This window comes from Pseudomonas sp. MF5691 (genome assembly GCF_016405645.1).
In the GTDB taxonomy this organism is placed as follows: Bacteria; Pseudomonadota; Gammaproteobacteria; order Pseudomonadales; family Pseudomonadaceae; genus Aquipseudomonas; species Aquipseudomonas shahriarae.
The window spans coordinates 227,741-312,238 of record NZ_JAEKDC010000006.1; the positions used below are offsets into that span (position 1 = coordinate 227,741).

Consider the following 84,498-nt stretch of genomic DNA (forward strand, 5'->3'; position numbering starts at 1 on the left):
CCGCAGCAGCGTTTGCGCGAGGTGCGCCCGCAGGAGTCGGCCGAGGCCTTGCAGCGCCTGGGCTGGCATCAGCAACGCCTGACCTGGCTGCGCGGCGGTTTTAGCGACAGTCAGGTGCAGGCCCGGGAATCGGCGCTGACTGAATTTATCCAGCGGCACCTGCAACCGGACGATGTGGTGTTCACCACCTGGCGCGAAGACGGGCATTGCGACCACGAAGCGGTAGGCCGCGCCAGTGCCCAGGCGGCCTTGGCGGTCGGTGCGCGCTTGATTGAACTGCCGGTGTGGACGTGGCATTGGGCAACCCCCGAAGACCCACGGGTGCCGTGGCAGCGCGCACGCAAGATTGCCCTGGCGCCCGCCGTCGTCGCGCGCAAGCGTCATGCCCTGCACGCCTTCACCAGCCAGCTGGAAGGCGACCCCCAGATCGACTTGCCGCCCGTCTTGCCGCCCCACGTGCTGGAGCGGCTGTTACAACCTTTTGAAGTGGTGTTTGTATGAGTGTGGCCACGGCTTACTTCGACCAATTGTTTGTGGATAATGACGATCCCTGGGCCTTCCGCCAGCGCTGGTACGAGCAGCGCAAGCGCGCCTTGACCCTGGGACTGCTGACCAAGCCCCGCTATGCCTCGATTTTCGAACCCGGCTGCGCCAATGGCGAGTTGAGCGCCGAACTGGCGCCACGTTGCGCGCGTCTGCTGTGCTGCGACACCGCCGCTGCCGCAGTGAGCCTGGCGCAAGCGCGCCTGCAAGGGTTCGCCCATGCCCAGGTCGAGCAACGTCGCTTGCCTGCCCAATGGCCGGGCGGCAGGTTCGAACTGATCGTGCTGAGCGAGTGGTGCTATTACCTCGACCATGACGACCTGTGCCTGCTCGTCGAGCAGATCCTGGCCGCGCTGACCGACGATGGCCAGGTCCTGGCCTGTCACTGGCGCCCGGCTATCGACGGTTGCCCGCAAACTGCGGAACAGGTCCACCAGGTGTTGCACCAACGCCTGGGTATGTCCCGCCTGGCGCAGGTGGCTGACAGTGATTTCCTACTCGACCTGTGGTCTCGCGAAAGCGCCTCGGTCGCCCATCTCGAGGGCTTGCGATGATCGGCATTCTGATCCCGGTGCATAACGAAGAGGCGCTGCTGCCTGAATGTCTGAAGGCCGCGTTGATCGCCGCCAGCCATCCCGGGTTGCTCGGTGAAGAAGTGCAGATACTGGTGGTGCTCGACAGTTGTACCGACCGCAGTGCGGCCATTGCCGAGACGTTCGGCGTACACAGCCTGAGCGTCGAGGCGCGCAATGTCGGCCAGGTGCGGGGCATGGGCGCTCGGCACCTGCTTAACAATGGCGCCCGCTGGATCTCCTGTACCGATGCCGACAGTCGTGTTGCCACCGATTGGCTGGTGGCGCAACTGGCGCTGGGCGTGGATGCGGTGTGCGGCACCGTCACGGTGGACGCCTGGAGCGATGGTTTCGACCAGGCGGCGCAGATCCGCTATCACCAGTCCTACCAGGCCTGTGACGGGCATCGGCACATCCATGGGGCCAATCTGGGGGTCAGCGCTGGCGCCTATGTGCGGGCTGGCGGGTTCGAGCCCCTGCCCTGTCATGAAGATGTGCAACTGGTACGCCAGTTGGAGCGTTGCGGCGCAACCATTGCCTGGAGCCACGCGCCCCAGGTCATTACCAGTGCGCGCCTGGAGTGCCGTGCGCAAGGCGGATTTGGCGACTATTTGAAGGGGCTGATGCAGCCTTCCTGAAATAAATACGATTTTACCCGGCCGGAGCGCGACGAATCCCCGCCAATGAACAATACTCAGGTATGGCAATCCAGGATTCGGAACGCCAGCGTGCCGTACGGGCCTGGCGCCTGCGCGACAAAAAGGAGAGTCGACCCGTCAACGGGATACGACCTGCATCAAACGGACAAGGACGTGACATTGATCAAACCCGCCCCCCTGCACGACGGGCGCCGCGTGCCGGCGCAAATCTGGAACAGTGCGCCTCAGCTGGCGCAAATCCCGACCATCAGCCCTTCTCTGCTGGTGCCCCCAGGCTCACGCGTGGTGGTAGTTGCTCCGCATCCTGGGGACGAAGTGCTGGCCTGCGGCGGTTTGCTGCAGCTGTTCAGTGCCCTGGACTACCCTCTGAAGTTGATCTCGATCACCGACGGCAGTGCCAGCCATCCGGGCTCCAACCAATGGTCGGCGCAACGCCTGAGCGTGTTCCGGCCCCAGGAAAGTGTCGAGGCCCTGCGCCGCCTGGGCTTGCCCTTGCACAGCCTGAAATGGATCCGTGGTGGCTTTTGCGACAACGCCCTGGCCGCCCACGAACAGCCCTTGAGCCAGTTTATTGCGCGTTACCTGCAACCCGGCGATGTGGTGTTTACCACTTGGCGCAATGATGGCAATGACGACCACGATGCGGTTGGTCGTGCCACCGCCATCGCCTGTGCGCTGACGGGCGCGCGCCTGCTGGAGTTGCCGATCTGGGCCTGGCACTGGCCCGCCCGCGAAGCCGGGCGCATGCCCTGGCAGTGCGCGCGCAAGGTGCGCCTCGACACCTGGAGCGTGGCGCGCAAACGCCATGCCGCCCACGCCTACGCCAGTCAGTTGCTCGGCGACCCGCTGATCGGCCTGGCGCCCATGCTGCCACCGGTGTTGCTGGAGCGTATGCGTGAGCCCTATGAGATCGTGTTCCTGTGACACAGGTCTATACCTGTTAATTCTGACAGTGGCGGCCCTTCCCGGCGGTTGCTAACGTGGAACCAGCACTGCACAGGTTCAGGTGCAGTCGAGATAGCCATGCCAACCCCTTGCATTGGCGATGTTTTACGAAACAGGAAACCGGTTGTCCCTTATCGTTATCGTGCTTTTTTGCGTTGTCATGGTCCGGACCGTGCCTGCCCTTGGGGGCGGCGGGACGTCATCTTCCATCGAGCGAGGATAGATCATGAGCACACGGCGATATGTGCGGCGGTACCTGGGCGCCTGGCTAACCAGCGCGGCCCTGATGGGGACCTTCCCGCCAGCTACCTATGCGGCCTGTACCCCGGTGATCACTGCGGGTGACGACACCACCCTCTGCGACAGTGGCACAGCACCCGGTTTTACCGACCTCAATGGCAATAACACCCTCAGTCTTCCCAGCGGTGGTAATGGCGCGATCACCGGCACTGTCACGTTTGGCGACGGCCATGATCAGGTGGAAACCCAGTCAGGCAGCATGGGCGCCTTGAACATGGGCAATGGCGCGAATATTTTCCGCGCGGACCTCAATGCGGTGGTGGGTGCAGTGACCCAGGGCGATGGTGCCGACACGGTGCAGATCAGCGGCGGCACCGTGGGCGCGATCAATCAGGGCAACGGCATCGACAACTATGCGCAAAGCGGCGGGCGCGTGGCCAGCGTGGCCCAGGGCGATGGCCGCGATACGTTCTATATGAGCGGTGGCGAGATCGTCGGGGCATTCGAGGATGGCGACGTGGCCACCCAATCCGCCGGCACCATCGGCCGGGTGGATATGAAGCTCGACAACAACTTCTACACCCTGCTCGGCGGGCGGATCAACGGCAACCTGGTGACTGGCTTTGGCTTGGACACCATCGCTGTTTCCGGGGGGTATATCGGCGGCAACGTCAGTGTCAGCGGTGGCGACGACCTGTTCACCCTGACCGGCGGCGTGGTCAATGGGCAGGTGCTGATGAGCTTCGGCAACGATCAGTTCAACTGGATCGGGGCAGGCACGATCAATTCAGCGGTCAATATGGGCGCGGATAACGACAGGGCATTGCTGCAAAACCTGACACAGGCCCTGCTCTCTTCCACGCCCCTGGTCGATGGCGGCGTGGGCACCGACACCCTGGTCTTCGATAACACCCAGGCAGCCACCGCAGAACGCTACGTCAACTGGGAAACGGTCAACCTGGACAACGGCTCGCGCTTTACCTTGGCGCAGGATTTCAAACTGGGGGATAGCGGCAGCGGTACCGGCAGCTTGAATATCGACGGCAGCAGTGTGCTGCTGGTCAGCCAGGGGGCCATCAGCCCATTCACGGCCGGCCAGTTGGCAAGCCTCAACAACAGCGGCCTGATCGACATGACAACCGGCAGTACCGGCGCCACCGACAGCCTGACGGTAAATGGCACCTACACCGGCAACAACGGGCAGATGGCGCTGCAAAGTGTGTTGGCCGGCGATGGTGCCGCCAGTGACAAACTGGTGGTGAACCAGGGCTCTCTACTGGGCACCACGACCCTCAACGTCAGCAATCTGGGCGGGGCCGGCGCCGAGACCTTGAGCAACGGCATCCAGGTGGTCGAAGCGCGCAACGGTGCGACGGGCAGCGACCGGGCCTTCAGCCTGGCAGGCGGTTCGGTGTCCGCCGGGGCCTTTGAGTACTTCCTGTTCAAGGGCGGTGTCAGTGCCGGTTCCGAACAACAGTGGTACCTGCGCTCAGCCATTGTCGCGCCTCCCCTGCCCGAGCCGGAGCAGCCCCCGGTGCCGTTGCCGGTGCCTGGCGAAGGCACGCCGGTTGACTTGCCAACGCCGGTGCCCGGTGAACCGCCGATCCCGATCTACCGCCCCGAGGTACCGGTGTATTCGACGCTGTTTCCGGCGGCGCAGCAGACCGTCCGGGCCATGCTCGGGACCTACCACGAACGCATGGGCGATCAGAGTCGCCAGACCGCCACCGGCTCATTCCCGGCAGGCTGGGGCCGGGTTTACGGCAGCAGTAGCCGCCAGACCTACGCCGGCACGGTCAACCCACGGTTGGACGGTTCGGTCAGCGGCTTCCAGGTGGGCAGCGATGTCCATGCCTGGACCACTGGCAATGGCCAGACCCAGCGGCTGGGCTTCTTCGTCGGGCATAGCCGCCTGAGGGGTAATGTCGATGGGTTCAACCGCGGATGGCAGCACCTGGATGCTGGCAACACCACATTACGCGGCGACAGCCTGGGCCTGTATTGGACGTTGCTCGACCCGTATGGCTGGTACGTCGATGTGGTGCTGATGGGCACCCGCCTCAATGGCAGCAGCGAATCCGATCGGGGGCTCAAGCTCAAGACCAAAGGTCACGATGTGCTGGGCTCGGTAGAAGCCGGCATACCGCTGCAGGTCGGGCAACACTGGGTGTTGGAGCCGCAGGTGCAACTGATCGCCAATAAAACCAGGCTCGATAGCCAGAATGATGGGGTGTCCAAGGTCGGGTTTTCCGCGGACACCGCCATCACCACCCGGCTCGGGGCCCGATTGCGCGGCAGCTATACCCTGGCCGCGATGCCAGTCCAGCCCTATATCCGCACCAACCTCTGGCACGGTGCATCCGGGACCCATCGTGTGCGATTCAATGACGCCACGGACATTGATACCGAGCAGAAATCCACCACCCTGGACCTGAGTGCCGGCGCCACGCTGCAGGTTTCCAGCAGTGTCAGCGTGTATGGCGAGGTGGGTTATGCGCGCAACCTCGACAGCAATGCACTGGATGGGCGCAAGGGCACCCTGGGCCTCAGGATGGAGTTTTAGCGCAACGGATTATTGGAACACCTGGGCTTCACCATCGACGGTGGCGCTTATCCAGCGTGGGTCCATGGGGTCGCTCCACACCGAGCGCGGCGGCGTTCCTCCATCGCTGATCAGGATGCGTCTGCCAGACTGGCTCCACTCCTGCATCCGCGCCTTGAACTGGGCCGGGTAGTCTGCCGCCCGGCAGGTGATACCGGCCCAGGGGTCGACGACCCATGCCTGATCCCACTCCGGCCCCACAAACCCTTTACTGCGGGGCTGGCCCGGGGGCCCGCCGACGACCGCGAAGGTATGTCCTTTGACTTGCGCGATACGGGCATTGCCGCCACTGGCATTGATCGTATCAACGGCGACCTTGGCCATCTGGTCACAATTGCCGGCGCCGGTCTTCAGGACCATTTCGGAATAATTGGGCGCCCCCGTGCGGGTGTACAGCCAACCCACCACTTCTGTGGCCGTGGCGTTGCGCGTGGCCTCACCGGCAAGCCCGGGCACCTGTTGATTGGCTGAGCGAATGCCCGTGGCCTGAAACTGCTCGTCTACCGCTTTTCTCGCACCTTCTGCATACACGCGGTTCTGTTGTTCAGCCGGCAACTGGGCGAAGTCAGCAGGCTTGTTGATCGGCGCCAGGCGGATCGGTTTGGCCGCCACTACCACATGTCCGGGGTTGTTTCCCGATGCGTACACCGCCATCAGGACTTCGCGTTGTTTCTCGGGGGACAGACCCTGCAGTACGCTGGCAAGGTGGTTGATTTCGGCAGGTGACATAGGCTCGTCGGCGACGATTTTCTTGATCAGCGTCTCCAGGCTGGGCAGTACCACCAACTGATTGTCCGGGAGCCCCTGCGCCGCGAAACCGTAGATATCCTTGTATTGGTCGTAGAACTTGATGAATTCGACATCCAGCGCATCACTGCGGGTCATCCGGTGAAAATCCAGTTGCCCGTTGCCTGTCAGCTCAGCGTAATAGTGCACGCCAGTATCAGCCTCGACCACCACGTACTGGTGGCCATTATGGTTGACCTTGACCCCCCTGATGACACGCTGGTCATTACTCAGGTCGCTGATCGCATCCATCTTGACCACCACCGTTTCCTGGTTGATCGCCCGGGGCACACCAAAATCGTCATAGCCAAAATCCGCTTCGTTGACCACGCTGCCGGTCGTGCGAGGTTTGTAGGTCACAGGTCCTACACTCGCCATCGGTAGCAGCTCCTGGTTGCCCGCCTCATTGACGCGGTAACGACGGTGCTCATGGATGACCGTGCGCGGCCCTTTTCCTGGGCCGGCCCGCGGGATCAGTCGGCGATGCTCGAGTGCTTGTGCGTCCTGAAAGACCGGCGTGCCTCCTGGCTCGATCTGTTTGGTGTAGCACAGGTCATTCAGGTCCCGCTTGGATCGCCGGCCCCCGCCGCCACAGCTCATCACCAAACCTTCAAGCGGCTCGGTATCCTCCGGGCCGCCCAGTTTGATCAGGCTGTCGGGCTTTTTCGGGTTATAGCGATAGACATCATCACCGATAACCAGGTCGCTGTACGTGTGCCGATGCAGGACTCGGACCTGGTCACTGGAGAGGCCTTCGGGGACCCGCAAGGTCAGGCCCTGCGCGACGGGCCTGGGGGTCAGGGGGATCTTCGGGGTAATGTCGTAGCGGCCTCTGCCGGGCAGTTTAAGGAAGCCGGATTGCTTGACCTTGGCAATACCGGCCTGAAGATTGCTCAGGCCCGCGCGCCCAGACTTCATGAGCCTGCCCCCCAAGCCATTGATCGCGGGCATCACCGGGTCAAGCGGGTTGAGATTGTGCGCCACGGAAACCGCGAACTTCTTCACCAGGGGCAGAAATTTTGGCAGCAGTGCCCTTACGCCAATCTTGCCGGCCGTGGACAGGAGGCGCACCGAGCCCGCGGCAAACTTGCCCGCCGGCCCGGCGAAGGTCAGCAGGCCGTCGACCACCAGATCCTTGATGCCCTCCTTGGTATTGCCTTTGACCAGGTTTTCGATGCCACTCCAGAACGGAACAACCATCTGACCGACGCCTTTGACCCGATCCCAAAAGGCGTCGTCGTTTTTATGGGCCGCGCTTTCCCGGGCCGGGTCCGACTCCGCCCACTGCTTGAGCGTGGTTTCATCGACATAAAACAGATCCGTGGTAATGGCCTTGGCGATCTCCACTGAGCGTTCGGACGCCAGGGTGTGCGGCACCGCACCTGTCGATGGATTGCTCGCCGCTGAAAAGTGCGCGAGCTGTTGCGGTACCACGATGGAAAAGCTCTTGGGTTTGGGGCCTTTGCCGGCCTTGTAATCCGTCCACTGTTGCTTGAACTCGGCCCTGCTGTCGGGGCGGGTGTGGCGGACTACCAGCTCTTCAGAAGGCTCACCCTCAGCGGAATGGTCAATTGAAATGAAATCCTTGCCATAGCGTTTATCGGTGGGGTTGTAGGACTCCAGGATCGGCTTCAAGTCGTCGCGCCGCCGGGCGATACCCTTGACCGGATTCACTTCGTAGTAGCTTGTCTCGCCCTTGTATTTGGCTTTGAGAATAAACGCCGGGCGTGTGACAGCGGCCTTTTTCTCCTCGGCGGTTTCATTGGGGCTGCCGGGTTTTGTCCGCAGGGCATACAGCGTTACGTCACCCCGTTCAATCGCCTCGCGGTCCTTTAGCGGCAACTGGGTCAACTGGCTGCGGACAAGCGTTCCGTAGGCGACCTTGGTATCGGCCAGGTATTTGTCAAACGCCCCCTGGAACTGGCCTTCATCATAAACAGGGTATTGATAGTTGACGTCCGAGGGGGTGATTTTCTCACCACTCATGTGCCTGTACAGAGCAAAAACAGGACTGATCAGGCTCAGCACCTCGGTCCGGGAAGTGCCCTTCTGCATCCGTTCGAAATAGTCTTTGCGCATCGGCACATCGGCCGCCATCTGTTGGGTTGCCGCGACCACGCTATCGATATGGGCGTCCAGTGCAGTGGCTGCCTTATTTATATCTTCCTGCGAATAGCTTTCCTTCTGTGGGAGCACCCCTTGCGTCACCGCCCACGCCAGAACCGCCGGGGTACGGGTCGAGGTTATGAGCGCCCACTCACCGTCCGTTGTAGCTTGCTCGCTGAGCTTGCCAGGCAGATCGACCAGTTGTTGAAAGCCCATGCGCCGCGACGAGCCCGGCGCGATCGTTTCAGCCAGACTGACGCCTTGCTGGAAGTTCACCCACACCGCCGACCCTCGGTAAGGTAGATCCGCTGGCGTATCACGCACGGCAAAGTCGGGCGGGAACAGGGGTTGCAGAATATAGGCCGCCAGATGGGCCTGATCCCCGGAAAGCTGCCTTGAATCGACCAGGTGGTTCCTGAACGCGGACTTTATCGACGGGTAGCTTTGGCCCCACTGGTCACTCGAGGCCAGATTAAAGCCGGCAACCTGCCCGGGTTTGCGCGTCTGCAGCGGGTCCAGGCTCAAGGCAAGGGACTTGAGCAACAGCTTGACCTTGACTTCGGGCGTTATGACGCCATCGAGGGGGAACTCGGCCCCGCCCAGGGTTTTTAACAACTGCTGAACCCGTTCATTGGCCTTGGGCGATTTGAGTATCAGCTCCAGCACGGCGGCCGGCGTGCCCTGGGCTTTTTTCAGGGCCTGGGGCGGGAGGTCTTCGGTCAGCTGGCTGAGCAACGGTTTTTTGTACTTGGCCTCTTGCTCGGCAACCCAGGTCTGGATAGCGGGCTCATTGCGCTTGTCCAGCAAGCCATCCATGTCACTGGACGGATCACCCAGGCCCAGGCTGATTTCGCTACGCGCATCTTGCGCAGCGTCAATCGCCGCTTGCACCTGCTCCGGTGTCTTGGGGTTGGAGGGCACTATCCCGTAAAACGCGAGCATGTTATCCAGCCGATTGGTCCCCGGTTGGGTCGAGCCATTGGCGGGTATCAGCGGCGAGTCTTTGTTGAGAAACAAGCTTTTATTGACGACGGCATTCGGGGTTTGCAGCGCGTGCAGCACCCGCAGTATTTCGTCCAGATCACCGAGCTTTCCCCGCACGTGCACCTGGTGTGAGGGAGTCGCTAGCGCAGGCGGTTGCACCAGCGTCAGGCCGGCACTGCCTTCGCTGGGTGGTGGCGTGTCGGAGCGTGACAAGGTGGGAGCAGCAGGCGCAAATCGTGTGTTGAGGTGGACAGGCGTCATGATGGTTCGTCTCTGGCAGTGATACACAGGCACAGCGACGAAACGAAGGGGGACTGGGAAACTGCGCCTGATCGCTGACATCCTTGTGTGGCGCACACGTAAGAAAATGTTCCAGACGGTTTGGTAACAGCGTTGGTCAGGCCATCGTGGTCAAGCCACGATGGCCATGCGGCGCGCCTTTACTCCCGGCGCAGAATCAGTACCCCCAGTGGCGGCAGATTCAACGCCAGCGACACCGGCTGCCCATGGTGCGGCTCGGCGAGGGTGAACACTTCACCGCCGTTGCCGTAGTTGGAACCGGAATAGGTGTCGGCATCGCTATTGATCACCTCCTTCCAACTGCCGGCAAACGGTACCCCCACCTTGTACGCCTCGCGGGGCACAGGGGTGAAGTTGGCCACCACCAGCACCGGCTTGCCGTCCTTGCTCCAGCGCAGCCAGGCATAGACGCTGTTGATTGCATCGTCGCCAATCAACCACTGGAAGCCTTGCGGTGCGTCGTCTTGCTCGTGCAGGGCCGGCTCTTCGCGGTACAGGCGATTGAGGTCGCCCACCAGTTTCTGCACACCCCGGTGTTCCGGGTACTGCAGCAGGTACCAATCCAGTTGCTGGTCGTGGTTCCACTCACGCCATTGACCAAACTCGCAGCCCATAAACAGCAGCTTCTTGCCCGGATGCATCCACATAAAGCTCAGGTAGGCCCGCAGGTTGGCGAATTTTTGCCACCTGTCGCCGGGCATTTTGTCGATCAGCGAGTGTTTGCCATGCACCACCTCATCATGGGAGATCGGCAGCACAAAACGCTCGGACCAGGCATACACCAGGCCGAAACTCAGCTCATTGTGATGATGGGCGCGGTACACCGGGTCCTGCTGGATGTAATGCAGCGAATCGTGCATCCAGCCCATGTTCCACTTGTAGTTGAACCCCAGGCCGCCCTGCTGGGTCGGCTGGCTGACGCCAGGCCAGGCGGTGGATTCCTCGGCGATTACCAGGGCGCCGGGAGCTTCCAGGGCCACTACATCGTTGAGGTGGCGCAGGAACTCAATGGCTTCGAGGTTCTCGCGCCCTCCGTGGCGGTTAGGCACCCACTCCCCGGCCTTGCGTGAGTAGTCGCGATACAGCATCGACGCCACCGCATCCACCCGCAGGCCATCAATATGGAAGTGCTTGAGCCAGTGCAATGCCGACGCCAGCATAAAACCATGGACCTCGGTACGCCCCAGGTTGTAGATCAGCGTGTCCCAGTCCTGATGAAAGCCTTCCAGCGGGTTGCCGTATTCGTACAGCGCGGTGCCGTCGAACTGGGCCAGGCCATGGGTATCGGTAGGAAAATGCGCCGGCACCCAGTCGAGAATGATGCCGATATCCGCCTGATGGCAGGCGTTGACGAACGCGCCAAACTCGTCGGGCGAACCAAAGCGTGCGCTGGGTGCAAATTGCGACAACGGCTGGTAACCCCAGGAACCACCGAACGGATGCTCCATGATCGGCATCAGTTCGATATGGGTGAAACCCAGTTGCTGCACATAGGGAATCAGCCGCTCCCCCAACTCGCGCCAGCCGTATTGGCGCGACACTTCGCCCAACTCGTCCAGCTCGCATTGCCAGGAACCGACGTGCAGTTCGTAGATTGACAGGGGCGCACTCGGCGCCTGGCGTTCGCCCCGGGTCTGCATCCAGGCTTCGTCCGACCACGCCACTTGCAATGGCGCGGCGACCTTCGACGCCGTGTCGGGCGGTAACTGGGTGGCCAGGGCCATGGGATCGGCCTTGAGCGGCAGGATCCCGGTGGCGCCGAGAATTTCGTATTTGTAGGCCGCGCCCGGTTGCAGGCGCGGGATAAAGATTTCCCAGACCCCGGCGGGATGCCGCAGACGCATCGGGTGGCGGCGCCCGTCCCAGATATTGAAGTCGCCCACCACCGAGACCCGCCGGGCATTCGGCGCCCACACGGCAAAGCGCACGCCCTGGATACCATCGACGCTCGTCACTTGGGCGCCCAGGCAATTGCTCAACTCGCGGTGATTGCCTTCGGCAAACAGGTACAGGTCCATTTCCCCGAGCAACTGGCCGAAGCTGTAGGGGTCTTCGGTGATTTGCTCGCCGCCGGCCCACTGGATCTTCAGCAGGTAGCTTTGGCGTGTAGAGAAATGCCCGATAAACAAGCCGGGAACCGGGGTGGCATCCAGGCTGCCAAGCCCGTCGCCGCTGTCACGGGCCAGCACCTCGACACTCAAGGCCTCAGGCAGGAATGCGCGGATAACCTGGCCGCCCTGCTCATCGTCGTGGGGGCCGAGGAGCGCAAACGGATCCGGATGTTCGGCGCGCACCAGGGCTTCAATATCCTTGGGTGCCGGCATGACCGCGAATTTCGATTGCAGCGGTTCTTTATGTGTAAAGCTCATGATTTCTCCCACCGCTTGTGACACTAAGGATCAAATGTGGGAGCTGGCTTGCCAGCGCTGGCGCAGTGTCAGCTAACGCCGCCATCGTAGCCTGGCGACAGCTCGACAACTCCTACATTCGATCTGCTTTGTTTTGACGTACGCCTTTAACGCCCGTCCAGCAACCCGTGCAATCCGCGCAATGGCACTGCCAGCCAGGTCGGGCGGTTCTCTGCCTCGTAGGCCACTTCATACGCCGCCTTCTCCAGGCTGAACAATGCGAGAGCCGCTTCTGCTCCTTTGGCATCCTGCCAGTCATGCGCCAGTGTAGACGTAGCCTGTTGATACGCCTGGATAAATGCCTGGCGCGCTTCAGTCAGGTAGCGATCTACCACGCGTTGGCGCGAGGCATCGGTATCGGCCGAGTGATCCAGCCCTTGCCCTTGCACATTCAGGGCCATGGCGGCGGCGTAGTCGAACGAACGCAGTACGCCGCTGACGTCCTTGTACGGGCTGTGCTTGCCTCGGCGCTCGTGCAACGGCCGCGCGGGCTCGCCCTCGAAGTCGATCAGATAGGCATCGCCCTTGACCACCAGGACCTGGCCCAGGTGCAAATCCCCATGGACCCGGATGCGCAAGCCGCCCATCGTGGCTTTTGCCAAGGCCTGCACATGGCTGGCAATCGCCTTTTTCTGTGCCAGCAGTTGAGTGACCAACCCCTGGTCGGCGGGGTTCAATTGGTTTTGATGCTGTTTGAGCAGTTGCAATGCACGCTCGATCTGCGCGCCCACCTGCTTGGCCCAGCCCTGGCTGTCCTTGACGGTAGTGACTTCGGGCTGGAAGTCCGGGTTGGTGGTTGGCGCGGCCAGCACGTTGTGCATTTCCCCCAGCCGTTGCCCGAGCAGCCCGGCGAAATCCGCCAGTTCGCCGAGGGCGTTGTAGTGTTGTTCCTGTTCGGAAATCGCTTCGGCCAATTCATCGCGAATCGCCCGTTCCAGGTTGTTCTGGGTCCAGCCCCAGGCATCGCCCTGGTTGCTGAGATAGCCCTGGGCAATCATCAGCAGGTTGTCCTGGCCTTCGGCATCGCGGCGGATCACCGAACCCAGCAACGGCGAGATATGCGCGTAGCCGGCGGCGGTCAGGTAGGCGCCCATTTCCAGTTCCGGATGAATCCCGGTGCTGACCTTGCGGATCAACTTCAGCACCAGGCTTTCGCCGACCACCACCGAACTGTTGGACTGCTCGGCCGCCAGGTAGCGCACTTGCAACTGGTCGCCCAGGGGCAAGTCGGGCAATTGTGGGGTCGGCTCGAAACGGATCTCCCCATCGCTGCTGGTAAGCACGGTCTCGGCGCGCAGGCCCTCGATCACCGCGCGGATGAAGCTGTCGAGGCTGAACGCATCGGTGATCAGGCCCACCTGGCGCACCCGGCGTACCCGTGCCAGGGCCAGTTGCTGCGGCAAGGCGCTGCTGAACTGATCTTCGCCCAGCAGGCCGAAGGGCAACTGATAACGGCTGGTCTGCCCGCCGCTGGTCACTTCAATCTCACTGAGCAGCACCGGATGCTGGGCATCGCCAAAGCGCACGCCATAGGCGATATGCACGCGGTCGATGGTTGAGTCCTTATTGGCGAACCAACGCCGATTGGCCAGCCAGCTGGGCAGTGAAGTCTGCTCCAGAGTGGTGCGGCACGGCGCTTCGAGCAATTCTTCGAGGCGTTTTTTCAAGACCAGGGTGGTGAAGTCCGGCAGACTCTGGGCCGGCTCCACATGCCAGCTGGGCATCTGGTTTTCCGCGGCCAACACAAACCAATAGAAGCCGTAGGGTGCCAGTGTCAGCAGGAAATTCAGCTGACCGATGGGCGGGAAGGCATTGCCGCCGAGCATTTCCACCGGAACCATGCCGGCAAAGGCCGACAGGTCCAACTCCGCCGCCTGGGCGGTACGCGACACGTTGGCCACACACAGGATGATTTCCTGTTTGCCGTCGACGCCGGTGTACTCGCGGGTGTAAGCGAGGATCCGGCGGTTGCTCGGCGAGAGCATTTTCAGGGTGCCGCGCCCGAACGCCTTGGACTGCTTGCGGATCGCCAGCATGCGCCGCGTCCAGTTCAGGAGGGAATGGGGGTCCTGGGCCTGGGTTTCGACGTTGACCGACTGGTAGCCGTAGAGCGGGTCCATGATCGGCGGCAGTACCAGGCTGGCCGGGTCGGCGCGGGAAAAACCACCGTTACGGTCGATGGACCATTGCATCGGCGTGCGTACGCCGTCGCGGTCGCCCAGGTAGATATTGTCGCCCATGCCAATTTCATCACCGTAATACAGGGTCGGTGTGCCAGGCATGGACAGCAACAGGCTGTTGAGCAGCTCGATGCGGCGGCGGTCGCGCTCCATCAAGGGCGCCAGGCGTCGGCGAATCCCCAGGTTGATGCGCGCGCGGCGATCGGCGGCGTAGTAGTTCCACAGGTAATCGCGCTCCTTGTCGGTGACCATTTCCAGGGTCAGCTCATCATGGTTGCGCAGGAAAATCGCCCATTGGCAGTTCGCGGGAATTTCCGGGGTCTGGCGCAGAATATCGGTGATCGGGAAGCGATCTTCCTGGGCCAGGGCCATGTACATACGCGGCATCAGCGGGAAATGGAAGGCCATATGGCATTCGTCGCCGTCGTCGCCCTTCTGGTCGCCAAAGTACAGCTGGGTATCTTCCGGCCATTGGTTGGCTTCGGCCAGCAGCATGCGGTCGGGGTAGTTGGCGTCGATTTCGGCACGGATCTGCTTGAGCACATCGTGGGTTTCGGGAAGGTTTTCGTTGTTGGTGCCGTCGCGCTCGATCAGGTAAGGAATCGCGTCCAGGCGAAGGCCGTCGATGCCCATGTCCAGCCAGTAGCGCATCACCGACAGCACGGCCTTCATGACTTGCGGGTTGTCGAAGTTGAGGTCCGGCTGGTGGGAATAGAAGCGGTGCCAGAAGTACTGGCCGGCGACCGGGTCCCAGGTCCAGTTGGACTTTTCGGTGTCGAGGAAAATGATGCGGGTGCCGTCGTATTTCTGGTCGTCATCGGACCACACGTAGAAGTCCCGGGCACTGGAGCCAGGCTTGGCCTTGCGCGCGCGCTGGAACCACGGATGCTGGTCCGAGGTGTGGTTGATCACCAGCTCCGTAATCACCCGCAGCCCGCGCTTGTGCGCCTCGGCGATAAAACGCTTGGCGTCGGCCATGGTCCCGTAGTCGCTGTGCACACCACGGTATTCGGCAATGTCATAGCCGTCGTCACGGCGTGGCGAAGGGTAGAACGGCAGCAGCCAGATGGTGTTCACGCCCAGGTCGGCGATGTAGTCGAGTTTGGCGATCAGCCCGGGGAAATCCCCGATGCCGTCGTTATTGGAGTCGAAATAGGATTTGACGTGAACCTGGTAAATCACCGCGTCCTTGTACCAGAGCGGGTCTTTGATAAAGGTGGCAGCCTTGGGTTTCTTCGCCATTGGAAACTCCTGGAAAATTCAAGAAAACTTACAGACTGGACTGGATCAATGTGTGCGGGCTTGCCCGCTCCCACAGTTGATCTGCATCCGACTCAAGACTGGGTTACGCGCCAGATGCCAAATGGCATATGGGGCTCGATGCGCATCCATTGGATCTTGCCGTACCAGGTCCAGCGATGGCCGTTCATCAGGTCTTCGCCCTGCACCTGGGCGTCGTCCGGCAGGCCCATCTCCCACAACGGCAGCTCGAAATGCGCCTCCTGGGCGTTGAACGGGTCGAGGTTGACGGCGACCAGGATGAAGTTGCTGCCATCCTCGCTGCGCTTGCCGAAGTACAGGATGTGGTCGTTGAACGCGTTGTAGAGCGTCAGGCCCAAGTGTGTCTGCAGTGCCGGGTTTTGCCGGCGGATGCGGTTGAGTTGGGCAATCTCGGCAATGATGTTGCCGGGGGCACTGAAGTCCCGGGGGCGGATCTCGTACTTTTCCGAGTCCAGGTACTCTTCCTTGCCCGGCACCGGCGCGCTTTCACACAGCTCAAAACCCGAGTACATGCCCCATAGGCCCGAGCCCATGGTGGCCAGCGCGGCACGGATCAAAAAGCCGGGGCGCCCGGACTCATGCAGAAAGCCCGGGTTGATGTCCGGGGTGTTGACGAAAAAGTTCGGCCGGTAGCATTCACGCCAGGGCGACTGGTTCAACTGGGTGAAGTACTCACTCAATTCGGCCTTGGTGTTGCGCCAGGTGAAATAGGTGTAGCTCTGGGAATAACCGACCTTGCCCAGCCGCGCCATCATCGCCGGGGTGGTGAAGGCCTCGGCGAGGAAGATCACTTCGGGGTGCTGGGCCCGTACATCGCTGATCAACCATTGCCAGAACGGCAGCGGCTTGGTGTGAGGGTTGTCGACGCGGAAGGTCTTGACCCCCTCCTCGACCCAGCCCAGCACGACATCGCGCAACTCCAGCCACAGGCTGGGGATCGCATCGGTGGCATAGAAGTCGACGTTGACGATGTCCTGGTATTTCTTCGGCGGGTTTTCCGCATATTTGATCGTGCCGTCCGGGCGCCAGTTGAACCAGCCGGGATGCTGCTTGAGCCAGGGGTGGTCCTGGGAACATTGGATGGCAAAGTCCAGGGCGATCTCCAGGCCGTGCTCGGCGGCGGCGGCTACCAGGCGGCGGAAATCCTCGCGGGTGCCCAGCTGCGAATGGATGGCGTCATGGCCGCCCTCCTCGCTGCCGATGGCATACGGGCTGCCGGGATCCTCGGGGCCGGCGGTCAGTGAGTTGTTCTTGCCCTTGCGGTGACTACGGCCGATGGGGTGGATCGGCGGGAAGTACAGCACGTCAAAGCCCATGTCATGGATCATCGCCAGGCGCCCATGCACGTCATTGAAGGTGCCGTGGCGCGCCGCATCGTCGGTGATCGAGCGCGGAAACAGCTCGTACCAACTGGCAAACAGCGCCTGTGGCCGTTCCACATCCAGTGGATACACCGGGCTGATACTCAGGTAGGGGCGCAAATCGGCCTCGGCCATCAGCTGTGCACTGTGTTCGTGCAGAAACAACGCGACCTGCTCGGTTTCCAGCAGCCCGGACAATTGTTGATGCAATTGCTGCAAGTGCTCCTGCAGCTCACCTTCACTGCGTTCAGCGGCTTGCAAGACCTGCTGGCGACCTTCCTGCAGCTCCAGGCTGACGGGAACCCCGGCGGTGTGTTTCTTGCCCAGTTCGTAGCAGAAACTGGCGAAATGGTCGATCCACGCCTCGATGCAATATTGGTGCGGGCCCTGCAGGGTGACGTCGAAAGTGCCTTCCCAGGTGTTGTTGCCCTTGTCTGCCATGACCTCGCGATGCCAGTTGTCTTCACTCAGCGACCGCCAGCGAATCAACACGGCCAACTGGTCATGGCCGTCGGCGAACACCTTGCTGGTAACGTGGATGGATTGCCCTTGCACGGCCTTGACCGCGAATGCGCCGGCATCAATCACCGGCATCGTGTCTTCAATGGCGATCCTGGGCAGCAACAGTGCCTGGGACAGTGGTAATCCGGGTATTTCAGCCGTCATCGAGCATCTCCCCTTACGCCCCATGGACGCTCTTGTGCTTGATTGTCAGTGCTGCAGGCGGGCTCTTCCTGAGCCGGCCACATAAGGTCCGAGCCCGGTGGCTCGCGGAAAGTTCAGATGGATGTGCCGCCCGCCGGGCGGGAATCAATCGGTCGTGCCGATTGTCCCCGATACAACAAAGCACAAAGGAGGCCATACCGATGAGTATCCCGATCCCGCACGAACCCCAGAGCCCAATATAGACAAGCCACCACTGCCGCCCACTGAGCCAGTGCCGATTCCCGAGCAGGAGCCACCTGAAAACCAGCCACCACCGATGGAAGACCCACCGCAAACCGCGCCACCGGTCGTCGCCTGAAAAGCGTCGCTGCTTGCCCGCGATCGGGCAAGCATTAGAGATACGTCCTACCAAGCAGCCCGAAAGCACTGAAGTCGATCGCCTTCGCCCGAAGATAGGCTGACTTGCGCATGCATCACGTCAAACCCATGCGAGGGCTCATCATGTCAATTCAACCCGCTAATCATCAGCCGTACCGACCTATCACGTCGCTTCCTGAAAAAGTGCCACTTAATCATTCTCAAGAGATTCTGCGCTTGCTCAAGGCCGGCCCAAGTGCCCCCTCACGAACAAAAACGCCTGACAGACCGCGTCAGCAGCCAACGCCTACCTCACAGTTCAAAACCACGCGCCAGCCTGACGCAAAGCCTGCCGAGCGTGGCTATCCCTCCCGGCAGTCCGAGGCCGCCACTGCACAGGCCAAGCCTCGCCCACAAACGCCTGACGCAGGCTCTGTAATAGCCGACAAAGTTGGCAAGTTATTGAACCGCGACAGTGTCATACAAATGTTGCGCGAGCCGTTTTCCATGGAGACCAGGAGCCGTCTCAGCGAACTGCGCACGTTGTTGAGCCCGGCCAATATCCGCACGATGCAGAATGGCCCCAATGCCGCCGGAACGATCAGGCAACTCAACGAATTCAAGACATTCTTGAGCCAAACAAACCTCGAGCATCTGCAAGATACTGCGGCAGCCGTGGAGGTCCCTGGGTTGAGTAAGAATGAAATCAGATCACGCATGAACACCGGCGACCCCGAGGCGGATTTCAGGGCCAGCCAGGAAGTCGAGCAAGAGTTGCGTCTGGAGGAAGTGAATATCAAGCAGCGCAAGCGCGATAGCGCAGGCACCGCCAAGGCCCTTTCCGGCCTCGGCCAATCATTGAACGCACTCCCCCAGGACACGCCAACGGATGAGACACCGTCCCAGGCAAAGCCAACACCGGAGAATAACCCGCCGATACAGACAACCCAGACACCCCAGCCCTGGGACAATCCACCTGCCCAAGGCAGCAGCCAAACCTTCACCTTCGGCAATATTGGCGAATCGATCCTGGCAGCGCCGAGCGAAGTCATGAACTTTGCCCACGGCCGTGACAAGCTCGATGTCTCGGGAGTTCGTGCCCAACTGGGTAATAAACCCCTTAACCTGGTAGAGAACTTCTCAGGCGCCAGCGGTGAAATGCAGATTCACTACCTCCCGGGTACCCACACAAGCGTGGTGATGATCGCAGGCGATCCCGGGAAGCCACCGTTCGTGGTCAAGGTGTTTGGTGAAGTGACCTACAGCGATCTGGTGACCTGAGCAGGCGGCGGTGATTAAAGGGCCGCACAGGTGATTCGGTGATTTGACTGACCTGGATCAGCACGCCCTGCGTGCTGTTGATCCAGGCACCGGCCCCACGGCTTGCGGGGGCTGATGAGCGAAAGACCATGAGCTAATCCGGGTAGGACGCTCTAGTGCTTGATTGTCAGTGCTGCAGGCGGGCTCTTCCTGAACCGGCCACATAAGGTCCGAGCCCGATGGCCGGCGGAACGTTCAGAGGGGTGTGCCGCCACCGGGCGGGAATCAATCGGCCGTGGCGGTTGTCCACCGATTGAGCAAAACACAAACGAGGCCACCGCGATGAACATCCCGATTCCTGCTGAAACACCCGACCCGAATATTGATACACCGACCTTGCCGCCGACCGAGCCTGCGCCGATTCCCGAACAGGAACCGCCGGAAAGCGTGCCACCGGCAAAGGAAGAACCGCCTACGACTATGCCGCCAGTTATCGTGTAGGAGCCCGAAGCTAAGGCTTGTCTAGTAGTTTCACAATCCTTGGCATCACGCTGAACACCAGTAGCGCCAGCACGGTGCTCAGTACCGCAGTGGACTCCTTGCCCAACCCCGCCGCCACCCCGATGGCGGCGGTCATCCACAGGCCGGCTGCGGTGGTCAAGCCCTTGACGTGCTGGCCAGTGTCCTCCTCCTTGCCCTTGAGAATCGTCCCCGCGCCGAGGAAACCGATACCGGCGATCACCCCCTGCACCACCCGGCTCATGGCGTCTGCCTGGGAGCCGGACATCTGTGGCACCAGCACAAACAAGGCTGCGCCCATCGCCACCAGCATATGGGTGCGCACACCGGCGGCCTTGCCTTTCTGTTCGCGCTCAAAGCCCAGGATGCCACCCAGAATCGCGGCGATCAGCAGGCGTAGGGTGATTTGCGTCAGTTGCCGCGCATCGCCGATATCGGCGAATTCGCTTTGCAGGGTTTGCCAGACTTCTTGCCACCAGGCGTCCATGGTCCTGTCCTTTTCATGGGAGATAGAAGATGGACAGCAACGACCGCCAGTCAGTTGCGCCGAACCATTGGCCGGTGAGCGTCACCTAATGAACAGCACCGAACAACCAGGAGAAGACCATGCCCGTACGTATCGAAAACCAGACCTGCTATTTCAAGACCGACGACAACGGTGAAGAACAACGCTGCAGCGTTTTGGAGGTGACGGTGATTACCGACAGCGACAAATCCATGTCGGCGGTCGAGATCGACGGCCAACGGATCTACATCACCGAAGCCGAGGCCGACGCCTTGACCGTCGCAGGTGCCATTGACGGGCGCAAGCACCTCAAGGCCAGCACCGGTGATTCGGTGATTTGATTGACCTGGATCAGCATGCCTTGCGTGCTGTTGATCCAGGCACCGGCCCCGCGGCTTGCGGGGTGCTGCACATTGTCGCAGCGGCGCGCTAAAAACTCATCTGATCCGCTTTTTATGGTTTTACCTGAGTCTGTTATGCAAACAGATCGCGGCCCATAGTTCATCCGCCTGATGGAGGCTGATGAGCGAAAGACCATGAGCGATAGAATCCCCGTCCGATTAGTAGAAAATTTCGAGCCTGCACATCCAAAGAAGATGAAGGCCAAATCCAGCGACAACCTGATTCACACCCGCAGTTTCACCGGCCTGTTCCGGACCTTGCGCATAAACGGTGCAGGCTTTCTGTTCCTGGCGTTTTTTGGCACCGTGTGGCTGAACTGGGACTCACGCCAGGCGGTGTTGTGGGACCTGGCTGAAAGCAAGTTCCATATTTTTGGCGCAACCTTCTGGCCCCAGGATTTCATCCTGTTGTCGGCGCTGTTGATCATCTGTGCCTTCGGGCTGTTTGCCATTACGGTATTTGCCGGCCGCGTCTGGTGTGGCTACACCTGCCCGCAAAGCTCGTTTACCTGGCTGTTCATGTGGTGCGAGAAAGTCACCGAAGGTGAGCGAAACCAGCGGATCAAGCTGCAGGCCGCGCCCTGGAGCGTGAATAAACTGGCGCGTCGCGCCGCCAAACACACCCTGTGGCTGGCAATCAGTGTGCTGACCGGCTTGACCTTTGTCGGCTATTTCACCCCGATCCGGCCCCTGGCCGAGGAGCTGCTGACCTGGCAGATGGGCGGTGTCAGCCTATTCTGGGTGCTGTTCTTTACCGGCGCCACCTACATCAACGCCGGCTGGCTGCGGGAAGCGGTGTGCATGCATATGTGCCCGTATGCACGGTTCCAGAGCGTGATGTTCGACAAGGACACCCTGACCATTTCCTACGACGCCGCCCGTGGCGAAAGCCGTGGCCCGCGCAAACGCGATGTGAACCCGGCCGATGTGGGCCTGGGCGACTGCATCGACTGCCACTTGTGCGTGCAGGTCTGCCCCACCGGCATCGACATCCGCGATGGCCTGCAGATGGAGTGCATCGGCTGCGCCGCCTGCATCGACGCCTGCGATTCGATCATGGATAAAATGGGTTATGCCCGGGGCTTGATCAGTTACACCTCCGAACATCAGTTGCAGGGTGGCAAGACCCACCTGCTGCGGCCACGCCTGATCGGCTACAGTGCCGTGCTGCTGGTGATGATCGCCGCCCTGGTGATGGCACTGGTGCAACGGCCCATGGTCTCGCTGGACGTCACCAAGGACCGTGGCATGTTCCGGGAGAACAGCCAGGGGTTGATCGAGAACATTTACAGTTTGAAGATCATCAACAAGACCCAGCAACGCCAGGATTACCGCGTGCAACTGGTGGATGGTGAAGGCTTCCAGCTACAGGGCAAGACCGAGATCAGCCTGGCGCCCGGAGAGATCACGGATGTGCCGGTGTCTGTGGCGCTGACCCGTGACAAGCCGACCAGCAGCTCGCAAACCATCCGTTTCAAGGTAACGGATATCGACGAGCCAAGTGTTTATAGTGTCGCCGACAGCCGTTTTGTCGCGCCGCTGAACCGCTGACCCACGCAATCCCCTGTGGGAGCAGGCTAGCCCTCTCCCACATTTTGACCGCTGTAGAACATTAGGATCACGATGAAACGCTACGAGAAATTTGCCGACGACATCGCTGAACTGATCCGCTCCGGCGTCCTCGGGCCGGGCCAGCGGGTGCCGTCGGTGCGCTATGCCAGCCAGACCTATGGCGTCAGCCCCTCCACGGTGTTCCAGGCCTATTACCTGCTGGAGCGCCGCGGCCTGATCCGGGCGCGGCCGCGCTCCGGGTATTTCGTCAACACCCACGCGCCCAGCCCGTTTTCGGAGCCGGCAGTCAGCGCCCATGTTCACGAATCCACCGAGGTGGACGTCAGTGAGCTGGTGTTCTCGGTACTGGATTCGATCAAGGATCCGCAGACCGTGCCCTTCGGCTCGGCCTTCCCCAGCCCGACGCTGTTCCCCCTGCAACGCCTGGCCCGCTCCATGGCCAGCGCCAGCCGCGAAATGGACCCGCGCATGGTGGTCACGGACATGTCGCCGGGCAACCCGCAACTGCGTCGGCAAATCGCCCTGCGCTACATGGTCGGTGGCTTGATGCTGCCCATGGAAGAGCTGCTGATCACCAACGGTGCCCTGGAAGCGCTGAACCTGTGCCTGCAAGCGGTGACTGAGCCTGGCGATCTGGTGGCCATCGAGGCCCCGGCGTTTTATGCCTGCCTGCAAGTGTTGGAGCGCTTGAAGCTCAAGGCCGTGGAGATTCCGGTGCATCCGCGTGATGGCATTGACCTGAAGGTGCTGGCCCAGACCCTGGAGCGCTACCCGATCAAGGCCTGCTGGTGTATGACCAGCTTCCAGAACCCCATGGGTGCGACCATGCCCGAGGCCAAGAAGCAGGAGCTGGTCGAGTTGTTGCGCGGGCACCAGGTGCCGCTGATTGAAGACGATGTGTACGCCGAACTGTACTACGGCCAACAGGCGCCCAAGCCGGCCAAGGCCTTCGACACTGAAGGCCTGGTGATGCACTGCGGCTCCTTCGCCAAGAGCCTGGCCCCGGGCTATCGCGTGGGCTGGGTTGCGGCAGGCCGCTACGCGCAAAAGATTGAACGTCTGAAGCTGATGACCTCGCTCTGCGCCTCGATGCCGGCCCAGGCGGCCATTGCCGATTACCTGCAACACGGCGGCTACGACCGCCACCTGCGCAAATTGCGTTATGCCCTGGAAGAACAGCAAAGTGCCATGCTCGCGGCCATCGCCCGTTACTTTCCGGCGCAAACCCGGGTCAGTCAGCCCGCCGGCGGGTATTTCCTGTGGCTGGAGCTGCCGGAGCAGACCGACTCGCTGAAACTGTTCCAGATGGCCCTGGCCCAGGGCATCAGCATTGCACCGGGGCCGATCTTTTCGCCGACCCAGCGTTTTCGTAACTGTATCCGTCTGAATTACGGCAGCCCCTGGGATGAAACAGCGGAAAAGGCCATGGAGACGCTGGGGCGGATTGTGCGTTCGTTTTGAAAAACGCCTTGAAATAGATCAGCTCAACGGTGCCGTTGGACCGCGTGATTGCGCGGTTTAACATTCGCCTCTTTTCACTCAAAAAAGAGAGGTGCCATGAACAATGTCCTACCACCATTTTTTCATTTTCCATTGCCCATCCCACCCAACTACATGCGGGTCGCAGAACAGCGCGAAGTCCGCCAACTGACTGACCCCATGGGGCGCCCTGCAGGGGATCACCGTTCGGCGGAAAGGATTATCGAACAGAGTGCAGTGTTGAAGGACTACGTCGACGGTAACGATCGCTGGCAGTTGGACCGGGATCTCAAGCGGCATCTGGGCGACTGGACACAAGCCAATCCAGACCCGGACGCTCGCGCCAACGCCGCCTACGATCTGGATAAGGTGTTGCGCTTCATTGATAACCTGGACGAGTGCAAGCTCGACGGTAGTGAGGAGCGCAACGGCAAGATAGACGGGTTTTCCGAAAGGGGTGTGGTCATCCTGCACAACTCCGAGGCTGACCGCCTGGACCAGTTCGCCCGCAAAGGCTACTCGGTGCTGCCTACCTTTTGACGCGTTACGGCAGGCCTGCTAGCGGCCGCCCCCCAGGTCAATAAACGTCCCGGTGGCGTAGGACGCCTTGTCCGACAACAGCCAGACAATCGCTTCCGCCACTTCATCCGGGCGCCCGCCGCGGGCCATGGGAATGCCAGACTCAAGCTTGCTGACCCGATCCGGGTCGCCGCTCAGGGCATGGAACTCGGTGTAGATGTAGCCGGGGCGCACGGCATTGACACGAATCCCCTCGCCCGCCACTTCCTTGGACAGGCCAACGGTGAAGCTGTCCAGCGCGCCCTTGGACGCCGCATAGTCCACATACTCACCGGGCGCGCCAATGCGCGAGGCCACCGACGAGACGTTGACGATGCTGCCACCCTGCCCGCCATGTTTGGGCGACATACGCAGCAGCGCATGCTTGGCACACAGGATCGGCCCCAGCACGTTGGTCTTGAGGACTTTCAGGATACGGAATTCGGACATCTCATCGACCCGTGATTTATGCCCGACGGTCCCGGCATTGTTGACCAGCGCGGTGACGCGCCCCAGTTCGGTGTCGACGCGGTTGAACAGGCTGATCACTTCGTCTTCGATGCTGACATCGGCGCGCACCGCAATGGCCTGGGCACCGAGTGCGCGCACTTGCTCCAGTACCCGCAGAGCGGCGGCTTCATCGGACTGGAAATTGATGCAGATGCGATAGCCCTGTCGGGCCGCCAGCAAGGCTGTGGCGGCGCCGATCCCACGACTGCCACCGGTGATGATGACGACTTTGTCCATGCGTAGTGACTCCCCATTCAACCTGAGCTGTTGGATCCAAGAATACCTGCGCCTGCCAGGTTTTGCATGGACCGGGGTCAATTGATCTCACGGTGGGGTCAAGCGCTCCCTGGCCACGATGGCGCTCATAAAGGTATCCGCCGGCAGTGGGTGGCCCAGCAGGTAGCCTTGCAGCGAGTTACAGCCCAGGCGCGTGAGGAAATCCTGCTGCATGTCGGTCTCGACCCCCTCGGCAACGATGCGCAGGCCCAGGGCCTGGCCCAGGGCGACAATTGCCGAGACGATGGCGGCATCGTCGCTGTCGTGCTCCAGGTCGCGCACAAAGCCACGGTCGATTTTCAGCTCATTGGCCGGCAGGCGCTTGAGGTACATCAGACTGGAGTAGCCGGTGCCAAAGTCGTCAATGGACAAATCCACGCCCATTTCCGAGAGTTCCTGCAACACCCGCATGCTCGCATCGGCATCGCTCATAGCCGTGGTTTCGGTGATTTCCAGGGTCAGGCTATTGGCCGGCAACTGGTGGCGCTGCAGGGCGTTGGCCACACTGGTGACCAGCCCGGCATGGCAGAACTGCAGGGCCGACAGGTTCACCGCAATACGCCAGTCCCGGTACCCCTGGGCAAACCACACCTGCATTTGCCGGCATGCTTCGTTGAGCACCCAATCGCCGATGGCGATGATCACCCCGGTTTTTTCCGCCAACTCGATAAACTTGTCCGGCAGCAACAGGCCGTGTTGTGGGTGCTCCCAGCGCAACAGGGCTTCGGCACCGATGGCGCGACCGCTGAGGGCGTCGAACTTGGGCTGGTAGTACAGGCGCAACTGCTGCTGTTCAACCGCCTTGCGCAAATCCTGCAACAGTTGCAGTTGCTTGCGCGCATTGGTGTTCATTGACACATCAAAAAAGCTGTAGCCGTTCTTGCCCATGCTCTTGGCGTGATACATCGCCGCATCGGCATTCATCAACAGTTCCTGGGGCGTTGCGCCGTTACCGGGGAACAGGGCAATGCCGACACTGGCAGAGATGCTCAAGTCATGCTCGGCTACGCGGAACGATTGGTTGATCAATCCCACCTGGCGTTCGGCCAGACGCAGCGCATCGTCGGGCTGGCTCAACTGCACCAGCAACACGAACTCATCGCCGCCGATCCGCGCCAGGGTGTCCTGACCGCGCAGGTCTTCGCGCAGGCGCAGGCCCACCTCGCGCAGCAATTGGTCACCCAGATGATGGCCGAAGGCGTCATTGACCGGTTTAAAACCGTCGAGGTCGATAAACATCAGGGCAAAACACCCACCTTGCTCCGCCACCAACTGGGTGGCCTGCTGAATGCGATCGGCCAGCAGCGTACGGTTTGGCAGGCCGGTCAGCGTGTCGTGCAGGGCCAGGTGGGTGAGTTCCTGGTTGGCCAGGCTCAAGGAATCGGCCAACACAGCGGTGCGTGCTTCCAGGCGCGCATCGAGCAAGGAGGTCAATAGCGCGAAGGCCAGGATTGCCAGGGTGGTCACCAACACTAGATTGTCCAGGCCGGTGCCGCTCAGGCCATCCACCGACGCCCCGCAAAAACTGCCATCGGCAAAACGCGCCGCCGCCATGCCGGTGTAATGCATGCCGACGATGGCCACGCCCATCACCACCGCCGCAGCGCTCCGTGCCAGGCGTACATAGGGGGTGTTGCGCCGCAGTTTGAAGGCAATCCATAACGCGGCGGCCGAGGCCCCCACGGCAATCAGCAATGAGGCGATGAACAAGGTGGGGTCGTAGTCGATGCCCGGCATCATGCGCATGGCGGCCATGCCGGTGTAGTGCATGGTGCTGATCCCCGCCCCCATGATCAAGGCGCCAAACCCCAGTTGCCAGGCCGGCAGACGCGGTTGGTTGACCAGCCACAGGGCGAAGCCACTGGACAGGACGGCGATCAACAGCGACAGCGCCGTTATGCCGATGTCGTAGCCCAGGGCAATCGGCAGGCGAAACGCCAACATCCCGATAAAGTGCATCGACCACACGCCAATCCCCATGGCCAGGGCGCCGCCGGCCATCCACAGGTACACAGCCCGGCCCTTGGCGGTGGCAATCCGACCGGTCAGGTCCAGAGCGGTATAGGACGCCAGGATGGCCACAAACAGGGAGATCAGGACCAACGCGGGGGAATAACTGCCGGTAAGCATGTGACGTCTCATGGATGACGATGCGAACGGCGTCCGTGCCGGGGGAAAGTCGGGGATTGTAGCGAGAATAATTCTCGTACAGGTGGAATATTGTCACAAGGCCATTACTGAAAATGTATGGCCTGGGGAGGGGCGAAACTACAGTCGGTGGAAGCGGGCTTGCCCGCGATGGCGTCAGCAATAACCCCTGAGGGTTTATCAGCTGTTCATCCGTTATCGTTGACGACCATCGCCGACAGGGTCAGGGTTTTTCGTTTGGCTCCAACTGGCCATCCCAACCACCACCCAGCGCTGCAATCAGTTGCACGCTGGCCACCAGCCGGGTTTGCAGCAAGGTCAGCACGGTACGTTCGTTGCTCAACGCCGTCGCCTGGACGTTGACCACATCCAGGTAGGCAATCAGGCCGGCCTTGTACTGGTTCTGGGTCAGGCGCAGAGATTCCCGCGCGGACTCCAGGGCCTCGTTGCTCACGCCCGCCTCGTCTTCCAGAACCTTGAGCTGGACCATGTAGTTTTCCACCTCGCGGAAACCGTCGAGTACGGTCTGGCGGTACTTGGCCACGGTTTCGTCGTAGGACGCTTCGGCGCGGTCAACTTCTGCCGAGCGCTGCCCGCCGTCGAACAGGGTCATCGCCAGTTTCGGCCCCACCGACCAGAAGCGGTTGGGCAGGCTGATCCAGTCGGCATAGGTGCTGCTGGAGTAACCACCGGCCAGACTCAGGGTCAGGTCGGGGTAGTAGGCGGTTTTCGCCACGCCGATATTGGCGTTGGCGGCAATCACTGCGCGCTCCGCCGAGGCAATATCCGGGCGGCGTTCCAGCAGTTGCGATGGCAGGTTTGCAGGAATCTGCGGCAGTGCCGGTATGTCCTTGCTCACCGCCAGGTTGAACATGGCGGGAGGTTCGCCGATCAATACCGCGATGGCGTTTTCCAGTTGCGCCCGTTGCCAGATCAGGTCGATCAGGCTGGCCTGGGTACTCTTGAGCTGGGTCTGGGCCTGGGCGACAGCGTCCTTGCCTGAGACGCCGGCGCGGTACTGGTTCTGGGTCATTTGTAGCGAGCGCTGATAGGTCTCGACGGTGGTTTGCAGCAAGCGCGTCTGTTCGTCCATGACCCGCAATTGCAGGTAGTTCTGCACCAGTTCCGACTGCTGGCTCAGGCGCATGGCCGCCAGGTCGGCGGCGCTGGCTTGGGCGCTGGCGTCGCTGGCTTCCAGGCCTCGGCGTAATTTGCCCCAGATATCGGCTTCCCAGCTCACCCCCAACTGGGTGTTGAGGGTGTCGCGGATACCACTGCTGGAGCTGCTCAAGCTCGCATTACTGCTACCCGTGCCCTGGCTGGCGCGGGTTTTCCCGGCGCTCAGGTCGACGGTCGGAAAGAACGCGCCACGGGAGCTGCGTGCCGTGGCCTGGGCCTGGCGGTAGCGGGCTTCGGCCTGGGCCACGGTCTGGTTGGCGTTGTTGAGCTTGTCCACCAGGCTGTTGAGTTGCTGGTCGCCATACAGCTCCCACCAGGCGCCACGGGCCAGGGCATCGCTGGGGGCGGCCTGGCGCCAGCCCTGGGCTTCTTTGTACTGCGTCGGCTCGGCAACTTGCGGGCGCTGGTAATCGGGGCCGATGGCGCAGGCGCTGAGGAACACGGCGCAAAACATCACCGTCAGTGCAGGGGCCCGGAAAACAATTGATTCGGTCATAGCGGAGTGTCCAGGGCAGCGTCGGTACGCACCCCGCGCCAGCCGTTGAAACGGTGGCGCAGGCGGTCGAGATAGAGGTAAACCACCGGGGTGGTGTAAAGGGTCAGGATCTGGCTGAAGACCAGCCCGCCGATAATGGTCAGGCCCAGGGGCTGGCGCATTTCCGCGCCTTCGGCGGTGCTCAGCAGCAACGGCAAGGCCCCGAGGATCGCCGCCAGGGTGGTCATCAGGATCGGCCGCAAGCGCAGCAAACAAGCACTGCGTATGGATTCCAGGGGCTGCATGCCTTCCTTGCGCTCCAGCTGCAGGGCCAGGTCGATCATCAGGATCGCGTTTTTCTTCACCACGCCAATCAGCAGGAACAGACCCAGTAGCGAGATCAGGCTGAACTCGCCGCCCAGCACGTAGATCGACAACAGCGCGCCGACCCCGGCCGAGGGCAGGGTCGAGAGGATGGTCAGCGGGTGAATGTAGCTTTCATAGAGAATCCCCAGCACCAGGTACACCGCGACCAATGCGCCGAGGATCATGAAGGGCTGGCTTTTCTGGGTGGCGGCGAAGGCATCGGCGGTGCCGGCCATCTTGGCGATCACGTCTTCCGGCAAGCCGACCTTGGCAATCGCCCGCTCGATGGCGGCCGTGCCCTGCTCCACCGTGACCCCGGGCGCCATGTCGAAGGCAATGTCTTCGGAGGCAAACTGCCCTTCGTGGCTGACGCGGTCGTCGGCCAGGCTGTTTTCGTAGTGGGCAATGGTCGACAGCGGAATTCGCGCGCCGTCAGCGGTAATCACCTGCACCTGATTGAGGGTGATCGGGTCCTGGGCGTATTTCGGATTGACCTCCATCACCACCCGGTACTGGTTGAGGCTGTCATAAATGGTGGAAATCTGCCGCTGGCTGTAGGCGTTGTTCAGCACCGAGGTAACCATGTTCATGTCCACGCCCAGGCGCTTGGCCTGATCGCGATCAACAATCAGCGTCACCTGTTGCGCACCCCGCCCTTCGCGGGCGTCGATGGCGGTTAGTTCCGGCAACTCGCGCAGCGCGGCGACCACTTTCGGGTACCACAGGCGCAAGGCCGCCAGGTCGCCACTTTGCAGGATGTAGGAATATTGCGAAGACGTCTGGTCGCGGCCACCACCAAATTGCAGGTCCTGGTCGGCCATCAGCATCAAGCGGCCACCGGGTACCAGGGGCACGTTCTTGCGCAAGCGCTCGATCACCGCCTGGGCCGACAGCTGGCGTTCCTTGATCGGCTTGAGGCGCACCAGCATCACCGCGTTGTTGGTGCCGTTGCTGCCACCGATAAAACCCGCCACGCTTTCCACTGCCGGGTCTTGCAACACGGCTTTGCGGAAGATCTCCATCTTCGGCTGCATGACGCTGAATGACAGGCCGTCATCGCCGCGCACAAAACCGATCAATTGCCCGGTGTCCTGTTGCGGCATAAAGGTTTTGGGCACCACCACATACAGCGCGATATTCACCCCGATGGTCACGAACAGGCTGAGCAGGGTCAGCCGCTTGTGCCGCAGCACCCAGTCCAGACTACGGGCGTAACCCGCGACCATATGGTCGTTGACCTTCTGGCTCCAGCGCTGCAAACCGGTCTCCTGCCCTTTGACATGGGGCTTGAGCCAGCGCGCGCAGAGCATCGGGGTCAGGGTCAGCGAAACCACCAGCGACACAATGATCGCCGCCGCCAGGGTGATGGAAAATTCACGGAACAGGCTGGTGACAATCCCGCCCATAAACAGGATCGACAGGAACACCGCCACCAGCGACACGTTCATCGACAGCAGGGTAAAACCGACCTCCTTGGCCCCCAGGTACGCTGCCTTCATTGGCGCGATACCGTTGTCGATATGCCGGGAAATGTTCTCCAGCACCACGATGGCATCGTCCACCACCAGGCCGGTGGCGAGGATCAGGGCCATCAGCGACAGGTTGTTCAGGGAAAATCCATAGAGGTACATGATCGCAAAAGTGCCCACCAGCGACACCGGCACCGCCAGGGTCGGGATCAGCGAGGCGCGGAAGTTGCCGAGGAACAGGTACACCACCAGGATCACCAGGGCCACGGCAATCAGCAGGGTCATTTCTGCCTCATGCAGGGTGGCGGTGATCACCGGCGAACGGTCCATGGCCAGGTTGAGCTTGACGCTGGACGGCAACACCGCCTGCAACGCCGGCAACTGGGCCTTGATCTGCTTGACGGTCTCGATGATGTTGGCGCCGGACTGGCGGTTGATCACCAGCAACACCGCTGCATCATTGTTGAAAAAACCGCTGTTGTAGCGGTCTTCGACGCCATCGCTGATCTTCGCCACATCGCTCAGGCGCAAGGCGGCACCGTCCTGGTAGCGGATCAGCAGCGGCTCATAATCCTTGGCCTTTTCCAGCTGGTCATTGGCCTGGATCTGCCAGTTGCGCTCGCCATCTTCCACCGAGCCCTTGGGCCGGCGCACGTTGGCATTGGCAATGGTGTCGCGCACCTCATCCAGGGACACGCCGTACTGGTCGAGGGCCTTGGGCTCCAGCTCGATGCGCACCGCCGGCAGGGAGCTGCCGCCGATCTGCACCTCGCCCACACCCGGTACCTGGGACAGGCTTTGCGAGAGGATGGTGGACGCCAGGTCGTAGAGCTGGCCCTTGGGCAACACGTCCGAGGTCAGCGACAGCACCATGATCGGCGCCTGGGACGGGTTGATCTTCCTGTAGGTGGGCATGCTGCGCATGCCGCTGGGCAACAGGTTGCGCGAGGCGTTGATTGCCGCCTGCACTTCCCGCGCCGCGCCGTTGATATCACGGTCGGAGTCAAACGCCAGAATCACCCGGGTCGAGCCCTGGCTGGACGAACTGCTGAGGGTGGTGACCCCGGCAATCGCGCCAAAGGACCGTTCCAGCGGCGTGGCCACGGTAGACGCCATCACTTCCGGGCTCGCGCCAGGCAGGCTGGCAGAGACCACAATCACCGGGAAGTCGATCTGCGGCAACGGCGACACTGGCAGCAGGCTGAAACTGACGCCACCCAGCAACATGATCGCCAGGCTCAGCAGCATGGTGGCTACCGGCCGGCGGATAAAAGGTCCGGACAGGTTCATGGCTCAACCGGCTCCAGCGCTTCGGACTTGCGCCAGCGACGGCCAAGGCGGTCGAAGTACAGATAGATCACCGGCGTGGTAAACAGCGTGAGGATCTGGCTCAACAGCAAGCCACCGACCATCACCAGGCCCAGGGGTTGGCGCAACTCTGCGCCGGAGCCGGTGGCCAGCATCAAGGGCACCGCACCGAACAGCGCCGCCAGGGTGGTCATCAGGATCGGCCTGAAACGCAACAACGCCGCCTGGTAGATTGCGGTCTGCGGGTCCAGGCCCTGGTTGCGTTCGGCGTCGAGGGCGAAGTCAATCATCATGATCGCGTTCTTCTTCACGATGCCGATCAGCAGGATGATGCCGATGATCGCGATCATCCCCAGGTCATTGCCCGTGAGCAGCAACGCCAGCAAGGCCCCCACCGCTGCCGATGGCAAGGTCGAGAGGATGGTGATCGGGTGGATATAGCTCTCGTACAGCACGCCCAGCACGATATACATGGTCACCACTGCCGCCAGGATCAGCAGCAACGTACTCGACAGCGAGGCTTCGAACGCCTGGGCGGCGCCCTGGAACTGGGTCTGCACGCCGACCGGCATGCCAATGTCCTTCTGCACCTGGTTGATCAGCTCCACACCCTTGCCCAGGGCCACGCCGGGGGCCAGGTTGAATGACATCATTACTGCGGGGAACTGGCCGATATGGGTAATCGCCAACTGCGCCTGGCGCTGCTCGATGCGGGCCAGGCTGGACAGGCGCACCTGGCCGCCATCGGTGGTTTTCACATGGATCTGGTTCAGCGCGTCCGGCCCCAGGCTTTCGCCGGACTGGGCCTGCAGCACCACGCGGTACTGGCTGGCCTGGGTGTAGATCGTGGAAATCTGCCGCTGGCCGAAGGCGTCGTACAGGGCGTCGGTGATATTGGCTACCGACACGCCCAGGCGCGAGGCCGCGTCGCGGTCGATCACCATGTACACCTGCAAGCCTTTGTCCTGCAGGTCGCTGGCCACATCGGTGAGTTCCGGGTACTGGCTCAGGGCCTGTACCAGCTTGCCGCTCCACAGGGCCAGCAGGTCGGCATCCGGGGAGGACATGCTGAATTGGTACTGGGTGCGGCTGACACGGTCTTCGATGGTCAGGTCCTGCACCGGCTGCATAAACAGACGGATCCCCACCAGTTTGTCCAGTGTCGGTTGCAGGCGTGCAATCACCTCGACGGCGCTCAAGTCCCGCTCTTTATGGGGCTTGAGGTTGATCAGCAGGCGGCCGCTATTGAGGGTGGCGTTATCGCCATCGACGCCAATGTAGGAAGAAAGACTTTCCACTGCGGGATCTTCGAGGATGATCTTCGCCAGCTCCTGCTGGCGCTGGCTCATGGCCGCAAAGGATATCGACTGGGGTGCCTCGGAAATGCCCTGGATCACCCCGGTGTCCTGCACCGGGAAGAAGCCCTTGGGCACCACCAGGTACAACACCACCGTCAGGCCCAGGGTGGCAATGGCCACCAACAGGGTCAGCGGCTGATGCTTGAGCACCCATTGCAGCTTGCGCCCGTAGGCGGCAACCAGCCAGTCGATCCACGCGCCACTGGCCTTGTAGAAACGCCCTTGTTCTGCTTCCTTGGGTTCGCGTTTGAGCAGGCGTGCGCACATCATCGGCGTCAGGGTCAGGGACACCACCAGGGAAATCAGGATCGCCACCGCCAGGGTGATGGCAAATTCGCGGAACAGCCGCCCGACCACATCGGCCATGAACAGCAGCGGGATCAAGACCGCGATCAGCGACAGGGTCAGGGAAACCAGGGTGAAGCCGATCTGCTTGGCGCCCTTGAGCGCGGCCGCCATCGGCGTCTCGCCTTCCTCGATATAGCGGGAAATGTTCTCCAGCATCACGATGGCATCGTCCACCACAAACCCAGTGGCGATGGTCAGGGCCATCAGCGTCAGGTTATTGATGGAGAAGCCAGCCAGGTACATCACGCCAAAGGTGCCGATCAGCGACAACGGCACGGCAATCGACGGGATGATGGTGGCGCTGAAACGGCGCAGGAACAGGAACGTCACCATTACCACCAACGCAATGGCGATCAGCAGTTCATGCTGCACATCGGTGACCGAGGCGCGGATGGTCTGGGTGCGGTCGGTGAGTACCGTCACGTCGAGACCGGCTGGCAGGTTGTCGGTGATGCTCGGCAGCAGCGCCTTGATCCGGTCCACCACCTCGATCACGTTGGCGCCCGGCTGGCGCTGGATATTGAGCAATACGGCCTGGTTTTCATTGGCCCAGGCGGCTAGGCGTTCGTTTTCTGCGCCATCGACGATTTGCGCGACGTCTTTGAGGCGCAGCGGTGCACCGTTGCTGTAGGCCAGGATCAGTTCGGCGTACTGCTCGGGCGATACCAACTGGTCGTTGGCATCGAGCATCGACACCCGTGTCGGGCCGTCGAAGTTGCCCTTGGGCTGGTTGACGTTGGAGGCGGCGATCAGGCTGCGTACGTCGGCCAGGTTCAAGCCATTGGCCGCCAGGGCCTCGGGGTTGACCTTGATCCGCACGGCCTGGCGCTGGCCGCCGGCGATGCTGACCATGCCCACGCCGCTGATCTGCGCGATCTTTTGCGCCATGCGCGTATCGACCAGGTCATTGAGCTTGGGCAACAGCATGGTCTTGGAGGTGACGGCCAGGGTCAGTACCGGGGTATCGGCCGGGTTGACCTTGTTGTACACCGGCGGCGCCGGCAGGTCCGAGGGCAACAGGTTGCTGGCCGCGTTGATCGCCGCCTGCACCTGTTGCTCGGCCACGTCCATATTGACGTCGAGGTTGAAGCGCAGGGTCAGGACCGAGGCCCCGCCGGAACTGGTGGAGGCCATCTGCGTCAGGCCCGGCATTTGCCCGAACTGGCGTTCCAGGGGCGCGGTGACCGCGCTGGTCATCACGTCCGGGCTGGCGCCGGGGTACAGGGTCATGACGCGGATGGTCGGGTAATCCACCTGGGGCAAGGCCGACACCGGCATCAAGCGATAGGCGATCAGGCCGGCCAGGACAATGGCCAGCATGCTCAGGGTGGTGGCGACGGGCCTGAGGATAAACAGCCGTGACAGGTTCATGCGCCGGCCTTTTGCGCCTTGCCGGCTTCAGCCGTCGGGCTGCCTTCGCCTTGTGCCGCGGGTTTGCCCTGCAAGTGTTCGGTCGGGCCGGTGGGCACCTGGTTGCTGTCGTTGACCACTTCCACATCGGTGCCATCTTTCAGGCGATCGGTGCCTTCCAGTACCACGCGGTCGCCGGCGGCCAGGCCTTCCTTGACCACGGTGTTCTGGCCATCGGTCTCACCAATCACCAGGGTGCGAATCTTGACCTTCTTGTCACCGTCCAGGGCGTAGACAAAGGTGCCATTGGTGCCGAACTGGATCGCGGCCGAAGGTACCAGCACCACGTTTTTCAGGGTGTCGGCCAGCAGCCGCACGTTGACGAACTGGTTGGGGAACAGCACCTGGTCGTGGTTATCGAAGCGCGCCTTGAATTTCAGGGTGCCGGTGGTGACGTCGATCTGGTTGTCCAGGCTTTGCAGCACACCGGTGGCTTGCAGTTGCAGGTCGCCACGGTCCCAGGCCTGCACCGGCAGCTTGTTGCCACCGCGATAGCGGGCCAGTACGGTTTGCAGGGTGTTTTCCGGCAAGGTGAACGCCACGCTGATTGGCTGGGTCTGGGTGATGATCGCCAGGGCGGTGGTGTCATTAGCCGCCACCAGGTTACCGACGTCCAACTGGCGCAAGCCAACGCGCCCGGAAATCGGCGCACGGATCTTGGTGAACTCAAGGTTGAGCTTGGCGTCATCCACCGCCCCCTGGTTGGTCTTGACCGTGCCCTGGTATTGCAGGACCAGCGCGGCAGCGGTGTCCAGGGTCTGCTTGGCGATGCTGTCCTGTTCGTAGAGGCCGCGATAACGCTCAAGGTCAACCTGGGCGTTTTTCAATTGCGCCTGGTTTTGCATCAGCGTGCCCTGGGCCTGGAGCAAGGCATTCTGATAACTGCGCGGGTCGATTTCCGCCAGCAGGTCGCCGGCCTTGACCATCTGCCCCTCTTCAAAGGCGATCTTGACCAGCTCCCCCCCGACCCGGCTGCGCACATTGATGGTGTTCAAGGCCGTCACCGTCCCCAGTGCCTTGTAGTACACCGGGAAATCCCCTGCGACCGCGGGTGCGACACGTACCGGCACCGCCGCACCCGAGCCGCCGAAGCCGGGACGCATCATCCCGGTCTTGCTGGTCCTGGCTGCCGGGGCCTCCTTCTGGGCGGTGCCGGTCGGCCAGAATTTCCAGCACAGGAAGGCAACAACCAACAGGACGAGCAAGCCAAACAGCCAGCGGCGGGAACTACGGGGGGACGATTGCATGGATTGATCAACCATTGGAGGCGAGGGCTTCTACTGTGGGAGGCTGAAAGATAAGCACTGGGGCGCGTTTAGAAAAGCGCCTTTACCGGCTATTTACCTTCAGGCTTACAAACATTTACTTTTCGTGGGGCAACATCAGCTATTTGGCCTAAACCGCTGAAGCACAAATAAAAACGGCCTGGACTAGGCCAGGCCGCAAGCATGCATCATACGTGTTACTGCAAAGCGACAGTAACGCGCTGCCGCAATTACTTCAGTACAGCCAGGGCCGCTTCGTAGTTTGGCTCTTCGGCGATTTCGCCAACCAGCTCGCTGTGCAGCACCTTGTCGTTTTCGTCCAGTACCACCACGGCGCGGGCGGTCAGGCCCTTGAGGGCGCCGTCGGCAATGGATACACCGTAGTCAACGGCAAAATCGGCGCTGCGGAAGTCCGACAGGCTCTTCACGTTTTCCAGGCCTTCGGCGCCGCAGAAACGCGCCTGGGCAAATGGCAGGTCGGTGGAGATGCACAGTACAACGGTGTTGTTCAGCTCGTTGGCCTGGGCATTGAACTTGCGTACCGACGTGGCGCAGGTCGGGGTGTCAACGCTTGGGAAGATGTTCAGTACTTTGCGCTTGCCGGCGAAAGTCGCCAGGGTGACGTCCGACAGATCGCCTGCGGTCAGGGAAAAGTCGAGGGCCTGGCTACCGATTTGCGGCAACTGGCCTTCAACCTGGACCGGGTTGCCTTTGAGGGTGACTTGAGCCATGAACGGAATCCTTATGCTGGGTTAGACGAAACGAATTCGAGAGGCGGAAGTTAACCACAAAGTGCGAATGACACCTATGGCCGAACACAAAATGTCATGACTGCGCCCGCGCCGGGCTGCTGTGGTTTAATTGCGCCGCGTTTGCCTGCCCTTGAAGGAATTCACCGTTGAAAAGTCAGCCTGCCACCCACGTCCTGGTTATCGGTTACGTCTGGCCGGAGCCCCGCTCCTCGGCCGCCGGCGGGCATATGATGCAGATCCTGGAAAGTTTTCTGGCGCAAGGCTGGGCCATCACCTTCAGCAGCCCGGCCGCTATCGGTGAACACAAGGCTGACCTGGCGGCACTGGGTATCCGCGAATGCGCCATCGAGCTCAATAACTGCAGTTTCGACGACTTTATCCGTGAACTGGCCCCGGATATCGTGTTGTTCGATCGCTTTATGATGGAGGAGCAGTTCGGCTGGCGGGTGGAGAAGCATTGCCCGGATGCCCTGCGCGTCCTGGAAACCTCGGACTTGCAAAGCCTGCGCGATGCCCGCCAGCAGCGCCTGAAAGACTACCTGAAGCAGCAGCCACACGCGGATGACTTCAGCCCCGTGTTCGCCCCGGCCCTGGACGAAGAGTTCCAGAGGATGGCCGATACCGACCTGGCCAAGCGCGAGATCGCGGCGATCTACCGCTGTGATATCAGCCTGATGATTTCCGATGTGGAGATCCAACTGCTCACCGAACAGTTCAAGGTGCCCGCCGCCCTGCTCCACTGGTGCCCGTTGATGATCGACGCCCCCAGCGAGGGGTTTATCCCCTATGAGGACCGCGCGCATTTCCTGAGCATCGGTAACTTCCGCCACGCCCCCAACTGGGATGCGGTGCTCTGGATGAAAAACAGCCTCTGGCCGTTGATTCGCCAGCAGCTCCCCGGCGCCCAGTTGCACATCTATGGTGCCTACACCCCCCCCAAGGCCACCGCGCTGCACAATCCGGCCCAGGGTTTTCATGTGATGAACTGGGCCGAGGACGCCCTGCAAGTGATGTCGGCTGCGCGCATCTGCCTGGGCCCGTTGCGCTTCGGTGCCGGGATCAAGGGCAAGCTGGCCGATGGCATGCTCTGCGGCACCCCGAGCATTACCACCCCCATCGGCGCCGAAGGCATGACCGACGGGCAGCCCTGGCCCGGGACGGTCGCCCAGAGCGCCACGGCCCTGGCCGCCGCCGCCGTGGCGCTATACGAAGATCGGCAAGCCTGGACCGAGGCCCAGGCCAATGGCCGTGCGCTGCTGGCCCGTCGCTTTGCCCCGCAGGTCCACGGGCCCGCACTGGTTGAACGCCTGCAACATTGCCTGGGCGAACTGGCGCAGCACCGGCGCAACAACTTTACCGGCAGCATGTTGCGCCACCACCTGCATAAAAGTACCCAGTACATGGCGCAGTGGATCGAGGCAAAAAACCGCGCTCTTTAAACACCGACGCTGGCGAGGTGGCGCGCAACGGGGCATTATCGGCTGCGCAACCACAATAAAAGCGACGCCAGCATGAGCCGAGCAACGCGCATCACCGACCCTTCCTACGAGTTGATGGACGATCACAACGGCCTGTCCATCATCTATCGCCAGCATGGCTTCCCCTGCCCGCTGGTGCGCTGGCACTTCCACAAGGAGTACGAGTTGCACCTGATTGTCGCCAGCTCCGGCAAGGTGTTTATCGGCGACTATATCGGCAACTTCCACCCGCAAAGCCTGTTCCTTACCGGCCCCAACTTGCCCCACAACTGGATCAGCCAGGTGGAGGAAGACGAAGTGGTGCCCAAGCGCGACATGTTGGTGAATTTCACCGATGAGTTGCTGGAAGGCGGCAGCCAGGTCTTCACTGAACTCAAGAGCCTCTCGCCGCTGTTGGAGCGGGCACAATACGGCATTGAGTTCCGCTGCCAAAAGACCATCGCCCAGGCGTTGACCTTGATGCAGCGCATCGAAGACACCCATGGGATGGCGCGGCTGGGGCATTTTTTTGTGCTGCTGGAGGCGCTCTGTGCCTGCGAGGACTACCAAGTGCTGTCGGGAGGAGCCACCGCGCAGTTGGCCGATGAGCACAGCATCGACAGGACCAACCGTGCGGTGGACTACATTTTTGCCCATTACGCGCGGGAATTGTCCCTGGAAGAAGTCGCACACTACCTGGGGATGAAACCCACCTACTTTTCCCGGGTGTTCAAGCAAGCCACCGGCCGCACCTTCATCGAGTTCGTCAATCGCCTGCGGATCAGCAAGTCCTGCGAACTGCTGGCCGATGGCGATAAGGCCGTGACCGATGTGTGCTTCGAGTCGGGCTTCAACAACATCTCCAATTTCAACCGGCGCTTCCAGCAGCTCAAAGGCATGACGCCGTCGCATTACCGACGCCTGGCGGTACAGCGCCTGACCGAGCAGAACCTGGCCTGAGCGGCTGAGAACGCTTCATTCACAACCGCCCGTCGCCACTGTCAATTTTGACAGTTACCTGCACGACCACCTTGGGTGTGTGATGTCTTTGTCCAGTTTTCCTGCACAAGGAGCACCCTCGATGAAGAAGCCCGCGCCACCTACTCCGCCCGCTTTGCCTCGCCTGCCGCATAACCCCGAACCTGGGCAACCGACTGATGCAGACGAGTTGGCCCCACCCTTTGTCAGCGACCAGGTGATCCCGCTGCCGGGAGCTGCGCGTGGGCTCGGCATCAGCTCAACCCGGCCTTGGATGACCTTGCATTTACAGCGCTGGACCAAACTCGAGGTAGGTGACTCCTACAAGTTCTATATGGGCAGCGATCACTTTGCCATCGCCTCGGATCAGGTCAGGGATGAGGATCTGGACAAACATCTTTTGCAGCTGGTCATCTTTCCGGAGCTTATTCCGGAAAACTTTATCTATCCCTGTTTTGTCGAGGTCACTCGCAGAGGCACTGACATCCCCAGTACTTCCCCTCGTGAGACCTGGTATGTCAAGACCACTCGCCCGGGCGGGGTCAGTAAAGATCCTGCATTGTCCTATCACACCGAGCTGGTGATACACCTGCCGCCCGACCTGGTGGGCAATGATCTTGACCCCGAACGCGCCAAGGAGAACGTGGAACTGACAATCGACCCCTACCCCAATATCACGGTAGGTGACACTGCCGAAGTGCATTGGAACGGCCATCCGACCAAGCTGCGGATTGATGACGAGCATGTCGCCGGCATCAAGCCCATTACCGTGGTGATCCCTGAGTCAACCATCTATTTGGGCGGCAGTGGCGAGGTCATTATTCGCTTCCGGCTGTATGACAAGGTGTTCAACTATTCCGGTGAGCTGCAGCAGTGGTCGCAGGCCGTCACGGTGGTGAGCAATCTGGATCGTAAACTGCTCCCGGCAGCGCACTTCGTGGTAGGCGGGTACTCCGTCATTGACGTCAATCTCGATATCCATAGTTCAGGCTTCTTCTTGGAAATGGTGGTGCCCAGAAGGCTGCCTGATGGCACGCTGACACCGGCCGGGGCCTTGATTGTCGTGACGTTGAGCGGGGCCGATGCTGCGGGCGCGTCCTTTGAGAGGACCCTGGCGCCGTTTCCAGCGCGAATCGAGCTGTCGTCCACCGTCCCAATAGACCTGAAAGACCTCGAAGCAGTGCTCAATGGGCACATGCAGTTCGAATACACCCTGACAACAGCCGGTGGCGTGTTCCTCGCCCGCTCCCAGCGCCGGAACATTACGGTTCATGGTACGAAAAGCACGATGCCGGCGATGACCATCGAGCAGAACGAAGGCGGCAACATTGACCCTGAACATCCCTATATCAAAGTCATCTTTCCGCGCTACACCCCTTACGACCGCAACTACAACGTGACACTGCGTATGGAGGCGGTGCGGTCAGGAGGCGGCCTGGTGTTTTATGAAGAGACCTTATTGGCAGGCGCCGAGCCGCCGCCAGAGCGGTATCGGATTGTCCTCCAGGAAAAATTCGAACGTTTCGTCGGGCTTGGCCCCGTCCGGGTGTTCTACCTCGTCGATAACGGCACGACACAGGTCATGAACCCCGCCATCCAGGCCATACGCAAGTCCGAGGTACTGGAAGTGACCTTTGGCCTGCGCTATGCCGATCTCCCAGCGCCGCAGATGCAATATGTGGACGAGTTCAACAATCTGGACCCGGCGCGCATAAAAGGCGGCCTGGTCCAGGCGACCCTGCCGTACACACGAACGATCCCAGGCGATGTGTTCAAGTGGACCTTGCTGGGGGCTACCAGCAACGGTTCGGCCAGTGACGAGATTTCCCTCAACTCCGCAACGGCGGGCAAACCCGTGTTGTTCAACCTGGATGAGGCGCTGATCGTTGCCAGCAGGAATGGCGAAATTCGCTTCAGCTATTCGCTGGTGCCTGCCAGTGGCGGTGCCACGCGCTACTCGGAAGTGTTGACCGTCACCGTCGGTGAAGCCCTGGACCTGCTGCGGCCGGAAGTGTTGCAAGCCCAGCGCTATCCCGACCAACTGGTGCCCGAGGCCGCGCTGCACGGGGCGACCATTGCCGTCACCTACCCGCAGATGCTGTCCAGCCATCGGGTGCTCGCGTGTTGGACCGGTATCCCGGAGATTGGGACCCATTGTGAAACGAAGGATGGCAATACCTCCAAGACCGTGCACTTTGAGGTGCCCCCAGAGGTGATTGGGGCCAACCTCAATGGCTACGGGCGCTACATCGAGGTGCAGTACTTCGTCTTGTTAGGTGTCCATCAAAAACCTTCGCCGGTGCTGAGCCTGTACCTGCTGGCGCCTGTGCTGCCCCTGCCCTACCTCGAAGGCCATACCACCAGCGTGCTGGACATCAGCCGGTTGATCGGTACCGAACGCGCCATGGTCGAACGCTGGAGCTTTATCAGTCGCTATCAACGGATGTGGTTTGAACTCAGTGGCACGTATGCCAATGACACACCGTTCTACGCTGTGCTGTTCGACGGCGATCTGGTGACCTATACCGGCGAACAGAACGGTATCCAGTCACCGGCACCGGTACTTGAGCTGCGCCAGCTCAAGGATGGCTCGCAATTTCTCATGCGTTTTGGCGCGACGTTCGACCAAACCAACAACAAGTCCAATGCCCTGTGGTTCCCGGAACGCAGGTATACCGTCCAGGCCGTCCCGGCGCAGTTTCCGCTACCCGAATTGATGGGGGCTACCGGCTCTGGCAGCTCGGTGACCCTGTTGCCACTCGTCGCACAGTACGGGGCCAAGGTAAACGCGACGTATAGCCCGATGTATACCTCCGACAGACTCACCCTGGAGGTGGTCGGCGCGCCGGGAGCAGGCTCAGGGCTGATCGGACCAAAAGACGGAGAAACGGATGGAACGGTCACCTTCGACCTGCCGGCGGCGCTGATTGCAGCCAATATTGGCAACCATGACACCACCTTCACCTTGAAATATACGGTCTGGCGCAATGGCGAACTCCGTTCGTCTGCAGTGTTGACCGTTACGCTGAAGGCTATTCCTGCGGCCGAACTGAACAAAACCGTGATCCGTATTGATGAAGCAGCTAACGGCGTACTCAATGTGGACGAGTTGATCGGTGATGCAACAGCAAGGTTGGGGACTTGGCCGTTCATTGCCAGGAACCAGCCCGTATGGCTGCGCCTGATCGGTAACAAACCCGACGGCACGGCACACAACTTGACCCTGCTGGATGGTACCCAGGGTGCACGGGTGAGTGATGGGTGGTTGAATCAAGGGTATCAATTGCTGACGGTACTCAATACCTACCTGAGAGACCTGGGGAACGGCACTCGACTGACAATGCAGTTCAAAGTGGCCCTCAATCACAGTACTGATGAGTGGCAAGCACTTGAGTTTCCCGTGGTTACGTATTCCATATTGAGCCTGCTGATCTCAGACAAAACGCCCTTTACCGGTGGGTTCATGAATGGCTGGATCAGCCAGTACCCCGAACAGAAAAGCATCCAGCGCGAGGCGGACGGCAACTATTACCTGCGGCACGGACCCATGACAGGGGATGGTGTCAGAATCTACAAAATATATACCCCGGTCGACTACGGGTATTATCGAGTCAGGTTCAAATACAGGGTCAACAAGTTTGCAAGCATTGGTGGGCCAACCAGCATGTATATTCATCTGGCTAATTTGACGCGCAACATTACCGTAACAAACCTTAATACATGGAACTATGTCGATGAGTACATGGGTTATTGGAAAGGCGGTAATTTTCAAGCCTCAATCGCGGTTATGAATCCGACAACTGGCGGGGTCTACGATATAGATGACGTCTGGATCCAACAGCGACACTTTCCGGGTTGAGCTACAGCAAACCAGGGGATAGGTGCAATGCACTTATCCCCTGGTTTTTATGCGTTGGCTCACCCAACAGACAGTGCTTTCCGAAAATATCAGGGCCTCACACATGCGGTCACACGCTCGTCAAACTCCAGCCCGACGGGACATGTAAAAGGATACTGAATCCAACGCTGGATCTCTTTGTCATACACACATCGGTAGAACCCCCCGACTCTGTCAGTACTTTTAAAATACCCCGCCTGAGTACAAGGAGGTTCGCGTGGTTCCGGAGGTGGTGTTTTACAGCCCCCGATAAAAACCGCCATAAGTAAGCCCAATGCGATTTTATAGAGGGTGTGGCCTTGGGGATTGACGCGAGAGCAGTTCATAAACATCTCCTGGTTAGGTTTACCAAACTATTAACCCTCTCCTGTTCTTTCCCGTCTACTGTCAGAAATAACAGGTCGCCGCTCCCCTGCTAGATATTGAACGCTTTGCAGCCCAGTGCAAAAAAGTATCACTTCAAGTGCTCCCAAGGATTTGTCACCGCGCCTGCAGAAGGCTGTAATCGACGCACACTCTTCCTGCCGCCTGGGAAGACACAACAACAAAAACTGTCCTTCTGCAGCCCCTGGGCGCAGAAATGGAGTGCGCGATGAATTTCTCAGCAAAAGCTCTGCTTGCCTGTACCTGCATGACCCTCAGCGCCGTCAGCCTTGGCGCGCAAACCCTGACCATTGCCACCGTCAACAACAGCGACATGATCCGCATGCAAAAGCTCTCGAAAACCTTCGAGGCCGAGCATCCGGACATCACGTTGAACTGGGTGGTGCTCGAAGAGAATGTGCTGCGCCAACGCCTGACGACTGACATTGCGACCCAGGGCGGGCAGTTCGATGTGCTGACCATCGGCATGTACGAAGCCGCACTCTGGGGCGCCAAGGGCTGGCTGGAGCCGATGAAGGATCTGCCGGCCTCCTACGACCTGGACGACGTGTTCCCTTCGGTGCGCGACGGCCTTTCGGTCAAGGGCTCGCTGTACGCCCTGCCGTTCTATGCCGAAAGCTCCATCACCTACTACCGCACTGACCTGTTCAAGGCTGCCGGGCTGAACATGCCAGCGCATCCGACCTGGGTGCAGATTGGCGAGTTTGCGCAAAAGCTCACCGACAAGAGCAAGGAGCAATACGGCCTGTGCCTGCGCGGCAAGGCCGGCTGGGGTGAGAACATGGCCCTGATCACCACCCTGGCCAATGGCTATGGCGCGCGTTGGTTCGATGAGAAGTGGCAACCCGAATTCAATGGTCCTGAGTGGAAGGACGCGCTGAACTTCTATGTCGACAACATGAAGAAGTCCGGCCCACCCGGCGCCTCGAGTAACGGCTTCAATGAAAACCTGGCGCTGTTCAACAGCGGCAAATGCGCGATCTGGGTGGATGCCAGCGTCGCCGGCTCGTTTGTCACCGACAAGACCCAGAGCAAAGTCGCCGACCACGTGGGCTTCACCTTTGCCCCGCAGCAGGTCACCGACAAAGGCACCTCGTGGCTGTATTCCTGGTCCCTGGCGATCCCGGCCAGCTCCAAGGCCAAGGACGCCGCCAAGGTCTTCAGTGCCTGGGCGACGTCCAAGGAGTACGGCGCGCTGGCGGCCAAGACCGATGGCATCGCCAATGTGCCGCCAGGCACCCGCGCCTCAACCTACAGCGAGCAATACATGCAGGCCGCCCCCTTTGCCAAGGTGACGCTGGAGTCGTTGAAAGTCGCGGACCCGACCAAACCGACCGTCAAGCCCGTGCCCTACATCGGTATCCAGTTGGTGACCATTCCCGAGTTCCAGGCCATTGGTACCCAGGTGGGCAAGTTCTTCTCCGGCGCCCTGACCGGCCAGCAGAGCGTGGACCAGGCCCTGGCGGCGGCGCAAACCACCACCGTGCGGGAAATGAAGCGCGCCGGCTACCCCAAATAGCCCAGGCTCACCACCGTCAATGTGGGAGCTGGCAAGCCAGCGCCTACATTGACCGCATTCCAAGGCCGATTCTGTTTGCCTCCAATGGGTTCTGATTGTCATGAATACGTCTAAAAGCCGCCTGCGCAACCCCGGCTGGTTCCTGGTCAGCCCCTCGGTGGCCCTGTTGCTGCTGTGGATGATCGTGCCGCTGGGCATGACCCTGTACTTTTCGCTGATCCGCTACAACCTGCTCTACCCCGGCGAAAACCAATTCGTGGGCCTGGAGAACTTCACTTACTTCATCACCGACTCGGGCTTTCTGCCCGGCGCTACCAATACCTTGTTGCTGGTGGGCAGCGTGCTGCTGATCAGCGTGGTGCTGGGGGTGTTGATCAGTGCCTTACTGGAGGCCAGTGAGTTTTTCGGCCGCGGGCTGGTGCGGGTGCTGCTGATCTCGCCGTTCTTCATCATGCCCACCGTCGGTGCGCTGATCTGGAAGAACCTGATTTTCCACCCGGTGTCCGGCGTGCTGGCGGCGCTGTGGAAGCTGTTTGGCGCGCAGCCGGTGGACTGGCTGGCGCACTACCCGCTGCTGTCGATCATCATCATCGTGTCCTGGCAATGGCTGCCCTTCGCCATCCTGATCCTGATGACTGCCATGCAGTCCCTGGACCAGGAACAGAAAGAAGCGGCGCGCCTGGACGGTGCCGGCCCGATTGCGATCTTCTGGCACCTGACCCTGCCGCACCTGGCCCGGCCCATCGCCGTGGTGGTGATGATCGAAACCATCTTCCTGCTCTCGGTGTTCGCCGAAATCTTCACCACCACCAACGGCGGCCCTGGCTACGCCTCGACCAACCTCGCCTACCTGATCTACAACCAGGCGCTGGTGCAGTTCGATGTGGGCATGGCCTCGGCCGGCGGCTTGATTGCCGTGGTCATTGCCAATATCGCGGCGATCATCCTGGTGCGGATGCTCGGCAAAAACCTGACTGACAAGCCTTGAGGGCCGCGCCATGACACTTCAACAATCCCGCCGCCTGCAAAGCCTGTTGCTCGGCACCCTGGCCTGGGCCATCGCGATCGTGATTTTCTTCCCGATCTTCTGGATGGTGCTCACCAGTTTCAAGACCGAAATCGACGCCTTTGCCACGCCGCCGCAATTTATATTCACGCCCACCCTTGAGAACTACCTGCACATCAACGAGCGCAGCAACTACGCAAGCTTCGCCTGGAACTCGGTGGTGATTTCCTTCAGCGCCACCGCCTTGTGCCTGCTGATTGCGGTGCCGGCGGCCTACTCCATGGCGTTCTACGAAACCCAGCGCACCAAGGGCACGCTGCTGTGGATGCTGTCGACCAAGATGCTGCCCCCGGTGGGCGTGCTGATGCCCATCTACCTGCTGGCCAAGAGCATGGGCCTTCTGGATACGCGCATCGCGCTGATCATCATCTACACCCTGATCAACCTGCCGATTGTGGTGTGGATGGTTTACACCTACTTCAAGGACATCCCCAAGGACATCCTCGAAGCCGCCCGCCTGGACGGCGCCACCCTGTGGCAGGAAATGGTGCGGGTGCTGCTGCCCATCGCCAAGGGCGGCCTGGCGTCCACCGTGTTGCTGTCGCTGATCCTGTGCTGGAACGAGGCGTTCTGGTCGCTGAACCTGACCTCCTCGAATGCCGCGCCGTTGACCGCGTTGATCGCCTCCTACTCCAGCCCCGAAGGTTTGTTCTGGGCCAAATTGTCCGCCGTCTCGACCCTGGCCTGCGCGCCGATCCTGATCTTCGGCTGGATCAGCCAGAAGCAACTGGTGCGCGGCCTGTCCTTCGGCGCAGTGAAATAACGACCCCTTATAAAAAGGAGGCCCATCATGGCCAACCTGAAAATCAAGAATCTGCAAAAAGGCTTCGAAGGTTTCTCCATCATCAAGGGCATCGACCTGCAAGTGAACGACAAGGAGTTCGTGGTGTTCGTCGGGCCGTCGGGCTGTGGCAAGTCAACCCTGCTGCGCCTGATTGCCGGCCTTGAGGAAGTGACTGAAGGCACCATCGAGCTCGATGGCCGCGATATCACCGAAGTGACCCCGGCCAAGCGCGACCTGGCCATGGTGTTCCAGACCTACGCGCTGTACCCGCATATGAGCGTGCGCAAGAACATGTCGTTTGCCCTGGACCTGGCCGGTGTGGACAAGCAGATCGTCGACAGCAAAGTCAGTGAAGCGGCACGCATCCTCGAGCTGGGGCCGCTGCTGGAGCGCAAGCCCAAGCAGCTGTCCGGCGGCCAGCGCCAGCGCGTGGCCATCGGTCGGGCGATTGTGCGCAACCCGAAGATCTTCCTGTTCGACGAGCCGCTGTCCAACCTCGACGCCGCCTTGCGCGTGCAAATGCGCCTGGAACTGGCGCGCCTGCATAAAGAACTGCAGGCCACCATGATTTACGTGACCCACGACCAGGTCGAAGCCATGACCCTGGCGGACAAGGTGGTGGTGCTCAATAGCGGGCGCATCGAACAGGTCGGCTCGCCGCTGGAGCTGTATCACCAGCCGGCCAACCTGTTTGTCGCGGGCTTTCTGGGGACGCCGAAAATGGGCTTTCTCAAGGGCCGGGTGACCCGTGTCGACGGCCAGGGCTGCGACGTGCAACTGGAGGCCGGGACCCTGATCAGCCTGCCATTGAGCAGCGCCAGTTTGAGCGTCGGCAGCGCAGTGACCCTGGGCATTCGCCCCGAACACCTGGAGCTGGCCGCACCGGGCGATACCACCCTGACCGTCACCGCCGACGTTGGCGAACGCCTGGGCAGTGACACCTTCTGCCATGTGCTCACCGCCAATGGCGAGCCGCTGACCCTGCGGATCCGTGGCGATATGGCCAGCCAGTATGGCGAGACCCTGCAACTGCACCTGAACCCGGCGCACTGCCATCTGTTCGACACCGACGGTGTTGCCGTGGCTCGCCCACTGCGCGCCGCCGCCTGATTTCGCGAGAACCGTTGATGAAACTCAATAAGCAAAACCTCACGCAACTGGCGCCCGAAGTGCGCCTGCCCGCCTACACCCTCGCCGATACGCGCCAGGGCATCGCCCATATCGGCGTCGGCGGTTTCCATCGCGCGCACCAGGCGTACTACACCGACGCCCTGATGAACACTGGGGTCGGCCTCGACTGGAGCATCTGCGGCGTTGGCTTGCGCGCCGAAGACCGCAAGGCGCGGGATGACCTGGCCGGCCAGGACTATCTGTTCACCCTGTACGAACTGGGCGATACCGACGACACCGAAGTGCGTGTAATCGGTGCCATCAGCGACATGCTGCTGGCCCAAGACGGGGCCCAGGCGCTGATCGACAAACTGGCCAGCCCACAGATTCGCATCGTCTCGCTGACCATCACCGAGGGCGGCTACTGCATCGACGACAGCAACGGCGAGTTTATGGCCCATCTGCCGCAGATCCAGCACGACCTGGCCCACCCCGACACCCCCACCACGGTGTTCGGCTTTATCTGCGCAGCCCTGACCCAGCGCCGTGCTGCAGGCATCCCGGCGTTCACGGTGATGTCCTGCGATAACCTGCCGCACAACGGCGCCGTGACCCGCAAGGCGCTGCTGGCCTTCGCCGCGCTGCGCGACGCCGACCTGCATGACTGGATCCAGGCCAATGTGAGTTTTCCCAACGCCATGGTCGACCGCATCACACCGATGACCAGCACCGCGCACCGCCTGCAATTGCATGATGAACACGGCGTCGACGATGCCTGGCCGGTGGTGTGCGAACCCTTTGTGCAATGGGTGCTGGAAGACAAGTTCGTCAACGGCCGCCCGGCCTGGGAACAGGTGGGCGTGCAGTTCACCGATGACGTCACGCCCTATGAAGAAATGAAGATCGGCCTGCTCAACGGTAGCCACCTGGCCCTGACCTACCTGGGGTTTCTCAAGGGCTATCGGTTTGTCCACGAGACCATGAACGACCCGCTGTTTGTCGCCTATATGCGTGCCTACATGGACCTGGACGTGACCCCCCACCTGGCGCCGGTGCCGGGCATTGACCTGACCGAGTACAAGCAGACCCTGGTGCAGCGTTTTTCCAACCAGGCGATTGCCGATCAGTTGGAGCGGGTGTGTTCCGATGGTTCGTCGAAGTTTCCCAAATTCACCGTACCGACCATCAACCGCCTGATTGCCGAGGGCCGCGACACCGAGCGGGCGGCACTGGTGGTGGCGGCCTGGGCCTTGTACCTGCAGGGCGTGGATGAGAACGGCGTGCGCTACCGAATCCCCGACCCCCGCGCCGATTTCTGCGAGGAGCTGGTGGCGGATGACGCATTGATCAGTCAGCGGTTGCTGGGTGTAGAAGAGATTTTTGGCACGGCGATTCCCAACTCGCCGGAATTTGTGGCAGCGTTTGAGCGGTGTTTTGCCAGTTTGCGCGATAACGGTGTCACAGAAACCCTGAAACGACTTACCCACTGAAGAAACCCACATTGATCGGGTTTTCACCCTACTGCCTGCTGAGTAACCACCATGACTCGCCAATCTCTGTTTCTGGGCATCGACTGCGGCACCCAAGGCACCAAAGCCATCGTCCTCGATGCCGCCAGCGGCAAGGTGCTGGGCCTGGGCGCGGCTGCACACAGCCTGATCAGCGGCGCCAACGGCCGTCGCGAGCAACACCCCCAGGAATGGCTGGACGCCTTGACCGAGTCTACCCACCGCGCCTTGCAGCAAGCCGGCGTGGACGGCCAGGACATTCTCGGCATCGGCGTTTCCGGCCAGCAACATGGCCTGGTGCTGCTCGACGACCAGGGCCAGGTGTTGCGCCCGGCCAAGCTGTGGTGCGACACCGAAACCAGCGCGGAAAACGCCCGGCTGCTGCAACACCTGGGCGGTGAAAGCGGCGCCCTGGAGCGGCTTGGCGTAGCGATCGCACCGGGCTACACCGTGTCCAAGCTGTTATGGACCCTGGAGCAACACCCGGAGGTGTTTGCGCGGATCGCCCATCTCCTGTTGCCCCACGACTACCTCAACTATTGGCTCACCGGCCGTGCCTGCGCCGAGTATGGCGACGCCTCGGGTACCGGTTATTTCAATGTGCGCACCCGGCAATGGGATTTGCCGTTGCTGCGGCATATCGACCCCAGCGGGTGCTTGGAAGCGGCGTTGCCAACCCTGATCGAAGCCAATCAGGCACTGGGCACTGTGCTGCCGGCGATCGCCGAGCGCCTGGGGATCAACCCCGGTGCCATTGTGTCCAGTGGCGGCGGCGACAATATGATGGGAGCGATTGGCACCGGCAATATTGCTCCTGGGGTGATTACCATGAGCCTCGGTTCGTCGGGCACCGTGTACGCGTTTGCCGACCAACCGAATGTCAGCGCCCAGGCTGCAGTGGCGACATTCTGTTCCTCCAGCGGCGGCTGGCTGCCGCTGATCTGCACCATGAACCTGACCAATGCCACCGGGGTCATCCGCGAACTGTTCGAACTGGACCTGGTGGCATTCAATACCCTGGTGGCCCAGGCGCCGATTGGCGCCGAGGGCGTGAGCATGCTGCCGTTTCTCAATGGCGAGCGCGTGCCCGCCCTGCCCCACGCAACCGGCAGCCTGCACGGCCTGACCATGACCAACCTGACCCGTGCCAACCTGTGCCGCGCGGTGGTCGAAGGCACCACCTTCGGCTTGCGCCAGGGCCTGGACCTGTTGCGCCAGACCGGCCTGCAAAGCCACAGTATCCGCCTGATCGGTGGCGGCTCGAAAAGCCCGGTGTGGCGGCAGATGGTCGCCGATATCATGGACACCGAAGTGATCTGTACCGAACAAAGCGAAGCGGCAGCCCTGGGCGCGGCGATCCAGGCCGCGTGGTGCCAGTCCGGCGAAAGCCTGCAGGCACTGTGTGCACGCTGCGTCAGTCTCGACCCGGCCAGCCGCACCCAGCCTGTGGCCGCCAGCGTCAAGGCTAACCAGCAGGCCTATGAACGCTATCAACAGCATGTGGCAACCCTTTAAGAGCGAGTAACTATGTATCTGGTGTGTGGCGAAGCGCTGTTTGATTTTTTCAGCCAGGAGGACGCCGGCGGGCAGGCTTCCAAAGTCGATTTCAAGGCGATTGCCGGCGGCTCGCCGTTCAATGTGGCCGTAGGTTTGCGCCGCCTGGGGATCGAGGCCGGGCTGTTCGCCGGGTTGTCCAGCGACTACCTGGGCCAACGCCTGCGCCAGGTGCTCAGGGATGAAGGGGTCAGCGACGAGTACCTGGTGGAGTTTGCCGCACCGACCACCCTGGCGATGGTCGCCCTGGGGGCCAATGGCTCGCCGCAATACAGCTTCCGGGGTGAAGGCTGTGCCGATCGGCAGTTGCAGCTCGAGCATCTGCCTGCCCTCGATGCTCGGGTACGCGGCCTGCATTTCGGTTCGTTTTCCCTGGTGGTGCAGCCGGTCGCCGACAGCCTGCTGGCCCTGGTCCGCCGGGAAAGCGGCAAGCGCTTGATCAGCCTCGATCCGAATGTGCGCCTGAACCCGCAGCCGGATATCGAACTATGGCGCCAGCGCGTGGCCGAGTGGGTACAGCATGCCGACCTGATCAAGGTCAGCGATGAAGACCTGCACCTGCTCTACCCAGGCCAGGCCCCCGAAAGCGTGCTGCAAGACTGGTTGCAGCACCGTTGCCAGCTGGTTTTCCTGACCCGTGGCGGCGATGGCGCGAGTGTGTTCAGTCGCCAGCATGGCAACTGGTCGGCGCCGGCGCTCAAGGTGGTGATGGCTGATACGGTGGGCGCCGGCGATACCTTCCAGGCCGCCCTGATTGCCTGGCTCACCGAACAGCAGTTGGATTGCGTGGAGGGTGTGCGCAGCCTGACCAGGGAACAGATCGACACAATGCTCAGGTTTGCCATCAGCGCTGCGGCGCTGACCTGCGGCAAGACCGGGCCAGACCTGCCCTACCGCCATCAATTGCACGGGTAATCGCGATTAGGGGCGCTCCCGTATTGCCCGGGCCACCCACGCGCCGATCACACCGCCAGCCAGGGGCGCGAGCCAGAACAGCCAGAGCTGCATCAGGTAATCAGGGCCGGCAAACAATGCCGGCCCGGTGCTGCGGGCCGGGTTGACCGAGGTATTGGTCACAGGAATCGACACCAGGTGAATCAGGGTCAGCGTCAGGCCGATGGCAATCGGCGCAAACCCCGGCGCCACACCGGGGGCAGTCACCCGCATCACGATAAATACCAGGAAGAAGGTGCCCACACTTTCCACCACCACGGCGGCCAGCAGGCTGTACTGCCCCGGGCTTAACGCGCCATAGCCATTGGCGGCAAACTCGCCGATTTCAAAGCCCGGCCGGCCACTGGCGACCAGTGCGAGAATCGCCGCCGCCACCGTCGCCCCGGCGACCTGGGCAATGATATAGGGCAGCACATCCAGCCCCGGCAACCGTCCACCGACCCACAGGCCGACAGTCACCGCCGGGTTGAAATGCGCGCCACTGATGCTGCCCACCGCATAGGACATGCTCAACACGCTCAGGCCAAACGCCAGGGCGACCCCGCTAAACCCAATACCCAGGCCCGGAAACGCGGCCGACAGGATGGCGCTGCCACAGCCGCCAAAGGTTAACCAAAAGGTGCCGAGAAATTCTGCTGCGATTTTTTGCTGCACGCACTACCTCAGCCACTGGCGAAAAATGTGGCGAAACACTAGCAGTGAGAAGGGAAGCTGCCGTATCGGATTTGTCTGAGGCTTACCTCACAGCGTAGGCTTGGGCCCTTCTGAAACGGCCGAAAGGACTCGCCATGCGCATCAGTTTCCACGCACTCTCCACCTTCACCGCCGCGCTGTGCCTGGCCCTTGCGATTGCCTGGGGAGTGCGGCCCGACCTGCTACTGTGGCTCTGGGGAGTGGAATACACCGATGCCAGCGGCCTGGTGGCGCGACGCAATGCCATGCTGTTCCTGGCAATCGGCATCATGTTTTATCGCCTGCGCCATACCGCCCCGTCACCCACGCGCAGCGCGCTGGTATCGGGGTTTATTGTCGGTTGCCTGGGATTGGCCGCGCTAGGGATTGGCGAATGGCTCAATGGCCATGCCGGCCCGGGAATTCTGCTGGCCGTGGGCACGGAGTTAGTGCTGGGCCTGGGGTTTATCCAGGCCCGCAAACCAACCGTGGGCTGATCAGTAGAGCCTGGCGCCCGCCCTGCGCGGGGCGGGTGCATGGGCGTGTTTGAGATCCTCACGCAACTCGGTGATCAGATTGCAGATGGCACGACTGCTGTCGAGTTTATTGGCCTGGATGCCGGTGACAGTCAGGTCGGTACCATCGTCGTCATAGATTTTGATGGTCAATGACGCATCCTGGGCCTTGATGCATTCACAACGTCTGGGCAGGAAGCTTCCTTCAATAAGGCCGCGTAACTCCAATTCCGAAAACATGGCTAAACCTCTCCTTTTTTGAGACCGCCAATGAATTTTTATAGCTCTCAATAGTCTGACCGCCGCGTCAGGACGGTTGACTGCACGCCTTGCCAACCCTGGCAGGCGCGTTCAACTGCAAAGCCTACTCCTTGTGCCTGTCGGCCTAGGATCCTTTCCTCATAAGCACCCGCTACCCTTATATGCGTTGCTGCTGGTTTGCATTGCCGGACGTTGGCGTGCATCGTGGCCGCGACTGTTTTATTGACCCCAAGATAAGGACGTCCCATGACTTCTTCGCCCTTCACTCTGTTTTCCGTTTTGGCCATGAGCGTGCTGGCCGCCCAGGCCAATGCCGCCAAGCTGGAAGATATCGCGCCCTACCCCAAGGCCGATGCTGGTCAGGTTCGCCAGGTCATCCACTTGCCGGCAAAGCCCCAGGAACAGGACTTCAAGGTTGAAATCCTCGCCGGTAAAACCTTGCCGGTGGACTGCAACCAGCAACGGCTCGGTGGTGTGCTGGAAGAGAAAAACCTCGAAGGCTGGGGCTACCCGTTCTACCGCCTGGAGAAGGTCAGCGGCCCCATGAGCACCCTGATGGCCTGCCCCGAAGGCAAGACCCACGAGGGTTTTGTGCCGGTGGTCGGTGACGGTTTTGTGCTGCGTTACAACAGCAAATTGCCCATCGTTTTATATGTTCCAAAAGATGTCGAAGTGCGTTACCGAATCTGGTCGGCATCGCCTGCCGTCGAGAAGGCGAGCGCGCAGTAACGCCACAGCCCGAATGTGTGTGGGCTTGCCTGCTACAGCGCTGCGTCAGCCACCAGTTGCTGTGACTGAACCACCCCACTGGGGGCCCTGCGAGCAGGAAAGTATGGCCCCACCACAAACCCAATGTGGGAGCTGGCTTGCCTGCGATGGCGGTCTGTCAGCCGCCGAGAATAGTGACTGAACCACCGCCATCGCGGGCAAGCCCGCTCCCACAGGGGGCGACTTTGCTAAAGCTCGGCAACTTCCACATTCAATCGGTGCTCTCGCGCCGCCACCCGCTCGGCCACGTGGCGCAAACTGTCGAAGTTGATATTAGCCCCGGAGTTGATCGCCACCAGTGTCTGCCCCTGGGCCCCGGTACGTGTCACGTAGCGGCGGATACCGGCCACCGCCAGGGCGCCGGAGGGTTCGGTGATGGAGCGGGTATCGTCGTAGATCAGCTTGATCGCACTGCACAGTTCATCATTGCTGACGGTGATGACCTCATCAACATAATGACGGCAGATTTCAAAACCGTGGGCACCGATCTGCGCCACTGCGGTGCCATCGGCAAAGCTGTCCACGCTGGGCAGTATCACCCGCTCACCGGCATCCAGGGCCGCCAGCAGGCAGCTGGAGCCTTCAGGTTCCACGCCAATCACCCGCACTTGCGGGCGCAAATACTTGATGTAGGCCGCGACGCCGGCGATCAACCCACCCCCGCCGACCGGGACGAAGATCGCGTCCAGCGCACCTTGCTGCTGGCGCAGGATTTCCATGGCCACGGTACCCTGCCCGGCGATCACGTCGGGATCATCGAAGGGCGATACAAAGGTGCCCCCCGACTGTTCAGCCAACTGCAATGCATGGGCCAGGGCAAACGGGAAGCTCGCGCCCTGCAACACTGCCTCAGCGCCTCGTGAGCGCACGCCCAGCACTTTCAACTCGGGCGTGGTGCTGGGCATGACTATCGTCGCCTTGATTCCCAACTCACGCGCCGCCAGCGCCACACCCTGGGCATGGTTGCCCGCCGAGGCCGTGATCACGCCGCGGGCTTTTTGCTCATCGCTCAGTTGCACCAGTTTGTTGTAGGCGCCACGGATCTTGAAGGAGAACGTCGGCTGCAGATCTTCACGCTTGAGCAGGATCTGATTGCCGAGCAGCGCCGAGAGTGCCGGTGCCGCCTGCAAGGGGGTGCGCACCGCCAGGTCGTAGACCGGCGCGGCGAGGATCTTCTTCACGTATTGCTCAAGCAGCAAGGGGCTACTCATGGGTGTCTCCTGGCGTTTTACGGAGCCCTGGAGACGGAAAAACAAAACCCGCCTCTAGGGCGGGTTTGGGTACAGCCGAACGCTATCCCGCCAAATGAGGAATGGCGGTAATAATGCTTGGCTGGGAACGATAGGTTTGAACAGTCATGGCGCAAAACTAACCGGCGCTCTGTGGCAAGTCAACTGCAGGGCTTTACGGGCGATATACGAAACATATACGCTTTGTATATCAATCCTACACAGTGAAGCTCATGGGCATCGTCAAGATCACCGATCAACTGCATGAACAACTGCGTCTGGCCAGCGCCGCCATGGACCGTTCCATCAACGCCCAGGCGGAGTTCTGGATCAAGATCGGCCTGTTGGCCGAACTCAATCCACACCTGGCCTACAACGATCTGATCAACAAGCTGTTGCTCGACAAACCCGACCTGATCCGGGGGCGCATCTGATGATCAAGACCCCTGCACAGATCGCCGTGATGCGCGAAGCCGGGCGCCTGCTGGGCCAGGTGTTCACGATGCTCGACAGCCGGGTCGCGGCCGGCCAGACCACCCTGGAACTGGATGCGGCCGTCGAGGCGTTTATCCGCCAGGACCTGCAGGCCCGCCCCGCCAGCCTCGGGCAGTATGACTACCCCTTCTGCATCAACACCTCCATCAATGAAGTGGTGTGCCACGGCATGCCAAATGCCAAGGATGTGTTGAAGGACGGCGATATCGTCAATATCGACATCACCCTGGAAAAAGGCGGGTTTATCGCCGACTCCAGCAAGATGTACATGGTCGGCGCTGTCGCGCCCAAGGCGCGGCGCCTGGTGGAGCAGACGTTCGAGGCGATGTGGGCCGGTATTCGCCAGGTCAAACCCGGCGCGCGCCTGGGGGATATCGGCCATGCGATTCAAAGCCATGCCCAGGCCAATGGCTACAGCGTGGTGCGCGAGTATTGCGGCCACGGGATTGGCCGGGAAATGCATGAAGAGCCGCAAATCCTGCACTTCGGCCGCCCGGGCACCGGCCTCACCCTGCGCGAAGGCATGGTGTTCACCATCGAGCCGATGCTCAACCAGGGCAGCGCCAAAGTGCGCAGCCTCAAGGACGGCTGGACCGTGGTGACCCGCGACAACAGCCTGTCGGCCCAGTGGGAACATACGGTGGCGGTCACTGCGGATGGCTTTGAAGTGCTGACGCTGCAGGCGGGTGCCTGAAGCCTCCCACACCGGCAGCAAAGTGGGGCCCAGTCACCCTGCTTTGTCGCCGCCCCTGGCAATCCGCCTGAGCCCCAGCACCATCCCTGCGGCGCCCAACGCCATCGCCAGCAAAAACAGCGGGTACGCCACCCACCACGGCGTGCCGGCCGTCATCATGCTGAACTCGGACATGCCGCCAATGCTGGCGATCAGGTTCAGCGGCAGGAACACCACGTTGATCAGTGTCAGCTTGCGCAGCAGGTTGTTCATGCTGTTGTTCATCAGGTTGCCCCGGGCGTCGATCAGCCCGGAGAACACATTGGAATAAATCTCCGCCTGCTTGTAGCACTGGTTGTTCTCGATGATCAGGTCGTCGATCAAGCCCAGGGTCTGCGGGCTGAAATGCTCCTTCTCGCCATGGTTGCGCAAACGCGTCAAGACCGCGCCGTTGCTGTGCAGCGCGTTGATGTAATAGATCAGGCTCTCGCTGAGGCTGAACATTTGCATCAGGTGGCGGTTACTCATGGAGGCGTTGAACTGCTGCTGCAATTCCCGGGCGACCAGCTTGATCACCTTGAGGTGGCCCAGATAGTGGTGAATGTTGTTCAGCAGCAGGTCCAGCAGTACATCCAACGGTGTATGCAGCGGCCGGCGCGCGCCCAGGCCGGACAGTTGGCTGTCGTCGGTGGCGATCACCAGCAGGCGGTCCGGTGAAAACAGCAAGCCACAGGACGACACTTCAAACACCAGGTTGCTGCCCCCGGAGTAGTTTTGCGGGCGCTTCCAGATCAGAAACAGGTTGTCTGGATGGAACTCGATACGCGACACCTCGTCCGGATCCAGTGCCGACGCCAGCGCGTGCTCATCGACCTTGTAGCGCTCGCGCAGCAATTCACGCTCATCACTGTCGGGGTTGCTGAACAGCAGGACCTCGGCACTTTCGCGCTCGGTGCGGCGCAGCGCGCCCTCATTGAGCTCAAAGCAGATCACCAGACCTGGCCCTGGCGTTTGAGCTCCAGGCGGCGCACGAACTCCTCCAGCACCAGGGAGTACAAGTCGTCCTGCAAGTAGGCGTCTTCGATCCCGGCGTCCATGTTCGGGTTGTCGTTGACCTCGATCACCACCACCTTGTTGCCGGACTGCTTCAGGTCCACGCCGTATAACCCGTCACCGATCAGGTTAGCGGTCTTGACCGCCAGTTCCACCACGGCCTTGGGCGCCTCGTGCACCGCCAGGGTCCGGCACTCGCCGTTGATATCCTGGCCGATGGCCTTGTGGTTGTAGATCTGCCAATGGCCCTTGGACATAAAGTATTGGCAGGCAAAGATCGGCTTGCGGTTGAGGACGCCGATGCGCCAGTCGTACTCGGTATAGAAAAACTCCTGGGCCAGCAGCAACACCGAGTGTTCGAACAACTCTGCCGTGGCGGCCAGCAGCGCCTCCTGGCTTTCCACTTTAATCACCCCTCGGGAGAAACAACCGTCGGGGATTTTCAGCACCAGGGGGAAGCCCAGGCGCTCGCCAACCCGTTCGAAATCTTCCGGTCGCTCCTTGTACAGAATTTCGGTAGCGGGCATGCCCAATTGATGGCTGTTGAGCAGGTCCGTGAGGTAGACCTTATTGGTACAACGCAGGATCGACGCCGGGTCGTCCATCACCACCAGCCCTTCACTCTCGGCCTTTTTGGCGAAGCGATAGGTGTGGTTGTCGACACTGGTGGTTTCGCGGATCAACAAGGCGTCGTATTCGGCCAGTCGCGCGTAGTCCTTGCGCTCAATCAGCTCGACATCAATCCCCAAACCCCTGCCCACCCGCACGAAATTTTCCAGGGCCTTGGCATTGGACGGCGGCAGCTGCTCCTGGGGATCATGCAGGATCGCCAGGTCATAACGGGCCAGGCGCCGGGAGCGCGGTTGACGCCAGATCCTGCGGCTGAAGTTGTCCAGAGCGTGGGCGAATTGATCTTCCTGATCATCGCGCAACTTATGCAGCACCCCGGACTTGATGCCTTCGATATGCCAGCCGTTATGCTTGCGAAACTCAACTAACAAGATCGGACACGGAAACGCTTCAAACAACTGCCGGGCCAAATCCTGCAACGGCTCAATATTGGTTCGACCAAAATAAAGGGTCAGGGTAAAACCTTCGGTATTACTGTAGAGGTGATGACTCAATGCTTTGTCGAGGGTTTTATCCAAGTCATCCAGGGCCAGGCCATACAAGGATTTTTTCGTCAATTCGCTGATGGTGCGCACCGACGGAATCACCTTGTGCCCCCGCGCCTCGGCCAGCAGCGAGCAGTAATAGCCATGCCCCAGGTACTTGTAGCTGCGGCACAGGTTGATGACCTGGACCCGTTTGCCGGCCTCGTTCTCCCGGGGGTGTTCGAGGTATTCCTGGGCAGTGACAATATCTTCACTGGGGAAGTACGAGGCCCAGTCTTCCTTGCGTTCTACAATAATCACAACTTGGCTTGCACTCTTGGGCGGTGTAGAAAAATATCCGCCGGAAGTTATTGTCGCCGCGACGGTTTGCTCGGATACTTCTCGCCAATGACTTTGTACCGCTGACATATTGATTGATCCGCTAGAGAACTTGACCTTTTCTATTAAGCACGATCTTTCACGGAAGTCTCGTTTAGTTACGCAACTTTTACGGCGGTTATATGACTCTTTTCTTTCGCGTTGCAACCCTGGATGACCTGCCAGCACTGGTGGCCCTGGAACAGCACTGTTTCACCACAGACCGGCTGTCTGCCCGCAGTTTCCAGTGGATGATCAGCCGCGCCCATGCGCAGCTGCTGGTGGCCGAAAATACCGGGCAATTGCTGGGTTATGCCCTGGTGCTGTTCCATCGCGGCACCTCGCTGGCGCGCCTGTACTCCCTGGCCATTGCCGCGCCGGCCCGGGGCATGGGCCTGGGCAAGCAATTGCTGGCGCGCATCGAGGCCTGCGCCGTGGCGCACGACTGTGCGTACCTGCGCCTTGAGGTGCGTACCGACAACCCTGGCGCTATTGCCCTGTATGAACACAGCGGCTACCGGCGCTTTGCCCTGATCAACGACTATTACGCCGACCATACCGACGCCCTGCGCCTGGAAAAACGCATCCTCCAGCACACTGACGCGCGGGCCTTGAGTGTGCCCTACTACCAGCAGACCACCGACTTCACCTGCGGCGCAGCCTGCCTGTTGATGGCCATGGGCGCCCTGTTACCTGGGCGTGAGTCTCCGCGCCGCGAAGAGCTGCAGATCTGGCGCGAAGCAACCACCGTGTTCATGACCGCCGGCCACGGCGGCTGCAGCCCCCAAGGTCTGGCCCTGGCTGCCTGGCGCCGGGGGTTTAAGGTGCGCATGCAGGTCAACGTGCGCGGGCCGCTGTTTCTCGATGGGGTGCGCGACCCGCATAAAAAAGAGGTGATGCGCCTGGTGCATGAGGGGTTCGAGGAGGATTTGGCCAACAGTGATGTGCAGCAGGTATTCGGCGGTGCGTTGGACCTGGCGCAGGTCCTCGGTGATGGCGGCCAGCCACTGGTGCTGATCAGCAGCTACCGGCTGACGCGCTCCAAGTCACCACACTGGGTGATCGTGACTGACTGTGATCAAGAGTTTGTCTACCTGCATGATCCCGACGTGGACCATAGCCAGCATCGCCGCCCCATGGACTGCCAGCATTTGCCGGTCAGCCACGGGGAGTTCGAGCGGATGTGCCGTTTTGGCAGCCGTCAGCTGCGGGCGGCGGTGGTGCTATACCGGTAACGCCCTGGCGCTGCCGGTCGCCGCGGCCTTGGCTTCGAGTTCGCGCACCAGGGGCAATACGCGCTGGCCGAAATATTCCACCTCCTCCTGGAAGTGCAGGAAGCCCGCCAGCACCAGGTCCACCCCCACCGCCTTGAGCGCGACGATGCGCTCGGCAATCTGCCGAGGGGTGCCGATCAGGTTGGTCTTGAAGCCGTCGTTGTACTGCACCAGGTCGGCGAAGCTGGACTTGGCCCAGTTGCCCTCACCTTCGGGCGAGGCCTTGCCCGCCTGCCTGGCGGCATCACCAAAGGCGTTGACGGCCTGCGGGTCGGCCTTGTCGATGATCTCGGCCAACACCGCCTGGGCCTCTTGCTCGGTGTCGCGGGCGATCACAAACGCGTTGACCCCGACTTTTACCGAATGGTGATTGGCCGCAGCCTTGGCGCGGATATCATCGACCTGGGCCTTGATCCCCTCGGGCGTGTTGCCGTTGGTGAAATACCAGTCCGACACCCGCGCCGCCATGTCCCGCGCAGCCCGGGAGCTGCCACCCTGGAAAATTTCCGGGTGCGGCTGAGTCAGGGGCTTGGGCTTGAGGCTGTAATGGTTGAACCGATAAAAATCCCCCTTGAAGGTGAAATCGTCCTGGGTCCAGATGCCTTTTAACGCGCGGATAAACTCTTCGGAGCGCCGATAGCGCTCGTCATGCTCCAGCCAGTGCTCGCCAATGGCCTGGAACTCGCCCTTGAACCAGCCGCTGACGATGTTCACCGCCACCCGGCCTTGGGTCAGTTGATCAATGGTCGCCAATTGCTTGGCCGCCAGCGCCGGTTGCCAGGGCCCCGGCAGGATCGCGGCGATCACCTTGAGTTGGGTCGTGGCCGCCAGCAACGCATGGCTGAAGGCCACGGATTCATGTTGGTATTCAGCACCATAGCCGGCGGTGAAACGGATTTGCGTCAGGGCATACTCAAACCCCGCCGCCTCGGCCAACTGGGCCAGCTTGCGGTTGTAGTCGATGCCCCAGTCGGTACGTTGTTCAACCTTGCTGACCACCAGGCCACCACTGACATTGGGCACCCAATAGGCAAATTTCACGGCTTGCTGAGTCATCGTTCGGCACCTCGCACACAGGGAATGTACAGGGGTAGAGCAGCAAACGTGCCAGGGTTGGCAAAGCCCCTGGGCTGGGGCGTTTGCGTGCCGACCGACCTATCGGCCATGTTGCCCGGGCGGGCTATTTGTTGGATCACTGTTGGTAGCGCAACACCGTGGCGAGGGATGGAGCGTGTGCAACAGTCGCCGTAACATTCGGTTATAGGTAAGCTATCGGACTTTCGCGCAACCCCTTCTGCGCCTCGCCGAAAATAAGTCGCCTCCATGCCTTTTGAACTCAGCGTTGACCTCACCACCCTGGCCATTCTGGCCGTGGTTGCCTTTATTGCCGGCTTTATCGACGCCATTGCCGGCGGCGGTGGTTTGCTCACCACCCCGGCCCTGCTCACCGCCGGTATGCCGCCCCATTTGGTACTGGGCACCAATAAACTGAGTTCGACCTTCGGTTCGGCCACCGCCAGTTTTACCTTCTACCGGCGCAAGCTGTTCCATCCGCGTCAGTGGGTCCACGCGATCGTGGGCACCCTGGTCGGCGCGCTGCTGGGGGCCATCGTCGCCCATTACCTGCCCGCCGAATGGCTGAACAAGATGCTGCCGGTGATCGTCTTCGCCTGCGGTATCTACCTGTTGTTTGGCGGTACGCCCAAGGCGCCGCTGGACGCCGATGCGCCGATCAAGAAGAAGTGGCAGTCGACCCAGGGTTTGGCCCTGGGCTTCTACGATGGCGTGGCCGGTCCCGGCACCGGCGCATTCTGGACCGTCAGCACCCTGCTGATGTACCCCGTGGACCTGGTCAAGGCCAGCGGCGTGGCGCGCAGCATGAACTTCGTCAGCAACGCGGCGGCGCTGTCGGTGTTTATCTTCAACGGTTCGGTGGACTGGATTGTCGGCCTGAGCATGGGCCTGTCGGTGATGGTGGGCGCGTTCTTTGGCGCACGCAGTGCCATCAGCGGCGGCGCCAAATTCATTCGCCCGGTGTTTATCACCGTGGTCCTCGGCCTGACCGTGCGCCTAGCCTGGCAGCACTGGTTCAGCGTGGCCTAGACGGCGCGCCACATACAGGTCGATAAGGTAGCGGGCAATCGAGCGCGAGGCCGGCAACGGTGGCAACTGGTGGATATTGAACCACTGCGCATCTTCAATCTCGTCGGCCTGGGGCACGATTTCGCCACCGGCATACTCGGCGTGAAAGCCCAGCATCATGGAGTGCGGGAACGGCCAGCACTGGCTGCCCACGTACTGGATGTTCTGCACCTGCACCTGCACTTCCTCGTACACTTCGCGGATCAGGCAGTCTTCGGCAGATTCCCCAGGCTCGGCAAACCCGGCCAGGGTGCTGTAGACCCCAGTGACGAAACGCGGCGAACGCGCCAGCAGAATCTCATCGCCACGGGTGATCAGCACAATCATGCTCGGTGAGATGCGCGGGTAACTGCGCAGGTCGCAGGCCTGGCAGAACATTGCGCGCTCGCGGGGCACCTGCACCATCGCCTGGCCGCAACTGCCGCAAAAGCGGTGCTCGCGGGCCCAGGTACCGATTTGCGCGGCATAACCCAGGACTTTGTACAGACGGTGATCGCCCTGCAGCATAAACGCCCGCAGGCCCTGCCAGCGGCAACCCGGCACATCGCCAGGGCTGTTCAGCTCCAGCAGGTACACCGGCTCGCCGTCCAGATGGCCGATGCCATGTTCGGCCATCACCGACAGGTCCTGGCGCTTGAGCCATTCCCGGGGAAACAGCGGCCCGTTGTCATCGAGTAAAAAACCTTCGCGACTACGGGCCACAGCCCAGCCGCCGGGGGCGTCGTTGTCCAGCAGCGTTGTGGTGATCCAGCCTGGGGTCATATTCAGTCAATCCACGAATTCGGGTTTCTGCTTGCTCATATGGGCCGCAATGGCCACGCGCAGGTCGTTGGATTGCAACATAGCAGCGTTCCAGGTGGCAACGTATTCCAGGCCGTCGTTGATGCTGTGGTCACGCATATAGCTGATCATGGCCTTGGTGCCGGTCACGGCAATCGGCGATTTGGCGGCAATTTGCGCGGCAAGGTCCATCACCCCGGCCAGTAGGCTGGCGTGGTCGGCAAAGGTGCGGTTGACCAGGCCGATGCTGCGCGCTTCTTCGGCGCCGAAGGTGCGCCCGGTGTAGGCCAGTTCGCGCAGCATGCCGTCACCGATGATGCGTGGCAGGCGTTGCAGAGTGCCGACGTCGGCGGCCATACCGATGTCGATTTCCTTGATCGAGAATTGCGCGTCGTCAGCGGCGTAACGCATGTCGCAGGCGCTGATCAGGTCGATGGCGCCGCCGATGCAATAGCCCTGGATCGCCGCCAGCACCGGCTTGCGGCAATTATCCACGGCATTGAACGAGGCCTGCAGTTGCAGGATCTTGCGCCGCAGCAGGCGCGCATTGCGTCCCACGTCCTTGCCAAATTCGTTGGCCACCGAGGCCAGCATCATCAGGTCGATGCCCGAGGAAAAATGCTTGCCGGCGCCGCTCAACACCACGGCGCGTACAGCGTCGGTGTCGTCGATCCATTGGAAAATCTCGACGATTTCGCTCCAGAACGCCGCGTTCATGGCGTTGATCTTTTCCGGGCGATTAATCTGCACATGGGCGACGTTGCCGTGGAGTTCGACGACAAAGGCTTGGTATTCGGACATGGCAGTGATCCTTGACTGGCGGCTGATAAGGGCCGAACTATAGCAAGGGTGTATCAGGGCCGGTAAGGCTGTGCATGTGCCAAAAGCAGGACTGCATAAAAACACAAACCCGCTCTAGGCAGACAGTTGCCGGTGTTTTCAGGTGGGCAACCATAGCCGCAGGCGTGCGCCGCCCAGTGGCGAGGCCTGGGCCGTGAGTGTGCCGCCTTGTGCTTCCACCGCCCGGCGGCTGATCGCCAGGCCCAGGCCGAAGCCGCCGGTGGCGCGGTCGCGGCTGCGGTCCAGGCGGTAGAACGGCTCGAAGATCCGGGCGCGCTGCTCTTCGGGGATGCCGATGCCATCGTCATCCACCCAGATTTCACAGCCCTTGGCGCAGACCTTGACGCCGATCTGGATCCGTCGCTCGCAATAGCGCATGGCATTGCGCAGCAGGTTTTGCAGGGCGCGGGCGGTGAGGCGTGGGTCGAGGGTAAAACGCTCCACGGCGCACTCCAGTACCACATCAATCACGATCTCCGGGTTCTCCAGCTCGTCGTCGATGCTGCCCAGGATGCTGTCGATAAACTCATCGAGCACCACTTCCACCCGCTCGGGCAGATGCGCCGGGTTTTGCAGGCGGCTGTAGGACAGCAGCTCCAGCACCAGCTCATCCAACTCGCGGATATGCGCCACCAGGCCTTGCAAGCGCTCGCGGCTGGCGGCCGGCTGGTCTTCGGACAACGCCAGGGCCAGGCCGAAATCCAGGCGGGTCAGCGGTGTGCGCAGCTCGTGGGACACCGCGTTGAGCAAGTCCCGCTGCTGGTTGAGCAGGTGCTCGATGTCGTTGGCCATGGTGTCGAATACCGCCGCCAGGCTGCCGATGTTGGAGCTGGGGGGAATATGCGTACGCTCCTCCAGACGGCCCCGGCCCAACTGCGCGGCGGTGACCTTGAGGCGCTCCAGGTCGCGCCAATGCGGGCGCAGCCAGATCAACAGGCCGCCCAGCAACGCCGCGCCGATCAGTACGTTCATGGTCCAGTACAGCAGGTTCATGTCCAGCGGGTCGGGGGGGATGGTCAATTTAACCGCCAACTGCCCATTGAGCGGCGAGCTGATCTCCTCCATCAAGCCCCACTCCCCCAGGCGGATCACCGGCTTGCCCTGCTCCAGCAGTCGCTCCTCGTCGGGTGTGTAGCGGGCGTCCTGGCGATGCATCAGTTGCACCTTCAGCGGCGCAAAATCCCGTGCCAATTGGTCGGTGACCTCGGACCAGCGCTCCACCGGCCGGCTGTGGTACTGGCGTACGATCAGGCTCTGCAAGCCACGGGACTGTTCGATGTTGTAGTTCATGTAGCGGTCGTGGAAGACCTCGATGATGCCCATGGGGATCAAGTAGATCGCTGCGCTGTAGGTCACGATGGTCAGCAGGTAGAGACGGATCAGGGCGCGGAACATGGTGTCAGCATTCCCACTCGGAGCGGCTGAACAGGTAGCCTTTGCCCCATACCGTCTTGATCTTGCGCGCCTCGCCGGCATGGTCGTCGAACTTGCGGCGCAGCTTGGAGATGGCCACATCCACCGAGCGGTCGGTGCCGTTGAACTCGATGCCCCGCAGGCGCTGCAGGATCTGGTCGCGACTGAGTACTTCGCCGGCATGCCGGGCCAGCACCACCAACAGGTTGTATTCGCCGCTGGACAGCTCCACCGTCTGCTCGCGCCAAGTCACGGCGCGTTCCGACAGGTCAATGCACAGGTTGCCCATCAGGATCTGGTCGTTGGCCGCCTGTGGCTCGCTGAGGCTGCTGCGGCGCAGCAGGGTGCGCACCCGGGCCAGCAGCACCCGTGGCTCGCAGGGTTTGGTCACGTAGTCGTCGGCGCCCATTTCCAGGCCCAGCACCTGGTCATGGCTGTCATCGCGGGCGGTGAGCATCAGGATCGGCAGGCCGGCCGAATCGGCGCGCAGCAGGCGGCAGACTTGCAGGCCATCGAGGCCGGGCAGCATCAGGTCGAGGATCACCAGGTCTGGTGGGTTGAGCCTCGCCCGTTCGCGCACATGGTCGCCACGGCTGAGCACATTGACGTGATAGCCATTGCGCTCAAGGTAACTGGCAATCAGCTCGGACAGCGCGGCGTCGTCTTCGACCAGGAGGATGTTGGGCATGGTGTTTCCAAATAATACAGTTTCACATTAGATCGTCATTGATCAGAAGAGCTTGTTAGGATCCACAGCCGTGAAGGATATACGCACGCGCCTCGGCGTGCGCCGTACCTTACATTTCTTCACAGACCACCTACACAGCTTCACAGCACCGAGTCGGGGGCGCCCGTAGGATGCGCCAGTCAATATTGGGATAAGAGCATGTCAAAGAATCTGTTTGCGCCGTTTTGCCTGCTGGCACTGACCCTGGCCCTGGGTGCGTGTGGCAACTCCGCAGGCGACACCCCCGAAATGCCCCTGGCCAAGGTGCGGATCGAAACCCTCGAAGCCAAGCCCCTGTCCATCAGCAGCGAGCTGAGTGGGCGGATCGTCGCACCGCGCATCGCCGAAGTGCGCGCCCGGGTTGCGGGCGTGGTGCTTCAACGGGTGTTCAAGGAAGGCCATGACGTCAAACAGGGCGACGTGCTGTTCCGTATTGACCCGGCGCCGTTCAAGGCCGACCTCGACAGCGCCCAGGCCAGCCTGCGCAAGGCCGAGGCCAATGCCTTCCAGGCGCGCCTGCAAGAGCAGCGCTACAGCCAGTTGGTCGAAGGCAATGCCATCAGCGCCCAGGACTACGACAACGCCCGCGCCGCCGCCCGGCAAACCGCCGCGGATGTCGCGGCCAACCAGGCAGCGGTGCAACGCGCCAAGCTCAACCTTGGCTATGCCACCGTGACCGCGCCGATCTCCGGGCGTATCGGCCGCGCGCTGGTGACCGAAGGCGCCCTGGTGGGACAGAACGAAGCCACGCCCATGGCGCTGATCCAGCAACTGGACCCGATCCACGCCGACCTGACCCAATCCACCCGCGAACTCAATGACCTGCGCCGCGCTTTCCGCGCCGGGCATTTGAAGCAAGTGGGCCAGGACCAGGCCAAGGCCACGCTGATCCAGGATGACGGCAGCCTCTACCCGCTGCCGGGCAAGTTGCTGTTCGCGGAGATTTCCGTAGACCCCGGTACCGGGCAGATCATCCTGCGCAGCGAATTCCCCAACCCGGACCTCGACCTGTTGCCCGGCAGCTTTATCCGCGTACGCCTGGAGCAAGCGGTCGACCAGCAAGGCCTGAGCGTGCCGCAGCGCGCAATCACCCGTGACAGCGCCGGCATCCCCATGGTGTTGCTCGTGGACGCCGAGCAGAACGTCAGCCAGCAGCCGGTGGAGTTGGGCGCGGCGATCAATGATCGCTGGGTGGTCAACAGCGGCCTGAAGGCCGGGGACCGCATCATCGTCGAAGGCTTGCAACACGCACGCCCCGGCGAAAAAGTAGAAGTGGATGCCAGCGTCGCGCCTGTCGCCCAGGCAGCCGGCCAGTAATCAAAGGGATCAGAGACAATGCCGCAGTTCTTTATTGACCGCCCGATCTTCGCCTGGGTGGTCGCCCTGTTTATCCTGCTGGCCGGCGCCCTCGCCATCCCGCAGTTGCCGGTGGCGCAGTACCCCAACGTCGCGCCGCCGAAAGTGGAAATCTACGCGGTGTACCCGGGCGCTTCGGCGCAAACCCTGGATGAAAGCGTGGTCAGCCTGATCGAGCAGGAGCTCAACGGCGCCGACCACCTGCTGTATTTCGAATCCCAGAGCAGCCTCGGCTCGGCCACCATCACCGCGACCTTCCAGCCGGGCACCGACCCGGAAATGGCCCAGGTCGATGTGCAGAACCGCCTCAAGGCCGTGGAGCCGCGCCTGCCGCAAGCTGTGACCCAGCAGGGCTTGCAGGTGGAGAAGGTGTCCGCCGGCTTCCTGCTGCTGGTGACTTTGACCTCCAGCGACGGCAAGCTCGACGACGTGGCGCTCAGCGATTACCTGGCGCGCAACGTGATGAACGAGCTCAAGCGCCTCGACGGCGTGGGCAAGGCCCAGCTGTACGGCGCCGAGCGCGCGATGCGGATCTGGATCGACCCGCAGAAGCTCATCGGTTTCAACCTGACCCCGGCCGACGTCAATGCGGCGATTACCGCGCAGAACGCCCAGGTCTCGGCCGGCAGCATCGGTGATCTGCCGGGCACCAATACCCAGGAAATCACCGCGTCGATTCTGGTCAAGGGCCAGCTCTCCACGCCGGCCGAGTTTGCCGACATTGTGCTCAAGGCCAACCCGGACGGTTCCACCGTGCGTATTGGTGATGTGGCGCGGGTCGAGATCGGCAGCCAGGAATACCAGTTCTCCACGCGCCTGAACGGCAAGCCCTCCACCGCCGTCAGCGTGCAACTGTCGCCCGGCGCCAATGCCTTGAGCACCGCGACCCTGGTGCGGGCAAAGATGGATGAGCTGTCGCGCTACTTCCCGGCCAATGTCGAGTACAAGATCCCTTACGACACCTCGCCGTTCGTCAAGGTCTCGATCACCAAGGTGATCTACACCCTGCTGGAGGCGATGGCGCTGGTGTTTGCGGTGATGTTCCTGTTCCTGCAAAACATCCGCTACACCCTGATCCCGACGCTGGTGGTGCCGATTGCACTGATGGGCACCTTCGCCACCATGCTGTTGCTGGGTTTCTCGATCAACGTGCTGACCATGTTCGGCATGGTGCTGGCCATCGGCATCCTGGTGGACGATGCGATTGTGGTGGTGGAGAACGTCGAGCGGATCATGGTGACTGAGGGCCTGTCGCCCAAGGAAGCCACACGTAAGGCCATGGGCCAGATTACCGGGGCGATCATCGGCATTACCCTGGTGCTGGTGGCGGTGTTCCTGCCGATGGCCTTTATGCCGGGTTCGGTGGGGGTGATCTACCAGCAGTTCTCGCTGTCGATGGCCACCTCGATCCTGTTCTCGGCGTTTCTCGCCCTGTCCTTGACCCCGGCCCTGTGCGCCACGTTGCTCAAGCCGATTGCCAAGGGCGAGCACCATACCAAGGGTGGGTTCTTCGGCTGGTTCAACCGGCGCTTTGAACAACTGACCGACCGCTACGAAGGCTGGGTTGCCTATGCCCTCAAGCGCAGCGGCCGCTACCTGCTGATCTACCTGGTCCTGCTGGTGGGCATGGGCTTCCTGTTCAGCCGCCTGCCCGCCTCGTTCCTGCCGGTGGAAGACCAGGGCTACACCATCACCGATATCCAGTTGCCGCCGGGCGCGAGCAAGAACCGTACGGTGCTGGTGGCCGAGCAGATCGAGGCGCATAACGCCACCGAGCCGGGCGTTGGTGATACGACGATGATCATGGGGTTCAGCTTCTCCGGTTCCGGGCAGAACGCGGCGCTGGCGTTTACCACGCTCAAGGATTGGTCCGAGCGCAGCAGCGATGATTCGGCGGCCTCGATTGCCGATCGCGCCAACATGGCCTTTACCGAACTCAAGGATGCGATGGCCTATGCCGTGCTGCCACCACCGGTGGATGGCCTGGGCACCTCCAGCGGCTTTGAGTTCCGCTTGCAGGACCGGGGCGGCGTCGGCCATGCCGCGTTGATGGCAGCCCGTACCGAACTGCTGGCGGCTGCGGAAAAAAGCCCGATCCTGGCCAATGTGCGCGAAAGTGCCCTGGCCGAGGCGCCGCAAGTGCAGTTGGAGGTGGACCGCAAGCGGGCCAATGCCCTGGGCGTGTCGTTTGCCGATGTGGGCAATATCCTGTCCTCGGCCGTTGGCTCGGCCTACATCAACGACTTCCCCAACCAGGGCCGCATGCAGCGCGTGGTAGTACAGGCCGAAGGCGACCAGCGCAGCCAGGTCGAAGACCTGATGAAGATCCATGTGCGCAACAACGCCGGGAAGATGGTGCCGCTGTCGGCATTTGTCGAAGCGCGCTGGGTCCAGGGCCCGGCGCAGTTGACCCGTTACAACGGTTACCCGGCCATCGCTATTTCGGGTGAAGCCTCACCCGGTCATAGCACCGGCGAGGCGATGGAAGAAATCCAGCGTCTGGTCAGCCAATTGCCAGCCGGCCTGGGCCAGGAATGGACCGGGTTGTCCTTGCAGGAGCGCTTGTCAGGCTCCCAGGCGCCGCTGCTGTTGATGCTGTCGCTGCTGGTGGTGTTCCTGTGCCTGGCGGCGCTGTATGAGAGCTGGTCGATCCCCACTTCGGTGCTGCTGGTGGTGCCGTTGGGCGTGTTGGGCGCGGTCATGGCGGTGTCGCTGCGCGGCATGCCCAACGACGTGTTCTTCAAGGTCGGCTTGATCACGATCATCGGGCTGTCGGCGAAAAACGCGATCCTGATCATCGAGTTCGCCAAGGACCTGTATGACCAGGGCGAAGACCTGATTGACGCGACATTGAAGGCCGCACGCTTGCGTCTGCGACCGATCATCATGACTTCGCTGGCGTTCATTCTGGGCGTGGTGCCGTTGGCGATTGCCACCGGCGCCAGTTCGGCGAGCCAGCAGGCGATTGGGACCGGGGTGATTGGCGGCATGATCACGGCGACACTGGCGGTGGTGTTTGTGCCGGTGTTCTTTGTGGTCGTCATGAAACTGGTGCGCAAACGCAAAGATTGATCAGCCCCCTGCAGGAGCCGGCAAGCCGGCTCCTGCAGGAATAGGCTATGGTGCTCAAACATCCCGCATTTGTGAGCACTATGCCCTTCCTCGCCCGAACCCACCCTCGCCTGTCCGCTGCCGCCGTCCTGGGCCTGGCAATCGGCATCCTGGCGCCCTTCGATTCAATCCTCAGCAAAATCCTGATCGGCTGGAACGTCGGGGTCTGGACCTACCTGGTGCTGATGCTGCGCCTGACCATCCGTGCCAAGGCCGAGGACGTCAAGCGCATCGCCGAGGTCGAGGATGAAAACGCCGGCCTGGTGTTATTTATGGTGTGTATTGCGGCGATAGCCAGCCTGGCGACGATTGCCGTTGGCCTGGCCGGCAGCAAGGACCTGGGCACTGCCGAACGCCTGCTGCATTACGGTTTTACCGGGGTGACGGTGATTGGTTCGTGGCTGCTGATCGGGGTGATTTTCAGCGTGCACTATGCTCGCCTGTATTACACCTGGGAGGGCAAGGCGCCGGCGTTGCGCTTTGCCGAGGGGCTGCTGACCCCCAACTACTGGGACTTTCTGTATTTCTCCTTCACCATCGGCGTCGCCGTGCAGACCTCGGATGTGGGAGTGGCTACCCGCGCCATGCGCAAAGTGGTACTGGGGCAGTCGCTGATCGGGTTTCTGTTCAATACGGCGATATTGGGGTTCTCGATCAATATTGCGGCGGGGCTTTTTGCTTGAAGTTGCATCGGGCTTAGAACTAAAGCGTATTAATGGCAGGTTATTAGACTGTCATTCCTCACAGTAGAAAATCCCGTGCAAAGGCGTCTGATGCTTTCAGGCCAGGTGCCGAGTCAGGCCACGCATCACTCATGAGTCGCTGCCTTCGTATACTGTTAGTTCTGACAGTTTACAGCCCACGCGCACTGCTATTTCATGACTCGAACAGAGCCCTCGAAACCTCTGTTATTCGCACAATCATCAGCGATGGAGAAGCGATCATGAGCGTACAAGCGCAACAGTTGTCCCCTGCGCAACAAAAAGCACTGTACCCCAAGGCCCTCAGCGCCACCGGTACATTCGACGCATTTATCGATACGATATCGGTCCACTTTCAGACTTTGGCCCTGGTGCATGACCATGACGCGGCCATCTACCGCCTTCTAGCACGACATGCTGATAATGCAGTCACCGTGGAAAAAATCACGATTGAACTGCCCGACACCATTCGCAATGGGCAGGTATTAGAGCTGGATAAGTGGCAGTCCAATAAGTTCAATGTCTGGTATGCCGTCAAGTCGCCTACGATTCATTACGTCGTGCGCTGCTCCTCAGGAACGTTGATCATTAACAACCTGGAAGCCGGCATCATCAAAATCAGCGGCACGCTGAATGGCACCACCGATGAAGATGTCAACGGGAACCCACACACACTGGAAGTCGGTTTCGACGTAACCAGTTGATCGATTATGCAAGCGCAAAAAAACGCCCGTATCTTTCGATACGGGCGTTAATAAGCGTCAAGTCTTTACCAACTGTAGCGCACACCTACGTTGGCGCCCCATGGCTGCTCGACCCGGCCACCGCTGCTGTGCTCTAGGTCGGCGTGCAGTTGCAGGTTTTGCGACAACTTAACTGCGACGCCCGCACCGAACTCGGCGCGTGAACCCGATAGGTCGTTGTTGAACTCATGGTTGTTCACCGCGACCTTATTGTTGTTGGCAAACTCATGCACCATCGCCGCCCGCAGGTAAGGCTGGAGTACGCTGCCACTGTCGAGCTGGATGTCACGCCCCACCGTCGCACCGGCCTTGGCCATGATCGAGCGGGTGCGCTCGCCATCGGCGTGCAGGCCATTTTTCATGTTGTAGTTGGCGCCCTGGATCACCACGGTGGACAGCTGGGCATACGGCTCGACGAAGTAACCGTCGTCCAGCTTGATATTGCGACCGAACTCTGCCGACAGGCCACCGCCGGTGTTGGCGTACTTGCCCTTGGACTTGGTGCCGTCACTCAAGCCGACCTTGGACTCGTTATGGAAACGGTTGAGCTTGGCCACGGCGTCGAAATACAGACCGCTCTCTTCATCCAGCCAGGTTGCGTAAGCACCCACGTAGTAGCTCTTCACTGTGCCCGACGTACCGCGCTTTAGGTTCAAGCCCGAAGTACTATGGCCGGCCATCACACCCACCAGCCACTGGCTGTCGGCCAACGGCGTGTCAGCACCCAGGGTAAAGCCCTGCTGGTTCTGGTTGTAGCCAACCCCGGTGCTCTCGGCCACCTTGTACTTGTTGCCATAACCACGCATCCACACACCCGCCTGACCAGGCTCGAAACGCAGCTCGCCCATGCGCGTACGCAGGGAAGTCGCCTCGCCGTACCAGACCGTGGGGGCGGTATTGAACAACGCCATGACCGAGCGAGTAGCCGGGCTGATCACGCGGTTGTTCGGGTCGAGGAACCAATCGGTGCCATCCTTTTTCAGACCATAGGAATAGGCACCCACGTCGACGACATCGCCCGCCAGTGAGAACTGCGCGTCACCCCCGCCGGTATGCACGATACGAATCGCTTCGGGGTTGACCGGCTCTGTACCGCTGGCTGCGAGCAACAGGCTGTGACTGCCGTTGGCTTCGCCGCTGATGTTCAGGAAGTCCGTGATGCCGTTGGCAAAATCGGTACCCATGACGAAGGTGCCGTTGCCGTCGAGACTGTCCAGGTCCAACTGATAAAACGCATCGGTGTGGCCGAATATCACCGTACCGTCCACCAGGTTCAAGGCACCCACCTGGCTGTCGGCGGTCAACTCCCAGTACGACCCATTGCCTACGTTCAAGCTGGTGACATTCTGCAACTGGCCTTTGAGCCCGGAGCTGTTTTCCAGGTTCAAATGTGCCGTGCTGCCATCTTCGACAATGACGTCGCCTTTCAACCGGCTGCTATCGACATTCATGCTCGCCTGGGCACCGCCGTTGACTTCCAGCAGCACGCCATTGCCACCAGTCAGGGTTGAGCCGTTGCGCACGTCGATTTCAACTTCCATCTCCTCGCCAGGGTGACCTTCCACGACAATGGCCGAGCCGTTGCGCCCTTCGACGCTGGAGTTATCCAGCACCAGTTTGCCGGCATCGCTGCTGCCAGCTTCGTTGGTAAACAACACGCCATTCTTGCCGCCGATGATGCTGCTTTGGCTGGCAGTCGCGGTTGCACCGTCGAGCCACACGCCATCACTATCGGCGCCGGTGCCTTCGACCACAGTGTTCTGATTGAAGTGCAACTCAGCATTGCCCGTGGCTATTGCCCCGCTCTTTTCCCCCCGGATGATGCTGTTGAACACCTGGGCAATGCCGCCCTTGTCGGAATTGAAACTCTGGTACGCCTGCAAACCGAAAGTTGTGTGGCTGATGATGGCACTGTTGCGAATGATGGCCGCACTGTCATCCAGGCGCACCGCCCCCCATATCGAGTGGTTGGATTCAACAGTGGCGCCGTCAACGTTGACGGTGGAGCCCTGCGTCGCACGGATATCTTCGATCCGGCTGCCAGTATTGACATTCAACGTCGAGTCGTTGGCCAGGATATTTCCGGCGCGAGCACCGTTGACGGTCAGCTCGGACTTATGATCCAACTGCCAATCATTTTTCATCTCATGGGGGCCAATGGTCCTTGACTCACCGATCAGTTGATCCGCTTGGACGCTGGTGTGCATCGCTGCAAGCAGAAGCACGCTAATGGCTGGAACATGCATCATCTTGCTCAAGGGCTTGAGCTCGAATCTGGTAGGTAATGACATCGGGGGTTCACTCTCTGGGTAGCGCCTGTAAAAACGGCTTGGCTCGTTCCCGCGGAATGAAGCCTCACCTGTAAGGCGCAGAGGTTACGTAGTGAACGTACTGATGACTGTAGGACTAATCCGAGCAAAGCTTAGGTATAGGCACCGCAGTGGCATGGAAAACTGCACAACTGGCAAACTGATCCGTCCACAAGCCGTAGTCCATTGCTACCAGATGCACAAAAGGGAAGCCATGCTTCCCTTTTGTGCTTTCAGCAGTTTGTAGACGTGGAGGCGTTGATTCGTAGGTTAAGCAGATATGCCATCACAGAAAGAGTCAGGGTTGGAGAATATCGTGAATACTTCGGCCAACCGCCCGCGACCGATGCCTCCACCCGCCACGTTCGTGGTGTAGGTGACCTCGCAAGGGCCGAACGGCGCTTGAGCCAGGAATGGACGGTAAATGATATCGACATAAAAACCGTTGGCCACATCGGCAGCGGTCAAGGGCGCAGTTGTAATAGGCTCTACAAAGGGGCCCGGTGGGAGCTGTGGGTACTGGTTGGTGATAGTGACCGTAACCTCCACAGTATTGCCCACTACCAGCCTGACATCGCCCGGAATGAAAAGCATGGCAGCCAGGACCGGCGGCGAGCCAGGCATCCGTTGTACCAGCGACTGACAGGTCCATTCGCCAGCTATGAGATTCTCATACCTTGCCGGCGCCAGTTCCACCGTCACGGCATCGATCACATTGACCGTGGTAAGGGGCGACGGGTTCTCATTGATAGTGCCGGGGCCAATGACAGAATAGCTGACAGGCTGCAGATTGTTCCCGTGGCGGGCAACCACCGCCCAGGGAATGATAAACCTCGCGTCCTCGCCAGGAACCGTAGTGCTTAAAGGGAAAGGCCCGACACGCTCTTTGGAGGCGCCCCAATACAAGTAAAACTGATTGCCTGGGTGAGGCAGTGCCGCAATGGTCCAGAGTCGAATCACAATAGTCACAGGTCGGTCCGCATCGCCAATGCGCAGGGTATTCAACTCCTGTGAGTCCTCGCCAAACACTTGTGCCGGGTTCAGCCCAGGGTTCATATCGCCTGGTTCCAGTGTGCCCGGCAGTACAGGCCCCTCTACCGACAAGTCGAGCCGGACGTTTTTAGCGGGTGAGAGGAAGAACACACCGTTGCGATCAGTCCGGTAACGCACGCTTACCGCCTGAGGACCTAGCGTCGCGGTATAGGCGGCCTTGATCGCATCATTCATATTACTGAAAACTACCGGGAAGCCCGTGAGTTCAGTGGTTTGCGGGCCAAAGGGCTGGCTTTCCCATTGCGTCTCGAACTTGTCCAGTCCTGTAGCGAAATTAAGATACTGTTCGATATGGAGATTAATGCCCAGCACAAAGTCCGCAATGCTGAGCAAATCATCAGTGCTACCGTCACGTGGGGACGGTGCAAGCGGTAGGAATGGCTCCAATAGTACGGGGTCGGTCAGTAACGAGACCGTGCGAAACTCATTGAACGATGGGCGACTGATATTCCCTGCCCGGTCAACCATGGTGTAGAAAAAATAATAAAGCCCACTCAAGATGATCTGGCTGGCGGGCAGGAAGAAGGTGCTGTTGTCGGGTGGTGGTAGCAGAGGCACACCTGGGCCGCTCACCAGATACTCTGGTCGTGGGTCCATTACCGGGCTGAAGTAAACGTTAGCTATGTCCCCCGCTTCGAATCGCCCAGGCTGGGGACTGAAGGTGTTGCGGGGGATAACAATCTCCACGCCGCCATGATTTATCAGGAACGCATTGTCGATAATGGTCCCCGCTGGCGCATTAGCCAGCATCGGAACGGTGGGTTGTTCACGTGACGACGCTACAGCGTAGGGCGCAATCAGATCGACGCGAAACGCGGCAGGGTTGGACTCGTCCCGCGCAGCACCTGGTGCGCCATTGGAATTGCGGTATTGCACGACTTTGATCTCATAAAAGCCATGCGGGAACTCAAACTCGGGAGACGGCGCCGGAATGTATCTATCGATGATTGCAGGCACGGGGTCCAAGTTGATCTGGAATGGTTCCAGAAAGGGCCGCCAAGTGGGCACCGGATCGGTGGTTGTGCGAATTTGAATACCCAGCCAGTCGGTCGGTACCGAGATCCGCCCGGTTCGACACTCCACGGTGATACCCGCACGAGCAACGGACGCTGGAATAAGACCCGTTGCATTATCCAGTGCCTCGGCAATCGTGGGCGCATCAATAACCAAAGGTTCGGATGTAATGGTGACGTCAGGGGTGCTGCTCATATCAGTCTCTCCTTAGTACTTAATGTAGGCATCGCACAAACACTCATGAAGTGGCCGGACGGCCATCGCCCCGCTGCTTGAGTGACTGCCAGGTGACTGAAATCGCAGCAACACTCTTCCCAGCCGTATGACATGCGGCCAAACAAACCAACTTTGGATTTACCCGTCAGAAGTTCAGTGAAACGTACGCGGTGTTCCAACACTCATGACGCAAAGCACTCGCAATCAGGGTTCTGGGCCATTGCCGTCAATCCAGCAGTAGATGGGGTTTGGCGGGGGGGGCGAGGTATTCACTACCCGATCGAACGGCACATACCTAGAAGCAGACCGGCCAATGATCACGCCTCCCCTGGACACCGTGTAATGAGCTTCTCCTCCGGCGTTTTTTTTCAGGGGCCGAATCAAGCGCTCGACATCGAGTATCCAGAAGGCATAGCCGGACGCATCGCTGACCTCATCCCAGTAATGCGTGAGGGTTTCCACGATATTGGGGTCTGGATTGACATCCGGGTACAGCCCGTACCCCTGGAACCGCAGCGTAATCAGATCACCAGAACGGATGTCCGCGTGAGGGGCTATGAACACCTCGACACCGAACCAGATCGGAGGCTGGGTGCTGCAGGTCAAGTAGCCGTTAGGATGCAACTCCGATTGCGGGAAACGGGGCCGAGGGTAGTTGGAGGGCGGAAGGTCGGTTTGCAGCCTGACTTGCGCCACCAGTGAAAACATCGGATTGATGTTGCCGGCACGGTCTTGCAGGCGATAGAAGCAGAAGATCCAGAGCGCCCCCGGAAAACGACGAAACACCTCGCTGGGCACGTCCACGAATATGCGGCCGGTGGCGCTGGCCAACGGTGCAGAAACCAGGGTCGGCGCGCCGGTTGGCAAGATATTCATGTCTGAAAAATACATCGGCACCTGATCACCGACCTCACGCCCCAAATATCCCTGCGGGATTTCCATGGGCACCAGGGGGTTGGCGACCAGGTAGGCCTCGGTAATCGGATCAATAGGGAAAATGGCCGGTGGCAGCAACGCACCGCCACCGGGCGCATCGCGGTCGATCCTGATCGTCACAACCTCAGAGCTATCGACGCTGGGGCTGTTCGGCGTGCCGTTATGGATGCGAAACGTCAGATCAATAATTGCACTGTTCAGCAAAAATGCCTGGGGTATCTGCATCGGGTAGGGAAAGTCGGCGGCCGTCATCGGGTTAGGCAGCAACACCGGTGGCGTGTCGACCGGGCGGGCACCGCGGACGCTCCACTCGAACACCACATATTGGTCTCTGCCCGGACCCGGTAGAAACGCCCAGGGAGTGGGAATCAAAAGCTGTAGATCAGAGAAGTAAAATTGCACCGGCACCAACCCATCAGGCAGCGCGTCGACGACGATGGGCGCGTCAATCGCCAGGCTGCCTCCTGGGCCTTGGGGGCCATTCGCGCTCGATTGGCCAGCATTGTGGGTGCTCATCCAAACCTCCCTCTACACGCCTATGCATCACCTGATCACGGCGCTTGCGGCTCTGTTGGGGCAATTGAACACCTCCTGTGGTACTGCGGATACTGTCAGAACTAACAGGTGCGCTCGCCGCTCGTCGGTTTGAGCGGCCTGACTTCATACCGATCCCAACAAATATTTTCTTGACGAGAGTGGCTGACTGGTGTTTTCTGAAACCGGTTTCAATGCCCAGCGCACTGCCACCTCACACTAATAAGAAAGGCCCCGCCGTGACTTCATTCTCCGCCGCCCAGCGCAGCCGCGTGACCATGCTTGATGTAGCCCAGCGCGCCGGCGTATCCAAGGCCAGCGTGTCGCGCTTTATCGGCGACGACCGCGCCCTGCTGTCCGACGCCATCGCCCAACGTATCGAACAGGCTATTGATGACCTGGGCTACCGCCCCAACCAGATGGCCCGTGGCCTGAAACGTGGACGCACGCGCCTGATCGGCATGCTGGTAGCGGATATCCGCAACCCCTATTCGATTGCCGTGATGCATGGCGTGGAAACCGCCTGCCGACAGCACGGCTACAGCCTGGTGGTGTGCAACACCGACCGCGATGACGAGCAGGAGCGCCAGCACCTGGCGGCGTTGCGCGCCTATAACATCGAAGGCCTGATCGTGAATACCCTGGGCCATCACCGCGACCAGTTACTCGAGCTGCAACGGGAAATGCCCCTGGTGCTGGTGGACCGTAAGGTCGAGGCGCTGCACAGCGACCTGGTGGGCCTGGATAACCCACTGGCCGTGGGCATGGCCCTGGATCACCTGGAGCAACAGGGCTATCGGGATATTTTGCTGATCAGCGAGGCCGCCGATGGCACCAGCTCGCGGATTGAGCGCATGGACAGTTTCCAGGCCCAGATCAGCCGTCGCAAAAAAATGCACGGCGCTGTACTGGAGATAGACCTTGACCTGCCCCAGCGTTTGCAGACGTTTCTGGGCGCAGGCCAAGCCGGGCCTAAAGCCTTGTTCTGTGCCAACGGCATTGCCGCGCTGGCCTGTAGCAAAGCCCTGCGCGAGTTGGGTTGCCGATTGTTCGAGGACGTTGGCTTGATCGCTCTGGATGACCTGGAGTGGTACCCACTGGTAGGCAGCGGCATCACCGCCCTGGCCCAGCCGACCGAAGCCATTGGCGCCAGCGCTTTTGAGTGCTTGCTCAAGCGGTTGCGCGGCGATACCTCGGCGACCCGTTCCCTGGATTTTTCCCCGCAACTGATCGTGCGAGGCTCAACCCAACCCGTGTAGGCATAACCGCCTGCACGGGCATTTTTTTATCTACAAATGAAACCGGTTTCAGAGATCAATAAAAATGCATAAATATCCCGTTTCCATCAGCCTTTCCAGCTACGGCGCCGACCTGGTTCGCCAGCGCGGCCAGTTGAGTTTCGTCGAGCTGCTGGCCGCTGCCGGGGCCAGGCGTATTGAATGGCGTGAAGAACTGCTGACCAGCGAACAACCCGGCGAACTGGCCCAGGCCGCCGCTGCGCAAGATCTGGAGTGTGTGTTTTCGTCGCCCCTGGAGCTGTGGGTCGCCGGGCGTGCCCAAGCCAATTCGGAGCTGGCCGCCACCCTCGACCGGGCCCAGGCGTTCGGTGCGCGCTGGTTGAAGGTTTCGCTGGGTCACTTCACCGACACCAACGACCTGCACAGCCTCAGCGCCCTGCTCAACCGCCACCCGGTGCGCTTGCTGGTGGAGAACGACCAGACCCTGCACGGCGGGCGCATCGAGCCGATGCAACGCTTCTTCGATGAAGCCGAGCGCCTGGCGGTGCCGGTGAAAATGACCTTCGATATCGGCAACTGGCACTGGCAAGACCAGTCCGCACGTACCGCCGCACGCTTGCTGGGCCGGCATGTGGATTACCTGCATTGCAAGGCCGTGGCCCGCCGCGCCGACGGCAAGTTGGTAGCTCTGCCTCCCGGCAGCGCCGACCTGCATCTATGGGAACAATTGCTGCAGCTGATGCCCCAAGGTATCAGCCGCGCGGTGGAATTCCCGCTGCAAGGCGACGACTTGGTGGCGGTCACCGCCGAGCAGGTCGCCGCCCTCGCCCACCTTGGCCAACCGCGTGTGGAGAATGCCCATGTCTGAGATCGATATCCTCTCGTTCGGCGAAACCATGGCGATGTTTGTCGCCGAACAAACCGGCGACCTGGCCCAGGTCGGCCACTTCGAAAAGCGCATCGCCGGGGCCGACAGTAACGTGGCGATCGGGTTGTCACGCCTGGGCTTCAACGTCGCCTGGCTGAGCCGGGTCGGTCATGACTCATTGGGGCGGTTTGTGGTCGCGGCCCTGGAGCGTGAAGGCCTGAATTGCCGGCATGTGGCGGTGGATCCCGCGCACCCCACCGGCTTTCAGCTCAAGTCCCGGGAAGAGAGCGGCGACGATCCCCAGGTCGAGTATTTCCGGCGTAGCTCGGCGGCCAGTCACTTGTCCAGCGCCGCAATCACTCCAGAATTGCTAACGGCGCGCCATCTGCACGCCACCGGGATTCCGCCGGCGCTGTCGGACGCCACCGCCGAACTGTCGCGCGAGTTGATGAGTCAGATGCGCGCGGCCGGCCGCAGTGTGTCCTTTGACCCGAACCTGCGCCCTTCGCTATGGCCCAGCGAGCAAAAAATGATCCGCGAAGTCAACGCCCTGGCCGGCCTGGCGCATTGGGTATTGCCGGGCCTGAGTGAAGGTCGGCTGCTGACCGGTTTCGAAGATCCCGGGGATATTGCCGCCTTCTACCTCGACCTGGGCGTGGAAGCCGTAGCCATCAAGCTCGGCCCCCACGGTGCCTACTACCGCAGCCAACTGGACCAGGGCTTTGTCGCCGCCGTGCCGGTGGCCAAGGTGGTGGATACGGTGGGGGCCGGCGACGGCTTTGCGGTGGGCCTGATCAGCGCCCTCCTGGAAAACCTCAGCCTGGCCCAGGCGGTACAGCGCGCCAACTGGATCGGCAGCCGCGCAGTACAGAGTCGCGGCGATATGGAAGGCCTGCCCCTGCGCGCCGACCTGCCCGCCTGGCAAAAAGCCGGCTGATCTGGACCGACAACCGTTACCTGTTGCCACAACTACAACAAGCTCAGGAGCAACCCCATGAACAACCTGAAACTCGCCACCCGCCGTTGGTGGTACATCATGCCCATCGTGTTTATCACCTACAGCCTGGCGTACCTGGACCGTGCCAACTACGGCTTCGCCGCCGCCTCCGGGATGGCCGAAGACCTGATGATCACCCCGGGCATGTCTTCGCTGCTCGGCGCGCTGTTCTTCCTCGGCTACTTTTTCTTCCAGGTACCGGGGGCGATCTATGCCCAGCGGCGTAGCGTGAAGAAACTGATTTTCGTCAGCCTGATCCTCTGGGGCGGGCTGGCGACCCTCACCGGCGTGGTGTCCAACGCCTATATGTTGATCGCCATCCGCTTTATGCTCGGGGTGGTCGAGGCCGCCGTGATGCCGGCGATGCTGGTGTACCTGTGCCACTGGTTTACCCGTGCCGAACGCTCGCGGGCCAACACCTTCCTGATCCTCGGCAACCCGGTGACCATGCTGTGGATGTCGGTGGTATCCGGCTACCTGGTACAGCATTACAGCTGGCGCTGGATGTTTATCATCGAAGGCCTGCCGGCGGTGTTCTGGGCCTTTATCTGGTGGCGCCTGGCCGATGAGCGCCCAGCCGATGCCAAGTGGCTGAGCGCTGGCGAGAAACACGACCTGGAAACCGCCCTGGCCGCCGAACAGGTCGGGCTCAAGGCTGTGAAGAACTATGCCGAAGCCTTCCGTTCGCCCAAGGTGATCATCCTCGCGCTGCAATTCTTTTGCTGGAGCATCGGCGTCTACGGCTTTGTGCTGTGGCTACCGTCGATCCTCAAGGCCGGCCTGAAAATGGACATGGTCGAAGCCGGCTGGTTGTCGGCGCTGCCCTACCTGGCGGCGGTGATCGGTATGCTCGTGGTGTCCTGGGGCTCGGACAAGCTGCAAAAGCGTAAGCGCTTTGTATGGCCACCGCTGCTGATCGCCTCCGTGGCGTTTTATGGTTCCTACTTGTTGGGGGCCGAGCATTTCTGGTGGTCCTACACCCTGCTGGTGATCGCCGGCGCCTGCATGTATGCGCCCTACGGGCCGTTTTTTGCCATCGTCCCGGAAATCCTCCCGGCCAACGTCGCCGGCGGCGCCATGGCCTTGATCAACAGCATGGGCGCCCTGGGTTCGTTTGGCGGCTCCTACCTGGTGGGCTATCTCAATAGCAGCACCGGCTCGCCCGGTGCGTCGTACCTGCTGATGAGCGGCGCGTTGCTGCTGTCGGTGGTGCTGACGATTTTCCTCAAGACCGGTGCCCGGGAGCCGTCCCCGGCAGCACCGTTGCACTCCCTGGATTTGAAGGTAAGAACCTGATGAAAAAGCATGTCGTGCTGTACAAGAAACTGTCCGCACCGTTGATGGCCCGTTTGCATGAAGCGGCCCAGGTGACCTTGATCGAATCCCTCGACCCCGCGGGCCTGGCGCAACTGCGTGAGGCACTGCCCAGTGCCCACGGCCTGCTGGGGGCCAGCTTGCGCCTGGATGCGCAACTGCTGGACCTGGCGCCGCGCCTGGAAGCCGTGGCCAGTGTTTCGGTGGGCGTCGATAACTACGACATCGACTACCTGACCCAACGCGGCATTTTGCTCAGCAACACCCCGGATGTACTCACCGAAACCACGGCCGATACCGGCTTTGCACTGATCCTCGCCACCGCCCGACGCGTGGTGGAGCTGGCCAATATGGTGCGCGCCGGCAACTGGAACCAGAACATCGGCCCCCTGCACTTTGGCAGCGATGTGCACGGCAAGACCCTGGGCATCATTGGCATGGGGCGCATTGGTGAAGCCCTGGCCCAGCGTGGGCACTTTGGCTTTGGCATGCCGGTGATTTACCACAGCCATTCGCCCAAACCTTTGGTGGAGCAGCGTTTCGGCGCGCGGTACTGCAGCTTGCCGGAGTTGCTGCAACACGCTGACTTTGTTTGCCTGACGTTGCCGTTGACTGCACAGACTCAGGGGTTGATTGGCGCCAAGGAATTCGCCCAGATGGGCCCGGAGACGATTTTCATCAATATCTCCCGGGGCAAGGTAGTGGATGAGGCGGCACTGATCGAAGCCCTGCAACAGCGCACGATCCGCGCGGCGGGGCTGGATGTGTTTGAGCGTGAGCCGTTGAACCACGACTCGCCGTTGCTGCGTTTGAACAACGTGGTGGCGACACCGCATATCGGCTCGGCCACCCACGAGACCCGTGAAGCGATGGCGCGGTGTGCGGTGGATAATCTGCTGGCGGCGTTGGCGGGCGAGCGGCCGAAAAACCTGGTCAATTCCAGCGTATGGAAAGCCTGACAGCCCGACCCAATGCCCGTGTGTCAGCCACCGAAAACAGTGACCGGACCACCGCTATCGCGGGCAAGCCCGCTCCCACAGGGATGTTCGGCGGGGCAGAAGTCTGGGCCACACCATCAATCAAATGTGGGAGCCTGACAGCCCGATCCAATGTCCGTGTGTCGGCCACCGAAAACAGTGACTGGACCACCGCTATCGCGGGCAAGCCCACTCCCACAGGGATGTTCGGCGGGGCAGAAGTCTGGGCCACACCATCAATCAAATGTGGGAGCCTGACAGCCCGACCCAACGCCCGTGTGTCGGCCACCGAAAACAGTGACCGGACCACCGCTATCGCGGGCAAGCCCGCTCCCACAGGGATGTTCGGCGGGGCAGAAGTCTGGGCCACACCATCAATCAAATGTGGGAGCCTGACAGCCCGACCCAACGCCCGTGTGTCGGCCACCGAAAACAGTGACCGGACCACCGCTATCGC

The 84,498-nt window shown here is 61.1% G+C and carries 62 protein-coding genes (1 of these 62 running past the window's edge); 36 read left to right on the forward strand and 26 right to left on the reverse strand.

What is annotated here, in order from left to right; all coding sequences use genetic code 11:
* The 5 genes from JFT44_RS11805 to JFT44_RS11825 all read left to right on the forward strand — a co-directional run.
* On the forward strand, nt 1–501 hold the 3' portion of the coding sequence (locus JFT44_RS11805; RefSeq protein WP_057959476.1) for a PIG-L deacetylase family protein. The gene continues 258 nt to the left of window position 1, outside the view; 501 of the gene's 759 nt are visible here — the last part of the coding sequence; its start codon lies beyond the left edge, outside the window; it ends in the stop codon at nt 499–501.
* On the forward strand, nt 498–1,097 hold the full coding sequence (locus tag JFT44_RS11810) for an SAM-dependent methyltransferase (protein WP_057959475.1): 600 nt from the start codon (nt 498–500) through the stop codon (nt 1,095–1,097). Before JFT44_RS11805 ends, JFT44_RS11810 begins: the two co-directional genes overlap by 4 nt.
* A complete protein-coding gene (locus JFT44_RS11815) occupies nt 1,094–1,753 on the forward strand; it encodes a glycosyltransferase family 2 protein (protein WP_057436603.1) in 660 nt (219 codons plus the stop codon). The genes JFT44_RS11810 and JFT44_RS11815 overlap by 4 nt, the downstream gene beginning before the upstream one ends.
* A gap of 183 nt (nt 1,754–1,936) precedes the next feature.
* Complete coding sequence (locus JFT44_RS11820) at nt 1,937–2,698, forward strand: PIG-L deacetylase family protein (protein ID WP_057959509.1); 762 nt, start codon at nt 1,937–1,939, stop codon at nt 2,696–2,698.
* 247 nt (nt 2,699–2,945) lie between these two features.
* On the forward strand, nt 2,946–5,522 hold the full coding sequence (locus tag JFT44_RS11825) for an autotransporter outer membrane beta-barrel domain-containing protein (protein WP_186625402.1): 2,577 nt from the start codon (nt 2,946–2,948) through the stop codon (nt 5,520–5,522).
* A 9-nt stretch (nt 5,523–5,531) separates the two neighbouring features.
* Here the strand turns inward: JFT44_RS11825 and JFT44_RS11830 are convergent, their stop codons facing one another.
* From JFT44_RS11830 to JFT44_RS11845, 4 genes are all read right to left on the reverse strand, one after another.
* On the reverse strand, nt 5,532–9,269 hold the full coding sequence (locus JFT44_RS11830; protein WP_198830706.1) for a hypothetical protein: 3,738 nt from the start codon (nt 9,267–9,269) through the stop codon (nt 5,532–5,534).
* Between the two features lie 608 nt (nt 9,270–9,877).
* Nucleotides 9,878–12,106 (reverse strand): 1,4-alpha-glucan branching protein GlgB, encoded by a 2,229-nt coding sequence (gene glgB, locus JFT44_RS11835; RefSeq protein ID WP_198830707.1) that lies wholly within the window; start codon nt 12,104–12,106, stop codon nt 9,878–9,880.
* 146 nt (nt 12,107–12,252) lie between these two features.
* Nucleotides 12,253–15,567 carry a maltose alpha-D-glucosyltransferase gene (gene treS, locus JFT44_RS11840; RefSeq protein ID WP_057959471.1) on the reverse strand — a complete coding sequence of 1,105 codons (3,315 nt, stop codon included), beginning with the start codon at nt 15,565–15,567 and terminating at the stop codon, nt 12,253–12,255.
* Nucleotides 15,568–15,659: 92 nt separating this feature from the next.
* Nucleotides 15,660–17,633, reverse strand: a complete 1,974-nt coding sequence (locus JFT44_RS11845; RefSeq protein ID WP_057959470.1) for an alpha-1,4-glucan--maltose-1-phosphate maltosyltransferase — start codon at nt 17,631–17,633, stop codon at nt 15,660–15,662.
* 501 nt (nt 17,634–18,134) lie between these two features.
* Between JFT44_RS11845 and JFT44_RS11850 the strand changes: the two genes are divergently transcribed.
* Both JFT44_RS11850 and JFT44_RS11855 read left to right on the forward strand, forming a co-directional pair.
* Complete coding sequence (locus JFT44_RS11850; RefSeq protein WP_198830708.1) at nt 18,135–19,271, forward strand: M10 family metallopeptidase C-terminal domain-containing protein; 1,137 nt, start codon at nt 18,135–18,137, stop codon at nt 19,269–19,271.
* A gap of 321 nt (nt 19,272–19,592) precedes the next feature.
* The gene (locus tag JFT44_RS11855) at nt 19,593–19,751 is read left to right on the forward strand and encodes a hypothetical protein (protein ID WP_162947732.1); all 159 of its coding nucleotides are present in this window, start codon (nt 19,593–19,595) and stop codon (nt 19,749–19,751) included.
* Between the two features lie 10 nt (nt 19,752–19,761).
* Here the strand turns inward: JFT44_RS11855 and JFT44_RS11860 are convergent, their stop codons facing one another.
* Nucleotides 19,762–20,256, reverse strand: a complete 495-nt coding sequence (locus JFT44_RS11860) for an MgtC/SapB family protein (protein ID WP_057444089.1) — start codon at nt 20,254–20,256, stop codon at nt 19,762–19,764.
* 119 nt (nt 20,257–20,375) lie between these two features.
* Here JFT44_RS11860 and JFT44_RS11865 point away from each other — a divergent pair, with 119 nt between their 5' ends.
* From JFT44_RS11865 to JFT44_RS11880, 4 genes are all read left to right on the forward strand, one after another.
* A complete protein-coding gene (locus JFT44_RS11865) occupies nt 20,376–20,615 on the forward strand; it encodes a DUF3203 family protein (protein ID WP_057436618.1) in 240 nt (79 codons plus the stop codon).
* A 195-nt stretch (nt 20,616–20,810) separates the two neighbouring features.
* Nucleotides 20,811–22,226 carry a cytochrome c oxidase accessory protein CcoG gene (gene ccoG / locus JFT44_RS11870; protein WP_198830709.1) on the forward strand — a complete coding sequence of 472 codons (1,416 nt, stop codon included), beginning with the start codon at nt 20,811–20,813 and terminating at the stop codon, nt 22,224–22,226.
* 72 nt (nt 22,227–22,298) lie between these two features.
* Complete coding sequence (gene mapR, locus JFT44_RS11875) at nt 22,299–23,708, forward strand: GntR family transcriptional regulator MpaR (protein ID WP_057436622.1); 1,410 nt, start codon at nt 22,299–22,301, stop codon at nt 23,706–23,708.
* A gap of 96 nt (nt 23,709–23,804) precedes the next feature.
* Nucleotides 23,805–24,266, forward strand: a complete 462-nt coding sequence (locus JFT44_RS11880) for a hypothetical protein (RefSeq protein ID WP_233093262.1) — start codon at nt 23,805–23,807, stop codon at nt 24,264–24,266.
* 18 nt (nt 24,267–24,284) lie between these two features.
* On the opposite strand, the gene JFT44_RS11885 is transcribed toward JFT44_RS11880, so the two are convergent.
* From JFT44_RS11885 to tpx, 7 genes are all read right to left on the reverse strand, one after another.
* Nucleotides 24,285–25,031: an SDR family oxidoreductase gene (locus JFT44_RS11885; protein WP_057959466.1), complete on the reverse strand. Its 747-nt coding sequence runs from the start codon at nt 25,029–25,031 to the stop codon at nt 24,285–24,287.
* An 87-nt stretch (nt 25,032–25,118) separates the two neighbouring features.
* The gene (locus JFT44_RS11890) at nt 25,119–27,200 is read right to left on the reverse strand and encodes a bifunctional diguanylate cyclase/phosphodiesterase (protein WP_169989689.1); all 2,082 of its coding nucleotides are present in this window, start codon (nt 27,198–27,200) and stop codon (nt 25,119–25,121) included.
* Nucleotides 27,201–27,441: 241 nt separating this feature from the next.
* Nucleotides 27,442–28,893: an efflux transporter outer membrane subunit gene (locus JFT44_RS11895; protein WP_198830710.1), complete on the reverse strand. Its 1,452-nt coding sequence runs from the start codon at nt 28,891–28,893 to the stop codon at nt 27,442–27,444.
* On the reverse strand, nt 28,890–31,997 hold the full coding sequence (locus tag JFT44_RS11900) for an efflux RND transporter permease subunit (protein WP_057959463.1): 3,108 nt from the start codon (nt 31,995–31,997) through the stop codon (nt 28,890–28,892). The genes JFT44_RS11895 and JFT44_RS11900 overlap by 4 nt, the downstream gene beginning before the upstream one ends.
* A complete protein-coding gene (locus JFT44_RS11905; protein WP_120733168.1) occupies nt 31,994–35,092 on the reverse strand; it encodes an MdtB/MuxB family multidrug efflux RND transporter permease subunit in 3,099 nt (1,032 codons plus the stop codon). The genes JFT44_RS11900 and JFT44_RS11905 overlap by 4 nt, the downstream gene beginning before the upstream one ends.
* Nucleotides 35,089–36,393 carry an MdtA/MuxA family multidrug efflux RND transporter periplasmic adaptor subunit gene (locus JFT44_RS11910; RefSeq protein ID WP_120733170.1) on the reverse strand — a complete coding sequence of 435 codons (1,305 nt, stop codon included), beginning with the start codon at nt 36,391–36,393 and terminating at the stop codon, nt 35,089–35,091. Before JFT44_RS11910 ends, JFT44_RS11905 begins: the two co-directional genes overlap by 4 nt.
* A gap of 233 nt (nt 36,394–36,626) precedes the next feature.
* Nucleotides 36,627–37,127: a thiol peroxidase gene (gene tpx / locus JFT44_RS11915; RefSeq protein ID WP_057436626.1), complete on the reverse strand. Its 501-nt coding sequence runs from the start codon at nt 37,125–37,127 to the stop codon at nt 36,627–36,629.
* 167 nt (nt 37,128–37,294) lie between these two features.
* Here tpx and JFT44_RS11920 point away from each other — a divergent pair, with 167 nt between their 5' ends.
* The 3 genes from JFT44_RS11920 to JFT44_RS11930 all read left to right on the forward strand — a co-directional run bounded on the left by JFT44_RS11920 (nt 37,295) and on the right by JFT44_RS11930 (nt 43,442).
* Nucleotides 37,295–38,587: a glycosyltransferase gene (locus JFT44_RS11920; RefSeq protein WP_169989687.1), complete on the forward strand. Its 1,293-nt coding sequence runs from the start codon at nt 37,295–37,297 to the stop codon at nt 38,585–38,587.
* 72 nt (nt 38,588–38,659) lie between these two features.
* Complete coding sequence (locus tag JFT44_RS11925) at nt 38,660–39,565, forward strand: AraC family transcriptional regulator (protein ID WP_057436628.1); 906 nt, start codon at nt 38,660–38,662, stop codon at nt 39,563–39,565.
* A 121-nt stretch (nt 39,566–39,686) separates the two neighbouring features.
* On the forward strand, nt 39,687–43,442 hold the full coding sequence (locus JFT44_RS11930; protein WP_128593055.1) for a hypothetical protein: 3,756 nt from the start codon (nt 39,687–39,689) through the stop codon (nt 43,440–43,442).
* An 89-nt stretch (nt 43,443–43,531) separates the two neighbouring features.
* Here JFT44_RS11930 and JFT44_RS29130 read toward each other — a convergent pair whose 3' ends face one another.
* Complete coding sequence (locus JFT44_RS29130; protein ID WP_081044227.1) at nt 43,532–43,813, reverse strand: chitin-binding domain-containing protein; 282 nt, start codon at nt 43,811–43,813, stop codon at nt 43,532–43,534.
* A gap of 260 nt (nt 43,814–44,073) precedes the next feature.
* Here JFT44_RS29130 and JFT44_RS11940 point away from each other — a divergent pair, with 260 nt between their 5' ends.
* The 7 genes from JFT44_RS11940 (at nt 44,074) to JFT44_RS11970 (ending at nt 52,321) form a co-directional block, all read left to right on the forward strand.
* Complete coding sequence (locus tag JFT44_RS11940; protein WP_128593054.1) at nt 44,074–45,384, forward strand: sugar ABC transporter substrate-binding protein; 1,311 nt, start codon at nt 44,074–44,076, stop codon at nt 45,382–45,384.
* A gap of 100 nt (nt 45,385–45,484) precedes the next feature.
* Nucleotides 45,485–46,372 carry a carbohydrate ABC transporter permease gene (locus JFT44_RS11945; protein ID WP_057436634.1) on the forward strand — a complete coding sequence of 296 codons (888 nt, stop codon included), beginning with the start codon at nt 45,485–45,487 and terminating at the stop codon, nt 46,370–46,372.
* Nucleotides 46,373–46,382: 10 nt separating this feature from the next.
* Nucleotides 46,383–47,213, forward strand: coding sequence for a carbohydrate ABC transporter permease (locus JFT44_RS11950; protein WP_057436636.1), 831 nt, complete (start codon nt 46,383–46,385; stop codon nt 47,211–47,213).
* A gap of 27 nt (nt 47,214–47,240) precedes the next feature.
* Nucleotides 47,241–48,344 (forward strand): ABC transporter ATP-binding protein, encoded by a 1,104-nt coding sequence (locus JFT44_RS11955; protein ID WP_057959457.1) that lies wholly within the window; start codon nt 47,241–47,243, stop codon nt 48,342–48,344.
* 17 nt (nt 48,345–48,361) lie between these two features.
* Nucleotides 48,362–49,834 (forward strand): mannitol dehydrogenase family protein, encoded by a 1,473-nt coding sequence (locus JFT44_RS11960; protein ID WP_198830711.1) that lies wholly within the window; start codon nt 48,362–48,364, stop codon nt 49,832–49,834.
* A gap of 51 nt (nt 49,835–49,885) precedes the next feature.
* Nucleotides 49,886–51,367, forward strand: a complete 1,482-nt coding sequence (xylB, locus tag JFT44_RS11965) for a xylulokinase (RefSeq protein ID WP_198830712.1) — start codon at nt 49,886–49,888, stop codon at nt 51,365–51,367.
* A gap of 12 nt (nt 51,368–51,379) precedes the next feature.
* The gene (locus JFT44_RS11970) at nt 51,380–52,321 is read left to right on the forward strand and encodes a carbohydrate kinase (protein ID WP_057436644.1); all 942 of its coding nucleotides are present in this window, start codon (nt 51,380–51,382) and stop codon (nt 52,319–52,321) included.
* Nucleotides 52,322–52,327: 6 nt separating this feature from the next.
* Here JFT44_RS11970 and aqpZ read toward each other — a convergent pair whose 3' ends face one another.
* The gene (gene aqpZ, locus JFT44_RS11975; RefSeq protein ID WP_120733182.1) at nt 52,328–53,014 is read right to left on the reverse strand and encodes an aquaporin Z; all 687 of its coding nucleotides are present in this window, start codon (nt 53,012–53,014) and stop codon (nt 52,328–52,330) included.
* Nucleotides 53,015–53,148: 134 nt separating this feature from the next.
* On the opposite strand from aqpZ, the gene JFT44_RS11980 reads away from it, so the two are divergent.
* A complete protein-coding gene (locus JFT44_RS11980) occupies nt 53,149–53,529 on the forward strand; it encodes a hypothetical protein (protein ID WP_057959453.1) in 381 nt (126 codons plus the stop codon).
* On the opposite strand, the gene JFT44_RS11985 is transcribed toward JFT44_RS11980, so the two are convergent.
* Entirely contained in the window at nt 53,530–53,787 is a 258-nt protein-coding gene (locus JFT44_RS11985) for a DUF1652 domain-containing protein (RefSeq protein ID WP_057436646.1), read from the reverse strand.
* 267 nt (nt 53,788–54,054) lie between these two features.
* On the opposite strand from JFT44_RS11985, the gene eco reads away from it, so the two are divergent.
* Entirely contained in the window at nt 54,055–54,537 is a 483-nt protein-coding gene (gene eco, locus JFT44_RS11990; RefSeq protein WP_128593051.1) for a serine protease inhibitor ecotin, read from the forward strand.
* A gap of 227 nt (nt 54,538–54,764) precedes the next feature.
* On the opposite strand, the gene ilvA is transcribed toward eco, so the two are convergent.
* The gene (gene ilvA, locus JFT44_RS11995; protein ID WP_081044226.1) at nt 54,765–55,787 is read right to left on the reverse strand and encodes a threonine ammonia-lyase, biosynthetic; all 1,023 of its coding nucleotides are present in this window, start codon (nt 55,785–55,787) and stop codon (nt 54,765–54,767) included.
* Between the two features lie 251 nt (nt 55,788–56,038).
* On the opposite strand from ilvA, the gene JFT44_RS12000 reads away from it, so the two are divergent.
* Both JFT44_RS12000 and map read left to right on the forward strand, forming a co-directional pair.
* The gene (locus JFT44_RS12000; protein WP_198792137.1) at nt 56,039–56,239 is read left to right on the forward strand and encodes a ParD-like family protein; all 201 of its coding nucleotides are present in this window, start codon (nt 56,039–56,041) and stop codon (nt 56,237–56,239) included.
* On the forward strand, nt 56,239–56,994 hold the full coding sequence (gene map, locus JFT44_RS12005) for a type I methionyl aminopeptidase (protein WP_057436952.1): 756 nt from the start codon (nt 56,239–56,241) through the stop codon (nt 56,992–56,994). Before JFT44_RS12000 ends, map begins: the two co-directional genes overlap by 1 nt.
* 33 nt (nt 56,995–57,027) lie before the next feature.
* Here map and JFT44_RS12010 read toward each other — a convergent pair whose 3' ends face one another.
* Both JFT44_RS12010 and JFT44_RS12015 read right to left on the reverse strand, forming a co-directional pair.
* Nucleotides 57,028–57,969: a magnesium transporter CorA family protein gene (locus JFT44_RS12010; RefSeq protein ID WP_057959452.1), complete on the reverse strand. Its 942-nt coding sequence runs from the start codon at nt 57,967–57,969 to the stop codon at nt 57,028–57,030.
* Nucleotides 57,963–59,549 (reverse strand): RimK family protein, encoded by a 1,587-nt coding sequence (locus JFT44_RS12015; RefSeq protein ID WP_057959451.1) that lies wholly within the window; start codon nt 59,547–59,549, stop codon nt 57,963–57,965. The genes JFT44_RS12010 and JFT44_RS12015 overlap by 7 nt, the downstream gene beginning before the upstream one ends.
* 92 nt (nt 59,550–59,641) lie before the next feature.
* On the opposite strand from JFT44_RS12015, the gene JFT44_RS12020 reads away from it, so the two are divergent.
* A complete protein-coding gene (locus tag JFT44_RS12020) occupies nt 59,642–60,733 on the forward strand; it encodes a GNAT family N-acetyltransferase/peptidase C39 family protein (protein WP_198830713.1) in 1,092 nt (363 codons plus the stop codon).
* Here JFT44_RS12020 and sfnG read toward each other — a convergent pair.
* Nucleotides 60,722–61,828 carry a dimethylsulfone monooxygenase SfnG gene (gene sfnG, locus JFT44_RS12025; RefSeq protein WP_057436652.1) on the reverse strand — a complete coding sequence of 369 codons (1,107 nt, stop codon included), beginning with the start codon at nt 61,826–61,828 and terminating at the stop codon, nt 60,722–60,724. The genes JFT44_RS12020 and sfnG overlap by 12 nt on opposite strands.
* A gap of 267 nt (nt 61,829–62,095) precedes the next feature.
* Here sfnG and JFT44_RS12030 point away from each other — a divergent pair, with 267 nt between their 5' ends.
* Entirely contained in the window at nt 62,096–62,875 is a 780-nt protein-coding gene (locus tag JFT44_RS12030; RefSeq protein WP_057436653.1) for a TSUP family transporter, read from the forward strand.
* Here the strand turns inward: JFT44_RS12030 and nudC are convergent.
* The 4 genes from nudC to JFT44_RS12050 form a co-directional block, all read right to left on the reverse strand.
* A complete protein-coding gene (nudC, locus tag JFT44_RS12035; protein ID WP_170059187.1) occupies nt 62,843–63,676 on the reverse strand; it encodes an NAD(+) diphosphatase in 834 nt (277 codons plus the stop codon). The genes JFT44_RS12030 and nudC overlap by 33 nt on opposite strands.
* 6 nt (nt 63,677–63,682) lie before the next feature.
* Nucleotides 63,683–64,495 carry a crotonase/enoyl-CoA hydratase family protein gene (locus tag JFT44_RS12040; protein WP_057959447.1) on the reverse strand — a complete coding sequence of 271 codons (813 nt, stop codon included), beginning with the start codon at nt 64,493–64,495 and terminating at the stop codon, nt 63,683–63,685.
* A 138-nt stretch (nt 64,496–64,633) separates the two neighbouring features.
* On the reverse strand, nt 64,634–65,929 hold the full coding sequence (locus tag JFT44_RS12045; RefSeq protein WP_115128276.1) for an ATP-binding protein: 1,296 nt from the start codon (nt 65,927–65,929) through the stop codon (nt 64,634–64,636).
* Nucleotides 65,930–65,933: 4 nt separating this feature from the next.
* On the reverse strand, nt 65,934–66,635 hold the full coding sequence (locus JFT44_RS12050) for a response regulator transcription factor (RefSeq protein WP_057436665.1): 702 nt from the start codon (nt 66,633–66,635) through the stop codon (nt 65,934–65,936).
* Nucleotides 66,636–66,833: 198 nt separating this feature from the next.
* Between JFT44_RS12050 and JFT44_RS12055 the strand changes: the two genes are divergently transcribed.
* The 4 genes from JFT44_RS12055 to JFT44_RS12070 all read left to right on the forward strand — a co-directional run bounded on the left by JFT44_RS12055 (nt 66,834) and on the right by JFT44_RS12070 (nt 72,546).
* Nucleotides 66,834–67,991: an efflux RND transporter periplasmic adaptor subunit gene (locus JFT44_RS12055; RefSeq protein WP_057959446.1), complete on the forward strand. Its 1,158-nt coding sequence runs from the start codon at nt 66,834–66,836 to the stop codon at nt 67,989–67,991.
* 18 nt (nt 67,992–68,009) lie between these two features.
* The gene (locus JFT44_RS12060) at nt 68,010–71,102 is read left to right on the forward strand and encodes an efflux RND transporter permease subunit (protein WP_170044953.1); all 3,093 of its coding nucleotides are present in this window, start codon (nt 68,010–68,012) and stop codon (nt 71,100–71,102) included.
* Between the two features lie 80 nt (nt 71,103–71,182).
* Complete coding sequence (locus tag JFT44_RS12065; RefSeq protein WP_057436955.1) at nt 71,183–71,824, forward strand: DUF1345 domain-containing protein; 642 nt, start codon at nt 71,183–71,185, stop codon at nt 71,822–71,824.
* Nucleotides 71,825–72,084: 260 nt separating this feature from the next.
* Nucleotides 72,085–72,546 (forward strand): hypothetical protein, encoded by a 462-nt coding sequence (locus JFT44_RS12070; protein WP_198830714.1) that lies wholly within the window; start codon nt 72,085–72,087, stop codon nt 72,544–72,546.
* Nucleotides 72,547–72,611: 65 nt separating this feature from the next.
* Here JFT44_RS12070 and JFT44_RS12075 read toward each other — a convergent pair whose 3' ends face one another.
* The 3 genes from JFT44_RS12075 to JFT44_RS12085 form a co-directional block, all read right to left on the reverse strand.
* Complete coding sequence (locus JFT44_RS12075) at nt 72,612–74,876, reverse strand: autotransporter outer membrane beta-barrel domain-containing protein (protein ID WP_170044954.1); 2,265 nt, start codon at nt 74,874–74,876, stop codon at nt 72,612–72,614.
* Nucleotides 74,877–75,164: 288 nt separating this feature from the next.
* Nucleotides 75,165–77,156, reverse strand: coding sequence for a hypothetical protein (locus JFT44_RS12080; RefSeq protein WP_169960348.1), 1,992 nt, complete (start codon nt 77,154–77,156; stop codon nt 75,165–75,167).
* Between the two features lie 225 nt (nt 77,157–77,381).
* Nucleotides 77,382–78,629 carry a hypothetical protein gene (locus JFT44_RS12085; protein WP_057959441.1) on the reverse strand — a complete coding sequence of 416 codons (1,248 nt, stop codon included), beginning with the start codon at nt 78,627–78,629 and terminating at the stop codon, nt 77,382–77,384.
* Between the two features lie 257 nt (nt 78,630–78,886).
* On the opposite strand from JFT44_RS12085, the gene JFT44_RS12090 reads away from it, so the two are divergent.
* The 5 genes from JFT44_RS12090 to JFT44_RS12110 all read left to right on the forward strand — a co-directional run bounded on the left by JFT44_RS12090 (nt 78,887) and on the right by JFT44_RS12110 (nt 84,023).
* On the forward strand, nt 78,887–79,906 hold the full coding sequence (locus tag JFT44_RS12090; protein WP_115128282.1) for a LacI family DNA-binding transcriptional regulator: 1,020 nt from the start codon (nt 78,887–78,889) through the stop codon (nt 79,904–79,906).
* 64 nt (nt 79,907–79,970) lie between these two features.
* A complete protein-coding gene (locus JFT44_RS12095; protein ID WP_198830715.1) occupies nt 79,971–80,753 on the forward strand; it encodes a sugar phosphate isomerase/epimerase in 783 nt (260 codons plus the stop codon).
* A complete protein-coding gene (locus tag JFT44_RS12100; protein WP_198830716.1) occupies nt 80,746–81,690 on the forward strand; it encodes a sugar kinase in 945 nt (314 codons plus the stop codon). The genes JFT44_RS12095 and JFT44_RS12100 overlap by 8 nt, the downstream gene beginning before the upstream one ends.
* 57 nt (nt 81,691–81,747) lie before the next feature.
* Nucleotides 81,748–83,046 carry an MFS transporter gene (locus tag JFT44_RS12105; RefSeq protein WP_057959438.1) on the forward strand — a complete coding sequence of 433 codons (1,299 nt, stop codon included), beginning with the start codon at nt 81,748–81,750 and terminating at the stop codon, nt 83,044–83,046.
* A complete protein-coding gene (locus JFT44_RS12110; protein ID WP_170059194.1) occupies nt 83,046–84,023 on the forward strand; it encodes a D-glycerate dehydrogenase in 978 nt (325 codons plus the stop codon). The genes JFT44_RS12105 and JFT44_RS12110 overlap by 1 nt, the downstream gene beginning before the upstream one ends.
* The last annotated feature ends 475 nt before the right edge of the window (nt 84,024–84,498 follow it).

Excerpts from the sequence above, each read along its gene's own strand:
- JFT44_RS12020 (WP_198830713.1), top strand. The coding sequence starts at position 59,642 with ATGACTCTTTTCTTTCGCGTTGCAACCCTGGATGACCTGCCAGCACTG.
- sfnG (WP_057436652.1), bottom strand. The coding sequence starts at position 61,828 with ATGACTCAGCAAGCCGTGAAATTTGCCTATTGGGTGCCCAATGTCAGT.
- JFT44_RS11855 (WP_162947732.1), top strand. The coding sequence starts at position 19,593 with ATGAACATCCCGATTCCTGCTGAAACACCCGACCCGAATATTGATACA.
- JFT44_RS11830 (WP_198830706.1), bottom strand. The coding sequence starts at position 9,269 with ATGGATGGCTTGCTGGACAAGCGCAATGAGCCCGCTATCCAGACCTGG.
- JFT44_RS12040 (WP_057959447.1), bottom strand. The coding sequence starts at position 64,495 with ATGTCCGAATACCAAGCCTTTGTCGTCGAACTCCACGGCAACGTCGCC.
- JFT44_RS12065 (WP_057436955.1), top strand. The coding sequence starts at position 71,183 with ATGCCCTTCCTCGCCCGAACCCACCCTCGCCTGTCCGCTGCCGCCGTC.
- JFT44_RS12070 (WP_198830714.1), top strand. The coding sequence starts at position 72,085 with ATGAGCGTACAAGCGCAACAGTTGTCCCCTGCGCAACAAAAAGCACTG.
- JFT44_RS11900 (WP_057959463.1), bottom strand. The coding sequence starts at position 31,997 with ATGAACCTGTCCGGACCTTTTATCCGCCGGCCGGTAGCCACCATGCTG.
- treS (WP_057959471.1), bottom strand. The coding sequence starts at position 15,567 with ATGGCGAAGAAACCCAAGGCTGCCACCTTTATCAAAGACCCGCTCTGG.
- JFT44_RS11950 (WP_057436636.1), top strand. The coding sequence starts at position 46,383 with ATGACACTTCAACAATCCCGCCGCCTGCAAAGCCTGTTGCTCGGCACC.
- JFT44_RS12045 (WP_115128276.1), bottom strand. The coding sequence starts at position 65,929 with ATGTTCCGCGCCCTGATCCGTCTCTACCTGCTGACCATCGTGACCTAC.
- JFT44_RS11825 (WP_186625402.1), top strand. The coding sequence starts at position 2,946 with ATGAGCACACGGCGATATGTGCGGCGGTACCTGGGCGCCTGGCTAACC.
- JFT44_RS12100 (WP_198830716.1), top strand. The coding sequence starts at position 80,746 with ATGTCTGAGATCGATATCCTCTCGTTCGGCGAAACCATGGCGATGTTT.
- JFT44_RS11930 (WP_128593055.1), top strand. The coding sequence starts at position 39,687 with ATGAAGAAGCCCGCGCCACCTACTCCGCCCGCTTTGCCTCGCCTGCCG.
- JFT44_RS11960 (WP_198830711.1), top strand. The coding sequence starts at position 48,362 with ATGAAACTCAATAAGCAAAACCTCACGCAACTGGCGCCCGAAGTGCGC.
- JFT44_RS11865 (WP_057436618.1), top strand. The coding sequence starts at position 20,376 with ATGCCCGTACGTATCGAAAACCAGACCTGCTATTTCAAGACCGACGAC.
- nudC (WP_170059187.1), bottom strand. The coding sequence starts at position 63,676 with ATGACCCCAGGCTGGATCACCACAACGCTGCTGGACAACGACGCCCCC.
- JFT44_RS12095 (WP_198830715.1), top strand. The coding sequence starts at position 79,971 with ATGCATAAATATCCCGTTTCCATCAGCCTTTCCAGCTACGGCGCCGAC.
- JFT44_RS11885 (WP_057959466.1), bottom strand. The coding sequence starts at position 25,031 with ATGGACAAAGTCGTCATCATCACCGGTGGCAGTCGTGGGATCGGCGCC.
- JFT44_RS11985 (WP_057436646.1), bottom strand. The coding sequence starts at position 53,787 with ATGTTTTCGGAATTGGAGTTACGCGGCCTTATTGAAGGAAGCTTCCTG.
- mapR (WP_057436622.1), top strand. The coding sequence starts at position 22,299 with ATGAAACGCTACGAGAAATTTGCCGACGACATCGCTGAACTGATCCGC.
- JFT44_RS29130 (WP_081044227.1), bottom strand. The coding sequence starts at position 43,813 with ATGTTTATGAACTGCTCTCGCGTCAATCCCCAAGGCCACACCCTCTAT.
- JFT44_RS12015 (WP_057959451.1), bottom strand. The coding sequence starts at position 59,549 with ATGTCAGCGGTACAAAGTCATTGGCGAGAAGTATCCGAGCAAACCGTC.
- JFT44_RS11905 (WP_120733168.1), bottom strand. The coding sequence starts at position 35,092 with ATGAACCTGTCACGGCTGTTTATCCTCAGGCCCGTCGCCACCACCCTG.
- JFT44_RS12080 (WP_169960348.1), bottom strand. The coding sequence starts at position 77,156 with ATGAGCAGCACCCCTGACGTCACCATTACATCCGAACCTTTGGTTATT.
- JFT44_RS12105 (WP_057959438.1), top strand. The coding sequence starts at position 81,748 with ATGAACAACCTGAAACTCGCCACCCGCCGTTGGTGGTACATCATGCCC.
- JFT44_RS11815 (WP_057436603.1), top strand. The coding sequence starts at position 1,094 with ATGATCGGCATTCTGATCCCGGTGCATAACGAAGAGGCGCTGCTGCCT.
- JFT44_RS11925 (WP_057436628.1), top strand. The coding sequence starts at position 38,660 with ATGAGCCGAGCAACGCGCATCACCGACCCTTCCTACGAGTTGATGGAC.
- JFT44_RS11895 (WP_198830710.1), bottom strand. The coding sequence starts at position 28,893 with ATGACCGAATCAATTGTTTTCCGGGCCCCTGCACTGACGGTGATGTTT.
- ilvA (WP_081044226.1), bottom strand. The coding sequence starts at position 55,787 with ATGAGTAGCCCCTTGCTGCTTGAGCAATACGTGAAGAAGATCCTCGCC.
- JFT44_RS12055 (WP_057959446.1), top strand. The coding sequence starts at position 66,834 with ATGTCAAAGAATCTGTTTGCGCCGTTTTGCCTGCTGGCACTGACCCTG.
- JFT44_RS12060 (WP_170044953.1), top strand. The coding sequence starts at position 68,010 with ATGCCGCAGTTCTTTATTGACCGCCCGATCTTCGCCTGGGTGGTCGCC.
- ccoG (WP_198830709.1), top strand. The coding sequence starts at position 20,811 with ATGAGCGATAGAATCCCCGTCCGATTAGTAGAAAATTTCGAGCCTGCA.
- JFT44_RS12030 (WP_057436653.1), top strand. The coding sequence starts at position 62,096 with ATGCCTTTTGAACTCAGCGTTGACCTCACCACCCTGGCCATTCTGGCC.
- JFT44_RS11980 (WP_057959453.1), top strand. The coding sequence starts at position 53,149 with ATGCGCATCAGTTTCCACGCACTCTCCACCTTCACCGCCGCGCTGTGC.
- JFT44_RS11890 (WP_169989689.1), bottom strand. The coding sequence starts at position 27,200 with ATGCTTACCGGCAGTTATTCCCCCGCGTTGGTCCTGATCTCCCTGTTT.
- JFT44_RS11850 (WP_198830708.1), top strand. The coding sequence starts at position 18,135 with ATGTCAATTCAACCCGCTAATCATCAGCCGTACCGACCTATCACGTCG.
- JFT44_RS11955 (WP_057959457.1), top strand. The coding sequence starts at position 47,241 with ATGGCCAACCTGAAAATCAAGAATCTGCAAAAAGGCTTCGAAGGTTTC.
- JFT44_RS11945 (WP_057436634.1), top strand. The coding sequence starts at position 45,485 with ATGAATACGTCTAAAAGCCGCCTGCGCAACCCCGGCTGGTTCCTGGTC.
- xylB (WP_198830712.1), top strand. The coding sequence starts at position 49,886 with ATGACTCGCCAATCTCTGTTTCTGGGCATCGACTGCGGCACCCAAGGC.
- JFT44_RS12000 (WP_198792137.1), top strand. The coding sequence starts at position 56,039 with ATGGGCATCGTCAAGATCACCGATCAACTGCATGAACAACTGCGTCTG.
- JFT44_RS11810 (WP_057959475.1), top strand. The coding sequence starts at position 498 with ATGAGTGTGGCCACGGCTTACTTCGACCAATTGTTTGTGGATAATGAC.
- JFT44_RS11940 (WP_128593054.1), top strand. The coding sequence starts at position 44,074 with ATGAATTTCTCAGCAAAAGCTCTGCTTGCCTGTACCTGCATGACCCTC.
- map (WP_057436952.1), top strand. The coding sequence starts at position 56,239 with ATGATCAAGACCCCTGCACAGATCGCCGTGATGCGCGAAGCCGGGCGC.
- JFT44_RS12050 (WP_057436665.1), bottom strand. The coding sequence starts at position 66,635 with ATGCCCAACATCCTCCTGGTCGAAGACGACGCCGCGCTGTCCGAGCTG.
- JFT44_RS12075 (WP_170044954.1), bottom strand. The coding sequence starts at position 74,876 with ATGTCATTACCTACCAGATTCGAGCTCAAGCCCTTGAGCAAGATGATG.
- JFT44_RS11860 (WP_057444089.1), bottom strand. The coding sequence starts at position 20,256 with ATGGACGCCTGGTGGCAAGAAGTCTGGCAAACCCTGCAAAGCGAATTC.
- eco (WP_128593051.1), top strand. The coding sequence starts at position 54,055 with ATGACTTCTTCGCCCTTCACTCTGTTTTCCGTTTTGGCCATGAGCGTG.
- JFT44_RS12085 (WP_057959441.1), bottom strand. The coding sequence starts at position 78,629 with ATGAGCACCCACAATGCTGGCCAATCGAGCGCGAATGGCCCCCAAGGC.
- JFT44_RS11910 (WP_120733170.1), bottom strand. The coding sequence starts at position 36,393 with ATGGTTGATCAATCCATGCAATCGTCCCCCCGTAGTTCCCGCCGCTGG.
- tpx (WP_057436626.1), bottom strand. The coding sequence starts at position 37,127 with ATGGCTCAAGTCACCCTCAAAGGCAACCCGGTCCAGGTTGAAGGCCAG.
- glgB (WP_198830707.1), bottom strand. The coding sequence starts at position 12,106 with ATGAGCTTTACACATAAAGAACCGCTGCAATCGAAATTCGCGGTCATG.
- JFT44_RS11970 (WP_057436644.1), top strand. The coding sequence starts at position 51,380 with ATGTATCTGGTGTGTGGCGAAGCGCTGTTTGATTTTTTCAGCCAGGAG.
- JFT44_RS11880 (WP_233093262.1), top strand. The coding sequence starts at position 23,805 with ATGAACAATGTCCTACCACCATTTTTTCATTTTCCATTGCCCATCCCA.
- JFT44_RS11845 (WP_057959470.1), bottom strand. The coding sequence starts at position 17,633 with ATGACGGCTGAAATACCCGGATTACCACTGTCCCAGGCACTGTTGCTG.
- JFT44_RS12110 (WP_170059194.1), top strand. The coding sequence starts at position 83,046 with ATGAAAAAGCATGTCGTGCTGTACAAGAAACTGTCCGCACCGTTGATG.